Source organism: Methanococcus maripaludis (assembly GCF_002945325.1).
Classification (GTDB): Archaea; AGJL01; Methanococci; order Methanococcales; family Methanococcaceae; genus Methanococcus; species Methanococcus maripaludis.
In genome coordinates, this window is record NZ_CP026606.1 from 517513 (window position 1) to 632855 (window position 115343).

The following is a 115343-nucleotide window of genomic DNA, read 5'->3' on the forward strand; positions in this document are numbered from 1 at the left end:
GGCAACTTTAAGAGTTAAAATTAAAAGGTTACTTCGAAAATATGGCTATCCTCCAGACAAACAGCAGATTGCAGCGGACCTTGTTTTAAAACAGGCTGAAACAATTTCTAAAGAATGGATTAAGACTTAAATTTACATGAAAAAAGGTTTGATAAAAAATGGAAAATGAATTTAAAGATACAGAGATTGGAAAAATTCCTGTTGATTGGGAAATTGGGGAATTAAAAGACCTTGCAAATATCACAATGGGGCAATCTCCACCATCAAAAACATACAATGAATGTGGTGAAGGATTGCCATTTTTTCAAGGTCGGAAAGATTTTGGTTTAAAGTACCCCACAGTTACAATGTGGTGTAATGAACCGAAAAAAACCGCTGAAAAAGGTGATGTATTAATTTCAGTGAGGGCTCCAGTTGGAGATATAAACATGTCCATACAAAAATGCTGTATTGGGCGTGGTTTGGCTTCATTAACCCATAAAGTATTGGATGACAATGAATTTTTATATTATTTAATGAAAGAATCTGAAAAAAGATTGGTGGGAATGTATGAAGGTACAGGTACAGTTTTTAGTGCAGTTACTAAAAATGATTTAACCACATTTACGATACCATTCCCACCACTCGAAGAACAGCAAAAAATCGCACAAATTCTATCATCAATCGACGACAAAATCGAAAACAACAACCAACAAAACAAAATTTTAGAAGAAACCGCTAATTCAATTTTTAAAGAATGGTTTGTCGATTTCAATTTTTTAAATGAAGATGGACTTTCCTATTTAGAAAATGGCGGAGAAATGGAATTTAACGAGGATTTAGGAAGTGAAATTCCAAAGGATTGGAAAGTTGGGAAATTAAGAGATGTAGTGGACTACTATATCGGCGGTGGCTGGGGAAAAGAAGAAAAAGAAAATGATTTTCCACAGGATGCTTTTGTTATTCGAGGAACGGATATTCCAAATGCCCGATATGGAGGTATTAAAGATATTCCTTTAAGATACCATAAAGAATCAAATTATGCATCAAGAACTATAAAACCCTTTGATATTGTGTTAGAAGTTTCAGGAGGCAGTAAAGGACAGCCTGTTGGTAGAAGTTTAATGATTCTTCCAGAATTATTAAATCAACTCGATAATAAATTAATCTGTGCGAGTTTTTGTAAATTAATGAGATTAAAAGATATTATAAGTCCATATTACGTCGATTTATTTATAAAAGACCTGTATTCTACCGAAAAAATTATGCTGTACCAGCAACAATCAACGGGAATTTCAAACTTCAAATTTGAATTTTTCCTAGATGATGTAAATGTAATAATCCCTAATGAAAGGATAAAAGAACAGTTTAATGATATTTTAAAAGATATATATTCAAAAATTGGGCAAAATGGTATTCAATCCCAAATTTTAGCGAAAAAAAGAGATTTACTGCTTCCAAAATTGATGAACGGGGAAATTCGATTAAAATAAATTAATTCCCAATAATTTTTTTATAATCCCCTTCCCCAATCTGGGCCATTGCTCGTCTTAATGAACCGGACCAGTGCATTTTATTTTTAATAAATTCCATTTCGGGAACCAATTCTTTAAACAAAATCGGTTTTTCAAATATCTTAATTTCTTTTAATTTAATCCTTAACGGATACACTTCTTTTGGATTATTTGGGTGTGCTTCAAAGATTTTTTTATTATCTTCTTTAATTTCAGAAGTTACCTCATAAACTGCTCGTATATATTGCGGTTTTGCTTCAGATATTTTAGTTTTTGATTTTCCCATTTCGTAAATTATTAAATAATCCCCTAAATTCACTTTTGAAATTGTATTTTTGTAAGTTTCAGAAACTCCCCAGATTTTCTTTTCTTTTATTACATTCCAGTTTTCCTCAGTCGTAATACATAAAAAATAGTTCACTTAAACCACCTGAAAATTAAAAACACTTTTAACACAATAATTTTGTAAATTTTGGTATAATATAATTATGTTTTAAATCTAACTTTTTAAATTTTCTAAAATCCAATTAACCGCAGATTCTAATTCTTCATTTGATTTTACGCCATTTATTATAATTTTTCCCGATTTGAATATTAAAAAAGTAGCTTTTGGAGTTTCGGTTTTTAAAACTGCACCCGGAAACTGTTCTGGCTCATATTCTGCCCCAAAATGTTCAGAAAGTTCTTCGAGATCGAATTTTTTATTCAAAGCTATATTCGCAACAATATTGTAAATTTTAATTTTTGGTCTTTTATCAGTGAAATCTAACTCATTTAATTTATCAACAACTTCCAAAACTGCGCTTTTTGCTTCTTCAATCGATTTTGAGCCAGCAGTATTTAATTTTCCAGATTTAAATATTGTAACTATCCTTTTTGTATCGGGGCGTCGGATATAGACACAATGGTAACTATCGGGATCATATTCTGCATTTTCTATTAATGGATAAATTTCTTCCAAATTCATTGGAGTTTTAAGGTCACATGACCCGACAACATTTACAATTTTAATTTCTGGAAGTTCCATCGTTTTTGCCTTGATTAAAAATTTTTCTTTGATTTTAAAGTGTTAATTACATTATTTATTTGTTTTTAAGTTATATAAAATTCAATAAAAAAAAGCCCCTTAATAATTACTCGGGGGGATTAATTATATATCTATATAATTAATTAGGAAATAAAACAATAATAAATGCTTATTTTATCATATAGAAAATAGATTATTCTTCATCTTCGGCTTTGAAGATAATTAAACATTTTTTTCCATCGATAACGTCTAATTTTTTATCAATGTCTTCATTTTCGTCTACGCCGATAAATTCTAATTCTGTTTTATTTAATCCGCAAACGAAGCCACTTCCAACTTTTCGAACTTTTACTTTTACCATAAAATCTTCCATTTACTTTTTGATATATATTTTAAATGACTTCGTATATATAGGCGTATATATAGTAAATTATATATATAATTGTATATACATTAGTATATATCTTAATAAAACGAAGAGGTGATGATTTGAAGGGTAGAAAAAAAGAGCTTAAAGCGCCAACTCAGGCTCTTTTTATCTTAGAGTCGTCTGATTTATCTAAAATAGACAGTCTACGAACCACCACCGGAAGAGAAGTATCTCGTTCGGCATATATAAGGTCTGTGATTCGTCAAACATTCGATAAAATTTCTGTAATTTCAGAAAACGAGCATTTAAACAAAAAATTGCAGAAAATAACAGAAGAAAACCAGAATTTAAAAGAAACTCTTTCAAAAGAAGTTGAAGAAAAAGAAGCGTTGTCTAAAAGAATTGAAGAATATGAAAGCTATTTAAAAAGCGAAACTGCATAAAAGGTGAAAAAATGACTGAAATAGAAGAAAAAGTTTTAAGAAATCTAAAAAGCCACGAAGAATTAAGCGATATTTTAAAATCGACACTTTATAAAATGTCTTTAGAAGGTTTTGAAGCATTCGAAGACTATAAAAATTACGCGAATCCAGATTCATTCTCAAACGTTGTTAAAAAAATTGAATGGGTCGAACTGGTTGAAGATGACAGGTTATCAGTTCATAAATTGCAAAAAATTAAACTGCCAGACCTTTCAACAAAAACCACAGAAATTATGTCAGAAGGCAATTTAACAATAGATCAGTTTTTAGTTGGATATATTGTGCCAGAAGATAAGGTAATCGAAGAAATAAAAGCAGGAAATGAATTATATTATGTAAAAGATGCGGATTTGTTTTACAAAATCAATGTTGACGAATTTTAATTATCAAAAACTCTCTTTTTACAGTTTTAATAAATAATTTACTTCTTTTAAAGCAATACTTGATCAATATTCCCACTACCCTAATTTGGATTAAGTAATTTAATTGACAACATTTAACACTCAAAAAATACAGATTTTAACAATATCTACTTTTTAATAATCTTAACTAAACGATATATCTTCAAAAAGTACTTTTAACAATCCATAATCTAAAAGAAGAGGAATGGAATCGTTATGCCAGCTATTAATTATAATTTATGCACAATTCAAACGTTCCAATCTTATTATATTATATATCCAAATTTGAGGGGTTAATTATGGAAGAAAAGGAAGTTAATCTAAAAAATAACAAAATAAATTCAAATCCTAAAATTTCAATTGAAAATTCTGGAATATCTGAAATACCTAGGGGGAATAACTGGATGAATTTTATTCCAGATAATGTTAAACTAAGTCAGATGTCAATACCTGGAACACATGACAGTTGTGCTTATCAAGGAGGCGAACTTGCTCAAACACAAGATTACAATTTAAAAGAACAGTTAGAAAATGGCATTAGATTTTTGGATGTAAGGGGCAGGCATATTGAGGATGTTATCACCATTCATCACGGCCCAATTTATTTAAATCAAAACCTTGGTGATGTGTTAAACCGTTGCTATGAATTTTTAAATAATAATCCCTCAGAAACCATACTTTTTAGTTTAAAAAAGGAGTATGAAGATTCAAAAAATACGGAAAGTTATTATCAAACAATCATGAATAAATATTACAATAGCTCAAAATGGTATGTAGGGGACGATATTCCAAATTTAGGGGACGTAAGGGGCAAGATAGTTTTATTAAGAAGATTTAGTTTTGAAGATGGGGATAAAAATAATAATGCGTATCCGGTTTTTGGAATTAATTTACAAAGTGGCTGGAAAGATGATCAGACATTTTCAACGCCAATCGCAGAAGTTCAAGACGAGTATAAAATACCTGAAAAAATATTATGGGATGATGTGTCGGAAAAATTAGATGCAATTAATACGTTTTTTAATAAGTCCATTGCTTCCCATAATTACGAAAAACTATATTTAAACTTCTCTAGCGGCCATATGTACCTATTTGATGTAATCCCTATTGCAGGAATGAGAACGATTGCAGATGAGATTAATCCCAAAGTTTCCACATTCTATGAAAATAATAAATTCGTGAAAGATCTATCCTGCATTGTTATAATGGACTTTCCAACTATTGGAAACATGGAGGATATTTATTGGCAATCCCTCAGAAAACACTTCCCGATATACAAAATAGATGTCCAAATCTTAAATGAATATCAAAATGAATACATGTACGCTGCGGATTATAAGCCATTTGATAAAGATAGGAGAAGAGTATTTACCTGGAGACCTGGAACTAAAGTTAATCAGGGGGATTGGTTATTGATACCTGTTGCAAGGGAAGATAATTGTTATTATATATACAATACAAAGCAGAGCGAATACCTGTATGCTGCGGATTATAAACCATTTGATAAAGATAGGAGAAGAGTATTTACCTGGAGGCCAGGGGGGATTCCAACCGCTGGAAAATGGGAAATACAGTTTTTAGACGACACAAAAACAAGATGTTACATAAGAAATGTTTACCAGAATGAATACCTGTATGCTGCGGATTATAAGCCATTTGATAAAGATAGGAGAAGAGTATTTACTTGGAGACCCGGAACTAAAGTTACTCAGGGAGTTTGGAAAATAATTCATTGATATAAAAACTTTTTACAATACAAGGGCGTTAGATATGGAGTTATTCTACAAAATCATTGTTGAAGATTTTTAATTACCTAAACTCTCTTTTTACAGTTTTAATAAATAATTTACTTCTTTTAAAGCAATACTTGATCAATATTCCCACTACCCTAATTTGGATTAAGTAATTTAATTGGCAACATTTAACACTCAAAAAATACAGATTTTAACAATATCTACTTTTTAATAATCTTAACTAAACGATATATCTTCAAAAAGTACTTTTAACAATCCATAATCTAAAAAGGGGGATACCATAAGTACCGTAATGAATGGATGGGATTTAATCGCTGCTGCAAGACAGCGTGTACTTAACAAAGCATTAGACGACGTAGGTAGTATCTACCATGTTGAAAAAACTTATAAATTGGAAATACTGAAAATACCGATAACTGCAGATGCTAAAATCGATATAAAAGCACCAAATATAAAAGTTCGTCCAGGAGGGGGAACTAAGGTTGATGTAATATTCCCGATGTCTGGACAAATTGCTGTAGAAGGATTATTTACCAAAAATTTCGATAATGCAAGTGCAATAGTGACTACAGATTTATTAATGGTTGAATCAGCATTACAGCCAGAAAATGACAGCACGTACTACGATTTTATTGTAAATCTAAAAGAAGGGTTTATTGTTGATTTCAAAACAGAAGGAACACCTAAAGAATTGGAAATCCTCGTTGGAATTGTTAAAAATATGTTAAAAGACCTATCAGACAATAAAACATACAAATTGGCAACAATAAAGATGCCAAAAGAATTAAAAGAACATAAAGCTTTAGTTCCACATTTAGCCAAGTATTCGTTTATTGAAGATCCTAAAGATATAGATAACAGCGTGCTTGCAATATTAATGCTTTCTAACTCAACTACGGAAGGAAGTATGGCAATTGATAATTTACTTCTTCCAGATGGTTCAGATTCAGGACTATTAATATCCAATGACATATTCATGAACCAGATTGTAAAACCCGCGTTAATTGATGGATTAAAAGAAAAAGCTAAAGATAAAAGTGAAGTAGCCTCAAAAATTTCTACAAAAATTGAAAAGGGTTTAAACATCATTTACAATACTGGCGATATCAAAATTAAAGAAAAACATAACCCTTGGATAAGTAATCTGGAATCCAAAATCGATAATGGACAGTTTTGTGCATATTTAAAAGTAAAAGCAAATGTTACTTTTATGGATATACATATAAGCACGTGGGTCAAAGATTGGTACGAATTTTACATAGAGGATGACGAAATAAAGATGAAACAGACTAAAGAAGAAAAAGATAAGCATACCTCTGTAGAATGGTGGAAATGGTTAATTGCAGCAGTTCTAGGTCCACTCTATTTAATAATATTTGCAATTATTGTAGCAGCAATTTCTACACATGTACCTTCCCTTGGAGGATCTTTTGCAGATATTGCAAAACAGACAGTTCAGTGGCCAAATCAAAAATATGTAAAACTTTCAGACGTAACCTCTCCAGGAGACATTATAATATCTACAGAACTCGGATTTTAATTACTAAATATCTATTTTTTTATTTTTCAATCCAATCGAATTTATTTAACAGAAAAGTTAAAAAAGAGTTTAATAGGCTTTATCGTGGTGTTCGTATTCCAAGATAACAATAGTTTCGATTTCTTCTTTTATTTCATAAATCATTAAAAAAGACGTATAGACATGTATCCGGTAAGTTCCCTTTAATTTATTTCTAAGTGGTTTTCCAACATACGGATTTTCCTTTATTTTAGTGTATGCTTTGAATATTGCTTCCGCGTGGGTTTGTCGCCTTTTGCAATCTTAATGATTTTATTTTCCAGTTTTTTATTCGCAATTACTATTTTCATGAAAAAACCTTAATTGATTATAAACCAAGGAGTTCTTTCATTTTAGCATCATCACTTACATCAACATGCTCTGAATGTTTGGATGCTTTGTTTTTAAGTACTGATTTTATAAAATCGTCTTTAAATTCTTTTGTGGCTTTTACAAAGTTTAAAACACTGTTTGATTCATCATTTAAAGTGATATTTTCACCACGTTATTAAAAAGTAGTTCTAATAACTTAATAATAATCTAACTTCTGTTAACGTTGTAGATAAATGTATTTTTCAATTTTATTTTATACAATTCTTGGAATATATCATAAAATCAATTAATTTTAAAAAAGAAAGCTATTTTTCGAATTTTAAACTTTTCATCATTGAACATTTTTTATTTTAGTATAATTTAAAACATCTGTTTTGATCCCCAATATTCTATTGGGTAGAATATGACATTGATCTTCTAATTTTTAGTATAATTTTAATGTTTACCTTAGCTGGTGTTTGCCCCAAATATACCTTGATAGGATTTTGCTACTAAGCGATTGTATAATATAATTATATTTAATGTAAAATGCATCCTCATGCATCGCCAGGCAATAACATATATAAAGATAAAATTTCAAAATAATATATGGTATAGACAACAACAATGATAATGTTATTTCTTTATGTTAACAATTTGAAAAATCGGTGAAAACGTGAAAGTTAATAAATGTCACCTTCTAGGAGGTGACACAATGTAAAATAATTCAACAAACAAACAACAGGGACTACCACCGAAACCGTAATAATCCTCAATACTCTTTTTGACGATTATTGTATTTATAATTTTTCTGTAGTCTTTAGTATATTTTGATAACTGACTGATGCCTTTTGAAAAAGGATTAGCGTTAGCTTTGGACATATTTTAGAATTAAAGCTAAAAAAAGTTATAAACTCTAAAGAGGTACAATATGACGTCCTTTAAAGAAAAAATTTTAGGAGCAATAGCATTTAGTGCTTTTCTAGCATTTCTAACTGCAATCATGCAATTTCCCGGAGTTCCCTCAGGATTTTGGGGAGTAATAATAAATTTCCTAACGGGTAATTATTATTTCTTTAATATGTTCAGTGCAAGTGCAACAAGCGCAGTTCATATTATTACTTTAGCATTTGTCCTTATAGATGACTTATTTTTACTCTATTTGGGCGTTGAATTCCTTGACGTATTTAGATACTAAAATAACAATCAATTTTTAATTTTTAAAAAAGACATATGGTGATAAAAATGGGAAATAAATCTGGTAAAACTAATATTAAGGATATTAAAGTTACCAAAGAATCCGATTCAGGTAGAAATTTAGAGTTTAAAAACACCAAAACTGGTGAAGAGTTAAGCCGGGCTCAGGTCGTAAATAAAATAGAATCCGGAGAAATTACTGGTGCACACGTAAGAAAAGTAAATAACGTAAAAACTCCCTGTTCAAATCCTGATGGAAAGAAAAATAATAATTTAGGATAAATAATTCAAATTAAACTTTTTCATAAAAAAATTATTAATTTCTTTTTAATTTTTTAAAATAACAGGCATATCCTTTCTTTCAATCAAATTTAAAAAGAGTAATTTATGATAAGAATTATTGAAATTTAATGAAAAGGTTATTTTAAATTTAATTAGAAAATTTTTTCTTCAAATATTCGCCGTATTTATCGAGTTATTAGTTTTAGGAATATATCATTATAAATCCATGCAAAAAATGAAGCAATTCCGTATACGCTGGTTCCTTTTAACATTGGTAATAATGCGGCACTAACTCCTCCAAGTATGATTATTCCAAATATGATGGTAATTAAAACCACTATTGGATTTTCATTTTCTGTTGCCATATTTTCACCAAATAACAATTAAATTACATTTCTCAGGTTTTCACTGTAAATTTTCGAATAAATTTCATCAATTAGTTCTAAATTATCATATCTTCCAGATATTGGATTTTCAGATCTTAAATTTACGCCTTCAAATAATTTTTCGAAATATTTCTTTTTGACTTCTTCTTCCATTTCTTCGTCAATGTACTTTAATATTTTCTTCATTATGTTATAAATTTTATCTTTAGTTTGAGGGTTTAATCTTGCAGTCATAATACTATGGAATGACATTGAAATGACTAATACTAATTCTAATCCAAAATCCACATCTTTTTTTGAAAATGTAGTCCAACGGTAATATAATTTAAAAATTAATTCAAGATATTGTTCCATTAGGGCATAATATCCAAACAATCTCCAGTAAATCTCCATTGAGGTTACTATTTTTAAAATAATATCCATTATAGGATTAAAAATTTTAATATTCGTATAGGAATTATTTTTTAGAGCATGCCTTAATTTTAAATCGTAAATCAATAATGCAATATAAATCGGGGAATCCAGTAGTTCTATATCTGAACCTCCATTTGTATATGCCATCTGTTCTTCTTTTTTAATAAAATGGCCAATCGTGGAAATTATGCTGGAATTGATATCAATATCTATGTTAAATATAGATTTTATGATTAAATCGTCATCGTATTCTAATTCCAAAATATTTTCTGTACTTAAGTCAAAATAATCCTCCGAATTTAGGTTTTTTAACTCCTTGTATAGGTCACTACCCTTGGTTGAAACTAAATATTTCCAATAATTGGCCCATAATACATCCTTATCAAAATCTATTGATGAATTTAACAATTTATATAATAACATTGGATATTTCTTAGCCATCTCCGAAATAAATTCTTCTTCATCAGATATTATATTTAAAAAACATTCAAATCTACCGTTAAATTCAAAATCTTTTTCAATCATTAAATAATGTTCATATAATTCTTCAAAATATATCTCCAAATCAGTTAAAATTATTAAATAATCTTTTTTTGTGAAGCGGTCATACAACTTATCAATAAACCGATTAATTTGAGATAAACGATTATTTTTAAAATTTAATAAAAAATAAGCCAAAATGATCAATCCATAAAGATAACTGAAAGTCATTAATGGATTTTCTATATCCGTAATAACCAAGGATAGTAAAGAATTACATAAATCGTAAGAAATGGTGTAATGGGCAATAGTTACATAAATTAACAGTAATGTTGAAAAAATTAGCATATATTCAAAATATCCCAGTATGTAAAAAATATTCCTACGTTGGGATTTTGAGAGTATTTGGTGTATAGATATTACTAAAACAACTATCGAAAAAATCCATGCTGAATCTAACGGGGGAGTATTATTTATTAATGCCGTAGATACATTAGATACAATTTCTGAAGAATTGTTGGAAAATACAGTAGATACATTAGATACAATTTCTGAAGAATTATTAATCAAAGTAATACTGTTATTTTCCAAAACCATATTTTCACATCTAATCCATAAATTATTTTATTCTGTTAATCTTAAGAGAATATCTTCTAAAAAATTTAAAAACACGTTTATAAATAAGGATAAGGATTCGATAAGAATCGATAAGAGCAGTATTATGATTCCGATAGCAATTGAAAAATATGACAATGCAACTATCTCGTCAGGAGAATAATTAGTAAATATATCATATATGACCATAAAATTGCTAACAGCATAAATTAAAACCGATAAAGTATGAATAGCACGTTTACTTCCCCGAAAAATAGTTTTACGGTGCCTAATATTTATGACATATAGTATATATTGTAATATTTTTTTAAGATAAGCCGGTGCCAGGAAACCCATGATTAAAATTAATATCCAGATTCCTGCTAAACATAGGAATATAAAATGATATCTTGGATATGATATGAAAATGGCGATAATTAAAACTAAAGATATATGCCTACTAATTTCACCCTTAAAATTGTTATTATCTTCCATTCCAACACCAAAATCATACAATAAAAATTTTATTATTAAATTATAATTTTAATAAACAAATTTTCCCGAAAAATTATCAATTAAAATATTAAAAAAACAATATTTAAAAATGTCGAAAAGTTTCCTCAAAAAACAGTAAATTATCCTAAATCTTAAAAAACCTTATCAGCTTTAAAAATTAATAAACACTGTTTTCTACCAATTAAAATCCCAAAAAACATTATTTTAATCAAATTTAAATCGTTTAATTCTTTTCGGAAATTTTATATTTATGTGGGGGTTAATTTAGTTTAACCATATTATGAGGGATGATTAATGAGTAGTTCAGAAGTGGGGCAAATAATTAAAACTGCAATGGATTATGAATCAAATAAAAAGTACGTAGAAGAGCGGTTAGACTCCATTAAACCTTATTTTGAAAATACAAAACACATTTATCCATTAATTTTTGATTGCATATTCTCAGCAGCAGGTATACCCCCTTTTGCAGCGATAACCGTCGCTTCTTTAGACACATATTATAAATTAACGGAAAAAAATTCTGCGGCAGAAAAAACTGAAGAATTGTTAAACTCAATATATAATAAAACATTGAACGTTACAGATCCAGAACTTCAAAACTATATTCAAAAAATACATGAAACATTAACTCAAGGTTTAAGAAAAATAGACAGTAGTTTGGGTGAACTTAACGATAATATTCAAACAGGTAACGAATACCAGTGTGAAATGACTGAAACGCTTAAGGAAATACTTAATGATTTAAAAAAACATGGTATGATCCACATAACCGAAAAAATAGATTCATCATTGGCTCAAAGTTATGATATCAGTAAATTAAAAGAGTCATATTACTCTGCAATTACCTCGGGTGGAGAATGGCTACCCATAATAAAAGACTTAGATATTAAAAGATCCCAGCTAGATAATGTTAAGGATTTAATTAGAAGTGGAAACTGTGTAATTATAACAGGTAATTCGGGTGATGGAAAAACTGAGTTTATAAAAAGACTTTCTTATGATATGAAAGATGAGATGGACATATATGTTCAAAATACTCATTCATTAAATTTAGATAATGCCATTTATGAATTGAAAAAATTAACATCTGATAAAAGGATACTTTTGTGTATTGATAATGCATCATCAATAAACAATTTGTGGGAAGCTATAGATCAAATCCCGTCGAATTTTTCAGTCATTATGGCCGAACAGAAAATAACATGGGATAATTATTTAGATAACTTAAATCGATCATTACCCCACAATTTAAAAGAGATTAAATTAGAAATCACAAAAATTGATATTGAAAACTGTTTTTTAAAAGTTATCCCTAAAAGATTATCCCATATTTGTGGAAGATTAGCAAATGGATTATATGAATCAGGCGTCAAAGGATCCATATCTCCTTGGATACTTATTGTAACGGGGATAAACAGTTTAAAACTGTCTCGGGATATGCGTAATGTATCATCAAGGAATATAAAAGCCAAAATAATTAATAATATCAATAATTATTTCAAAAAATCCAAAAATTCAGGTAAATTTTCGTTAATACTTCCAATAATGATTTTAAAATTATATGACATAGATTATTCAAAAAATATTTTTTATGAAATATATGGCCATAATTATCAGCAATTAAATGAATTAATGGATCACGGACATATAAAAATAGATTGTGATAAAATTACTACCTACCACCCAGCCATTTTGCTCCCATTTCTAAAAGATAATCTTGGAAACGATTTATTTTATGAAATAAAGAAACATCTTGATAATTATTTAAATAAAATTTTTAGTAAGGGGGAAAAATTAAGGTATCAAGATGTATTGTACCCCATTGGTAGTAATTGCATACATAATACAAATAGGCTTAAGACAGGTTTTATCGACCAGATAAAATACGGAATTAAAATTTTAAAAAAGATTCCAGAATACCAGCTAGATAATAAAGTGTTAAAATTAATTTCTGAAGCATATTATAAATTAATGGATTATATTAACACTGAAAAATATCTAAATGATATTTTAAAAAATAACCCTAATGATTATTATGCCAAATATAATTTAATAAACTTATATTTGGAAAAAGGCGAAATAAATAAATTAATCCAATCTTTTGATGAAATAAAAAAGTATCCTGATATTTATAAACACTACCCTGTAATTATGGATTTATATATCGGAAAAATACCTGCCGTGGAATTAATACAGTATTTAGAATTACTTTATGAAAAAGATCCTAAAAATATGAACGTTGCAGCAGCCCTGTCCAATATGTATTCTTTTATATTAAATGAGGAAATGACCGATTATTATCTATCCAAAATAACAATTGAAAAGTTAAAACCTTCTGCAATCAGTAATGCTGTATCATCCTATTGTCAGATGGGAAACTATGAAAAAATTGATGAAGTATTAAAGAATTTAGAAAAAAATAATAGTAAAAATATCAACTTATGTCGTGGATCTTATTATTTGTATAAAGGAGAATATCGGGAATATATATCGATTATTAATAACTTTTTAACGGATTATGAACATGATATTGGTTTTAATTTACTAAATGTATCCATTTTATACCCCCTTATGGATAAATCTGCAATAAAATCGCTTGATAGACTAAAAAAGTTTTATGGCCTTAACGAAGTCTTAAAGATGGAGTATATGAAATATTACTCTAATTTTGGAAATTATACTGAAGCATTACGATTTTTTGAAGATATCATAACAGATTCTCCAGATAATATAGATGCTTATTCAGAAGTATGTTGGATGTATATAGATATGGGTAATTATCAAAAAGCGCTAGAAGTTTCCAAAAGAGTATATGAAAAATTCCCAAAAATTCCTGAAGTTATAATTAATCATGCTAAAATCAATGCAATTAATGGAAATATTTTGGAATCAAAAAAATGTTTAGATGAGTATATTTTGAAATACGGCATTGATAGTTTGTCAATTAGTGAGATTACTCCAGTTTATTATGAATTAAAAGATTATGATAATACATTAAAATATGGATTAAAATTGGTAGATACCCAAAATGACTCAGAAGTACTGATTTGTGTATCTGATAGTTATTACGAAAAGAAAAAATATAAAGAAGCACTTGAGTTAGTTAAAAAATTATTAAACTCAATACCCCTCCATATTGAAGGAAACTTGGTATGTGGAAAAATATATCATAAATTAGGCGATATTCCTGAATCAAAAAAATATTTGAAAAAGTGTAAAGAATTATGTGATGAATTTAATAAACCTCGAATTAAAGCAAAACTAACTGAATATGTCGAAAAATATCCATTAGTAAATGTTTATAATTCTTCAATCATTTCATAAACGTTTAAAGCTTTTTTTCCTTTTTCGGTCAATTTAAAATAACTTTTTGGCAAATTCTTAGCAGTATCTTCGTCAATTCTTTTTGAAACAAAACCATTATCCTGCAATTCTTGTAAAAGCTGGCTTAAATTACTTTTATTAATTTTAACTTCATCATTTATTTGCTGAACGTACAATTCCCCACTCTCGTTTAAGAGTTTTAAAATATTCTCCACGTGTTTCTTTGAAAGTAATTTTAAAATAGACATTGTTTATCACTAATTTTTAAAATCAAACTTAAATTGTTCAAATTTTATCGATAACATTAAGCAAAATTCTATTACAAAATTTTTTGTAATTCTAAATTTTTCACGTTTTGATTTCCAATGGTGAACTTCCTCATTTAGCATTTTATTTACTGCTTTTAAGGTTCTTCCTTCACCTTCGGTTAAATTAAAGTTTTTAGAAAGATATTTGTGTTTTTGCACTCTCGGAGGATCTTTTAAATCCTTATCAACTTTAAATTTTTTCGTAGATATTGTTCCAACATTGTCAATTATCTGATCACAATATCTGTTAAAAAACTCCCTTAATAAATCAATTGATTTTTTTATCTCAAATTCATCTTCAGAATATTTGTAATAATCATTATCAATTTTATCCAAAACTTCATTTAATTCCTGATTAAAACCGTATTCTTTAATGCTTTTCTTTAATTTAATCAGATCTTCGTTTATTTCCGTATTAATTCCTTCATCTAATTTTAATTTTAATCGTTCCATTTGAACTTGATTTACCAACATGTGGAGATTATAAAGATTTTCATTATGCAACCGCTTAGTAGGCGTACTATAACCCAGACCATTTGGAGGATGCCCATTACTTTCCGTATCCAATTTTTTTAAAATAAGTTTTAGATTTTTCAATATATCGTCTGGAAGATCTTGATATTCCTCAGATAAAATATAATTCCAAATATCACAGAAAAGACTAAGTTTTAGACCATACGCTGAAAATTGTGATGAAAAGCATTTTTCAAACAGTGTGTCATATCTTTTCAGCTTATGTAAAAAATAAGTAGTTAAAACTATATTTTCAATATCATATATTTTTGAAGAAACGTATTTTAAAAATTCATTTTTTAAATCTTCTGAAACATTTGCGTTATAAAGTTTCAGTAAATATTCACAATTTTCATACTTTGTATATGTTTTCCATTCATTTTGTTCAGAAAATGGGTTTTTACCGCCTTTGACTATTTTATACGTGGTTTTATTACTTTGTTTTTTTGGAAACTCCCTATTATGCTCCTGAAACTCAAATATTATATCAATTCGATATTTTATTTCTTCAAAATCCATTTCCCCACCTTTAATTTATTTTCCCTCGTTAAATAAACTTAAATGTCCAATATTTAATCAAATTATTCTTTAAATTTAAAAAATTTAATTTTATTCAAAAGAATACTTATTTTCAATTTCTTTTTCAATGTCATAAAGAGAATACGCCTCTTTTCCAAAATCCGTAAGTGAATAGTACGTTTTATTTAATTTTTTACCTTCCTCTTCTTCTTCCTTTTTCAAAATCTTAAAACTAACAAGCAAATTTAAAATTTTACTTAAGTTACCCTTATTGATTGCAACATGTTCGCAGATTTCACCAAAATAAACTCTTTCGTGGAAATTTAACAAATCTAAGATTTCTCGAACGTGTTTTTTTCCAAGGGTTTCAATTAACATGCTTTCACTATCTTTTTTAAATAAAATAGTATTTTGTTTTAGATATATAGTAATATTTTATTTTATTACTATGTTGTAAAAAAAGAAACTTTTAAATAATATCTAAATTATAAGTTATGTTGTAAAAAAGTAAAACATAATACTAAAATAAACAGGTGAAACCAACATGACAGAAATAGAAGAAAAAATCTTGAATACAGTAAAACGACATGATGAATTAAACGATATTCTAAAATCCGTACTCTATAAAATGACACTGACAGGTTTTGAAGCATTTGAAGACTACAAAAAATATTTAAATCCTGATTCATTTCCAAATGCGGTCCGAAAAATCGAATCAGTTGAAGAAGTACTTGATGACAGGTTAGCAGTTCACAAACTTCAAAAAATAAAATTCCATGACCTTGAAACAGATTCGATAGAACTGCTTTCAGAAAAAACATTTACAGTTGAACAGTTCTTAGTTGGATATATTGTTCCAGAAAATGAAGTAATTGAAGAAATCAAAAAAGGAAACGAATTATATTATTCAAAAGAAGCTGAACTTTTCTATAAAATAAATGTTGACGAATTTTAACTTTTCTTTTTTTAAAAACATTGTAATTTATCCTTATTTTATTATATTTTTTAGAGGTTACCACGTGGTAACTTTTTGGTAACTTTTTGGTAACCTTAAAACTAAACAGATTAAAGGTATTTTTTAGATTAACTAATAGATTAAAAAATTAATATTAAAGTTACCATGGTTACCAAAATATTTTTAATTTTGAAAAAAATCTAAAACACAATATTTAGGAAAACTTTTATTATTTTTTAGGAAAAATCCACATATTTGTTAATAATTACCTAACCCTGAGAGGTCATCGTCCTTTTGGTCCCCCTACCCCTCACGTCAATAGGAGCGGTAAACGTCATAGGAGTAAATTTGTGACCTAAGAGAGAAAATCAGTATAAAAACTATATAAAGAAAACTTCTAAAAATCGCATTAAAACAGAAACGCGGAGACCGAGATTTGAACTCGGGTTACTCAGAGAGTAACGGGATTAGCAGTCCCGCGCCGTACCAGACTGGGCCATCTCCGCACGAACAACTTAATAAGGGTGATTATTCTATAAATACTTTTCCATGCTCAAAATTTAAAACAAAAATGATTTTTTTAAATTTTTGAATTTTCTGGAACATTTAAAATATAAAACGGCCATTTTTTGAGAACCCCTTTTGGAAGATCGCCTTTTTTAACCTTTTCTAAAAGTTCAGTGTGGTCAATTGCAGTTTTAACATCAGTATTTCCCATTTCAAGTGAAATCTTCTCATTTTTTAAAGCTTTTTCTATATCTTCCCCGATCGAACAGTTTGGCATTTCCTCTTTTATTTTATCAATAAGCACATTTTTATTATTTTCAAGCGGTAAAACCATTTTATAAGAGTCACTTGAAACTAAAAGTACAGGATTATCCTTTTCTAATCCAAATCTCTGCCCCATACACGAAACCATCTTTCGAGGGTTGAATACCTCAATTCCACCAATATCAAAATAATCTCCTGCAAAAAATTCTGTATTTTCCGGAAAACCTTCGAGTTTCATTTCTAATTTTAATTTAAATCCAGATCTTAAAATTTCACCAGAAATTTTTGGAATCCCTTCCTGATTTAAGATAGTTATTACATCCCCTGTATCGATATTTATTAAAGGATTTGAACCAGGCCTTGAAACAAGCAAAACTCCATATTTATCTTTAGTTTTAGAGATAAATTCCTTTTTACCCTTTCTTTCAATTACAGGATACGTTAAGGGAAATGTATACATTCTGTAATTATCTTCCTTATTTATCCCTCCTGCAAATGGGCCGATTTCGCTTCCAACGTAGAGGTTTGTAAACTTTTCTTCGCCAACATTCCAACCCATAAATTTCCTAATTTTTACCCATTCATCTTTTGAAAGAGAAGTTATGCTAAATATCAGCGTAGCATCTTTAAGTGCTTCGGAAAGCCTGTTTTGGATTTCTTCTGCAAAATTTTTAAGTCCAATTCGATCATACAATTTTTTTAATTCGAAAGCTTCTCTGTTTTCTTCTTTTATTGTTTCCCAATCAATTGATTTTATTGATTTTTCAAGTCCAGTTCTTAATTTATCAATATCTGCCCATTTGATAATCGTTGCTGCAGGTGCAGAAATTACTGAAATATCGTCAAGAGCTAGTATTTTTGAAATTGTAAGTAAATTAAGCGCATTTTTGTATTCATCGATTAAATACGAAGAAGGGCGGATGTGTGACAAAACAACTCGTTGAGAAAATTCCGACGTGTAAAGGCGAATAAGGTTTAAATCATCAACTTTTGATAAACCATCAACTTTAATCCTGCTTGGAACAAAAATTACTGGTGATTTGTTTTTTGATAATCCGCTTGATTCAAATATTGCCTGCATTCCTGGAACCCAGACTCGCTTTAAAAAATCATCAGAAATTAAAAACCATTTTAACTTTGTAATGTCCCCTCCAGAAGTTCCAGATGTATGGGTTACGATTGCAGTATCTTTTGAAAATAAATCGTTTATATCATCTTTTTCGAGTTTTTCTTTTAAAAAAGTTTTAGGATTTAATGAAAACTCTTTTGGATCAGTTTTTTTTGAATATGTATCCGTTATAATATCATTTGAAAGCCCAGAATTTTTAAAAATTGCATCTTCGTATTCTTCGACTGAAGAGATGTCTAACCATTTTTTCCAATTGGAGCTTTTAATATCCTTAAAATAACTATAAAATACTTTTTGAAGGTTGATATCAAAATCGTAAGCATCCAAAAATACCGCCTCCGTGCGATTTAATAAAGATATGTCATAAAAAGTATATTTTAATTTCGAAATTTTAGAAACCCCTCAACATCTTTTTCGAAAAATATAATTAAATTAAAATAGACCCGACATAAATATTAATTTTATTATAATGAAAATAGATAGGGGGTAAAATTATGGTATCTTTACTACCAATTTTAGCAGGCTCTTGTTTAGTGATAGCGACAATTACAACGCTATTTATTCGAAAGATTAAAAAAGAGATTCAAACTATTAAAGAAGGTAATTCAAATATGGCGGATTCTTCAATTTACGACACAGAATGCGGTCATAATAATCATCACCATGATTGTGACGACTGTGATAATGATTAAGAAATATTAAAAATTTCAAGTAATTCCAATCGAGAAATATAAAATTTCTAAAAAAGATTCTTAAAAATTTAAAAAAAGAATTTAAAATAATTTTAAGTAAAAAAGGAGATTAATTAGTTGCCGCTTGCAACTTCGATTATTGATCTTCTTCCTCTTCTTTCGTTCTTGAATGAATCAAGAATTATTTCTGCATCGCTTGAAGATACAGTTACAAAGGAAAATTTCTCAAATACTTTTACATCGTCGATGTCTCTTCCTTTAACATCGGATTTTCTTGAAATGTGATCCACTAATTTTTTAGGGTTCATTTTATCAAGTTTACCTAAAGCTACAAAGAGTCTTACGTTTTCACCAGGTGCGAAAGATCTTCTTCCTCTGCTGTCATTTCTTCCAGATCTTTCAGATCTTTGTGAACCTCTTCCAATTTTTTTGTAGTTTGATTCACTTAATTCATCTTTTAAAGCATATTTTAAAACTGCTGAAAGAACTTCTTGAGGATCTGCATCTTCTAATAAATCAGAAGCCATTTTTTCGCAATCAGCGTATTTTCCAGATTCTAAAACTTCTTTTATTCCGGAAATGATTTTTATTTTTTTAGCACTGATTATATCTTTAACATCAGGAACTTCTTCTCTTTTAATTTCAGTTTTTGCAATTTTTTGGATGTATTTAAACTTCCTAAATTCTGAAGGTTCAACAAATGTAATTGCATAACCTTGTTTTCCAGCTCGGCCTGTTCTTCCAATTCTGTGGACGTATGATTCAGGATTTTGTGGAATATCAAAGTTTACAACGTGTGTTAAATCGTTGATATCAATTCCTCTTGCTGCAACATCAGTTGCTACGAGAACGTTGATTTTCTTTCCTTTAAATTTGTCGAGTGTTTTTTCTCTTTGAGCTTGGGTCATGTCCCCGTGAAGACCTTCTGCAGCATACCCTTTCTCATTCAATCTGTTTGCAACTTCGTCAACGTCTGCTTTTGTTTTACAGAAAATTAAACCGTAAAATTCTTTTTCCGTGTCAATGATTCTTGAAAGTAATTCAAATTTATCTCTTGAGTGAATTTCATAGAATGATTGGTCGGTTAAAGTAGTTGTAAGCTGCTGTCTTTTAACTTTGATAATGTCGTATTCTCTCATGTAATTTTTAGCAAGTTTCATGATACTATCAGGAAGTGTTGCTGAGAATAAAAGCATTCTTTTGTCAGTGCTTACTGATTTTAAGATTTCTTCAACATCGTCAATGAATCCCATGTTTAACATTTCGTCAGCTTCATCTAAAACTACATATGAAACGTTTTCAAGTTTTATTGTTCTTCTTGAGATGTGGTCGAGGATCCTTCCAGGAGTTCCAACAACAATCTGAACTCCTCTTCTTAATTCTCTTATCTGTCTATCAATTGATTGACCGCCGTATACCGGGAAAACATTCAATCTTTTTGAACCTTTGATTGAATCGATTTCTTCTGCAACTTGTATTGCGAGTTCTCTTGTAGGTGCTAAAATAAGTGCTTGCGTGTTCCTTGAGTGTTCGTCAATTGTTTCTAAAATAGGAATACCAAATGCTGCGGTTTTTCCAGTACCTGTTTGAGCTTGGCCGACAATATCTCTTTTTCCTTCAATTAAAATAGGAATTGCTTGTTCCTGAATAGGGGTTGGGTTTGTGAAGCCTTTCTTTTCTAATGCTTCTAATATCTCGTCAGATAGACCTAAATTTTTAAAACTTTCCATAGTATATCCTCTTTTTTGAATTTTACGTCAAAAATGAATGCGAATATAAATTCTGAATAATCTTTTGAAAAAATCATAATTAATTAAAAAGAGTAAAATAACTCCCAAATTATGATTCACGAGGTTGTAGTCAAACCCTCGTAAATCATACGACATGGAGAAATTTGGGCTTTGACTATTAGTCTTTCCGATCAAAAGGATTTACATTCAATCCATCGCCAACTAGTAGTAATACTGTATACTCCTATATCAAGTTATGCCTCGAAATGAACTATAACTAATAAAAATAGAAATTAAAACAATTTATTTAATGTCAAAAAAAGTCTCAAAAATAATAGATAAATGATCAGCCACAAGCCCCCCGAAATGTGGCTAACCAAAAATTATATAATTCAATATATTTATCCCCCAAAAATACTATAACACCGTGTTTATCCGATTCCTTTAGATTAACCCCAAAATTTTCAAGTTATTCATTTTGTAATGTTGTTACATAACGTTTAACTAGATAACTACTCCAAACTATATTCTCTCTATAGGGCAATATATAGGTTATGCTAGGAAAATATCGCCTTTATGAAAAATTCTACTAATTTGTAATAATATTTTATTAAACATACATAAAAAAATAATACAATATTGAACTTTATAATTTATACATCAAAATCCAATTTTAAACTGTTTTTTAACCAAAATATGGATGATATCATCTTTTTTAAAAATTTTATAAAAGTAATATCTATTTTTTAGAAATTAAAATTAGGATAAAACTTTTTTTCGTCAAATTTACCCGATAATCTCAGGATTGCCGCTTAAAAAAGCTCTTTTTTGATTTTTAAAATAATTTTTTAACAACTAACAATTTACCTAAATTGTTAGTTTAAAATATTCGGACAAAATACCCCATTTATAGAATCTATTTAACTATATAAATAAATATTTTAATATTTAGATAAATAATTAAATAAAACCATATGTAAAAATATTTAAATATATAAAATGACATATATAACCAAAAACGGTTAAAACAGGCTAAATAAATATATAAAGAATGAAAACAATATTAAAAGAATAATTAAGAAAATTTAAGAACTTAAACTTATGTTGGTAATATGACAAGGCACTATTGCAAAGACTGGCTTACAAAAGACGAGTTAAAACTATTTATCGATACGGTAGACTCAAAAGAACACAAACTGTTCTTTAAAATGCTCTATGGAATGGCACTCAGGGTCTCAGAACTCTTAACAATTGAAGTAAAAAACATAAATTTAAACGAAGGCGTTTGTAAATTACTGGACACTAAAACTGAAAACTTCCAAATCTGCGTTATTCCAGAGTGGTTAAATGAAGATATTTTCGGACATATCGTCGATAACAATTTAAAAGATGATGACAGACTTTTTAAGTTTAAAAACCGGACATACGCGTGGGAACTCGTTAAAAAGTATACTAAAGATGCTAAAATCCATAAAGAATTTTCAACACACACATTTAGAAGAAGTAGGGCCCTACACCTGTTAAATGACGGAGTTCCGCTTGAAAAAGTGAGTAAATATTTACGACACAAGTCAATAAACACCACTATGCACTATCTGAAAATTACCGTTGACGACATTAAAAAGGAACTTGTAAAAATTGGAGACTGGTACGACCTTTAACCAGATTTTAAATGTTTTTCGGACAAGTTTATAAATTAAATAAGTATTTTTACCATAAAGTTTAAACTTAGTATAATTTCAAATAGATGTTGTGAGTAAAACTATGAAAAAGATATGTTTTGTAATGACAATCGTACTGATTTTAGCAATTTCGGCATGTATTTCACTCCCGTCTGAAAAAATGACTATTGAAAATGGAACATTAACTGTAGGAGTATTCAAACATGCTCCCCCTGCCGTTTATGAGCAGAATGGAGAACTGATAGGATTTGAAGTTGATTTAATTTCAGAAATTGCAAAAAGAATGAATTTAAATGTTAAATTTAAAGAATACATGTTTTCTAACCTTTTAAATGCTGTAGCAAATAATGAAATCGATTGTGCAATATCGGACATTTCAATATCTCCTGAAAGGGAAAAAATAGTGAGTTTTACAAGGGCCTATTCGCATACCGAACTGGTAGTACTGGTTAGAAAAGAAAGTGGCATCCAAACAATCACTGATTTAAATGGTAAAAAAATTGGTGTTGTTGATTAGACAATACACGAAACTAAGGCAAAAAGTCTTCAAAAAAGTATGGATTTTGAAATAGTTGAATATGATACCCCGATAGAACTGTATAACGATTTAAATAACGGAAAAATTGATGCAACCATATCTGAAATGGATAATTTTAAAGTTTCAAGTTATATGAATCAGTTAGACCTAATTGATACTTTAGAAATTCTTTATTCAGGAATTGCAGTAAATAAAGACAATAAAGAATTATTGCATGAAATGGACAGAATATTACTCGAACTGGAAACAGAAGGATACATTGAAGAATTAAAACAGGAATGGTCAAATTAATAATGTATTTTAAATACTTTTTTAAATAATACTAGTTACTGGTTAATAAGAATAAAACTCTACTTTTTTACCGATAAAACAAAATTTAAACGGATAAATTTAAAGATGATAACAAATGTCTGAAAAATACAAAACATACCATACTTCAAAATATTTATCAAAGGAAGACGTGGAAAAGTTAATAAAAGACGGTGTTGACGAAGTTACAATGCCAAAATCAATATATGAATACATGGAAAAGAAAAACAAAGGCGCATTAAATCGTCTTTTGATTTTTGGGGTCGATGTATCAATTACAGATCAGGTTGGACGGCCGAAAAAAGTTGAAGGAGATATAAAGAAAAAAATCATTGAAGAAATTATCAATGGAAAAAGCATTCGAAAAGTTGCTGAAGAATACGACCTGAAGAAATCAACCATCTGGGACAATATCAAAGACGATATGGCAAAAATCAAACAGGAAAAATTTAGAAAAATGATTTACGATTATAAAGAGCTTTTAATCGAAAAAGAAAGATATACTGAGTATATAGAAACACTTTTCTGTGAACTTGACATGAATATTTCAAACGACAATTTAAAAGAAGCCGAAAAAATACTCCTAAAAATTATAGAATATTCTAAAAGAAAAGATTAATTTTTTTAATAAACTACATCGGCTATTTTTTTAAATATTTTAAATTATCCTATATAATTAACTCATCAAAACAGTATTAATAAGTAAATATCCATAATATAATACATCAGATGCGGAGGGGAAATTTTTGCAATCTTTTAAAATAGCGCGTGTAATGGGAATCCCCATTGAACTCCATATTACGTTTATATTACTGTTAATCGTTGTTTTTTACTTTTGGGGCATTGAAGGGCTAATTTTATACATGTTCTTATTTACATCCGTAGTTTTGCACGAACTGGGGCACTCATATGTTGCAAAAAAATACGGGGTAAAAATAGAAAAAATACTGCTTTTGCCAATTGGCGGAATGGCCATGATGAGCGAAATCTCAAAAGAAGGGGAGTTTAAAATCGCAATTGCAGGCCCACTGGTAAGTTTAGCACTTGGAACAGTACTGCTTGGAATTTCAACAGTAACCGATTATACCTTGGCAGAATATCCACTTTTTCAAACAGTTGGTGGATTGAATATACTTCTTGGGATTTTTAATCTGCTTCCAGCATTTCCAATGGATGGAGGACGAGTATTTAGAGCACTGCTTTCAAAATTAACCAGCATGAGTTATATAAAAGCAACAAAACTTGCATCAACCGTTGGACAGTATTTTGCACTAGCTTTGTTAATTTTTGGATTAATAAACTTCAATGTAATTTTGGTTTTAATTGCAATATTTATCTACTTTGGAGCATCTCAAGAATACAGGGCACTTGTTGCAGATACACTATTTCAAGATGTGCCCGCAAAAGATATTATGTCTAAAAATATAGTTTACGTAAATTCAGAAGATACTGTCGATGATGTACTAAATTTAATGCTTGAAAACAGGTTTTTAGGCTATCCTGTGCTTGAAAATGGAAATATCATTGGAACCATTACTATGAATGAAATATCATCTACAACTGCAAAAACAGCTAAAGTAAAAGAGATAATGTCGCCACCTGTGATGGTATCACCAGAGGCTGCATTAAATGAATTAATTAAAGGTATGGCAAATACTGACAGGGTTTACGTAGTTGATAATGGAAATATCCTTGGAATAATTTCTAAAACAGATATTGTAAGAACTTTAAGTATTTTAGGACTAAAAAATAACCGATAACAGATTTAAAAATATTACCTTAGAGGGGGAAGGTGATTTTTTATGAAATCTGACGAACAGATGTTAAGAGATCTACAAAAAATAACTATTTCGTTTGGAGTAATGTTTATAGTAATAACAGCATATCTTGAATTAACAAAAAATTGGGATTCTATGCTATTAATACTCCCAACGTCTGGATTTTTATTAATAATTGCAGGATTACATAAACAAATCCATGAAAACGATGACTTTAGATCATACTTCTTATTAGGAATAACTCTATTGATAATCGCAGTTGCAGTTTTATTTATTTTACTTTTATATTTTGCCTAAATATCGCTAATTCCTTTTTTAAAATTTTTAAAACACAAATATATTTTATTACTGTATTTTAGACAGCATTTTTGAGAATACTTGTAAAAATAGAATTTCTTAATATCGCACATATGGGGATAAGTATTTATAGAATTCTACCACACATTCTTACAGAAATAAAAAGAGGTAGATTTTAATGAAACTCTGCATTACAAGTACCGGAAATACGTTAGAAAGCACTTTCGAACAAAGATTTGGTAGATGCCCTTATTTTATAATTTATGATACAGATTCAAAAGAATTCGACGCGATTGAAAATACAAATGGCGATTCGGCACATGGTGCAGGTATTGGCTCTGCACAAGAAGTAGTTTCAAAAAATATTAATGTATTAATCAGCGGAAGTATTGGACCAAACGCAAAACAGGTGTTGGATGGCGAAAATATTAAAGTTTACAAAGGAACTGGATCAACGGTTCTTGAAAACATTGAATTATTCGAAAAAAATGAATTAAGTGAAATAACACAAGCTGGAAAGCCACATCAAGGTATGTAAGGAAAAATTATGAATATTTCAATATTGAGTGGAAAAGGCGGAACTGGAAAGACCACAATATCTACAAATTTAAGCATTTTTCTCTCAGAAAATCATAAAAATGTTAGTTATTTTGATTTTGACGTGGAAGAGCCAAACGGGTTTATTTTTTTAAAACCGGGCATTGAAACTGAAAAGAAAGTCTTTAAAAAAGTTCCAAAAATCGATAAAGAATTATGTACAAACTGTGGAGAATGCAGTAAATTATGTAAATTTAACGCTATTTCAATAACTCCAAACAATTCAACAGTTTTTGAAAAATTATGCCACGACTGCGGGCTCTGCTACATTGCATGCCCTGTTCAAGCCATTTCAGAAATTTTACGGGAAATTGGAAAAATAGAATCCGGAAAATCTAAAGATATTCCGAATTTAAACGCGTTTCGGGGAGTTTTAAATATTGGTGAACCCTCAGGAGTTCCAGTCATATCTGCCTTGAAAAAATTTTTGGATGTTAATTCAATAAATATACTCGATGCGCCTCCTGGAAGTTCATGTAGTGTAATAAACACTGTTGAAGATAGCGACTATTCAATTCTTGTCACAGAACCAACCAAATTTGGGCTTCACGACTTAAAAATTGCAGTTGAAGTTTTGAGATACCTAAATATTCCATTTGGTGTTTTGATCAATAAATCAGATGAGTTTGACTTTATCATTGAAAATTACTGTGAAAATGAGAAAATCGATATTTTGGGAAAAATTCCATTTTCAAGAAATATTGCAAATAAATATTCAAAAGGGGACATCTTGATCAACTCGGATGTCGAATTTACAAAACATTTGCGAGATATTGCCTCTGAACTTGAAAAGAGGTTGATATTATGAAACAGATCGTCATAATAAGCGGAAAAGGCGGAACTGGAAAAACTACCATTTCATCTTCATTTTCAGAATTGATGAATAAAAGAAATATCGCAGACTGCGACGTTGAAGCTCCAAATTTACATTTAATGTTTGAAAATGAAATAATCAATACTAAAGAGTATATTGGATCCCAGACTGCAATCATTGATACTGAAAAATGTATTAAGTGTGAAAAATGCTTAGAATGTAGATTTGATGCAATAACACCTGAAATAAAAGTAAATCCGTTAAAATGCGAAGGATGTGGGTTATGTGAGTACGTTTGTCCTGCTGATGCTGTAAAAATGGTTGATAATATTACAGGGCATGTTTATTCTTGCAAAATCAAAGATGGGTATTTATCTTACGCAAAGCTAAATATTGGGGCAGAAGGTGCAGGAAAAGTTGTAACAGAAGTTAGGAAAAATTCCCTTGAAAATCAGGGTTTTGAAAATTTATTAATTGATGGATCTCCAGGAATAGGATGCGTTGTAATTGCATCGCTTACAGGTTGTGATTACGCAGTAGTTGTAACTGAACCAACTACATCAGGTCTTGATGATTTGAGCCGTGTTTTAGAACTTACCCAATTTTTTGATATTCAAAGCTATATAATAATCAATAAATACGACATTAACGAAGAAAAAACTTCCGAAATAATCGATTACTGTAAAAAATCAGGCTTTGAAATATTGGGAAAAGTTCCATTTGATAATACAGTAAATAAAGCAATTCAAAACGAATGTCCCATTGTAAATTACGACTGCCCTGCAGGTAATGAAATTAAAAGAATTTGGGATGATTTTTACGACAAACTCAAATAATTACTTTTTTTAACTTTTATCTAACCGATATTAATCTAAAAAACCTGTAATTTTAAAAAAGGTAGTATTATATAGTTGTTTTTCAATATAATGAAATATGCACATATGTGCGAAAATAATTATTATAAACATATGTTATGAAATGGGGTGAACCACATGGATTATAGACTACACAGAAACTGCATCTGCAGAAAATTATTAGGTACAACTGAATACGTAGGACTTGGAATTAGAAGGTTCTTTAGAATAGGATTAACTAACGAAGAAATCAAAAATATCATTAAAAGAGAAACAGGTAATGATATATCTGATGAAGAAGTAACTAATTTATCAAAAGGAATCTCTGAAGAAGATGTTATCGATGCTCGCGGAAGAAGAAACTTTTATGGTGCGGGCCGAGGTGGCAGAATGGGAAGGGGAATGGGAAGAGGGAGATTTTAATTATTTAACTTAATAAAAAAATAAGGCGATAATTTGAAAATAGCAATCCCAATACTTGATGAAAAAACAGTTTGTTCACACTTTGGAAAAACTCCATTTTTTATGATTTTTGAAGTAAACGAAAATAATGAAATAATTGGCTCAAAAAAAGTTGGAAACTCCCCATGCCACGGGGCTGCTCACGAAACTGAACAAGGTCACGGAGGACAGGGTCCTGGAAGTACAGTTCAAACACTTCTTTCCGAAGGCGTAAATGCAGTAGTTTTCGTAAACATGGGTCAAAGAAGCGTAAATGCACTTGGAAGCGTTGTTGAACTATATCAAACGTCTTTAGAAGATGTAGATGCAGTATTAAAAGAAGTTTTAAGCGGAAATTTAACAAAATTAAACTAATTTTAAAGTATTCTTTTTTTTAAATTTTTTAAATAAATACGATATATAAATTAAATTTTAAAAGATGATGATTTATCCAATTTTACACAATCAACAATCCTGCCCGCATAGTTGTAAAATATATTTAAATATATGAATAATGAGAGATATGCACTACAGAAATTTAAAAGAAAAAAGATTTTTTTAGATAATAAAAATCCGAGTGATAACTTGAAAATAGCGGTACCCGTATTTGAAAACAAAATCTGTGAACATTTTGGAAAAACTGCACTATTCTTAATTTTTGAACTTGACGAAAATTATGAAGTAATAAACATTTCAAGGGTTCAAAACACCCCTTGTGACGGCAACGGTGGAGGATCACCTATTGAAAATTTACTTCTTGAAAACCCTGATATAATAATATACAACACGATGGGTGAAAAAAGAATTGAAACCTTAAAAGACAGAGTAAAACTATACCAAACTAAAACTCAGGATATTAAATCAGCATTGAAAGAATTCCTAGATGAAATTTTAATCATAAATAAATAAAATTTTATTTTTAAAAGTCGTCATATTGACGATTAATTTAAGTTTAATCCGAATTATGCTTTTTTGACGAATAGTAAACTATAATTATAGCTTTTTAAAAATTATATCATACGGGTTAAATTACAATCTAAATGGTGAAATAATATCTATTTTATCGAGACTAATAAATAATAATTAGTGCCGTTAATGTAGAAATGGGGGGGACAATGGAACTAATTAACGTAATATGCCATTGGGCAATGTATGAAGACACGATAGACCTTAAAAAACCACCAAACTGGATTTTGGAGTATTTCAACCACAAATATCCTGAAGAAAGTTTGGAATTTTCAATGGATTTTCTTTGTATTCTTGGAAAATTTCAAAAATATCCTGAAACAAAAGTATATGTTCCAATAAAAAATGTCGGTAAAATCGCAGATGTTTTCGGGCTTTTAGATTAATTAAAAGTATAATTTCACTAAAATGATTTAAATTAAAAGTAATATTAAAAAAGAATTAAATAACGTTAGAAGAGTTTTAAGTTAGTAAAAGAAATTATTCTTCGCTTTCTGTTTTTTCATTCTTTTTGTATTCCATGTATCCACATTTTCCACATGAGAATCTGTTTAAGTGTTCAGCCATGAATACGCCTGCACCACATTTTGGGCATGCTTTTTTCAATCTTTCTACAGCGTTTCCTTCAACTTTGTAGTAATCTGATTTTTTTGTTGATGTTTTTGCACCTTTTTTAGCTGCCATATTATTCCTCCGCTACTTCAGCTTCTGCTTCTTCTTCAATTTTGTTTTTTTCTAAAACGGATTTTGTTTCGATTGTTGCCATTGCTTTTTCATCGTTGTAGATTTTTGCGTAACCTTCTGCTTCCAATTTACCAAAAATCTGATCTAATGTGTCAACTACGAGAACTTGTTTGTTTGCGTTTAAAACTGCAACAAGTTTCATTTTTACATCTTTGATTGAAGGGGTAGCTGCATCAAATGATACTGTGAATTTTATTTCCCTTCTGTGTAATAATGGGTTATTTCTGTCTGAGATAATGCTTATATCCATATCCATTCACCTTTCTTCCATTTCTTTTAGAAGTTTTTCAATTTTCTGTTTCAGTTCGTCTGTGATTTTTAACAGTACCATGCCTTCATCAGGCTGTCCGTAAATGACTGAGGTATCCTCGGGGAAGTACTTGATTACAGGTATTGTAAGTAAGTCTTCTTCACCCTTAATGATTAAAGCCATATCTCTATCATGTATGGTGGAAAGGTATTTAATCCTTTCTATGGCTTCATCAGAAATGCACCCTTGAGGATTTTCAACCTCAAAAATTGTTTTAAATTTGTGAGGGATGTCAACAGGAATATTTCTTTTAGTTTTAAAGTCCAAAATTGATAAGTCTGGTATTATACCATTCGATAAAAGGTGTTTTGTGGTAACATCACCTATAGAAACGACCTTTCCTTCTATACTGGGAAGTTCCTTATATACTTTTCCGAAAGGTTTTTTCAATTCGTGAGCTACTTTGTCGGTTAATAAATACATAAAAGGTCACTATAACAAAAATAAAATTAAGTTATTTAACGCTCAGCGCATATTTTCCTTTTATATCAATTCCTGCTTTTTTTGCTACTTCGGAGTTGTGAGGATCGAGTACGATTAATAAACCTCTAACGTTATCTGAAGTATCAAATCCACAAATCGGGCAGGTATCTTCTTTTGTGATGTATTTGCATCTTAAACATGCATTCATTTAAATTCACCTCAAATTAAAATTAAATAGAAATAATGGTGAAAAAATTAATTTTCTTCACTTAGTGTTTCGTTTTCATCTTCGAGCCATTCAAGTCTTCCAAGACCGTTCTGTCTCATTGTTAAAGCAATTTTACTGCCTCTTTTCTTCTCTTCTCTTAAACTTACTGCAACAATTCTAGCTCTTACTTTGTCGCCTTTTTCTAAAACTTTGCCTGTTTCTTTTCCAACGATTGCTTCTCTTTTTGGGTCAAAGCTTACGAAGTCATCCATAATTTGTGAAATGTGGATTAAACCGTCAAGAGGGCCAAGTCTTACAAAAGCACCGAACTCAACAACATCAACGATTTCTCCGTCAACTACTTCCTGGAGTTCTGGAACGTAAGTAAGCACATTAAATTCTGTTTCGTGGTATGCTGCACCGTCTCCGTAAATTATGCTTCCGTCACTTACGTTATCCACATCAACGATTGAAAGGATAAATCCGATGTCCTTATCAAGAATTCCTTCGTATTTTTCCATTAAAACCCTTTTTACGTTTTCGCTTAACGGGTTCCCAAACATTTTAGGAGGAATTCTCACGGTATCAGAAATTTTTAAAATTTTGTACAAATAACCACCTCAGTAGCAGATTAAACTTTTAAAACAGTTGAGATAACGAAATATTTTAAAATAATAAAACAGTTTCACTATATATATTCTCGTTTTTGGTATATAAATTCTACGCACGAGTTTTATAATTCTTAAAATCGGATAAAAATTAAAAATTATTTCTGAGCAATTCCGATGATATCTGACATTTTTAAATCTTTTTTCAGGAGGTATTCTTCAATTTCGTTATTTATCTTTTGGAATATATCGTATCCTCGGTAATAAACTCCAGTTCCAACCTGAACTGCTGATGCTCCTGCCATCATAAATTCTATTGCGTCAGCACCTGTAGTAATTCCACCAACACCAATTACTGGCACATCCACTGCTGAACATATATCATAAACGTTTTTTACTGCAATTGGTTTTATTGCTTTTCCACTCATTCCGCCAACTTTATTCCCCAGAATTGGAACACCTGACTCGATATCAATTACCATTCCAGGACCAAGCGTGTTTATTGCAACAATTCCATCAGCTCCAGCATTTACAACTGCGCTTGCAATTTCTTTTATATCAGTTACATTTGGAGTTAATTTTGCAATAACTGGGATATCTGAAACGTCTTTTACTGCCGATACCACATTTTTACAAAGGCAGGGATCCTGACCGATTGATGAACCATATCCTCCACCTGCATGAGGGCATGAAATGTTTAATTCCAAAACATCCACATGTGTTGCAATTACTTCAGCAGCTTTTTGAAATTCAGAATCGTTTTTACCGTAAATTGAACCGATAATTTTAACATTCATTCTTTTCATTTCATCTTTTATTCGTTCAATTTCTCCAGCATATTCATCTGCACCAGGATTTGGAAGTCCCATCGCATTTAAAAAGCCACCTTCAACTTCAACCATTGTTGGATTGTTGTGACCGGGCTTTTTTTCAATTCCAACAGATTTGGTACATACTGCGCCTGCACCGTTTTTTGCCATCCTTTTTAGGGCACTTCCAGTTTCCCCCATGACGCCTGCTGCAAGAAATACTGGATTTTTAAATTCAATATCCCAAAGTTTAGTTTTTAGCATCTGAAATCTCCCGATATTTTTGAATATATTTTATAATAAGACATATAAAAAACTAAAGAATCAGATAATTATGTTTATAAATCGGTGGAAATTATGGAAAATTTAATTGAAAATCTTATTATTGAATTTGTAAAAAATTACTCAAAAGAACACGACACGAAAACTAAGTGGCTGACCCCAATTGTAGGATTTGCGGATTCCAATGATCCTGAATTTTTAGAATTAAAGCAAGTCATTTCAGAAAAACATTTAACTCCAAAAGAAGTTTTAAGCAACTCAAAAAGTGTAATATGCTACTTTTTGCCTTTCGAAAAAGAAATTAATCTTGGAAATGTACACCCGGGACTTGCGTCTGAAGATTGGGCCATTTCTTACGTTGAAACGAACAATATGATAGAAAAATTAAACGATTATCTCTCTGAAAAATTAGGTGAGATGAACCATACTTGCTCAAAAATTCCACCAACACACAATTTTGACAAAGAAAAACTGATAAGCTACTGGTCACACAGGCACGTTGCAAAAATTGCAGGGTTAGGTACCTTTGGAATAAACAATATGTTAATTACTGAAAAGGGATGTAACGGCAGATTTGGAAGTTTAATTACATCTGCAAAATTAAAACCTAGTGAAAAACCAGATTATGAATACTGTTTGTATAAGTATAATGGTTCTTGCAAACTTTGCATTGAAAAATGTGAAAAAGAAGCGTTAAAAATAAACGAATTTAATCGAAAGGAATGTTATAACGTATGTTTAGCAAATCAAAAAGTTTATGAAAAATATGGAGTTGCAGACGTTTGTGCAAAATGTTTGTGCAATGTTCCATGTTCGTTTATAAATCCTGCAAAAAAATTAAATGATAAATTAAAAAATAGAAAATAAAAGTTAAAACATTGTTTTATTTTCCCTTAAACAGATTTCTGCTTCATTTAATATTTTTGAAATATCTTTTTCGGAATTATATTTTTTAAGAATAACTTCTGAAAGATTCCCGTTTTGAATCCTGTTTTGAATATGGATTAAATAAGCTTTTTCTTCATTAGTTGCAACGGAAAATGCTTTTTTATAGAGGGATTCTAATTCTGCTTTTAATTTCTTTGTTCCTGATTTTATTGCAATATTTGTTAATTCAATTATTGTTTCATCGTCTTCTGCTACTTTTAAATCATTAATTCTTAAAAGACAGTTTATAAATGCTGAAAAAGCCATATCTGCATAAATGGATTCCTGTTCATCCATTATTTTTATTTCAACACATTTTCTTTCACGCCTTATAATTAAAGCCCTTGAATTTACCCATTCTTCACATAAAACTTCTGCATCTTTTTTTCTAAGTTCTACGTACATTTTTTCAAGGAGTTTTTCATAATCAGAAGATTTTTCAAGTTTTTCAGGTATTAAATTTCCGCAGATTTCGGGAATTTCTTTCTGGTTTTGTTTGTAATACAAAAGCCGGTTGTCCATATATCCTGTAACTTTTCCTTCGACTATCGGGGAGGATGCAGTTACTGCTACAAGGTAGGGTAAAATCGTTCGAAGCTTGTTGTGCTTTCTAACGAGGTCATCTTCGGTTGAATATTCTATATTTACCTGTAAGGCCTGAATATTCATCCAACCGTGCTGTCTTAAGTTAAATACTCTATCGTATGTATCGAAAACTTCCCTTTCATCGTGGTTCCAAAATGAAGTTTCTGATAAATTTAAAATAGGGTTCATTCCAAGCCCTATCAATTTGTATTTATTATTGGTCTTTTCGTAAAAACTTTTTAAACCCTTAAAAATCTGATTTTCAAGATTTGAAATACTTTCTGAAGGACTAATTGGTTTAAATTCTATTACGTGTTTTTGTAATTCCTTTGAAATGCCGACAGTTCCAAAAGAAAATTCATTCTGTATTTTTCCAGAAATTTCTTCAATTATTAAATCGGAAACTGGCATTGCTTTTAAATCGGGATTGTTGATGGAATATTCGTGTTCAGTTCCTATCATTTGCTACACCATCTGGATCGATTACTTCTGAAAACTTCATTTTTCCGTCTGAAAATTTCTGCCTCGAATCATTCATAATATACGATACAATTTTAGAATACGCTTCAGGGTAAAATTCATCTTCTGTTGTTTCAAGAGATGGGTTATCATTTACCTCAATTACATAAACGTTTCCAGCATTTTCTTTTAAATCAACACCGTAAAGACCAGTTCCAACTGCATTTGCAGCTTTTAAAGCTGTTGTTATAACCTCGTTTGGAACTTCATCGAACATTACACTTTCAACGGTACAGTATACCCTGTGCCCGTCTACGCAGTCATGTATTTTGAAGGTCTCTTTTGGAATCAAGTATTTGCAGGCATAAATTACTTCGCCATTTAAAATTCCAACTCTCCAGTCAAATCGGGTTTCTACAAATTCTTGTGCAACCAATACATCTGAAAGCCTCAAAAATCTAGAAGCTACTTTTGAAAATTCTTCTAAAGTGTTTACTTTTTCAACCCGCATTGAAAAGGAAGTCGATGGCTCTTTTAAAATTAAAGGCAGTCCAATTTCTTCAACAATTCCTTTTAAATTTTCAGGTTTATTCTCAGATTTTCTTAAAAATTTAGTTTTTGGAAGAGTTACGTTATTTTTTATCATGTGCAGATACATGTTTATCTTGTCGGCACATATTTGAATGGATTTTGAATCATCTATCACTTTTACGCCGTTTAATTCTGCGATTCTGGATGCCACGTAGCTTATATTCATTGGGTCAGTTTTGGATCGTATAAAAAGGCCGTCCAGTGTTTTTATTTTGTGTATTTCGTTTGGGAATAAAAAATAAAATTCATGGCCCATTGATTCTGCAATATCTCGGAATCTGATTAAAGATTGGAGTTGATTTGAACTACTAAGGGTTTGTCTATCAACAAACACTCCAAATTTTCCCATTTAATCCACCAACAAGGTCTTTTCGATCATTGATTTTTCTTCTTTTGAAAGTTTTGATACATTTACCGGGGATATCGACGAAAGGAATATTTTATCGTCAATAATTACAAATAACGCATTAATTAGCGGTATTTTAAAAGTTTGATAGATTTTATTTGCTATTTGTTTTATATTTTCATTTTCCGTGCATACCTCCCCAAAAAATATTGAAAAATTAGCTATTTCAAAATTTTCGGGAACTTTTTGGTAGCATAACGGATATTTTCCACAATTTGTTACGTGTTTTGATATCTTTCTTGATTCTTCTCGATTTTTAACGATATAATATGTTGAAGGATCTGAAAAATAATTTACTGAATAAACGATTGAAGGATTTGGAACGTCGCCTGAAGATATTTCCCATTGTAAAATAGGAATTCCTGCAAGTTCTGCCCGTGTAAGTGCTACTGGAACAATATATGCATCCAGTACATCGTTACTACTTGGAAAAACCTTATTTTTTCCAGATATCTCTTTTGATATCAGTTTGTAATAACTTTCAGTTTTGTAAAAATAATCTTTGCTTATAACACAGTCTATTCCGTCTTTTATTGTTGTATGAGACATTTTATTCAAAAAAAACCCTTTTTTTGGAATAAACTCACCTTCATTGCTGTTTTAAAGGCCCGACACTCCCCCACAATATAATCGAAGTATCATGATTCCTACAACATTAGAATATATAAATTTATGTAATTTGAAAAATCGATTTAAAACAGTTTTTTTGTAAATTAACGGCCTAAAAACGTTAAAATCATGTGAATGTATATTAACCCTTTTGAAAATAGAATATATTGAGGCCGAAAAAGCCATGCATAAATCGAGGGGGTATTATGGAAGGTGAACATCATATTGAAAAAAGACCCAGTATTGTCTCACGAACCCACTCAAGAAAAGATGCGTTAGATTGGGTATCTATTGTTTTGGTAATAATTGGGGGACTTAACTGGGGGCTTGTCGGAGCTTTTAATATAGACCTTATTCAGGTAGTATTTGGAAGTTTTCCGTCAGTTGCAAGAATTCTATATATTCTTGTTGGACTATCTGCAATATACATGATTTACTATGCTTCAAAAACCTAAAAAAAATATTAAAATAATTTATTTTTAATTTTTAAGAGTTAATCTTCTTTTGAACGGTACATTGTAGTTAACCATTCTTTTACATAATTTTCAGTTTCTGCCTTGTGGTTTAAAACATCTAAAAATACGGTTCCACCAATAAGTTCATTATCAACAAGCTCTTTTTTCATGTTTTCAAGCGTACTTCCAATGGTCTTTCCCGCAGTACAGAATACCGCAACTTTTTTTCCAGCGAATTTGTATTTTGAAAAAAAGGTCTTTAAAGGAGCGGCCATATTTCCAGCCCATACGGGAGTTCCAATAAATATTGTGTCGTATTCGTCCAGATTTAAGGATATTTCTTTTATTTCAGGCATTTTTTTAAACATTAAAAATCTGCCAAGTTCTAAAAACATTGATAATCCTTTTTTTGGAATTTCTGTTACAGTTTCAATTTTTAACAAATCTGCCCCGGTGTTTTCTGAAATAAGATTTGCTACATACTCAGTATTTTCAAAAAGTGAGTAGTATATCACAAGTTTTTTTTCATCCATATATTTCCCCTCGTTTAATTAGTTAATTTTAAATAAATCTGCTGCATTATTATGTGAAACTGCAGTTATTACCTTTTCATCAAATCCTGCCATTTTTAATTTTAAAACAGTTTTTGGAACTCCAAGTATATCTGATGGTGCCGAAGAACTATCACTATTTAATAAAAATCTCTTTTCACAGTACTCCCCAAGTATTTCAACTGCATCATTTGGAGTTAATTTTTGAGGCTGAACAGTAATTCCAAGTTTATAATCATTTTCCCAGATTATTGGCACAGTTTCTTTTGTAACGTGTTCTATTATTATTTTTTTCTTAAAATCGATTGGTAAATCCATAGTATCGAGAACTTCAATAATATTTTTTGTTACAGCTTCTTTGTTAGTTCTTGGAGTGTGAACTACTGCTGGAAGGTTCATTTCTCTTGCAATGGTTATTTGGTTTTCAAAAACTTCAATTTCTTCTTTACTGCATTTTTCAAGCCCGATTTCCCCAACACCAACGACATTTTCTTTTTTCAAATATTCTTTCAAAACATCGTAATCGATTTTTGGAGGAATTGCTCTTGGGTGAATTCCAATACATGCTTTCATTTTTAAACCGTTTTTTCGCGCTTTTGCTATTTCATTGCCCAATATTTTGTCGAAATAGTCAAGCGCAACATCAAACGATCTCATTTTTAAAGGATCGTGTGCATGCGTTATAACGCAGTCAAAAACAGTTGCCATCAATTCAAAATCTTCGTAAGGTCTTGTATCGGCGTGTACGTGGGAATCAATCATTAAATCACCCATTTGATAGTTATTAATTTTAAATTTAAAACAAAGTATAATTTTTAAGCCTGAATTATCTACAACAATAATTTTAATACATTTCTATTCTAATTTTGTTTTTACCCCTTTATATACCTTATAAAACATAATTGACAGTATTCATTTTGAGAGGCGGTAGAATGGAACTTTGTTTTAGAGGCGGTGCTTGTGAAGTTGGAAGAAGTTGCGTAGAACTCAAAACCGAAAAAAGTACAGTTTTATTTGACTGCGGGGTAAAATTATCCCCTGAAGAATCAGAATACCCGATTTTAGATAATTTAAATGCAGACTGTGTCTTTGCGTCACACGCTCACCTCGACCACACTGGCGGAATCCCCTTACTTATCCGAAAAGGTATGGTTCCTGCAATTTATGCTACAGAAGTTACAAAAGCAATATCTAAGGAATTATTAAGAGATTCCATTAAAATTGCAGGTGCAGAAGGGCAGGATATCCCCTATGATAAAGCAGATGTTAATAAATCATTAAATCTGTTTAGAAAAGCTAGATACAATCATCCAAAAGATTTCAAAGATTTTGAATTTGAATTTTTTAATGCAGGGCACATTCCTGGAAGTTCAACAATATCCTTAAATTACGGCGGAAAACGAGTAGTTTATACAGGAGACACCAAAGTAAGCGATACAGACCTTGTAAAAGGAGCGGACCTGTCATACACAAAAGAAGATATCGCTTGTTTGATTGTTGAATCAACATATGGTGATAAAAATCAGGAAAATAGGGCGGATGCAGAAAAAAATTTTATAAACAAAATAAAAGAAACTCTTGAAAGAGGTGGAATTCCACTAGTTCCTGTATTTGCGGTCGATAGAAGTCAAGAAATATTAATGATATTAAATAAACATGATTTTGGAGTTCCAGTATACTTTGACGGCCTTGGAAGGAAAATTACAAGAATAATGCTGCAGTACCCTAAATTTTTGAATCACCCCGACGATTTGAAAGCTGCCTTTTTAAATGTAATAGAAGTTGAATCAAAAGACAGGCCAAAAATAATAAAAGAAATTAAACAAAACGGTGGAATAATTGTAAGTACGGCAGGAATGCTTGAAGGAGGGCCGATAATTCCATACATACACGAATTTATGGAAGATCCAAAAAATTCATTAATATTCACAGGATATCAGGTTGAAGAAACTGCTGGAAGAAAGTTGCTTGAAACCGGAAAAATTGAAATTGGCGAATTTGATATTGAGCCAAAATTAGAAATTGCTTCATACCAATTTTCTGCACATGGTGAAATGGACGAATTAAGGGAAATTGTAAAAAAAGCAAACCCTGAAGTACTCGTAATCCAACACGGTGAAGAAGAAGTTGTAAATGTATTTAAAGATTGGGCCGTTTTAGAAGGGTTCAATGAAAATAGAGTATTTACTCCAAAAATAGGAGATAAAATAAATTTAACTGAATTTTTAAAATAATCATACTATTTTTTAAATTTTTAAAAAGAAAAAAGAAAATATTTTTTTAATTAAGTTATTCAACAACTACTGGCCCATTTGCGGTCCATTCGACCATGATTGGTCCGTCTGGAAGTTCATCCAAAGTTTTAAAGTATTCTAAAGCAGCTTGTGTTCCTAATCTATCTGAACCTGCAATATATACAATAGTGTAGCTTTTAACGATTTTTCCAGAATTGTCCTGAATAGTCATAACTTGAATAACCCCTTTGTTTTCTCCAGGGTAGTCGTTTGAAATTGGCATTTCAAACTGATCGTTGTATTCTCTCGCAAATGGATTTGCTTTTGGTCCGCCAACAATTACTGCATTTCCAGAAATTTTGAATCCTTCTGCATTTTGTATTCTTTCTCTTAATTCTTCAGCAAATTGCTGATCGATTTCGTTTCCAAAGAGCACTGTTGCACTTGAAACGAAGTTTTTAATAACTTTTGAGTCTATTTCATCTGAAATATCTGAATCGTAACTTCTTCCACCGCCACCGGAAGATCTTGTTGTATGGGTTGTTACTGGCGTGTAAGGAATAAGATCAATTCCCCACATTCCAATTAATGGTGCTGTATCGTTTTCTAAATAGTCGCTCTCATCGTCACATCCATATAGATAATAAGTATCCCCGATTCCATTTGCATCTGCGTCTGTTCCACTGTAATCAGACCAGTAGTTTCCAAGGAAATTACTGTAACTATTTCCGTTGTATTTATATTCAATTTTAAAAGGACTTAAGAAACTGTTTTTTCCAGTTTCTCCAGGAGTTATGCCCGAAATATTTACTGTATCTGTGTAGATAAAGTTGTTTAAGTAAATATTACATCCTGTGACTTCATCGCCAATTATTAGAGGATATTCTGATGAATAGACCGTATTGTAAGAGATATTTGAATAGTCTTCATCACAATCATCTAAACGAATACCATATTCACTTGCAAGAACAGTGTTGTTGAAGACTGTTGCGTAAGCTCCTTCACCCTCCCCATCAAAATCGATTGCATAATCGCTTGAGTTTGTTACAGTGTTGGATGAAATTATGGTATACAATCCGCAGGTGTATATCTCGTCTTCCACGGTGTTATTGGCGAGTGTGTTGTAATCTCCGTAAACGTAAATATAATCAGTTATTATGTTTGATGAGATTGTGTTATTATTCGAAAGATACTCCCAATCGCCCTCCATATCAATATAATCTACAGTGTTTGATGAGATTTTATTATTGTCTCCGATTAGTTCAATAGAGTTTACCGTGTTATTGAATATTATTGAATTATTTAATCCATCGTCATATGCTAAATAAAATCTATTTTCCACAGTATTGGTGGAAATCGTATTATATTCTCCGCTAACTTCAACATCATACGCAGTGTTTGAAGAAATCGTGTTATACTCCCCGTAAACTCCAACATACTGTGCAGTGTTTGAAGATACATTTGAATTTGAAGCTGTTATGTAAATACTGCTTGAAGTCATTAAATTTTTAACAGTTACATTTTCAAGCATGTTTTCAGTATTTGAATAGACTACGTAGTCTCCAGTCTTATTTAACCAGTGATTGTTTCCATCAAAAGTTACATTATCAGATTCAATCACTATAAACTTATAAATTGATGAATCGTTTACATAATCGCAGTCCAGTATGTAGTAACCCGGGGTAGTAATTACGACGTATGCACTACCGCCTCCAGTATAAGGACTTACGCTTGTAAAGTTTTCTTCAGTAATATGGATCATTCCATCATTGTAATCCACTTTTGGAGCATTTGATGTAAGATCTACACCCCAAATTCCAGCAAGTGGTTTTGTATCGTTTGTATAGTTTTCTGTGTATGGCGTATCGATTATACCGTCACCATTCGTATCAGCTTCTAAATATCCAGCCCAGTAGTTTCCAAGAACGCCCGAGTATGGATTTCCATTGTAATAATAAGTTATATTTTCACTTGAAACAAAATAGTTGTTTGTTCCGTTGTTTATTAATCCATCAATGTTGTTTTGGTAGAATCTAACGCCTTGACAGTGTATAATATCTATTGCGTAAGATTGCTCTGATGTGATGTTATTTCTATAAATATTTGAGTTAGGTCCAGATAACCAGTAAGAAAGTTTAATTGCTTCAGAACCTTCACCAGCTACAGTAATATTGTTATCGTAGAATTCATAATTTCCAGAATCGCCAGAAAGATAAATACCAAATGCTTGGCTACCTGAGATTGTGAAATTATTACCATATAATTCATTATTGTTAAAGTCTGAATTGGGGTATAACCCGCACGGCTTATTTCCGGTTAAGGTTATTGTATTGTTAGCCATTATTGTGTTGGTAAAATCGTCGTTACAGAATATACCGTAAGATTCAGTAACACCTTCACCTTTGAGTGTATTTCCTGAAATCGTGTTTGTTGCAATATTTTCATAAGCATAAATACCGTAAGCATTCTTATTAGAAGAGTTAACTGTAATGTTATTTCCAGTAATTGTGCTAGTTAATATGCTGCCATAATCATAAATCCCATAAGTATCTACTGCTTCAGAAATCGCAGATATTACATTTTTTGAGATATTTGTATTTACTATGTCATCGTATACGCAAATGCCCATAGAATTAGATGGAGCATCCGTATTAATTATATTTCCAGTAATTGTGCTATCTTGAATATACCCTTTCGCCCAAAGACCTACTGAATACTCTCCATTGGTATTGGCAGTAATATTATTTCCAGTAATTGTGCTATCTTGAATATACCCATCTACGTAAAAACTAATAGAATGATAAGCAGAATTAGCTGTAATGTTATTTTCTGAAATTGTACTATTTATCATATGAATATAAGAATAAATACCATAAGCTTCCGTCAAAGCGTCTGTAGTGCCTGTAATTGTATTTTCCATAATGGTTGTGTTAATCATACTGTCTAAACTGTAAATACAGTAAACAGTGCCTACAGAAGAGTTAGCTGTAAGCGTATTTCTCAAAATCGTGAGTTCATACGAATTTGCAATATCTACTGCAATACTCGTAGAATTTATAACTGAATTTTCCACTTTTGATGAATCTGTGTCGTGGAAATAAACACCGTAAGAAAATCCATTCGAAGCTATGTTTTGAATAGTAATGTTTTTGGAATTTTCAACATTTATAAAATAGGTTCCACTTCCAGAACCGTTAATTGAAAATCCATTACCCTCTATTGTAATATTTTCTCCGGTGATATTTATCCCGTTTAATCCAGTAATATTTACATTTTCAGTTAAATAATAAGTTCCAGGATAAGAAATACTCACAGTTCCTGAATCAAAATCGCTTTGCTCTAAATCATAATTAATATCCACTGCATTAACGCCCCCTAGCGCGAAAAGCAGTAGTAAAAATAATAAACATTTTTTTATCAAGTGTTCACCCCGAACATTTTAATACATGCCTAAAAATATGTTAAATATTTGAGAGTTATGATTTTTCTAATTTATATTTTTAACGTCAATATTAAGAAAAATTGGTTAATGAAGGATATTTTAAAAAATTTAAAAAAAGAAAGGATTATTCTTCGACAATTTCAAGTCCAGGCATTAAAACATTTTTATTTTTCAAATAAAGCCTGTAATCAATGATTTTTGACGTTGTCTCAATTATTTTTTTAGAATATAATGGATCAGCGATTGTATTTAAAAATCCCCTCAAATCCCCTAGAGCCTTTATTCCATAAATATCGTTTGCACCGCTCGAAATTACAACCGGAGTGTCGTATTTTTTAGCAAGCTTTAGGTTCCTTTGAAATGCCCAAAGAATTTTTGATCTATCATAATTTTTGCTTTTTAAAAGATTTCCAAAATTTAATTCAACCGCAACTCGGTTTGTACTGCCGAGTCTTGCAAGGATGTGGTCAAGCCCATTATCCATTCTATTTAATTCGGGGGTCGATAAAATATCAACATCGTTCATTTCAAGAACTCTCCTGTTTATTTTAACATCCCCGCCTTCAACAAGTAAAATATCAACTTTGTTTCTATATTTTTTAACCGCTTTTTCCATTTCATTTTGATTTTTTGTTGAAATTTTTACTCCAGAATACACTTTAAATTCGCAATTTTCCCCGTATTCAACTGCAGTATTGATTTTTTCTTCAGAATATTCATTATGATTTTGAACTGCAACGCTACCGTCCCATCCAAATCGTTTTAACGTTTTTATTCCTTCTTCGTCAAAAATATGATTTATATCAAAAATTCCTTCAAGCATTAAATCCCCTGAAATTAAATTAACTGGTAATAAAATAAAAAAATTAAAAAAGAACTTAGTATCTATCTTGTGGAGTTTTTACTTCGTCGATGATCTTTTTACCTGCTGCAACCTCATCGATACTGTGGATTACTCCGTTCATGGATTCAATAATTGCTTTTATTGCATCGTAGTCAAGATTGAATCCTTCAATTGTGATTTTAATATTTTCGGTAGATTTGTCTATTTCGTAAACTGTTACGTTTACACCATCAATACCATCTACAGAACATAATTTAACTGCTAAATCGGTTAATTTCGGCTCGTGTGTTTTTAAAACATCCAGAACCATTCTCCTTAACTTGGTCAAAAATATCCTCCTCTAAATACAACCTGCTATTTTTGAGATATTTTGGGTTTTCATTTCTCTCTAATTTAAAAGAGCTATTATTTATATTTATAGTTGTATCCTCATATTCTATATATTATTTGTAGTGCAAATTTATATTACGAATTAATATCTTTTTATTTATAACTCATCAAATATTTTAACCTCGAAATTTTTTAAAATTTGAGAATAAATCTTAGAATATCAAATTAGTAATAAAAACCACACTTTAAAGTGATATCATGATTTTACATCCAAGACCTTCCCCGATTGCGGCCGCAATGTACCAATTAAGGGATATCGGCGTTGATGCGATTATTCTCCACGGGCCAAGTGGATGCTGTTTTAGAACTGCGAGACTTCTTGAAATTGATGGAATACGAGTTTTTACCAGTGCAATGGGTGAAAATGATTTTATTTTTGGTGCAATGGATAAATTAAGAGATGTAATAGCGGAAGTTTTGGAATATTTAAAAAAAGAAACTCCAAAAAGCGAAAAATACAAAATTGGAATCGTTGGAACCTGCGCAAGCATGATCATTGGAGAAGACCTTGAAAGCCTCGTCGATGACTTCGAGGATATAATAATTCCCGTAGACATTCACAGCGGACTTGTTGATAACACGGTTGGTGCAATAAGGGCAATGGATGGCGCGCTAAATGCAGGGTTAATTGACTATTCCGAATACGAAAGGCAGAAAAAAATGCTTGTTTGTGCAACTGACGTTGAAAAAAAGCGAGGAATGGCAAAAAATAGGTATTTAAAACCAACATATGAAGACGACCTTGAAAAAATTATGAATATTTTAAAAGAAACAGATTCAAAAATAAAAAAGGGCAAAGATGTAAAAATTGCCTGTGTTTTGAATGCGAAAAAAGAAACTGCGTATTTATTTTCAGACCCACTTTTAGAAATGAATAGACATTTCAAATGCATCAATATTGCAAATCTCGATGAAAATATCGGTTTTGATAAAGTAAGGGCTGACGCTAAAAATATTTTAGAAGAATTTAGTAAATGCGGATTTAAAATAGACTACATCACGGGCGGACTTGACGAATACCCGATAACTGGTGAAAAAGCATTGGATTACCTAAAAGAAATTAATCCAGATATTGTTGTTGTGTCAGGAGTTCCTCATGCATTATTAATTGAAAATCTAAAAGAAATTAATCCCGATGTAATAACAGTTGGTATAAGTGATGGCCCAAGGCTTTATCATCCAATAAAAGAAGTTTATAGTTATGGAATAATCGAACTCGATGCCCATGCAAAGGTTTTGGGTAAGAAAAATATTGTAAAATCAAGATTTGGAGAAATTTTGAGTTTTATGAAATTCTAAAAATTTTCTTTTTTAAATAGTCAAATATTAATAAAATCATGGAAATATTTTAATTGAATTTAATATTATCATTTTTACGAGGGAAAATAATGCAAAAACCATGGGTTGAAAAATACAGGCCAGAAACACTTTCCGAAGTTGTTGGGCACCATGAAATTATCAAAAGACTTACAAATTACGTTGAAAAAAAGTCAATGCCCCACTTGCTCTTTAGTGGATCCCCAGGAGTTGGAAAAACAACGGCAGCACTCGCTCTTGCAAAAGATTTATATGGCGACACTTGGAGAGAAAATTTTCTCGAATTAAACAGTTCCGATGAAAGAGGAATTGATGTAATCAGAACCAAAGTAAAAGACTTTGCAAGAACAAAACCTATCGGGGATGCACCGTTTAAAGTCATATTTTTAGATGAAAGTGATGCTTTAACTTCAGATGCTCAAAACGCGCTTAGAAGAACCATGGAAAAATATTCCGATATCTGCAGGTTTATTTTAAGCTGTAACTACCCAAGTAAAATTATTCCTCCAATTCAGTCAAGATGTGCAATCTTTAGATTTTCACCGTTAAAAACTGAAGATTTAGTTGAAAATTTAAAAGATATTTCTGAAAAAGAAAATTTAAACCTTGAAAAAGGAGGGATCGATGCAATAATCTATGTTTCAGAAGGAGACATGAGAAAAGCAATTAACGTTTTACAAACCGCAGCTGCAGTTTCTGATGAAATAACCGAAGAAATAGTTTATAAAGTTGCTTCAAAAGCAAGACCTGATGAAATTAAAAAAATGACGCAACTTGCATTAAATGGAAAATTCGTTGAAGCAAGAGAACAGCTCTACAACTTAATGATCGACTGGGGAATGAGTGGTGAAGACATATTAATTCAGGTATTTAGGGAAGTTCCAAATTTAGATATTTCTGAAAAAGAAAAAGTACATTTAGTCGAAACAATTGGAGAATGCGATTTTAGAATCGTTGAAGGCTCAAACGAAAGAATACAGTTAAGTGCACTCCTTGCAAAAATGGGAATTTTAGAATAAACTTTTTTTAAATTTTTTAAAATATTTTTCTAAATTAAATTTTCAAAAAATCAAAAGAAAAAAGAAATGTTATTTTTAAGTAGTTATTCAACTAAAACTGGCCCATTTGCGGTCCATTTTACAGTTATTGGTTCACTTGGAAGTTCATCTAATGTTTTAAAGTATTCTAATGCAGCTTGTGTTCCGTATCTGTCACTTCCTGCAATATAGATTACCTGATAAGTTTTGATAAAGTTTCCAACGTGAACTTGTATATTTTGAATTTGGATAACTCCCCTGTTTTCTCCAGGATTGTCGTTTGTAATTGCCACTCCAAATTCGGAATCGTATCTGTTAGCAAACCCGTTTGATTCTGGTCCACCAACAATTATCGTATCCCTTGAAAGTTCGTAATTTTCTGAATTGTATAGGTTTTCCCTTAATTCTCCTGCGTATTCTCCGTCAATTTCGCTTCCGTATACAATATTGGAATTTGAAACTGCGTTTTTAATTACAAATGAAGTAAATCCATCTGAAAGATCTGATGAATACGAACTTCCTCCACCGCCACCTGATGACGACCTAGGAACTGCAATGCTTATGCTTACATTTTCACTTGAATTTACGTTTCCTGCTAAATCTGTTGCAATGATTGTTATTTCGTAGTTTCCATTTGAAAGAGTTCCTGTATTTCCAGTGTAGTATTCTCCATCAAATGAAAGTGTTACGTTTCTAACGCTTCCAATTTTAGCAATAACTGATGAAACGTTTGATAATGAATCATTTGCTGTAACGTTTATCGCTGCAGAGCTTGAAGTATACGTTGTTCCATTTACTGGTTTGTTAACCGTAACTTCTGGATTTACTGTGTCAACAGTAAAGCTTACAGTTTTGTTTACTTTATTTGAAGCAGTGTCGTTTGAGTACATTGTTACGTTGTAAACACCGTCAGCAAGTTCTGCTGAATTCAGGTAGTTTCCTGTACTGTTATCTAATGATATTTCAGTTGATCCGTTGAATGCAGTTACTGAATCGATGTAGTCTTCATCTACTGTGAAGTTAAGCACGTCTGATCCATTGTTGAAGTATTCTCCTTCAACTGTGTTAACTGTGATTACTGGATCTGTTAAATCTACTCTAAAGGTTACGTTTTCACTTGAATTTACGTTTCCTGCTAAGTCAGTCGCGTATATTTTAACTGTGTTAAGTCCTTCGTTGAATATTTCACTAGTTAGGAAGTATCCAGTTGATCCATTTAAGGTAATGTTTTCTAAACCGTTTATTTCAGCTACAACTGATTGTAAGTTGATATCCGTTGCTGTAACGTTTAATATGCTTGAATTGTAGTTGTATGATTTTTCTACGGTGTTAACCGTAACTTCTGGATTTACTGTGTCAACAGTAAAGCTTACAGTTTTGTTTACTTTATTTGAAGCAGTGTCGTTTGAGTACATTGTTACGTTGTAAACACCGTCAGCAAGTTCTGCTGAATTCAGGTAGTTTCCTGTACTGTTATCTAATGATATTTCAGTTGATCCGTTGAATGCAGTTACTGAATCGATGTAGTCTTCATCTACTGTGAAGTTAAGCACGTCTGATCCATTGTTGAAGTATTCTCCTTCAACTGTGTTAACTGTGATTACTGGATCTGTTAAATCTACTCTAAAGGTTACGTTTTCACTTGAATTTACGTTTCCTGCTAAGTCAGTCGCGTATATTTTAACTGTGTTAAGTCCTTCGTTGAATATTTCACTAGTTAGGAAGTATCCAGTTGATCCATTTAAGGTAATGTTTTCTAAACCGTTTATTTCAGCTACAACTGATTGTAAGTTGATATCCGTTGCTGTAACGTTTAATATGCTTGAATTGTAGTTGTATGATTTTTCTACGGTGTTAACCGTTATTGTTACTGTTGTTGTTAAAAGTTACAGTTTTTGTTACTTTATTTGTTGTTGTTGTTTGCGTTGTTGTTTTGTTGTTGTTTTGTTGTTTTTGTTGTTGTTTTTGTTTGTTGTTTGTTGTTTTGTTGTTGTTACTTGTTGTTGTTGTTTATCTACTTGTTCCATTGTTTTATTTGTTGTTACTTTTGTTGTGTGTTGTTATTCTTGTTGTTTTGTTGTTGTTGTTATTGTTGTTGTTATTTTTGTTTTCTACGATTATTGTTGATGTTATTGTTTGTTTCTATTTCATTATTGTTGTTTATTGTTGTTGTTGTTGTTATTCCATTGTTGTTGTTGTTATTGTTGTTGTTGTTGTTCCATTATTTGTGTTTATTGTTGTTTTGTTATTGTGTGTTGTTTGTTGTTATTGTTGTTTTTATTTGTTATTGTTGTTTTTATTGTTACGTTGTTTGTTGTTGTTGTTGTTGTTGTTGTTTTATTATTGTTTGTTGTTGTTTTTTGTTGTTGTTGTTGTTATTCTTCATTTATTGTTGTTGTTTTATTGTTGATATTGTTTTTTTTTTGTTTTATTTTTGTTGTTATTGTTGTTGTTATTGTTATTGTTGTTGTTTCATTTGTTGTTGTTTTGTTCCATTTGTTATGTTGTTTTATTGTTGTTGTTGTTAAACCGTTTTCATTTGTTGTTATTATTTGTTATTGTTATTGTTTTAACCGTTTGTTTTGTGTTGTTGATTTTATTGTTTGTTGTTTGTTGTTGTTATTTGTTGTTGTTGTTTTGTTTCTTGTTGTTGTTATTGTTTGTTATTTTTATTGTTGTTGTTGTTAAAAGCTTTTTTTGTTTACTTTATTTTATTATTATTATTGTTGTTGTTTGAGTTATTATTGTTATTGTTGTTTTTTGTTGTTTGTTTCTGCTGAATTCATTAGTTTCCTGTTGTTGTTGTTCTTGTTGATATTTCATTGATCCGTTGAATGCAGTTACTGAATCGATGTATTTTGTTACTGTTGATTGTTATTTGTTGTTGTTGTTATTGTTGTTATTCTCCTTCAACTTGTTATTGTGATTATTGGATTTTTTATTAAAGGTTGTTTTTCACTTGAATTTACGTTTCCTTGTTGTCATTCGCGTATATTTTAACTTTTAAGTCCTTCGTTGAATATTTTATTATTATTGTTATTATCCAGTTGATCCATTTATTGTTGTTTTTAAACCGTTTTTGTTCATTTTTATTGTTGTTGATATCCGTTGTTGTTAACGTTTTATTATTGTTTGTTGTTATTGTTTTTGTTTTTTTGTTGTTAACCGTTATTGTTGTTGTTGTTTGTTGTTATTTTATTGTTGTTATTTACTTTGTTGTGTTTGTTGTTGTTGTTGTTTGTTATTGTTGTTGTTGTTTTTGTTTTGTTGTTATTGTTGTTATTGTTTTGTTATTTGTTGTTTATTTTATTGTTATTGTTGTTGTTGTTGTTTTGTTATTGTTGTTGTTGTTTTTTGTTGTTTGTTGTTGTTGTTGTTTTTTGTTGTTGTTGTTGTTTTTTTTATTGTTGTTATTATTGTTATTGTTGTTGTTTGTTATTGTTGTTTTGTTGTTATTGAATTGTTTTGTTAATTGTGTTAATTTATTTGTTGTTGTTATTTTGTTGGATTTATTGTTTTTATTGTTAAAGTTGTGTGTTTTCACTGTTGTTGTTATTGTTTTTTGTTGTTGTTTGTGTGTTGATTGTTATTTTTAATGTGTTAAGTCCTTTTAATGTTATTATTGTTGTTATTACGTTATTGTTGTTGTTGTTGTTTGATCCATTTTGTTGTTTTTTTTGTTTTATTTTTGTTTGTGTGTTGTTGAACTGATTGTTATTTGATATCCGTTGTTTTGTTGTTATTATTGTTGTGTTATTGAATTTGTTGTTGTTGTGATTTTTTTTGTTGAATGTTGTTGTTGTTGTTTACTGTTGTTGTTTTACTGTTGTTGTTTATTATTGTTGTTGTTGTTTTTGTTTTGTTTTATTTGTTGTTGTTGTTGTTGTTTTGTTGTTTGTTGTTTTTGTTATTGTTGTTTTGATGTTGTTGTTTCTGTTCTTCAGGTAGTTTTGTTGTGTAACTGTGTTATTTCAGTTGATCCGTTGAATGCAGTTACTGAATCGATGTAGTCTTCATCTACTGTGAAGTTAAGCACGTCTGATCCATTGTTGAAGTATTCTCCTTCAACTGTGTTAACTGTGATTACTGGATCTGTTAAATCTACTCTAAAGGTTACGTTTTCACTTGAATTTACGTTTCCTGCTAAGTCAGTTGTAACGATTGTTACGTTGTGGAATCCTTCAACAAACTCAAAACTTGAATTTCCAAAGAATCCTGAAACGTTTTCTAAAGTAACGTTTATTTCATCATCAATGTTTGCAATAACGGTTACAGGTGTAAAGTCACTTACTGTAACGTTTAATATGCTTGAATTGTAGTTGTATGGTCCAAATCCGTTGTTAATTACAACGGTAGGGTTTGTTGTGTCAACTGTTACCGTGATTGGTTCAGTTACGTTTTCGTTTCCTGCCATATCTGTTGCATTTGCTGTTACATTGTAGATTCCATCATTAAGAACCGTTAATGTAACATTGTAGCTTCCAAATGAACTGTTGATTTTTGAATCAATTAATTCGCCAGTTACTGCATCGATCACTGAAATGTTTGCAATAACTCCAGTCCAAGTGTCGTTTGCATAAACTGATATTGTTAGATCTTTTGAAGCTGATACATTTGCAGTTCCTATCTCAAATTCGGGGTTTGTAATGTCAACAAATATCATTGTGTTGTTTGTATTTACGTTTCCTGCTGCATCTGTTGCAGTTATTGTTACCATATTCGGCCCTTCTGAAAACTCGTAAGTGTTGTTTTCGAAGTATCCTGAATCGTTTGTTAAATTAATTGTATCAATAGGGGGCATAATAGGCAATATAACCGCAGTAACGATTACACTTGTATTATCTATTACTGTAACGTTTAATATGCTTGAATTATAGCCATATACTGGTAAAACGTTGTTAAATACAATTTGTGGAGCAGTTGTATCAACTATTACTGTGGTAGTACTTTCTCCAATATTTTCTACATCATCAATTGCAGTAACTGTGATGTTGTTTTCCCCCTCTGCAAGTGTTAACCCAAAGAGTAACGTTTCAGAAGTGTTTACTTCACTTGAATTTACAGTAATTCCATTTACAGTAATGTTACATATTACTGATTCACAGACATTATCGATTATTGTGAAGTTTAACTGAGGATTTGCAATATTAATAATTGAATCATTTACAGGGGTTTCGATTGAAACTTCTGGAGCAGTCCAATCAACCATGAAATATACTGTTTCAGATGAATTTACATGTCCAAACGAGTCGTTTGCATAAATTTTAACCTCGTATTCGCCTTGTGCAAATACATAAGTTGAATTTCCAAAGTATCCATCTGTTTCTGTTAAGGTAATATTTTCTAAAACGCTTCCATTGTCGATTTCAGCAAGTTGAATTTCCAAAGTATCCATCTGTTTCTGTTAAGGTAATATTTTCTAAAACGCTTCCATTGTCGATTTCAGCAATAACTGTATCTAAGTTATCATCGGTTACTGTAACGTTTAATATGTTTGTACTGTAGTTATAATCCAATTCGGGATTATTAATTGTAACTGTTGGTGCAATTGTGTCAACTACAACAGTAATTGAATCATTTGCATTGTTAAATGCATCATCGATTGCAACTACAGTAATTGTGTGTGTGCCGTCCGTAAGATTTAACGTGTAAAGTATCGCGGTTGCATTGTCTGCAGTGCTGTCGTTTACCGGCGTTCCATCTACATCTATAAAGTAGTTAATTGTGTCACAGAGATTGTCTGCAATTGTGAAGTTTAACTGAGGATTTGAAGCAGTTATGTTTGCACCATCAATTGGTGTTGAAATTGTAACTGCCGGTGCTGTTGTATCAACAGTCATCATAAATCCGGATAAATTTGTAGCCCATCCGTGAGCGTCTGTTGCTTCAATAGTTACTGAATGATCTCCTTCAACCAATTCATTCAATGTTACATTAGTTGGAGTGTTATTAATTACAGAACCATTGACATCTGCAGATCCGTCAACGTAAATGGTGTAGTTTATATTTGAGGATACGTTGTCAATTAAATTAAGTTCAATTGTTGGAGTGGTATCATTTGTAAAATCTGGAACAAATGCATCCACAAATGGTGCAATTGTGTCAACTGTAAAAGTTACAGTTTGATTAGTTAACCCCTCTGAGTCATTTACAAATAAAGTAATGTTGTGAACTCCATCACCAAGACCCACAGACACGGTTTGTGGCTCAGTTGAAGATTCTGTATCGCAAGTAAGCCCGGGTATTTCACCGGTTACATCTACAAAAAATGTATAATTCCACGATCCTGCTACATCAATTGTTGAATTGAATGTAAACGTAATAGGATCCGTAGTAACTAGTTCTCCTTCGCCTGGCGAAATAATATTTGCTGCCGCATAACTTGTCGAAAGAGAACAGCAAAGTATCGCCAGAACTAGAACCATGAAAACCTTGTTCATTTTCATAATTTTTCCCCGATTTTTTTAGTTAATAACTTTGTTAGAAATAAAAATACTACTAAGAATATTAGATTTAGTAATATCACCTGAAGGGTTTACTGTTATGTATGTACATTTAAAATATAGGATAATTTATTTTTATAAATTACGATTATGATGCATCATAATATTATAATGGGCCATGGAAAATTAATTTAAAAAAAGAAAATTTTTAAAAAAGTTTTATTTTGATAAAATCAGCATTAAAAAAGAAAATATTATTTTATGTAGTTTACAACGTCTTTTTTTCGTTCAGGCGCCGGTTTTGCTTTTTCTATCAATTTGTAACCGAATGCAACCCCGTAGAATGGTTCAAAGTTTTCTGGAATATTTAATTTCTTAACATTTTCAGTTGTAAAATAAGGCCTTACAAGTCCAAGCCAGACTGAACCGATATTCATGCTTTCTGCTGCCAAGAGCATGTTCTGAATTGCCGCAGAACAGTCAACAATCGCTGCATGTGCGTTTTTATTTCCAGAAACTACAATTAAAGTTGGAGCTTCGTAAAGTATATTATATTTCGGATTACTCATTGCATTTATCAGACTTTCAGGCAGATTTTTCATTGAATCCGGATTTTCTGCAAGCGTTTTTTTAGATACGATATTTATTTCGTCGAGCAATTCCTTGTTCTGAATTACTGTAAAGTGCCAGGGCTGTTCATTTAGTGCAGTTGGCGCATAAATTGCAGCTTCGAGTATTGCTTCAATTTCACTGTCCTTTAGTTGCTCTTTTTTGAACTTTCTGACACTTCTCCTGTTTTTTATTGTTTCCATAACTTGATTCATGCTTTCACCAAATTTAAAATCCAAGACTCTTTCCTACAACAAGCACAGTCATATCTGTAAGCATTGGTCTTCTTTTAATTACTGAATAAATCCTGCAAGCTCTTGTTTCTGCATCGCAGTTTACACAATAGCCTGTTTTTATGCACGGGTTTAAAAATCCCAATCTTTTCATGTTTTTTGGAGCTGCTTCCATTCTGATTCTTTCAAATGCAGTTTCAACATCTTTACATAATTTATTTAATCCAACAACAATTATTACTTTTTTCGGACCAAACACAATCGCAGAAACCCGATTTCCAACCCCATCGATATTTACAAGTTCCCCTGAAGCAGTAATTGCATTTGTACTTGAAATAAATATATCAGACGTTAATTGCTGTCTCATGATATCCATTTTTTCTTCCTGCGTAAGGCTCGCATCATTGTGGTCCAAAATTACCGCACCTTTTTCCCTTGCTTGCTCTGCAATATTTAATGATTGTACTGTAACTGAACCTCCAAAACCAATTTTAGTTCCCGTTCCAACGTAATTCATAATATATTTAGAAACTTCGCTTTCATCTTCAAAATAATACGCATCAAAAAGGTTTTTCTTTAAATTTTCTACGAGTTTTTTGCCGGTAAGGTCGTTGTGCCACTTGTGAACTTCTTGCATTTTTTCCACCTGCCCTTCAAGCGTTTCTTGATTAAATCTTTTAAAAAAAGTCATGTAAATAATCTATGTTTATAAAAATTAGAATTTAAAAGACATTATTTGTTCGTGATAAATTTCAAAAGTCCGAGTAAAACAATTATCGTTAAAGCGATAACAAATATTCCTTCGAGTCCCATTTTTAACACCGTATCTGGTTTGTTAAATGTTATGGGTCGATTTACTATTTAAAATTTAAAAAAGAAAAACCGAGTTATTTTAAAATTTTAAATACATCTTTAGCTTTTTTTACGCCTTAGTCTTTTAAAACGATTGGAAAAAGTGAATTATATTTTATTTCTTTTAAAGGCATTAAGAAATAATGTTAAAATTAAATAACTGTTAATTTAAATTTAGGGTGAATGGTGATAAAAATGAAATTATTTTGTTTTGAATCTACAAGAGTTAAACAGTATCTTAATTTAGAAAAAATTCAGGCAATTAAATTACATCCTGAAAATGATAATTTTACATTAAGAGTTTATTCAGACTCCGAAGTAATTACCTATACTTTAACATATGAGGAATATATAAAATTTGTAACTGATTTAGAAAAGATTGATGGCCTCAAAGGTTCTAAAAGTTCTTAAAATAGTTTTTTTAAATAATCATAAAAGACTAAATATTCTTTTTTCACTTTTCGATCAAATTTAAGATGAAAATGGTTATTAAAATTTAAAAAAAGGAAGTTTTAATATTTAAGTTGGGGGTAATTATTTTAATTGAATTTTTATCGAGGGGAATTTTTGGGAAAATTTAAAGATTATTTAAAGAAAAATGATGAAAAAATATTTTCAATTTTAGAAAAAATACTTTCTTTTAGGTTTACGCTTAAATTTTTATTATTGCCGTTCATACTTACTGTAATCTTAAATTATTTTGAGATTATTCCTAAAGATATTGTTTTTTATATTTATTGGGGGCTATTGGCAGTTTTAGGATTTTACTTTTCCATATTTTTAATATACTTTACATTAATTGCAATAATGCCAAAACACTTGTTTAACCAAGATGTTAGTGAAGGCGACGTTGTATTGCTCATAATATCGATTATCGTATTAATTTCAGTTATGAAAGTTTTTGCACCAAATACTATAACAACCCAATTTATTGATTATTTTATTGATGGAGCTTCAGGGATTGGAACTTTTTTAGTAGCAATTATTGCGGTTTTAGGCCTAAAACAAGGTAAAAATCAATTGATTGAATTGGAAAAACAAAGAAAGGCACAGTATAAACCCGAATTACTTGCTAAAGATAGATTAAACATTTATTTTCATAATTTTGAGAAAGTTATAGAAAAATATCCTGCATTTAATAACAGTTTTGTTAAAGATCACTTAGGGGTTTGGTCTACATCTTACAAAGAACCTGAATACTATGAAAAAATGATTTCGGAATTTTTATCAAAAGTTAAAAAAAATAACAATGTTGCTGACCCATTTGAATTAGAAAAAGTTGAAATTAATATTGAAGATGAAGTATATGTTGAAGTTTATAATATTGGAAAAGGATTTGCAAAGAATATTGAGTATACTTGGGAAATTGAACATTCAAAACTATTTGAAAATTTTTACAAAAAGTATGAAAATGATCCTTTAATTTATAAAATCGAAAATGAATTTGATCATTCTTATTATTTCGGAGGAACCCCCGATATTTCACTTGCAAGTAATAATAAAATCCGAATAGACACCTACAATTTAGTAACCCCTTATGAATCTTCAAAAGAAGTTTTAAAAATTCCGTTACCTTGGAATTTACTTAAAATTATGGGGTTATGTTCAAAAAAAGGCGGATTTTCAGATTTAACAACTTTTCCATTGAAATTACATCTTAATTATCAAGATATTGATGGAAACCCTTATCCCAAAACATATGAAATGAGGGCTTACCGCATTGAACCGGGTAGATATTCCCATTACCCCAAATTATTATTTACTGATAATAATGATTTTATGGCTTATGAATTTAGAATTTATGAAATAAAAGAAGAAACCAAAGAAACTACTGAAACCGCAAAATAAACCTTTCTTTCTTTTTTTCAACTAAATTTAAAAAGATTAATTTAAAATTAAGATGAAATGGTTATTAAAATTTAAAAAAGAAAAGACCGCTTGAAAAAGTTTGTTTTAAATGTTTGAGAATAAAAAAATTTTAAAACAGTTTAGAGATATACGTAAAATTCCCTTTCGAGAATTACTATTTTTTCGCCTTCTCCTTCAGGCTTTTCCATTAATACTTCAAACCTTTCTCTTCCAGATACGTCCTGAACTGCAAATCCAAGTACGTACTGCAATTCATCGTCTTCGGTGAATATTTTAACGTCCGTTTTGAACCGTCTTGCAAGCCTTGAAATTTCCCTTAAAGCAAGTTTTAGTTCAGTAAATAAAAAGATGTAGTCTTTTACGTAGTCAATCTGCTCTTGTGTACCTTTAATTATTGGATATTCTTTGTCCATCATTTCGTCTTTTTTTATTTCGTATCCAATATCGCAGACGCATGTAAGCCTTCCAATAACTGATTGTGGAAGTCCGGGAGGTAGTGGAACCTCGATTATCTGTTCTGACTCTTCGTTTTCGATTTCAGTTTCGTTTTCAATAGTTCTGTCAATTTCCATATTTTTTCCCTATTTTCTTGATGATTTTAAATTAAGCTTTATTTTCATCCGTTTTAAGTTCTGATGTTGATTTTAACTTGATCAGAATGTAATTTTTCATCTCAGACCTTGTAACATATGCAATATCTTTTAAAAGATACTTACCGATTTTAACATTTTCGATTTCTTCGTGGTTTCTATCATAATCCATTTTAATTCTCAAACCATCCAACTGCGTCACGATTGGCATCGGTGCAAGAATTCCACGAACTTCATCTATTCTTTTTTCGATTTCATCTTTTAAAACTACGGGTGGAATAATTGGAGGGTCGTATGAAAGTTCCATTCTTTTATCGTTTATTTTTTTGGTAACTTCATCAATCATCTGTCGTAATGCCCTTATTTCTTCCCCTTTTCTAAGTCTCTGCGCTCGCCTTCCAAGGTTTCCAACATAAGTGTATGGTATATCGAGAGTTTCAGGGCCACCCGTTACAACAAGCGGAATATCGACTTTAAAAAGGTGGGTTTTATCTAAAATGCAGGATTCAAAGTTTCCCATAACATAAATTGCGATGTCGTGTTCTTGAATCAGTCTTTTTTCCTTTTCTCGAATCTCACTGATGTTTTTTCCAGCGCCGTGTGCAAGTCCAATCATATTTGGTTTTGCACCGAATTTTCTTACATATTCTGAAACATCGCATGCAATGTGGGGCAGGTGGTGTCTTGAAAGGCTTGGGGATACAATTGCAATCTCAATTCCTGCAAGAGGGGTTTCTACTATTTTTCCTTTGTATTTTTTTGCTTCTTCCTTAAAGTTTTCAATTTCATTTTGGGGAATTGCAATTGTCATGTAGACATCGAGCTGCATTACGTGCTCTTGAATTATAAATCCACCAACGTCTTCAATCCATTCCTTCAAAATATTATTTTTGTAGACTCCCCCTTCATATCTAATAATCTGGTACATCTTTTCCACCTTAAAGGTTAGAAGTCAATCCTGACCGTAATAGTTCCAAAAGTCTTCATGCTCTTTTCAAACATGGTTACATCGGTAATTATCCTTTGAATTGCTGATTTTTCATCTACGAGGGTAATGTGATCAGTTATTATTACTTCTTCGAATTTAGGTTTTTCAATTAATTTCAATACTTCTTTTATAATATTTAATTCAAGAATGTTTATAAGTTTCGTGTCTATTGAAATGTGGTCAATTTTACCATTCCTTTTCATTATCTTTGCAATTGGCTCCCATTCCCTGTCTGAAATTTCGATGAAGTCTTCTTTTTCACTGATAATGTAGCCTCTTGCACCCATTAACACAATTATCTCTTCTGCAAGTTCTTCAACTTTTTTAGGATTGTCCCCGTAAAAGTAGATATTTGTAATGTGGCTGCATTTGTTTATTTTAGGCTCAGGGTTGTAAATTTCAGAGGTTCTTACAATATCTCCTTTGGTAACGATTCCTTTAAGTTTTCCATCATCGACAACCAATACTCTTCCAATATCGTACTCGACCATTATTTTTTGAGCTTCCGAAGCTGAAGAATAGGGCGAAATTGAAACAATTTCATCTTTTTTTGTCATTATGTCTTTTATTTTTAATTTTTTTAACCTAGACATTGATGATTTTTTTGTCCTTAAATCATCGAATGTAACAATTCCAACAAGTTCTTTGTTTGAATTAAATACGGGGTAGCCCATGTGCCGGTATTGTTTTATAAGTTTCCCAAGTTCATCGATTGATTCTTCTTCATCAAGAACGACTAAATCTTTAGTCATTATGTCATTTATCACAATTTTATCAAGCACTTTTAAATCGTAAAGTTTTACAAGGTCTCGTTCTGATTCTTTGATAAAGTTAGTTATGTAATTAAATACATAATTAATCGAATCGTGTTCCATTCCAATATTATATACCCTTTCTATCGTTGAAAGCTTCCTAAATAACATTAAACCACCGTGCCAATAACAGGATAATGATTAATCAAAATTACTAACTCATATATTATAAAACATATAAAAAACAAGCACTATTGAAAATTTGCATTGTTAATTATCTTTTTTTAAAGGATTATAAACCCTAATTTTTTTAATTTATTTTAAAAATAAAAAGTAAAAAAAAGTAATAAATTTTGGTTCCTGTATTATTCCTTATTATTTTTTAGCGTTTTATGGAGGAAATATGCTGAACCTCCCCATAAAACGATTGCTCCAAATAAGAACATTATTATGGCACCGGTACTCATCTTATTACCTCCTTATTCTTCATCCTTTTTTACAAACTCGTCCCATTCTTCGATTTCTCTTCCTTTATCAATCCATGGAATCATTGGCATAATTAATGAAACCACAAGACCAAATACTGGAATTCCAAGGCTCAACAATAAAAATATTGGTGCATAGCCTTCGTAGCCTAAAGTTAATTCTGTCCAAGCTCCATTCAATATCATGTATATCAAGAACAATGGAGAGAATATTCCTGCAAAGAATTTCCAGAAAGATCCTAAATTGTATTCTGAAAGGTTGTCGATGTATTTTTCGAGTTTGCTTCCTTTAAATATCCATATTGAAACGATTATTTCAAGTACTGCAACAAGCGGAATTGTAAACCAGTTGATGTAGTGGTCTACTGAATCCAACCAGTAAAGACCTGCGTTTGTTGCATAAATTAAACTTGCAAAGAAGCTAGTTGCAATAACTGCTGAAGCTGCTTTGTGTCTTGGAAGATTAAACTTATCAATTACCGCTGATGCAGTTGATTCAACAAGTGAAACTGATGAGGAAATTCCTGCAACAAATAGTGCGATAAAGAATATTGCAGCAAGTATAATTCCTCCAGGCATTAATGAAAGTGCTTGTGGGAATGCAACGAATGCTAAACCGATACTTTGTGTTACAACTTCTGAAATAGGTACTCCTTGTGTCATTGCCATGTATCCGAGTGTTCCAAATACCGCAAATCCTGCCAAGAATGAAAATCCACAGTTCATTAATGAAATTGTAAATGCACTTGCAGTTAAGTCTGATTTTTTAGGTAAGTAGCTTGAATATGCTACCATGATACCAAATCCAAGACTCAATGTAAAGAATATCTGGGAAAATGCATCAATCCAAACTTTAGGTGTTAATAACACCGCAAAATTAGGCGTTAAATAGTATTCAATACCCATAAGACCGCCAGGTAAGGTAATGCTCCTTACAACGAGTGCGAGAATTAGGAAAAATAATACGGGCATTAAAATTTCATTTGCTTTTTCAAGACCTTTTCTAACTCCTGAATTTACAACAATGTAATTTACACCCCATATCAAAGCCAATCCTACCAATATTGGCAAGTTAAATCCTCCAAGGTCCCCGTGACCTGAAGAAAGTGCTAAAATATCACTAAAGAAAAATCCGCCAAAATCAGTTGGGAATCCGACCATAAATAATTTAACAAGGTATACTAATGCCCATGCAATAATTGCAGTATAGTACGTCGTAATTATAAATGCAGTAGCTATTGCAAGCCAGCCTATCCATTCAAAGTTCTTTCCAAGCCTTCTCAATGCCAGAGGTGCTGAACCTTTTGTTGAATGCCCCAAAGCAAGCTCTAAAACCATTACCATTATACCAACAAACAATAAAGCAACAAAATAAGGAATTAAAAACGCTCCACCACCATTTTCATATGCCATATATGGAAAACGCCATATATTTCCAAGACCAACTGCAGAACCGACTGCCGCTAAAATGAAACCCATCTTAGAGGCCCACTGTTCTCTTGCCATACGATCACCACCATTTTTTGTAATACAAACGTTAATTTTTAAAATTTAAATTATATATAAATTGTCATTTAGATTTGAACAAATCGCCATTAAAAAATAGCTTTTGGAAAAATAGGTAATAAAAACTAAAAAAAGAAAAAATTATAGAAGGTTGTTTTCGTTAAGTCGTTCAATAACCATGTCCCATGATGGAAGGTTGGTTTGACATCCCACCTGCTCTACAACAAAAGAAGCTACACATGAACCTGCAAGTCCACAATTCTTTAAATCGTGCCCTTTTAAATACGCAGTTAAAAATCCAGCTCTGTAGCTGTCTCCCGCACCAGTTGGATCTTTTGCTTGAGTTAATACCGCAGGAACTTTAATTGCATCATCTTCTGAATATATGATGCTTCCCTGTTTTCCATAAGTTACAATTAAAACTTTAACTCGACTAATCAGCTCTTTTTCAGAAATATTCAATAAATCAAGGGTTCTCTGGAATTCGTGGTTGTTCATGAATAAAAAATCAACGTTTTCGATGATGTTTTCCATGTTTTCTTTAGAATATAATGTTAAATCCTGTCCTGGATCAAATGATACGAGAATTCCTTTCGAACTTGCTTTTTGTGCACATTTTAAATTGTAATTTGGGTCTCCAGTTGCAAGGTGTACAATTTCTGAATCAAATTCTGGAACTTCGATTTCAGGGTAGTGTTTTGCAGCACCCCATAAAAAGTACGTTATCTGGTTGTTTTGAGGATCAGTAAAGATCCATGCCTTTGGAGTTTCTTCTTCCTCTGAAACAAACACGCTTTTGGTTGAAACGCCCAATTTTTCTAAATATTCTCCATATCCTGAAGCTTTAAAGTCAGTTCCAACACATGAAAGTATTTCTGATTTTACGCCTAAATTTGCAATTTCTGCTGCAACATTACATGCAGCACCGCCATAGTATTTTTTAGCAGTTGGAATCTGCATTGAAGTGTTTAATTCTGGAAATTTATCCACATTGAATATATAATCAAGTGCAATATGACCTACCGCCGTTATTTTACCAATTTTGTCCATCAAACCACCAAAACGTATATTAAATTACTTTATTTTACTGCTTCAATTGCTTCTTTTAAATTTATCAGGTTTTTATAAATTGCAGAACCCACTACTACCCCATATACCCCGATTTCTTTTAATTTTAAAAGGTCATCGATTGTTGTAACGCCGCCTGATGCTACAATAGGTATTTTCAAGTTTTCGACAAGTTCTTTTGTTGGTTCGATATTTATTCCATTTAAAAGACCTTCACTATCCACGTTTGTAAATAAAATACTTCCAGCGCCCATTTCTTCGAGTATTTTTCCAATTTTAACAGGAGTGTATTTTGTTTTTTCTTTCCAGCCTTTTATTACAACTTTGCCGTCTTTTGCATCAAGTGAAACCATTATTTTTTCACTGCCGATACGTTTAGAAAGTTCTTTTATTATTTCAGGAGTTTCTACAGCAATAGTTCCAATAATTACTTTTTTAGCCCCTTTTTCAACGAGGTATTCCGCATCTTCGATCGATCGAATTCCGCCACCAATTTGAACGGGAACTCCTGATGTTTTAATTATTTCTTCGATAAATTCATCGTTTACCCGTTTTCCATCAAGTGCTCCATCAAGGTCCACGAGGTGAAGCATTTCTGCACCTTCATTTACCCATTTTTTTGCAATTTCAGGAGGATTATCTAATTCAACGTGTTTCTTATCAGGATTTCCCTGGATAAGCTGTACACATTTTTTATTTTTCATATCAACTGCAGGAATAACTAGCACAATATTCACCTTACTGTAAATACGTCTTAAAAAATAGAAAATTTACGTATGCTAAAAATCTATTTTACATTAAATTTCAAGCTATATATGAATATCTAAAAAATAAAAAAAGATTCAAAACCAAAACATTCTAAAAATGTAAAATTATGATTTAATAAATAACGTTAAAAAAGTTAAAAAAGCTAAAAATTTAGGTAAATACGGGAATTATTTGGTTTTATCATCAAATTTGATATTTAAATAGCATTTATCAACGTATTTTTGGAAAAATCCAATTATTAAGAATACTAGAACAAATGAAATTATTTTATCGAATAAATTTATGATAAATCCGCTAACAAATACTGCATTGTAAACGCTCATCCCACTACCTGCAAGATATATTGTTACATCATCGATTGGTGAGCCAGTAATTCCGCCAAACAAATAGTATGCAATTATATTTCCAACAATCGTTCCAATTAACGCGAGAATTATTGTTGTTATAACCACATATTTCACATTGAACGGGTATTTTTTAAAAATAATTCCTGTAACAAACCCAATCAAAATATTGACTATTGCAAAATAGTACAGTCCAGAATAAATAAAAAATCCTTCGATTAAATTTGTTAAAAGGCCGACTAAACTGCCGAATAAGGGTCCCAATAACACAGCTGCCAAAATAGTTCCAGTACTATCTAAAAATGCAGGCAGTTGAAGGTATGTAACAGCCTGGGATCCTAGAATATTCAGACCCAGACTTATTGCAACCACGTAAGCACAGTCGTTAATCCGGCATCTTGAATGATTTAGTCTTTTCATAATACTCTACCTCCAAAGTATCATGATAATATTTTTGGACATTTAATTATATATAATTAAGTTTAGTCCCCGACATAATATAAAAAATTAAAGGTATCTTACCCGTTTTTCAACCTCTTTTATGCATTCCAAAACCGATTCAGCCAGTTCATACGTTTTGTATCCTTCAATTATCTTATTCCAGACTGGATCAAATTTATCGTAGTGGATACTCATTATCGATTTTTTTAAGACTATCAAATCAATTGCCTTGTCTTCAATTAAATCGCTGTATTTTCCAAGCCCGAAATCTATTATATAGGGATTTTTTGAAATTATAAAGTTTGAAGTTGTTAAATCATTGTGCACAATTCCACTGCCATGCATTTTTCCAATAGTTTCCCCCAAACTTTTACAAAATTCGATATTTCCATCTTCAATTTCGTCTTTTGCAATTTTTCCGTGAATGTAGCTCATTGTAATTTTTTTGTTCTCTTTATCGATGTCATAAATGCTTGGTGCATAAATTCCAAATTCTTTAACTGCTGCCAAGAATCGGGCTTCTTTTACTGTTCTTCTTGTCCTTATCAAGTCATCCAGTTTTAAAATACGGTATCCTTTTTTAACTCGCTCTTTTGTAATAGATTCAAATTCTAAATACCTTCCTTTTGAAATATCGGCTTCAGCGCCTTTTCCGATTAAATGTTTTGGAATTTTTCGAGATTTAATATTTCCATTTTCTAAAGTTTTATTTTCGTCATGTATCCAGTTAACTTCGACCATGTCACTTCGATAGTTTGAAATCGGTTTTGTATCGTTCAAATCCATTCTTTTTCCATTTAAATACTGCAAAATTCCAAGCCATGCAATCATTGCACCGTTATCGCCACAAAACTGTTTTTCTGGAACGTAAAAATCAACATTCTGCTCTTCACACATAATATTAAGCATTTCTTTTAACCGATTATTTGCAGCAACTCCCCCAACAAGCATTACTTCGGCTTTATTAGTATGTGCAAGCGCTCTTTCGGTGATTTCTGTGAGCATTGAAAATGAAGTTTCCTGCAATGAGTAGCATACATCTTCAATTCTTTCTTTTGAATCGTATTTTTTCATTGCAGACGTTAATAACCCTGAAAGAGAAAGATCCATTCCTTTAACGGTGTACGGAAGCTTTATAAACTTATTTCCATCTTTTGCATATTTCTCAACGTAAACTCCACCAGGATGTGGTAAATTACAGTGCCTTGCAAACTGGTCGAGACAGTTTCCTATCGCAATATCGAGAGTTTCACCAATTACACGGTATTTTTTTCCAGTGTATGCTAAAACTTGAGTGTTTCCGCCACTTACATATAATGTAAGCGGGTCCACTGCCTCAGTTGTTAATTTTCCAATTTCCACGTGACCGATACAGTGATTTACCCCAATTATGGGTTTATTTATTGAAAGAGAAAGTGCTCTTGCAGTTGTTGCAGTAACCCTCAAACTTGGACCAAGTCCCGGACCTAGTGAAAATGAAACGAGGTCAATTTTTTCGAGAGGAACTTCGTTTAATGCTTCTTTTAAAAGTTTCACAAAAGTTTCCGCGTGGTGATCTGCGGCTTCTCTTGGGTGAATTCCCTGTACAGGCGGAGTATAAATTATTGTTTTGTTAAACAGAACTTCGCCCTTTGAAGTAATTATTCCAACACCGGATTTTTCAGCAGTTCCCTCAAATCCAATACATATTAAGTCTTTAGAATTATCCATGATAGCCACCAGTTAATAAAACGTAAAATAATTAGTTTTTAAAAAAAAGATCAATACAAATAAACACCGTAAAACACAGTAATTAATTTTTTATATTGTGTATCCCAATTAAACATATAAATTTTATGTAAATTACCAGTACAACTAGATCCTTACTAAATAGAGGGAAAAAATGAAAACACTTTTAATACATTCCGATTATTTGGAATTTGAAGCCAAGGAAAAAACCAAGGTTGCAGAAAAAACTGATGTTTTAAATGGGAAAATGGATGAATGTTTAACCGTTTTTATCGCTGTTGAAAAAGATGATGAATCTGATCCAAATGCTGTCGTTAAAAACGCTGTTGAAGAAATAATTAAAACTGCAGATAATTTAAAAGTGAAAAACGTTGTAGTTTACCCTTATGCACATTTATCAAGTGATTTAGGGTCTCCAGCTACTGCAAAAGAAATTTTAGCAGAAATTGAAAGCGAACTTTCAAATAACTACGAAGTATTGAGAGCACCATTTGGATGGTACAAATCATTTAAAATAAGCTGTAAAGGACACCCGTTAAGCGAACTCTCAAGAAAAATAACAACTGACAGAAAAGAAGAAGTTAAAAAAGAAAAAGTTGTTTCAAAATTTTACATCATAGATGGAGAAAGTCAAAATCTTACCGAAGTTAACGATGAAATTATCTCCAAAATGGACGACAAAAGACTTTTAGCTCTTTTAAAACACGAACTCGAAATTAAAGAAGAAGCAACTGAAAGAGGAGAACCGCCTCACGTAAAATACATTAAAGAAAAGGAAATATGCGATTATGAACCAAGTTCAGATGCAGGACATTTCCGATGGTATCCAAAAGGAAAATTAATAAGGGATTTACTCTCAGACTACGTTTATAACCTCGTTGTAGAACGTGGAGGAATGCCTGTTGAAACACCTGTAATGTACGACCTTCAAAATAACGCGATAAGAGAACACGCAGATAAATTTGGAGAAAGACAGTACAGATTTACACAAGGCGGAAAAGATTTAATGCTTCGATTCGCAGCTTGCTTTGGCCAATTCATGATGAAAAAAGACATGTATCTTTTACCAAAACACCTGCCTTTAAGATTATACGAACTCTCAACCTACAGCTTCAGGTACGAACAAAGAGGAGAATTAGTTGGTTTAAAAAGATTAAGAGCATTTACAATGCCAGATATGCATACAGTATGTATGGATATGAAACAGGCAATGGAAGCATTTGAAGACCAGCTTTGGATGGGTTTAAAAACTGGAGATGACTTTAAAACCCCTTATGCAATAATATTTAGATTCACACAAGACTTCTTTGACGAAAATAAAGAATGGTTCTTTGCAATGGCAAAAGAATACAAACAAAAATACGGAAAAGATGCAATTTTAGAAATCTTATCCGGAAGAAAACACTACTGGGTTGGAAAAGTAGATATGGCAGTTGTTGACAGCTTTGGAAGACCTATTGAAAACCCAACCGTTCAAATCGACGTTGAAAGTGCTGAAAGATTTGGAATCGTTGTTCACGACGGCGACAAAAAAGTTCACCCAATTATCCTCCACTGCTCCCCAACAGGAAGTGTTGAAAGAGTTTTATGTGGTCTTTTAGAAAATGCTTACTTAAGTACCTTAGAAAATAAACCACCTGCACTTCCAACATGGTTAACCCCTATTCAAGCAAGAGTTATTCCGGTAGGGGATAAACATGAAGAATACGCTCTTGAAGTTGTGAATAAATTAAGAGCATCAGGAATTAGAGCTGACTTCGACGATAGAGAAGAAAGCATGGGTAAAAAAATTAGAAACGCTGGAACTGACTGGGTAAACTACGTTGTTGTAGTTGGTGACAGTGAAATGGAAAGCGGTAAACTAACCGTAACAGTTAGGGAAGAATCAGAACTGAAAAAACCTAAAAAAGAATCATTGTCTGTTGAAAAATTGATTGAAAAAATAAGTTCTGAAACAATTGGCGCACCAAAAAGACCGCTTCCACTTCCTATGAAGTGCTCAATGCAGCCCATCTTTAGATAATTTAAATTTTTAAACTTTTTTAAAATCTTTTTTGAAATAATTAAAAATAATAAAAAGAGTAATTACTTAGTATTTATTTAGTCTTAAATTCATCTGCATCTTCTGCTAATTTTCTTGAAATATCCATCATTCTCTCTGCTGAAGCATCTATTTCTTCAACAGCCCTATTTTGTTCTTCTGAGGATGCGGTTAGCTCTTCTGCTGTTGCTGCAAACTCTTCGGAAATTGATGCGATATCTTGCACGTTTCTAAGTGCTTCTTGAGTATTGTTCGATGCATTTTTAGCATTGTCTTTAATTTGTGCAATCATTTTTGCGGATGTTTCAACGCTTTCTTTTATTTTCATAAATGCGCTGTTAACTTCATCAATTGCAACAACTCCCCTATCAACTTCATCTCTTCCTGCAAGGCCTAAATCAATTGTTGTTTCAACTTTTTTGTTAATTCCATTGATTGTTCTATTGATATCTTCAACGGATTTCTTAATTTCTTCTGCTAAAGATTTAATTTCACTTGCAACGACAGCAAAGCCTTTTCCAGCATCTCCTGCACGAGCAGCTTCAATTGATGCATTTAGTGCTAAAAGTCCAGTCTGTTCTGCAACATCTTTAATTAAAACTGTAACTTCGTTGATTTTTTTGGATTCTTCCCCAAGTTCTTGAATAGATTTTCCAAGTTCGTCAATTACATTTGTAATTTTCTGCATGGTGTCTATTGCATTTTCAACCTTTTTAACACCAGTTTCTGAATTATCTTTTACTTCGATTGCTGAATCAACGCTCTGTTCTGCATCATTATATACCATATCTGCAGCTTTCGCAGTTTTTTCAAGGTCATCGGAAGTATCCTGTAATTTTGCGGATTGATCAGCTGCAGCAGTTGCAACCTGATTTGCAGCATCGGTAACCTGTTCTGAAGTTTCTTTAGCTCTTTTCAGCCCTTCACTAACATCTTCAAGTTCGCCACTTAATACTGTGATTTCTGACTTCAAATTTTCCATCATTTTTGAAACATTTTCAATTGCATGGTTAATTGTTTTTTGAAGTTTATTTCGTTCCCTGTTTTCGTCAGCCCTTATTGAAAAGTCTCCTTCTGCAAGGTGATTCATAACCTCAAATATTTCTTTTAAAGTATTTGCAAGGGATAACTTATCTGCATCCAGTATTGAGTGCAGTTCTTTAATGTCATTGGCCATTTTATTAAATGAATCTGCAAGATCCTCTAATTCATCGCCAGTTTTCACAGTTATTGTGTGATCATAGTTTCCGCTACCAAATTTATGTACCCCATCTTCTAATTGATTGAGGGGTTTTGTAATACTTCTTGAAGAAATTAAAGAAATAACCACAGCAATTAACAGTCCAAATAATGCAATAATTATCGTATTATTTCTTGCATTGTTGACCATTTGTGTAAATTGAGCTTCTGGAGTTCCTACAAAGAGCATACCTATTGTAGCACCATTTGAATCTTTTAGAGGTACATATTTTGTAAGGAAACTTTGTCCAACAACATTTGCACTACCCATAAATTCAGTGTTTTCTTTTACAACTGTGTTATATACTACATCTGATGCAGTGGTTCCCACAGCTCGGCTATTTCCTGAAACTACACTCGTGGATATTCTGTAATTTTCTAAAAATAGCGTAGATTCGTCACCAGTTGAAGCTTTTATACTATCAACCAAAGCATGATCATTATTTAGAACATCGATGAATGCAACATATCCAAGTGTTCCTGCATCATCATAGATAGGATACGCCACCACAATTGATAGTGCCGAATCAGTGCCTGTAACGTCTGCATCACTAAATTTTAAAGCAGTTTGTTCAGGTATTTTTTCAAATCCTGATTTCTCAGAGGATTTTGAAACTTTTAAAATTGTTGAATCTAATGTTATACCTTCACCAGATGAAGAAGCAATTGTACTTCCCCCATTACCCGTAAATATTACCAAATCAGCGTTAGAAGCACTTTTGAGCGTTTCAGCCCTTAATTCAAGGTCATCTACATTTCCAGTTTTGATACTAGTTTTTACACCTTGAGTGTATGAGGCATATTCTGCCAAAGTACAAAGTTCGGTAAATCTACTGTCCATGATGGTATTTGCCATCTCATTGCTTGATTCCAATTTATCCGCAGATTGTTCCTTCATATCCTGTGTAATAGTATTATTTGAAACAATACCGAGGATCGCAATTGGAATTATGACTGTTATTATTGAAAATATTAAAAGTTTTGTTCCAATTTTTTTAGTACCCAATTTCATTAGTGACACCTTTATATCTCCCCAATTATTCTGTCAAATCCTAACTATATATTGTTTTTATGTGGGTCTTTGTGTAGGTACATCGGTTTAAGGTTAAAAAAGGAATTAAAAATGTAAGTGTAATATTAAATAAAATCGAAAAAAAAGAGATTAATTTATCAGTTTACCCGAAAGTCCGAAAGTCTTTGCACCAGTTATTTTAGCTCGCTTAAACTCACCGATTTTTGTAGGTTCTTCAAAAATTACATTTTTACAGTTGTCAGTGACTCCCATATTATCTTTGGTTACAAGTATTTCGAAAGTTTCACCGATATGTCTTTTATTATTTTCGTAACTTAACTCCCGCCTTAATTCATTTAATATTTCAGACCGTTCTTTTCTTATTTTTGTATCAACCTGTTTTAAAACAGCTGCTTTTGTGTATTTTCTCTGAGAATATTTTGCAGCATGGGTAAAGTCAGGTTTTATCTTTTTTACAATTTCAAGAGTGTTTTGAAATGCTTCTTCTGTTTCAGTTGGGAATCCAACAATTACATCGGTTGTAAAGTTTAAATTCTTAATTTTTGATTTAAATTCATTTAATACAGAAATGAATTCATCAACCGTGTAGTTTCTGTTCATATCTTTTAAAACCTGGTCATCACCACTTTGAATTGGAAGGTGGAGGAATTTTACGACCTTTTCAGACTTAAAAGATTCAATTAATTCGTCAAGTATTGGTTCTGCGAATTTCGCGTGCATCATTCCAATTCTCATTGCAAATTTTTCAGGAATTTCTGAAATATCATTTATTAAATTTGAAAGGTTGTCGTTATTATCAAGCCCATAGCATGCCGTATCTTGAGCAGTTACAAGCAAACATTTTGTGCCAGTTTTTACAAGTTCTTCTGCCTTTTTAACAATTAAATCTCGATCGTATGAAACTAAATTTCCTCTTGCACGTTTTACAATGCAGTAAGTACAACTTCCAAGGCATCCTTCACATATGGGTAGTGCGGTAATTAATCCTTGCGAACTTACTTTTTTGATTTTTTCGTTTAATCTATCTTCAAAATTTAAATTTTGAGTTGATTCATTGTTTTTTTCAAAACAATCTTTTAAAAGTTTATCTTTCAAGATGTTTCCAGAATGCTGAGCTTCTCTTGGCATTATCAAAACATCTGCAAGATTTTCAATTTTTTTGGAAAGTGCTTTTGCCATGCATCCTGCTACGACAACTTTTTTATCCAATGATTTGAAATATTCTATTCGTGAAATCATTCTGTGTTCGGTTTCCTGCCTGACAATACAGGTATTTATGACAATTATGTCAGAATCGTCCACATTATCGGTCAATTCAAAATCTTCAAATTCATTAACTGAATTTTTTATTATTTCAGTGTCTGCAGTGTTTAAAGTGCAGCCGTATCCTTCAATGTAAATTTTCAATTTTATCACCAAAATAAAAACCGGATGGTGGAGTTATGAATGCAAGTGAAGCTGTTTATAAAGCAATACTAGATTCAGGGGTTGATTTTGTAACGAGTGTTCCTTGTGCAAATTTAAAAACTGTTTTAAATTACCTAAATGATAACAAAGATATTCAGCACATCCCAGTAACTCGTGAAGAGGAAGGAATCGGGGTTTGTGCTGGAGCGTATCTTGGAGGCAGAAAAACTGCGCTTTTGATGCAGAATTCTGGCCTTGGAAACTCCATAAATGCGATAGGTTCGTTAGTTAAAGTTTATAAAATCCCTATTTTAATTATAATAAGTCATCGGGGGGATTTAAAGGAAAAAATTTCTGCACAAATTCCTATGGGCCAGTGGACCAAAAAATTGCTTGAAACAGTTGAAATTCCATATTTCAGTCCAAAAACTCCTGATGAAGCGTATAAATTAATAAAAGATGCTTCAGAACTTTCCATAAACATGGAATACCCTGTAGCGATACTTCTCGATGCACTTTACTGGGAACACGACAAATAATCGAATTTAGTATATCTTTTCCTTTTTTCTAATTTTAATTAAAAAATAGTTAATTATTTTATTTTAATTATTCTCCGTTTAATATGTCTGCAATTATTGTTGAAACGCATACTTTTGAAACTTCTGAAGGGTACGTGTTTGTTCCAACAATTTCAGAAGCTCCTCCGAGGTGGAGTTTGTTTAATGCATCCCCAATTAAAACCGGGTGAACGCATGCAGCAATAACTGTTCTTGCACCCTGTTCAATCAACATTGAAATTGCTGTTGCCATCGTTCCACCTGTTGAAATTATATCATCAACAATTAAAACATCTTTTCCAGATACATCAAGATTTTTTGGCGCAATTTTAATTTCCGTTGGAGAAATTCTTGTTTTTTCCAAATAGTCGCATTCGCAGTTTAATTCTTCAGCTGCTCTTTTTGCAAGTGCAACTGCTCCTTTGTCGGGGGACAGCACGAGTGGATTTACAAGTTTTACTCCTGCATGTTCTGCTAATTTTGGTATTGCATCCCCGTAAATAAATGGTATATCGAAAAACTCTTCAATATGCGTTTCGTGAGGGTTTATCGTTATAATTCTGTCACAAATACTTGAATATACTTTTGCAAGCGCTTTTATGCTGATTGGTTCTCCAGCATTGAATTTTTTATCCTGTCTTGCGTATGCAAGGTATGGTGCAACTAAAGTTATGCTTTTTACTCCTTCTTCCCTTAAAGCTTCGCACATTAGGATTGCTTCAACAATTGAATCATTTTGCGTGTTTTGGGTCTGAATTATAACTGCATCTTTTCCTTTTAGTTCATTGTGAACCCTAACATATATTTCGCCGTCAGGAAATTGCTTTGATTCCACTCTTGCAAGTTCCGAATTTGTTAGTTTTGCAACTTCTTTGGCCAGATTTTGTGAATTTAGGCCAGGAATAATAATCATGGTGTCACCATATTTCTCTTATAAAATAATATTTACCGAAAAGTTAATGTGTTTTATGAATCTTAAAAAATCTATCAAAAGAGTATTTTATATTATAATTTATAATTATCGGTAAGTTTTGAGGTAAAACCATGGAAGACATTATTGTGATAGGTTCTGGTGTTGGGGGAAGTACAGTATTTAAAGAGTTAAAAGAGGCGTTTCCAGACCAGAATATAAGACTGATTGAAAGTGGAAGTGATCCTTTCTATGTATCCGAAGGAGAAAATGTTGAAGTAATCTATGCAAATTCATTTGGTGGAACAGGCGTTTATTCTGTTGCAAATGCAGTTCGAATTGATTTAAAAGAGTTCAATATTTCAAAAAAAGATCCAATATATGAAAAAATTGAAAAAGAGTTATCAATTTCAGACGTTCCTGATGATTACTTAAGAAAAAATTCAAAAAAACTTTTAGAATCAGGTTTTTCAAAAACTCCAAAATTTATTAACTTTGAACTCTGTAAAAACTGCGGGCTCTGTGCACATGATCCATGTGATGCTAAATGGATACCCTGTGACTTTTTGAGAAAATACAACGACGATATTGTAACAGACACGATTGTAATGAAATTAGCAAAACAGGACGGCATTTTTTCGATAGTAGCACTCGATAAAAAAAGTGGAGAAATTAGGATTTACCGATCAAAACAGGTAATTGTATCTGCTGGAGCAATAAATTCACCAAGAATTTTAAAAACTATATTAAATAATGAAGAAATTGGTAAAAATTTGTATATTGACACTTTTGTAACAGTAGGTGGAATTTTAAAAGATTCAAAGTTAAAATCTGAAGTTTCAATGGCGATAAACAAAAAATACGATGATTTTATACTTGCAACCCATTATTCAGAATTACTGCATAAAAGAATTTCAGAATTTGAAGAAGTAAATAAAAACGACGTATTCGGCCTAATGGTAAAAATTAAAGATGAAAATACAGGAGAAGTATTTGAAAACAGCGTAAAAAAAGAAATGTCAATGAATGATACGAGAACTTTGTGTGAAGGCGTTTCGAAAGCTTCAAAATACCTTTATAATTTAGGAATTGAAAATATTTATTCAACAGTTCCAAGAGGCTCGCACCCCGGAGGAACGTGTGCAGTTGGAAAAGTCGTTAATAAAAACCTTGAAACAGAAATTGAAGGATTATACGTGTGTGATGCATCAGTAATTCCAAAAGCACCGGGAGCTCCGCCAATTTTGGGAATTATGGCAATTTCAAATAAATTTGTTGAAAATTTGAAAAAATAGTTTTAAATTTTTTATTTTTATTTAATTTTTTAATTTCAGAAGAATTTCATTTATTAATTTATCGAGATTTATCCCTTTTAAAACATCAATAACAGGTATCGCGAGTTCTTTTGACATTTTTTCAATCGATTCTTCCAAATTTTCTTCACGCATGCATCTTGAATTTAGAGTAACTGCAATTACGGGTTTTCCACTTAAAAGTTCTATTGCAGAAATATTCTTTTTTATAATTTCTAAATCTTGTGTATCGGATGCTAAAATTGTAAAATCAGGTTTTGAACCAAATAAAACCGCAATACTAATTAAACCGCCACCTCTTCCAGTTCCAACCTCTAAGGTGTCTGCAAATATCCCAGTTTGACTTGAAACAATAATTAAATCCCTGTTTTTAGTATCAAGTTTTTTTACCGCCCCAAATATCGTTGATGCACAGTGGCAGGTTTCTATCGTCTGAGGAACCACCATTTCATCAATACCGCAAATTAAAGACTGCGGTTCTGTTCCAACAATTCCCAAATTAATTCTTTTTTCAAGTTCTTTTTTTAAAATCATGCAGGTTGTGAATTTTCCAGACTGTCTGCTTGTTCCCATGATTGTCATTACTTTTGTATTAACCCCATCAAGTCCACTTTTTGCATAAGCTTGTAGTTCATCGTATTTTTTAGGATTTGATGAATCATAGTATTTTACACCATATTTCAAAGCTAAGTCTTTTAAATCATCGTTTTCCCCAACCCTGCACAGTCTTGCCATGTTGTAGATATTATTTCCTTTCTTAATTTCTTCTTCAATTGTTTTTTTCCAAATTTTTACGTCTTCTGGGCCAAGTATTTCTTTAGTCCATATAAATGTATCGTAATTTAACTCATCTATAAGCGTATTTCCAAAAAGACGGATTCCATTGGCCACCTTATCATGATGAGACAGATTTACCCGTTTCATATATCATTCAACCGCTGATTTTTTGTCTAAAAAAATATTAGTATTTAAAGCTTTCTATTTGAAATCGATAGTTTATTTAATAAATTTAAAATCTAATATACAATTGAGTATTTAATTTAAATACCTTTTGGGATTATTAAAGACAACAGGAGAATAAAATGGAAAAAATCAAAGAAATAATTGTTAAAAATATTATGAGCAGTGACGTGGTTTCAGTTAGCCCTGAGTCAGGTGTGGTTGAAGCATTTGAAGCCCTTTTAAAAAATAAAATAAGTTGTCTGCCTGTTGTAAATCAAAACAACGAAACAATCGGTATTGTAACGACTACAGACATAGGATATAACTTAATTATCGATGAATATACTTTAGAAACCACAATAGCAGATGTTATGACAAAAAAAGTTGTAACGATCAAACAGGACGAATCTGCAGTTGATGCTTTGAAAAAGATGGATCTTCACGGAGATGGAAGAGAAATCATAAACCAGTTACCGGTAATTAACAGCGAAAATAAACTTGTTGGAATACTTTCCGACGGAGATATTTTAAGGGCGATCTCAAAACTATGCTAAAATCCCCACTTTAGTTACATTTTATTAATCCAATCTATATTATTTGACAGTACACACCGTGCTACAGATACAAAATCGGCATATTCAAGTATTTCTTTTGCACTTTCAACAGAATTAACCGAATTGTTGCCAATTATTATTTTTTCGGGGAAATTTTCCCTAATTTTTTTCAGGTATTCTAAATCCGCATGATTTTTTCCAGGATTAAAACAGTCGATGTGTATTCCATCAAAATATACTCTAACTTTATCAAGCGATTTTATTAATTCTTCGGCTTTTAAAAAATTAGCCCGTAATTTTAAAAAAATAGGAATTTCTAAATTTAATTTGTGAATATTTTTTAAAAAATCAATTAATTTAGATTCATTTTCGAATTTTAATAAATTCTGTCCAAGTTTCAGATCAGTTATTTCAGGCTGCCTGCAGTGGCAGTTTAATTCCAAAATATCTGCATTTTTTGAAATTTCGATTATATGAGATTCTGCTTTAGAAAAATCGTTAAAACGGATATTTACAGAAACTAAAGAATTACTTTTTTTTGCTTTTTCAATTTCAAAACTTATTTTTTCGTCAATTTCACTTAACTCATAAATAAATTCTTTTCTTCCGCGATTTTGAATTTTTTTACTTGCCAAATCTGTGTCAAAATCTAAATTAAATGCACCAAGGCACACGATTCCAAAAGTATCATTATATTTTAAACAAAAATCGCCATCAGTAATCCCGGCCATTGGAGCAAGGACTATTTTTTTTGGAATCTTGTAAATTTTATCTAATTTTTTCATAAAATATCCCAGATAAAAAAAGAATTAGTTTAAATTGGGCACATGTAGTTGTAAGGTACATTTTTTTGTTCATCGATTTCCTGCTTCAAGGTGTAAACCTGGGAATCAGTTTTTCCCTCTCGAATAACTTCTAAACCGATATCTGCAAGGTTTGATGCATCTTCTGCAGTTTTTCCAATACCAATACCTGCTTTTAATTCAATACCACAGGAATCTTTTATGTCTTCAAACATGCAAAGGAAATCTTTTTCGTTCATTCCATTACATGGACACATAAAGTTGTCCCCACCAATGAAAAAGCCCAGTGAATCGTATTTTTTAAGTTCTTCCATCAATTTAAGCTTTGTTTTTTGTACTGAAAGATAAGTATCGTATGCAGTTTCAAGATCGGTTAATTTACCAGTTATATCATTTATATCAACGTGTGCAAGTTGCACATAGCCATTTGATACAAATTCATTAGCTACATCCAAGACTTCTTTTCTAACGTCGTCTTGTGCACTGCCGTATTCTTGAATCGTTTCTGTTGCAAGTTTTTGAGCTTCGTATGCAGTTTCTGCTGAAGCTACCGCCATGCTGACAGTAAATGGATACCTATTTTTTACACTATTTTGAATTCTTTTGTGGGTTTCTAAATCAATTCCGTTTGTAATTGCAATAATATTGTCAAATCTTGTGTAAAATGCAAGACCTTTGTGTGCTCCAAATTGCAAGTTCATATCGCAGTAAAGTCTTGATTGAAGTGCCTGTAAGTCACTTTCTCTTCTTGGATTGGGGGTAACTGTCCATGGACCGTAATTATCAATTTGTACAACGGTTATTTGAATCATTATTATCTCCTTTATTAATCCGCTAACTTTCCAGTTTACGAAGCAATAACCTGACATTAACCTAATGCTCAATAAATATATTACTCAATAATATTTTTAATATCACTATTTGGATTTATAATAGTCAAGGATATTTCTTGCGAGATTTATTTTATCTTCAATAGTCTTCATTATCGTATTAGCATATAAAACTTCACAATTTATTTCTTTCTTTTTGTTAATATCTTTATTGTCTAAAACTAAAACATCTACAATATCTTTATAATATTCATAAACTCCAACTGCATTCACAGGGTAGCCTTTTGCATGCATTAGCGTTCCAGCAGGTCCACTTACAGGATTTTCACCAACTATTGGCGAAACTGCAAAAACCAGCTTTTCTTTTAATGCATTTTTTATCTCGGAAATGCTTAAAATTGGCCCAATTGATGTTATCGGGTTTGATGGACCAATAATCACAAAATCGCTTTCTTTAATTGCTTTCAAAACCCCAACTGCAGCTTTTGCATAATTTGAGTTTTCGTAGAATATATCTAAAACTTTTGCATTTCCACGTCTTGACACCCAAAAATCGTGAAATTTCAGAAGGATTTTTTCATTATTTTCTTCGATTAAAACTTTGGATTCAATTTTTTCATTTGACATTGGATAAATCTTTGAGTTTATTGATAAAGATTTTCGTTCAATATCCACTATTTCAGACATTGGTACTCCTTTTTTCAAAAGAGATGTTTTATGCATTTTTAATGCTCGATCTTTGTCTCCTATCCTCAAAACTTCATCAAATCCAAAATTTTTAAGCTGTTCATGACAGAAGAAAGTATCTCCCTTTAGCCCATACCAAGTTTCGTCGTTTATCAGGTTAGAAAACGTGTATAAAACAGTGTCAATATCAGGTGACAGGTAAATATCACCAATATATGTATCTTCACCAGTGTTTACAATAACGGAAATATCTTCGTTTGGAAGAATTTCTTTAAAACCCTGAATTAATTTTGGGGTTCCTGTTCCGCCTGAAAGAATAGTTATTTTCATAATTTTCACTTTTTTAAATTTAAAGTCCATTTTCCACAATATCCATTACCTTATCAGTTCCACTGTTTTTAAGGTACAGATTCATCAATTTCTTGGAATTTTCATAATATTTTGTAGTTGAAATCATTTTTTCAAGTGATTCTTCCAAGTTACTATCGATAGTATTGTATGAAAGTGCAATTCCGCATTCCATGTCAGATATTTTTTTCGCGTTGTTTTCCTGTTCCGGGTGATCCAAATCAGGAATAGTTATTACAGGTTTTCCAAAACAAGAAGCTTCCATTAGTGTCGAGTGTCCACCATGACATACTACGAATGAGCATTTTTTTAAAAGTTCATCCATATTTGTAGTTAAAGGGATTACTTCAACATTTTTAGATTTTATTTTTTCAAGTTTTTCTGCTACATCATAACTTCCGCAGACCATCTTTACTTTTAATCCTTTTTTAGCAGAAATCTTGTTTAAAAGCTCCAATATTTTATATCGATATTCAAATCCACCTATCACACATAAAATATAGCCTTCGTCACTAATTTCTTCAGGAACTACATCATAACGAATTAAAGGACCGATAAATGAAAGATTTTCTAACAATTTTAAGTTATATTCGCACACCGTATAAGGCAGTGGAAAATCTGGAATTATTACTTTTTCTGCAGATTTGTTTATAACATTTAATATTTCCATTACTGGATATACAATGTATTTTTCCTTTTTATCAGTTTTAGTGCAGTTTTGATTCGTTATTATATAATAAGGCTTTTTTAAAACCTTTGATGCAACAACTGAACTATATTTACAGTCTGAAATTACCAGATCTGGATCATAACCTTTTATTATGTCCATTTCTTTTTTTATCGCCCGTGCAGGGTGATAATCACTGTTGAATATACTCTTTTTAACATCAAACTTACCGTTTTTCCCAGAAAGCCTTATTTCAGGATATGTTTCAAAAACATCTCCCCCTGACATTTCAACAAAATCCTTACTTTTGCCGTATGCTGCATATTTGACTTCGTGTTTTTTTGAAAGTTCATTTCCAATTGCAATACAGCGCGTGGTGTGTCCAAACCCTTCACCACATATAGAAATAAGTATTTTCATAATATTCACCTAAATAAGCCCAAATAGTTATAAAATACCCTGGTTTCGAAAATAACCTAATTCAACACTGTAATTCTTAAAAAGGGGTAAAAATTAAAAATCGGATTTTCTGATATTTTCAATTTAGATAGCCTAAAACATCCACACCATACTTGTTCGATTTCAATTTAACAATTATACTATATTAATAAATCCTTAATCCAAACATTGGAATTTATGATTTAAACGAGTACATTTAAACCCCATATAGTTTACTATTGTAAAAAATATATTTTAAAAAAATAAGTTTTAGAGGATAAATCATTTAAATTGATCCATCTAAGTCTTCTGAAAGAGCAATCTTATTAATTCTGCCAATTTTTACTTTCCTAACCATTCCTCTCTGTTCAAGATCAGAAATCATTCTTGAAACTTTTGGTTTGGTAAGTCCAGTTACATCAACGATTTCTTTTTGAGAAATTGACCCGTGCTCTCTAATTAATTCAATAAGCTGTTTTTCGTCATCCGTTAATATATTCATTAATGTTTCACTTTTATGGGACTCGTAATCTCCGATTTTTTCTTTCAATTCAATAATATATCTTTCTTTTTCACCAATGAGTCCATTTAATTCATTAATTTTTAATTTAAGTTCTTCAGATAATTTTTTGTAATCATTTAAACTTTTGATCACTGCATCTTTTGAATTTAATTCTTCTTTTAATTTTGTATGGTTTCCAACCTGATCCCTACACTGCAATATTTCTTCATTTAATTCATTAATTTTTAATTCATAATCTTTTAATTTATTTTTTGATAAATCCAATTCTTTTAAAACGTGTTCGTTTAATTCTTCTAACCTTTGAAGTTCCTTATTTTTATTTTGTAAATTAAGATGCGATATTTCAAGGCCTTTGTTTAACCCATTTATCTCGTTTTGAAGTTCATTTATCATTTTTACTTTATTATAATTCCGATATATAAAAAATATCAATGCAACAACGAGTACCGCTAAAACAATGCTTACTGCACGGTATAAATCTTCGTTATTTTCGCCAGTCGTTGAAGGAGTAATTACGCCAGTTAGTACATAATTTATAGTAACTTCAAAATATTTTTCTTCTGATGTTAATTCTTTTTCCCATTCTACAAATATACTTTTACCATTCGTTCCAACAGTATAATCCCTAGGACTTATACTTAAAACATCTTTTACAGGCGAAACGATGGCTGCCCCTTCGGGAAGCTGTACTGAGAGCTTGAAATTTGAATCAAATGCAGGAACTATGATATATACCTGTTTTTTTCCGCCGATATCAGAAACTTCCCCTGTAAAACTAACCAGTAAATCCCCAGTCTGCCACGGACCAATTGGTTCAGTTAATTTGACACTAACTTCGGTTGCACCTGCATCATCGGTAGTTATCGAATAAGAATCTATTTCTTTTGAAGAATTAAATGTTAAATTTGAAGTTTCCTGGGGAATTGTATAACTAATTTCGTATAAATCATCAGAATTGTTGTTGTAAATTTTCAAATTTATTTCTTCATAAAAATTATCGTTTTGATCTATTGAATATATCACAGAATAATCGTCAAAACGGTACGAATCAACTGCACTTATAGAGCAGAACATTAGCGCGACTAATAAATACAGCTTATAATTATTTAAAATTGGCTTTGACATTGTATCTTACCTAAAAGTTTAAATTAAATCCTTTTCAATCTCATTTGCTGCAGTAACCATGTTATTTAACTTAGAGTATGCAACATCCACGGGAAGCAGTCTCATACCACAGTCTGGATCGATTATAACGGAATCATTTATTGAACCTTCAAATTTAGAATTATTCTTTAATATTTCTATTCCTTCACTTATTAATGCTTTTACTTCGTCAACAGAATCTACAGATTTAATTTTGGTGTTTATGCACCCGAAACCAACCTTTTTTGTGATTTCATTTAATACTTCAAGATTTTTTCTACAGGATGCAAATTCGTGGTCCAAAATATCGACATTGAATTCATTTAATTTGTAAAATATTTTTGAAACATCTCCGCAAACATGCATTGCAACAGGAACAGTTATTCCAGAAGTAATAATGTTCATTGCTTTTTTTGCAACTTCGAGATCATATAATCCAGTTGAAAGGATTGGCTCATCAAATTGTATCATTTTTACATGGTTTTGAATTGAAAGAGCTTCTTTGTTTAAAGCCCTTGCTAAATCGTAAATTAAATTTTCATCTTTGTTATCAGCATAATAATTTTCAACACGAATTGATGAAGCAAGCGTACAAGCACCAGTTATTATTCCTTTTACTCCTTTTTCAGGGTCTTTTTTTGAAATATATTTTAGAGAATATTTTATATCGTTTAAAGTAATTGGTTTTACAAATTCAACCCTGTTGACAACTCGCCTGCCTTCAAAACCATACATGTTTGATACAAATATCTCAACCATGTCTCCTCTGACCTGGCCATCACTTAAAATATCAATTCCAACGTTTAATTGATCATCTAAGGCTTTTTTTATCGAATATTCGTATTTATCATATTTTCCAAAAAATTTCTTAATTTTATCAGGTATAGAATCGGGTTTTCCTTTAACTACTGGGTAGCTACCAACAACAGTCTTTATCATAAAATCACCAAAAAAGTAATAAAAAAATAATATAAAATTAAAGTATTCTTCCGCGAACCTTAGTTATGTCAAATTTAGCAGTATCTGCAACAGTCATTACTGCAATAACGCCTGCCTGTAATGGATCGGTCACTATTAGATCTGCAAGCTTTGGAAGGCTTCCAAACATGTTTAAGCATATTACTGGAATGTTTGTATCCTTTTTTACTTCTTCAACAGCTTTTGTAATAGCTCCGCCCATTAATGATCCTGCCAAAACCAAAACTCCAGCTCTTGGAAGTGTTTTTATTGCCAAGATTGCATCTGCAAGATTTTCTTCACCGACTACTGCCATTGTATCAACACTTATTCTCTCCCCACGGATGTTGTGCCGGTCTGCTTCGCTTATTGCACCCATTGCAACTTGAGCTACCTGGGCGCCCCCTCCAAATATCAAAACTCTCTTACCAAATATTTTCTTCATGGTTTTGTGAGTTTCAACTTTTTTTACAAATTCTAATTTTTCAAGTTTTCCTGCTAAATTTTCTTCGTCCTCGACCCCATCGAGTTCCATATAAATTAAACCAGTATTTTCCCCAACGATGAACTGCTGAGTGTACACTATGTTTGCATTTAATTCCGAAATTATTCCTGTTAATCTATAAAGTATACCTACACGGTCTTCCGCAATTACAGTAAGTCCAAGCTGCATGAAATCGCCTTATCTTAAATATTTAGGATTACTTGCCATTTCCATTAATCTTTTTACCCGTTCTTCGGTTGAAGGGTGTGTTGAAAATAACCTTGCAACGTTTCCTGCTTTAAAAGGATTTACAATAAACATGTGTGCAGTTGCAGGGCTTCCATTTCTTAACGGATGGTATTTTACCCCTTTTTCAAGTTTTGTAAGTGCATTTGCAAGGTAAATCGGGTTTGAATATTTTGCCCCGTTTTCGTCAGCATTGTATTCATTCTGCCTTGAAATTGCAAATTGAACAACCATTGCAGCAATTGGAGCCAATATTATGAAAAGTAGGGATGCAACAATCTGCATTGGATTTCCATCGTCGTCTCTTCCATATCCAAAAAGCATTCCCCACTGTAAGAAATTTGCAATGTACATTATTGCTCCAGCCATCGTTGCAACGATTGTCCCGATTAAAATATCCCTGTGCTTTATGTGTCCAATTTCGTGAGCTAAAACTCCTTCAAGTTCTTGCTCATTTAAAAGTTGTAAGATTCCGGTAGTAACTGCGACTACACCATTTTTAGGGCCTCTACCTGTTGCAAATGCATTTGGAGTATCAGTATTAATTATTGCAACTTTTGGTTTTTGAATATTTGCCCTGTTTGCTATTGATTCAACAATTCTGTGTAAATTTGGCGCTTCGTTTTCATCAACTATTTTTGCACCATAGCTTGTCAGAACTATTTTGTCGCTATAAAAATAGCTTATTAAATTAGGAATTAGTGCTAAAAGTATTGCAAATATTGGGGGGAATCCGAGCATAAAGCAAATTCCGTAGATCATTCCTGTTAAAAGTGCCATCAATAAAAGAACTTTTACTGTAGACATCATGTTTACACCTTTATTTGTAAATTTTACAAACCACTGGATTTGATAAAATTGAAGCGGCGTCATTTAATTCTTCGTCTTTACAGATGCAGAATATTGCATTTCCAAGCATTGCCTGGGACGCTCCAGCAGTAAATCTTAAATCATCACATATTTCGATTATTTCTTCAGATGCAAGACCTGTATTTTTTGCAAAGTAGTATGATAACTCCATGAAATTTTCAAGGGTTGGTTTTTTCAACAATTTTCCAAGTAATTCGTCTGAAGTAGCATTTATTTTTTCTATCCACGAAGGATCGTTAATTACGGTATCAGTTTCCTTTTTGCCAAATATATCTACCAAAACACTATAATCATCCATGTTTTTAATGTCAACGCTTTCTACACCAATTGGAAATCCTGGACTCTTTCGAATAACAAAACCCTTTGTGTGCTGTGCGATAACATCTCCAAGCCCAGTATTACAGCGTACTTCTGCCTTGTGAGCAATTTTCACCAGTTCTGATATATCTGATTCATTTTTTTTATTATCTAAATTACTTCTATCAATATCATTTTGCATGTTCTTAAAGTTGTATGTTGAACTCAGCTCATATGCAGCACCAAGTGCACAACATCCTGATGTTCCCATACCACATCCAAGCGGAAAATCGGAAGTATAGGTTATATCGTGTTTTAATTCGTTTTTAAGCCCCAAATAATGGATAACATCTTTTGACGGACACAGATCTATTTTTTCATCGTTAAAATAAACATTTCCAGATCCTTCGACCAATTTTGTGGATACTCCCCTATTTAGTGTAATTCCTGCACCAGTTGATCCGGTTTTTAGTAAATTTTCGTGTCTAGTTATTTTGAAAAAACCTGTAATATGAGAGGGTATGAACATTTTAGCACCTAATATTTATCAAAAACAGAAAAGAAATAAAAATTATTTATTTAAAATCTGAATTATTTTTTCCGTAATTTGTTCCTTATTTTCAGAATATTTTCCTTGTGCGAGGTTATCTTTTCCACCGCCTTTTCCAATATTTCTGATTAAGTCTTTCATACTTATTTCAACGTTTTCTCCTCTTTTACATAAGAGGTAGTCGTTTTCATTCATTAGAACTATGAGTTTGTTTCCAACTGCTAAGTTGTCTGCAATCGACATTAATTCGTTTGGAGTTCCGTTGACCTGTTCAACTAAAACTTCGTAATTTCCAACATTCTCAAATTTGTCTGCAAGTTCGTATTTTACGAGTTCACCGACTTTTTTCTGGAGTTCTTCAATCGTTTTTTTCTGTTCTTTCCATTCTTCAAAGAATCTTTTAACAGTTTTTGGAAGCTGGTCATTTGGAATTCCTAAAATTTCAGCTGAATCAATTAAGGTATCTTCAAGACTCGCAATTTCTGAAACTGAACCCATTCCTGTTGAATATTCAAGTCTTTCAACACCATCCTGAATTCTTTCGGTCTTTAAAACTTTAATGTATCCCACTTCTGAAGTGTTGCTGCAGTGAGTTCCACCACATGCTTCAACGTCAGTTCCTTCGATTTCGATTATTCTTAAAGTATCTCCCGGAACTACACCACCCTGGTAGATTGTAAAGCCGTATTTTTGTTCCGCATCGTTTCTATCCATAAAAGTTGAGTTTACAGGCATTTTTGAAAGAACAATTTCGTTTGCAATTCTTTCAATTTCTTTTACCTGTTCTCTTGAAATTCTCTCGTAGTGGGTGATATCAAGTCTTCCTTTTTCAGTATCAACGTTTGAACCGGTCTGCCATACGTGTTTTCCAAGAACCCTTGTTGCTGCTGCATTTATTACGTGCGTTGCAGTGTGGTTTCTCATTAATTTAAGCCTGTTATCCCAGTTTACGGCACCTTTTACTGTGTCGCCTTCTTTGAATTTTGAAATGTCAGAAACTTTGTGGAATACAATTCCATTCTTTTTCTGTACGTCAATAACTTCAATATCATTTAACTGACCAATATCGTACTTTTGACCCCCGCCTTCAGCGTAGAAAAGGGTTTTGTCTAGTACAATATATTTTTCAGCGATTTTCAAGATTTTAGCTTCAAATTCAACTTGCGTTGGGTGTTTGAAGAATAAAAGTTCGGTTTCAGAAACTTCAAGTTCAGGAAGTTCTTTTTTCGTTGAAACTACTTCTTCAGGTTTTTCTTCCTCGTGTCTTTCTGCAACAATCGTGTAGAAATTGTCAGGAACTGTAATTGCAATAGTTTTCTTTCCTTTTTTGTTTAATTCATCAACTACATCTTTTACAATTTCAGGAGGAAGCCCGTTACTGTCATATAATTCGATTAAATCGTCAAGCGTGATTTCTGACTTTGAAGCAGCCATTCTTTCAACGATTCCTCTTCCACGGTTTACAGTTTGAATGTATTTTTTCTCTTCAGAATCCAAAACATCCATTATGTATTCTTTCATGCCACTTAATTCAGGGTAAATTTCTTTCATGTTTTCAAGCTGCATTGAAATGATATCTTTTATGGACATTGAGATTCCGATTTTTTCCATGTATCTTAATGTCTTTCTGAGTACCAATCTTGCAAGGTAACCTTCTTTTACGTTTGAAGGTACAATTCCATCTCCAAACATGAAAGAAAGACATCTTGTGTGGTCAGCAATCGCATAGATGTATTCAAGCGGGCTTATTAATTTATCAAGCTCATCTACATCCATTCCGATTTTTTCAGCAACTTTTTGCCTTAAAACTCTTAAATCACCGACATTTTCAATATCCATAAGTCCGGCGAGAGTTGCACTCTCAGCCATTATTTTTTCATCGACTTCTGGAATTCCCGCATCTTCTTTTAATTTTTCAATTATTTCTGAAAATAAAGATTCGTAAACTGTTGGAGTTCCTTGGGAAGCCCATGCAAATCTTTCGATTCCGTATCCTGTATCAACAATTTTCAAAGGAATTTCTTCGTAATCGTTTCCAATTTTCTTATACTGCATGAAAACAAGTGTTGCAAGCTCAACACCGTGCGTTATAACTTCGTAGCAGGGTCCAGCGTTTCCTCCACCTTCCCACCAGCTTTCGATAAAGGTAATTGTTTTTCCGTCAATTCCAAGTCTTTTCATTAATTCAAAACAGTATTCAACAGTTTTATCTGTCCAGTACTTGTAGTCGTCTTTTGAATTGAATGCGTGGTGTGCACCCATTGTAAAGCATGTTAGGTGTCTTCCAGTTCTTCCAACATTATCAATATCGTTAAGCCTGATACATGGCTGTGCAATTACTAACGGATTTTTTACAGGTTTTACAAGCCCACTTGTAACCCATGGTTGAAATACTGCAATCGATGCAATAGTTAAAAGAATATCGTCTCTCCATCTTTTTGCAACTACGGGAGATCTTTTTACAGGGGTGTGTCCCTTTTCGTCGAAAAAGTTCGTAAATTCCTTAACCATTTCGTTGTAGGTGTATTTTTTACTGGTGATAGGGTTTCCAATAAATGAATACTCATCACACGGACTATCTCCACAAGTAGTCCTGTCTTTATCAAGTGTCCAAAACCATTGGTTACACTCAGTACACTGTTTTCTTTCAAAACCTAATTCATCAAAAAGTTTTACTCTATAATCGTGATTAATCTCCATTACAAACCACCAATCCGGCAATAATTGACATTATTGATAATGATTTTAAAACAATATGTATTTTTTGTTTTTATTCTTTGCCCAGTTGTATTCATAAATTATAATATATAACTTTAAATTAAAATTTAAAAAATCTTTGAAAAATACATGTTTTAAATAAAATTGAATAAAAAAATTTGAAAAATAGAATTAAATAGAATTAAAATGGAATTTTGAAATCTTTTCCAGCATATTTTGAAATCTGGAGTTCTTCTTCGATTCTCATTAACTGGTTGTATTTTGCAGTTCTTTCCCCCCTTGCAGGAGCACCGGTTTTTATCTGGCCTGCATTTAGTGCAACGGCTAAATCTGCAATTGTTGAGTCCTCTGATTCTCCACTTCTGTGTGAAACAACCAAACTGTATCCATTTCTAAATGCCATGTTTGCAGCATCGATTGATTCTGAAAGGGTTCCAATCTGATTTACTTTCAAAAGGAGTGAGTTTGCAGCACCCATTTCAATTCCTTTTTTGAGTCTTTTCGTGTTTGTCACAAACAAATCATCACCGACAATTTGTATTCCTTTTAACTCTTTCGTTGCAGTTTTAAATCCTTCAAAATCTTCTTCGAACAATGGATCCTCGATTGAAACAATTGGGTACTGTGCAACCATTTCTTTGTAAATATCGATTAATTTATCGGTTGAAACCTTTTCTCCTGCAATCATGTATGACCTGGATTTTTCATCGTAAAACTCGCTTGCAGCAGAATCGATTGTAAATACTATTTCGTCTTCATAACCTGCTTTTTTAACTCCATCTAAAAGTACTGCTAGAGCTTCATCGATTGTCTTTACAGGAGGTGCAAATCCACCTTCATCCCCTACATTTACAGCATCTTTTCCGTATTTTTCAGCAACTACTTTTTTCAAAGATTGGTATGTTTCAGAACACATTCTCACTGCTTCTGCAAATGAATCTGCACCAACAGGCATTATCATGAATTCCTGAAAATCAAGTGCATTTCCTGCGTGCTGGCCACCATTTAACACGTTCATCATTGGAGCAGGCATAACATATGCGTTAGAGCCACCAATGTATTTGTAAAGCGGAAGTGATGCAGTGTCTGCCGCAGCCTTTGCAACTGCAAGTGAAACTGCTAAAATTGCATTTGCGCCCAAATTTCCTTTATTTTCAGTTCCATCTAACGTTATCATTATTTGATCAATTAATCTCTGGTTTCTTGCATCTTCACCGATTAATTCCTGTGCAATAATGTCATTTACGTTTGAAACTGCAGTTAATACGCTTTTTCCGCCGTATTTTTCGCTTTTATCCCTTAATTCAACTGCTTCGAAAGTTCCGGTTGAAGCACCGCTTGGAACAATTGTATGACCATATCCGCCACCTGCAGTTAACACTTCAGCTTCCACAGTTGGGTTTCCCCGTGAATCAAGTACCTGTCTTGCTTTTATTTCATAGATATCAAATGAATCGTCCATGTTTCTTAACAAAGTCTCACCTCTGGTAAATTTCCAAATTATTAAAGTTTAAAAAAGATGAATGCCGCTAAAAACTACATCAATGATATCGGTTTAAGAAATATATAGTTTTCCCATGATTAATTCAATTGCAAAAAGGTTATTTTTGTTTAAAAAATCCGTTAGCATTCCTTATTTATAATTTAATAAAAAAAGTTATTTATAATTAAAAAAATAAAATTAAAATGATTCTTAAAACCTAAAAGATGATATTATGAAAGGAACTGGCAATCTAATTACCGTTGATGACAAAACTATTGTAAATTCCATGGAAAAAGTCTTTAAAGAAGAACTTGAGGATATGGAGAAAGATTTAGAATTTTTGTATAAAAAATACGACGTTCCAAACAGCAGACTCCTCGCAGACAAAGTTTCTGCAGGAATTTACATGGGCGAAGAAATTTTAAGGGATTTAGAAGACATGGAATATTTTGAAGAAAATATTGAAAAATTAAGGGCATACTTAAGAGATTTGAATATGAAAAAAATCTGATGAAATGGAGATCCCATGAAAGTTGTAATCACGCGCCCGGCCGAGAAGGGTAAGGATTTTTCAAAAATACTTGAAAAAAATGGTTTTGAAACGATTATTCTTCCAACACTTGAACTGGTTTTTAAAAAAGCCCAAATAAACCTTGAAGACTATTCTTGGATAGTATTTACAAGTCCTCGGGGAGTTGAAGGTTTTTTTAGGAATTTAGATTTAGAGGATGCTAAAAAAGTTTTAACTAAAAAAATAGGTGCAATTGGTACGGAAACTGCAAAAGAATTTGAAAGAACGTTTGGAAAAGCGGTAGACGTTATTCCACAACAATATACTGCAGAAAACTTACTTGAAGCACTACAAAAACAGGTTAAAAATGGAGAAAATGTGCTTGTTCCAACAACTCCTTCAACTAGAGATGTCTTAAAAGAAGGACTAAATGCAGACCTTGTTTTCGTTTACAGTTCAGAAGAACCAACAGATATACCTGAAAAATTAAAGGAACTTGAAAAACAGGTTATTTCTGAAAACTGCATGGATAAAAAAGTAATCCTGACATTTACAAGTGGTCTTACTGCGAAAAATTTCTTTAAACACTGCAGCCCTGAGTTTTTAGAAATTTTAAAAAAGCAGTATATCGTATCAATTGGGCCGATAACAAAGAAAAATGTAGATTCTTTTGGATTTGATTCTTTGATACCTGAAAAAAATTATACCGTCGAAGCTATGGTTCCTGTAATTAAAGATTTAAATATCTGATTTTCTATTTTATAATTATTTTATTGTTTAACTACCCTTGCTAATATTGGTGATTTCTATGAAAATCGGTATAATGTCAGACACTCATGACTATCTACCAAATATAAGAAAAGCTATCGCTGTTTTTAACGACGAAAAAGTTGATATGGTTGTTCACTGTGGTGATTTTGTATCATTGTTTGTAATCAAAGAGTTTGAAAACTTAAACTCAAAAATCGTTGGAGTTTTTGGAAATAACGACGGTGAAAAAACCCTGTTAAAGGAATGGTTAAAAGAAATTGATCCTGATAATGAACTTGAAAATTATGTAAGTTTTGAAACAGATGGACATAAATTCTTTGTTCTCCACGGAACCCATGCTCCAATTCTCGAAGCAGTAATACAGTCAAAAGAGTACGATGTTGTAATTCACGGACACACTCACGAAAGACAGTTTGAAGAAATCGACGGTGTTTTAGTAATTAACCCTGGAGAGTGCTGCGGCTATTTAACTGGAAAACCAACCGTTGCAATATTAAACACTAAGGACAAAGAATATCAAGAAATCGATTTAGATGAAGTTTCTGAAATTTAAATCAGTTTAAATCCTATTTTTTAAAAACTTTTTTAAAGTTATTTATTGTACCCAACTCTTTAATCATGGATAATTTTATTTATTATAATGCATTAACAGAAAGATGATTAAATTATTTCCATTTTCAAAAATTAAAAAAATACTAACATCAATATATTTTTAAATGTTTTTTTAACTAAATAATCGAAATGGTGGTTTGTATGAAAGTTTTACTTATTGGCGGGGGAGCTAGAGAGCATGCAATTGCCATGGCCCTTAAAAAAAACGAACTCGTGGAGCTTTATACGTTAATGAAAAATAAAAATCCGGGGATATACGCACTCTCTGAAGAAGTATCATTTAACAACGAAACCGATGTTCCTGCAATAAAAGAGTTTGCGGAAAAAATTAAACCTGAAATTGCAGTAATTGGTCCCGAATCCCCACTTGGAGTTGGCGCTTCTGATTTACTCGAAGAAATGGGCATTTTAACAGTTGGTCCAAAAAAACTTCCAGCACAAATTGAAACAAGCAAAGAATTCATGAGAAACTTATTTAAAAAATATGAAATCGACGGTTCTTTGAAATATGCTGCATTTAATGATTATGGAACTGAACTTGAAGGATTTATCGATGAAATGACATCTTTAGGAAAAGATGTTGTTGTAAAACCTGCAGGACTTACTGGCGGTAAAGGTGTGAAAGTCGTTGGTGAACAGTTAAAAGACAATGAAGAAGCTAAAATTTACGCTAAAGAAGTATTCGATAAAAGTATTGGTGGCGGAAAAATAATTATCGAAGAAAAACTTGTTGGTGTTGAATTTACACTCCATGGTTTTGTAGATGGCGAAAACATCGTATTTATGCCTGCTGTTCAAGACCACCCTCACGCGTACAACAACGATGAAGGCCCAATAACCGGAGGTATGGGTTCATACTCCTGTCCAAACCACGGATTGCCCTTTTTATCAGAAGAAATGCTTGATAAAGCAGAAAAAATAATGGAAAAAACTGTTAATTCAATTAATTTAGAAGTTGGCCCTTACAAAGGATTTTTATACGGTCAATTCATGCTTACTGCAGATGGTCCAAAGATTATTGAATATAACGCAAGATTTGGAGATCCTGAAGCTATGAACTTGCTCCCGATATTAAAAACTGACTTTTTAGACGTTTGTTTTGCAATTGCAGAAGGAAAACTTGATAAACTAAACCTTGAATTTGAAAACAAAGCAACTGTTTGTAAATATGTTGTTCCAAACGGTTACCCGATAGACCCTGTAAGAAACAAAGAATTAGCAGTTGACGAAAAAGCAATTGAAGATGCAAATGCAATATTGTTTTACGCATCAATTAACGAAGAAAATGGAAAATTATACATTACTGGTTCAAGAAGTGCCGCTGTTGTTGGAATTTCAGAAAATATCGAAGAAGCTGAAAAAATCGCCCAAAAAGCAATTGAAAACTTTAAAGGTGAAGTTTACTACAGAAGCGATATTGGAACACTTGATTTAATTAAAAAAAGAGTAGAAAGAGTAAAAGAACTGGCCAAATAAATATAAAATTCATGACAATATATAAATAATAGAAATATATATCAAATTCCATCAATATTATAGAATTTAGTAAAAAATAAGTTAAATAGAGGGATTTAATGAAACAGATGGATACTGAAAAACTGTTAATGATTCCGGGCCCTACAATGGTTCCAAGCAGGGTTTTAAACACCATGGCGTTACCAATTATTGGTCACAGGACTTCAGACTTTGGAGATTTAACTGGCGATACCGTAGACATGATGAAAAAAGTATTCCAGACTGAAAATGATACATACATCATAACCGGTTCAGGAACTGCTGTAATGGATATGGCTATTTCAAATACCTTGGATAAAGGCGACAAAGTAATAAACATTACAAACGGAAACTTTGGAGAAAGATTCTACAAAATTTCATCAGTTTACAAGGCAGACACGATAAAATACGAACCTGAATGGGGAGATTTAGCAGATCCTAAAAAATTAAGAGAATTACTCGAAGAAAACGAGGGAATAAAAGCAGTAACTGTTGTTCACAACGAAACATCAACAGGTGCTAAAAACCCAATCGAAGACTTAGGAAAAGTTGTAAAAGATTTTGATTCAATCTACATCGTAGATACAATCTCATCACTTGGTGGAGATTACGTAAATGTAGACAAATTCAACATCGATATCTGTGTTACGGGTTCACAAAAATGTATTGCTGCACCACCAGGACTTGCTGCAATTACCGTGGGTGAAAAAGCATGGGATGTTGTTTCAAAAACGGAAACTAAATCATTCTATTTAGATTTAAACGCATACAAAAAATCATGGGATGCTAAAAAAGAAACCCCTTACACACCATCTGTTTCATTAACTTACGCAATGAATGAAGCTCTTGAAATGGTGCTTGAAGAAGGGCTTGAAAACAGATTTAAAAGACACGATTTACTTGCTAGAGCTACAAGAGCAGGTTTAGAAGCTATGGGACTTGAATTATTTGCAAAAGAAAGAGCAAGATCAGTTACAGTTACCTCAGCAAAATACCCTGAAGGAATTGACGACAAAAAATTCAGAGGACTCCTTGCAGAAAAATACGACATAAGAGTTGCTGGCGGACAGTCACACCTTGCTGGAAAAATATTCAGAGTTGGACACATGGGTTCAGCTAAAGAATACCAGGTTTTAGGAACCTTAGCAGCTATCGAACTTGCATTTAAAGAATTGGGCTACAATGCAGAAGGCGGAGTTGCTGCTGCAAAAAAAGTTCTATCAAATTAAAACATAATCTTTTTTAACCATTATTTTCATTTTTTTAATTAATGTAATTATTTTTTGGTGAGTTAATGTTTGAATCCAGATTTTGCGATATTTGCGGTAAGCCTGCAAAAACATATCAATTTGGAAGTTTACTTTGTGAAGATCCCGAATGTTTAAAAAAGGCACAAAAACTTCGTGGAGGCCCTGCCGGACACAAATTAAGAGTTATTTCTGTTGGAAGTACAAATCCCGTTAAAGTTTCTGCTGTAGAAAAAGCAATTGAAAAAACTGTTGGAACCATGCTTGTATCTTCCGTAGATACAAAAAGTGGAGTATCGGACCAGCCTCAAGGATTTGAAGAAACTTTTAAAGGAGCATATAACCGGGCAAAGGGTGCTTTTGAAAAGGTAAATTGTGTTTATGGAATTGGAATTGAAGCAGGAATTGTAGAAATTGGAGAAAAAAAATTAGATATCCACATTTGTGTTGTATATAATGGACTGGATTACAGTGTTGGAACGTCTCAGGCTTTTCAAATTCCGAAAGATATTTCTGATAGGATAAACGAAGGTTATGAATGCAGTAAAATTGCAGAAGAAACCTACGGGGTAAAAAATATCGGTCAGAAAAATGGAATTATTGGAGTTCTTACCGATAACAATATACTTAGGGAACAATTATGTATTGATTCAGTTGTAATGGCCATGATTCCAAAGTACAGAAGGAATTCACAAATAAGGTTTTAAATAGGATTAATACAACAATCTAATGAGGATAGTATTTATACAATGATTTTAATTTGTATAATAATTCTAATGGTAAAAGTGATACGATGAAAGTGAATTACAGTAAATGTGGCTACTGTGGTGCATGCGTTGGAGTATGTAAAAGTATGGCAATAGAATTAATTGAAAACAAATTATACATTGAGGAAGAAAAATGTAACAACTGTGCCCTATGTACGGTTGTATGTCCTGTAAATGCGTTGGAGGAATAATTATGAAGGCTTTAAACGATAGCTATGATGTAGTTGTGGTTGGTGCAGGACCTGCGGGTAGCATGGCTTCATACAACGCATCTAAAAATGGGGCAAAAACACTTTTAATTGAAAAATCCCAGGAAATTGGAACACCAGTTAGGTGTGCTGAAGCAGTTCCACGACTTGAAGATTTTGGAATTAATCCCGAGCCCTCATTTGTTAAATCATACATAAGGGGAGGATATTTAATAGCTCCAAACGGTAAAAAAATAGTCGTAAAAGGCGGAAAAACGGACGGCTATGTTGTTGAAAGAAAAGTATTTGATAAATTCCTCGCAATAAGAAGCGGTCAAGCCGGCACACAGATTGCAGTTAAAAGTAGAGTTACGAAAATTGAAAAAACCGATGAGGGATACAACGTTTTTGTAAACTACCTTGGAGACGAATACATTGTTAAATCAAAAATCGTAATTGCTGCAGACGGTGTTGAAAGTAACATTGCAGAATATGCAGGACTAAAATCCAAGAAAAACCCTAAAGAAATCTGTTCATGTGCAGAATATGAAATGACCAATGTAAAATTATTAAACAACGAAATGATGGAATTTTACTTCGGGGACATATGCCCTAAAGGATACATTTGGTTATTCCCTAAAGGAGATACTGTAAACGTAGGTATCGGTGTCATTGATAGTAAAAAAAGAGCAATCGATTACTTAGATGAATTTTTAACCCATCCTTTAGTTGAAGGAAGGCTGGATAATGCAGTTCCGGTTGAATTCAAAGTTGGTGGTGACCCAGTAGGTGGCCCAATTAAAAAAACAGTTGCTGATAACATCATGGTTGTAGGCGACGCTGCAGGACACGTAAGTCCACTTACGGGTGGAGGAATAGGTCTTTCAATGGATTGTGGTTTGATGGCAGGAGATGTTGCCGCGCAGAGTATCAAAGCAGAAAACTATTCGGAAGAGTTTTTGAATCTTTACGAAAAAAAATGGAAAGAAAAGTACTACAAACTTTTAATGAACGACTTAAAATACAAAAATATACTTCAAAAATTAAGTGACGATGAATTAAATGCAATTGCAAATTCAATTCCTGAAAATTTAGAAGAAGTAGATGTTGGAAAGCTCGCAATTAAAATAGTTGCAAAAGCACCATCACTCCTGAGACATTTTAAAGAATTACTTTAAAAAATTAATATATTTTTGGTTTTATTTAGTTTTTAATTATTTTTTGCAACTTTTTCTTTTCTGTAATCGTAATACATCCATATTACAAGCAATATCACAAATATAATTAAGTTCTCTTTTAGAATTATTGAAATGTGTCCAAGATACGGAATTATAAATGGTTCGTCATTTAATTCAACTACCCTCTGTCTAACTTGTTCTGCACGTATTAATTCTGGATCATACGTCGGGTTATTATCCCCTTTTGTAATGTAATATTTGTTTCCCTCAGAATCAGTCCACGTATCAATTACCCTGTGAATTACAGGCGTTGTTGGCGAATAACTCGAAATTATTGGCAGGTTATAAATCATACTTTCCCGGGAATTTAACTCGTAATAATTTAAATTTCGCCCGTTTATCGATAAGTCCTGGTTTATTATTTTATTTTCTCCAGCATTGGTCCAGTGGGCACTATAAACTATTATATCACCTACTGAGACGCTTTCGGGGTCAAACTCAAATAAAGAATTTTCCACAACTACAAAATCGCCTCTCGTCATTACTGGAACCATGCTGTCTGAGACCACAACATTGACATGTGTCCACACAATAAGAAAGACAAATAAAAATACAGTCCATTCAAGAATATTTTTATTATTGATGATACCACCCAAACTCTAATTTAATTTAGCGATTTTTGGATTCTTAATAATAATATAGGTAAGCTAATATAAATTACATTGTGGTTTTGGGTTTAGTCATGATTTGATATTGGTATAGGCTTGTCATTTGTGGTTTTTTCCGAAAGATTTATATATTTAGTTTTCCAAAATTAAAACTGTAAAAGATTGAGGTGATTTTATGGCAGAACTACCAGTTGCACCAGTAGTAAGAATATTAAAAAAAGCAGGTGCTGAAAGAGTAAGTGAAGATGCAGCAAAAATGTTTGTTGAAGCATTAGAAGAAATCGCAATGGATATTGCTAAAGAAGCAGCAGATTTATCAAAACATGCTGGAAGAAAAACTGTTAAAGTTGAAGACATTAAAATGGCTTTAAAAATGTAAATTACCCTTAATTGGGAAGTTACACGTTTAAAACTACTGATAAGTTAATTATCAGATATCAAAATCTTTGATTTTGTGATTCAATATTACAGTTATCACTTATCTTATTGTTACTTTTTTATTTTCTTTTTTCAGAATTTTTCAGCTAAAATTTTATATAATAAAGGATTATACTATTTAGGATAATTTAGAGTTATTATTTTTTGAAACTTACAAAATATAATTGAGGTTACTTCATGGATGTAGTTTTTGCACTTGGAGGATCAGTCTTGATGCCAAAAGAAGGCGCGTCGACTGAAAACATTCAAAATTATGCTAAAGCTTTTAAAAAATTAAAAGAAATGGGCCATAGAGTTTCTGTCGTTGTTGGCGGAGGAAACACTGCAAGGCAATACATATCAGTTGCGCGAGAATTTGCAAATGAATCTTTTTGTGATGAAATCGGAATCCTTGCAACACGAATGAACAGCATGCTGTTAATTTCAGCACTTGGAAAAGATGCAGTAAAACAAGTTCCTGAAAATTTCAAAGATGCTGAAATTATTTTAAATATGGACAAAATACTTGTAATGGGTGGAACTCATCCTGCACACACTACAGATGCAGTTTCAGCAACTCTCGCAGAATTTATTGATGCGGATTTACTCGTTATTGCAACAAATGTTGATGGAGTATACAATAAGGACCCAAGATGCAATAAAGATGCAGTAAAACTTGATAAAATAAATACAAAAGAACTTTTAGAGATTACTGGTTCAAGTTCAATGAGTGCGGGATCATCTGGTGTCGTTGATCCATTAGCATCAAAAATTATTGATAGGGCAAAATTAAAAACTATTGTTGTAAAAGGAATTCCTGAAGAAATTATATCGTCAGTTTCTGGAAATCATAACGGAACTACCATTACTCCCTAAACCCTTTTCTTTCTAAAGAAAAAAGCCTTTTTTGCAAAATTAAATTTTGCAAAATATCAGAAAGCTCTGCTTTCTGCCTATGATGGGAAAAGAAAGATTTGTAGGTATTTATTTAAAACTTCAAAAACTAAATATTACACTTTGGTGATTAAAAATGGAAAAACACAAACACTGCATAAATTGCGGATTATCCATCCCTCCAGAAGAATCATTCTGCTCACAAAAATGTAAAGAAGAATTTGTTCAGAAAAGAAAGAAAATGATGAGAAGTCAGCAGATATTCTTTGTTGCGATGCTCGTTATCTTGGCAGTTTATGCATACACTGCATTTTTCTAATAAAAAAGCATTTTTAAAAAAATTTTTTTAAATATTTAACCCATAAGTTTAAATACTACGGTTAATATGTTTATGTGTTAGCAAAGTGTTAGTCATGAGCCAATATTGTTGAAATGAGTTAGAGCACTCAGGCGACCTTTTAAAAAAGGTCGATCAAAAGCTAATTGTTTGAAGCGAGGTAGGGTAGCCAGGCCTATCCCGCCGGGCTCATAACCCGGAGATCAGAAGTTCAAATCTTCTCCTCGCTACCATTTTTTATAATGAAATATTTTCAAAATGATTCGTACAATTTTAAAATTGTTATTCGAGTTTTTGGAATCTTTTTTGATCCAAATAATATTTGTAATTGAAGCGAGGTAGGGTAGCCAGGCCTATCCCGCCGGGCTCATAACCCGGAGATCAGAAGTTCAAATCTTCTCCTCGCTACCATTTTTTTTAAAAACTAAACTGTAATCGTAGATAAGCAACATTCCATTCGTTTAAAACTGTAGTACCATTTTTTTAAAATTAGGATTATTGTGATCTTTATTTTTCGATAAATCAATCATTATATCCAAATATATTTAAAAATTAATTTCAACAGATATCATATTTTTAAAAATAGAACCATATATTTAAATATAACAATATTATCTTTCAAAAAAAGAAAAAGTGGGTCAAAAGACCCACTTAGTTTATTTTTTATTAAACTTTTTAAAAGTTTAATTATAACATGTCGATTAAAGCTTCAGCAGCTTCTTCTGTTGCAGCTCTGTCTCCACCAGCTACAACTAATACATCGTTACCGTTTGCAGCGCCAGCAGCTACTGCTAAGGTTGCAGGTGATTCGTTGTCGATTGCAACTAATCCAGCGTCAGCGAGTTCAGCTGTTAATGCGTTTACAACTGGTCCACCAACTAAGATTAATCCTTTGTCAGCAGCATCTAATGAAGCTTCTGAGTCTAATACTGCAATAGGTGCAGTCATTACAACAGCTTCTTTAGCTTCAGCATCGATTTCAGCTAACTTAATTTCAGCGTTTAATACATTTACTGATTGACCGATAGCTAATGAAACTTCTTTTGCCTGGTCCATTTTGAAGAGAACGTTAGTGTCGTCGTCGTCGTCTTCTAAGTCAAATGTCACGTAATCAGCAATATCAAAGTCGTCTCCACCTTCTAAACCTTCTTCGTCGTCTCCAACGTATTTTAAAGCAAGACCGGATACAACTAATCCTGATTTACTTGCGTCATCTTCAAAGATGTCGTCAATGTCGGTTATTGTAGCGTCTGAGTTAAATAAGTATAATTCCCAGTCAGGTAAGAATTCTTCTCCCAAGTCTGCTTTAACTACATTATCAACAATTACAAGTTCTGCGTAACCGTAGTCTGAACCTACGTTTTCCCATGCACTGTTTACAACTACACCGATGTCGCCGTAAACCATTTTAATTTGTGTTGTGTCGAATTTTTCAGCAACTGTTTTTCCATCTTTTAAGATTTTAACATTTACTTTTGGTTCCTCGGTTGTACCAAGTGGTGATAAAACTGAATCTACTTTAACAGTGTATCCGTTTCCTAAATCGTATGATTCACCTTCTTTGATAACTCCATCAAATACTTCTTTACCTATTACAACGAAATCGTCGTCTGAATCAACTTTAACTAATACGTATTCTTCCCCTAAGAATGGTATTCTCATTCCAGGTTGGAGTTTAACGAAACCATCTTCAATTGTGTCGTTAGTTACTGCGGAAATGTAAGCTACATCACTGTCGTTGATGTCAAATTCTCCTACTTTACTGGTTGAAGAAACTGTTGCATATACTAATTCTGCAGCATTGTCTTCTTCATCACTGTACCATTCTGAAGGGTCAATGTCGTCAATTTCTACCAATGTATCTAATTTTCCTAATGATACGTAGTTTGTAATTACAAATGATGAATCATTGAATAATTCATTGTAATCTTTATCTGCGGATGTTACAAATGTTGCAGGGAATGTACCTACGTTTGCTTCATCATCAGCATCGTATACTTGTTCGTCGTCTGATTCTGCTTCAGCTTTAACTGAAACTGTTGCAGCTCCATCTTCAACTGTTCCTTCTGTGAACATTAATGATCCGATTTTTGCAGCGATGTTAGCAGCTGAAACAACGTCTAAAGCAGCAGCGTTTGAACCTACTACAATATCTACGTTTGCGTTTCCATCTGCAACTACGTCAGCAGCGAAAGCATCTACATCTCCAACTTTTTCAGCAGCGAAAGCGCCTGTTGCTAAAGCGGATGCAACCATTGCACCGCCTACAGCAATAGCACCTATTTTTTTCATGCTCATAGCCATAGTAATTCACCTTTGTTGTGTTACTTTTTTTACAAGAATAGCCTTGTCGCCATCACTATATATACCTTACCATTTGAAACGGTTGCAATAATAGTTTCAGGGGATTAAACTATTTAATATGGGTTAAATTTTAAAAATAAATCCAAAAAAGTAATTATTTTAAAAAATAAACTGTTGCAAATATTTGCAACTTTTTTAAAGAATTTTTTAAAAATAAAAAATTTTAAAATTCTGCATAACTTAGCATTTTAAAATATAACGAAATTGTATTCTTTGAATGTTTTTTAAACTATTTTAAAAATATATTTGTAAATCCAAATATTTGAGAATATATTGTACTATTGACATAATTTACTTCGCATTAAAGTAAATCAAATAAAATCTGTAAAAAAATGTTATTAAAAATAATTAAAAATAAAAGTAAGTCATTTATTCATCGAGGTAATAGTATTCCCCAATTTCTTTTTGGTAAACGTCTCTTTGGCTTCCTTCCTTGTTAACTCTTGGCCTTCCAGTGTCGGGATCTCTTCTAAATGTAATTCCCATTTCTTTTAAAAATTTGTTTGCACCAGCTCGTTTTTGTAATGGCTCTGAACCAGTTCCGCTTGATCCTGCATTTCCGCTGAATACGATAAATCTATCAGAAATGTAATCCTGGAATAAAATATCGTGGTCAACTACAAACATTGCTGCTTCTTTTTCATCAGCCATTCTTCTAATTACCCTTGATGTAGTCAATCTCTGCTCAACATCCAAAAATGCAGAAGGCTCATCTATTAAATAAAGATCTGCATCCTGACTTAAACACGCTGCAATTGAGACTCTTTGGAGTTCCCCGCCTGAAAGGTCTTTTACTGATGAATCAAGTATGTTTTCAAGTGCAAGCGGTTTTATTATCTCTGATTTGTAGTAGGAAGTATGAATTGCAGTAATTGACATTAATAAATCTTCAACCGTTCCTTCAAAATCTGATGAAATGTACTGCGGTTTATATGAAACTTTAACATCTCCATTAACTTCTCCTGAATCTGGCGAAATTACTCCTGCAAGTGCTTTTACAAATGTAGTCTTTCCAATACCATTTGGCCCTAAAATTCCTACAACTTCCCCCTGATAGATTTGACCGCCATTGACATTTAAGCTGAAATCCCCAAGTTTCTTTGAAATATCCGTATAATCCAAAAGTAAAGGCCTATTGGTGCTGTCTTGTGGAGGTCTTTTTTCAAATACTATCGGGCTTTTTCTAAATCTTATGTTTTCTTCTTTTAAGAAACCATCAAGGTACGTGTTTATCCCAACTCTCGTTCCTCTCGGGTGAGTTACAACCCCGTAAGCTGAAGGGATACCATACATTATATGAATGTAATCTGAAAGGTAGTCTAAAACAATCAAATCGTGCTCTACTGCAACAACTTTTTTGCCCTCAGCAACTTCCCTTATTACTTTTGCCGCACTAAATCTCTGTTTTACATCTAACCAGGACGTAGGCTCATCAAAATAATAAATGTCACCTTCTCTAAGGCATGCTGCTGCAATTGCAACTCTTTGAAGTTCCCCGCCTGAAAGCTGGTCAAAAGTCCTATCCAAAAGATTCGAAAGTTCAAGGGCAGTTATAATTTTTTCAAATTCTCCTTTTTCATCTACTTTTTTGAGAAGTTCCCCAACTTTTCCTTTTACAACTTTTGGTAAAACATCAACGTATTGAGGTTTGTGAATTGGTTTTATCCCATTGTTTTTCAATTTTTCAAAGTAATTTTGAAGTTCGGTTCCTGAAAAATAGTCTAAAACTTTTTTCATGTCAGGAGTTTCTGTTAAATCATTTAAATTTAATACCATTTCCCCGCTTAAAGCTTTAATTATTGTTGATTTTCCAACACCGTTTGGACCCAAAAGCCCAGTTACTCCATCTCTTGGAGTAATTAATCCATACAATCTAAACCGGTTTTGACCGTACGAATGAACAATCCTGTCATCCGTTAACTCTTCAGGAAGCCCGATAATTCTTATCGCTCCAAATGGACATCTTTTTGTACAGATACCGCATCCGCTACAAAGTTCCTCGGAAATTATTGGTTTTCCTAAATTTTCATCCATTACTATTGTTTCTTCTTCCATCCTGACTCCAGGACAGTACTTCATGCATTCCATCGAACATCGTCTTGGTTGACATCTATCATAATCTAAAATCGCCAGTCGCGACATTAAAATCACCAAAATATAAATTTACTATCTGATTACTATAATTAATTTGTATCAAATTTGTTAAATCGTTTAAATTTTAATTTTTTTGTTTCTTTGCGTAATTTATAAGCCCGCCTTCATCCATTATATCTTTTGCAGTTCCTGTCGGAAGATTGCAGTCAAGAACAGTGTCTTTTAGGATAACTTTTTTTTCTTCGAGATCTAATTCTATTACATCCCCATCTTTGACGTGTTTTGATATTCCTTTACATTCAATTGGAAATACTCCTAAATTTATGCAGTTTCTGTAAAATATCCTTGCAAAACTCTCGACAATTATTGCCTTGATTCCGCAGTATTTTATGGCAATTGGAGCCTGTTCCCTTGAACTTCCACATCCAAAGTTTTCACCTGCAACTAAAAAGTCACCATCTTTGACCATTTTTGGAAAATTTTCGTCAATTCCTGCCATACAGTGCGATGCAAGCTCGTATTCATCCGTCGTTTTTAAATAAGCTCCGGGAATTATCGCATCAGTATCGATGTCGTCCCCAAATAAGTGCACCTTACCAGTTATTTTCATCATGTCACCATCAATAACTAAAATAAAACCGAATTTTTCCGAATTTAAATTAAAAATATACTAAAAACTGTAACTCTCAAATATTACTTTAATGAACATATAAATTTAACTAATATTTTATAAAAATCTAAAAAATAGTTTTGATTATAGAACTCATAACCTAAATTTCTGCGGTGTTTTAATGGAAAGCCTGATTGATTTGGACTACAATTCTGACGACTTGTGCATATACTTATATTTAATAAATAGTATCATAAAAGAAAAAGATTTCAAACCTTATTTTTACGTAAATTCAACGGATAAGGAACAAATCCTCGAATTTTTAAAAGATTACGAAAAAAAACATAAATTAGATAGTGAAATCAGCAAAATGATTGAAAACATCGAAACTGTTAAAAAAATAGTTTTTGATGAAAATTATCAGGAAAAAGAGCTCTCAAAAGTTACTGTAAAATACCCAAATAACGTAAAAACAGTTCGAGAAATATTGATGGAATTTGAAAGGCTCTATGAGTATGATATTCCATTTGTAAGACGTTATTTAATAGATAATAGCGTTATCCCTACGTCCACATGGGATTTTGAAAATAATAAAAAGATAGATAATAAAATTCCGGATTTTAAAACTGTTTCTTTTGATATTGAAGTTTACTGCAATAAAGAGCCAAATCCAAAAAAAGACCCAATAATAATGGCAAGTTTTAGTTCAAAAGATTTTAACACCGTAGTTTCCACCAAAAAATTCAACCACGAAAAATTAGAATATGTAAAAGATGAAAAGGAACTTATAAAACGAATTATCGAGATTTTAAAAGATTATGATATAATTTACACATATAATGGGGACAATTTTGATTTTCCATACCTTAAAAAAAGAGCTGAAAGTTTTGGGCTTGAACTAAAGCTTGGGAAAAACGATGAAAAAATAAAGATCACAAAAGGGGGAATGAATTCTAAAAGCTACATCCCCGGAAGAGTTCATATCGATTTATACCCTATTGCAAGACGGTTATTAAATTTAACAAAATACCGGCTCGAAAATGTAACCGAAGCTCTTTTTGACGTAAAAAAAGTAGACGTTGGTCATGAAAATATTCCAAAGATGTGGGATAATTTAGATGAAACACTTGTAGAATATTCACATCAGGATGCATATTATACTCAAAGAATCGGAGAACAGTTTTTACCTCTTGAAATAATGTTTTCTCGAGTTGTAAATCAGTCCCTTTATGATATAAACCGTATGAGCAGCAGTCAAATGGTAGAATATTTACTTTTAAAAAATTCTTACAAAATGGGAGTTATAGCGCCAAACAGACCTTCTGGTAAAGAATATCAAAAAAGAATCCGAAGTTCATATGAAGGGGGATATGTAAAAGAGCCATTGAAAGGAATTCATGAAGATATTGTTTCGATGGACTTTTTAAGCCTTTACCCTTCAATTATAATGAGCCACAACTTAAGCCCTGAAACAATAGACTGCACTTGTTGTGCTAACGAAGAAAATGGTGAAAATGAAGAAATATTGGGCCACAAATTCTGTAAAAAAAGTATTGGAATTATCCCAAAAACCCTCATGGATTTAATAAATAGGCGAAAAAAAGTCAAAAAAGTTTTAAAAGAAAAAGCTGAAAAAGGAGAATTTGACGAAGAATACCAGATTTTAGACTACGAACAAAGATCTATCAAAGTTCTTGCAAATTCTCACTACGGATACCTCGCATTTCCAATGGCAAGGTGGTATTCGAGAGATTGCGCAGAAATTACAACACATCTTGGAAGGCAGTATATTCAAAAAACTATTGAAGAAGCTGAAAATTTTGGATTTAAAGTAATTTATGCAGATACTGATGGATTTTATTCGAAATGGGCCGACGATAAAGAAAAGCTGTCAAAAGATGAGCTTTTAGAAAAAACCCGTGAATTTTTAAAAAATATAAATAATACTCTGCCTGGAGAAATGGAACTTGAATTTGAAGGGTATTTTAAAAGGGGAATTTTTGTAACCAAAAAGAAATACGCACTTATTGACGAAAATGAAAAAATTACGGTAAAAGGCCTTGAAGTAGTAAGGCGAGATTGGTCCAATGTTTCAAAAAATACACAAAAAAGCGTATTGAACGCACTTTTAAAAGAAGGTAGCGTTGAAAATGCAAAAAAAGTGATTCAAGATACCATTAAAGAGTTAAAGGATGGAAAAGTAAATAATGAAGATTTATTGATTCATACTCAGCTTACAAAAAGAATCGAAGACTATAAAACCACAGCCCCACATGTTGAGGTTGCAAAAAAAATATTGAAGTCAGGAAATCGGGTAAATGTTGGTGATGTTATCAGCTACATCATAACAAGCGGAAATAAATCGATTAGTGAGCGGGCGGAAATACTGGAAAATGCAAAAAATTACGATACAAATTATTATATCGAAAATCAGATTTTACCCCCCGTTATACGATTAATGGAAGCTTTAGGAATTACTAAAGACGAATTAAAAGATTCTAAAAAGCAGTACACGTTGCACCATTTTTTAAAGTGATTTTATGGAATATTTTAATATTTTTGCGTATGGAGAATTGATGAAAGAAAACGTAAATCTCGAATTAATAGGGAGAATCCCCGAAAAAAATTCTGGAAAAATATATAATTTTGAAAAATTTTTTGATGAAAAAATAGGATACTGGGGAGTGAGAATAAAAGAAAATTCCTATGTGAATGGAGTCATTCTTTTTAATATCACTTCAGACGAACTGGAAATTTTTGACGATTATGAAGATGAAGGGATATATTACTCAAAAAATAAAACTATTTGCCGTGATTTAAATGGAAATAATTATGAATCATACGTTTACGTAAGATTGGAGTGAAAATTATGATATTGATAAAAAATGCGTCGTTTTATATAGATAATAATTTAAATGTTCATGAAAATTGCGACATTTTAATTGAAAAAGTTGAAAATGAAACAAAACTAACTTCTGGAAAAAACCTCATTGAAAAATTAAATTTAAATCAAAATGACTTAAAAATTATTTCTGGAGAAAAAAAATGTGCAATGACTGGGCTTTATAACGCACACACCCACATTCCAATGACTCTTTTGAGGGGAATTGCTGACGACATGATTCTTCAAAACTGGTTAAATCAAAAGATATGGCCAAATGAAGCGAAATTAACTAAAAATGATGTTTACTACGGTTCACTTTTAGGATGCCTTGAAATGCTTCGTTTTGGAGTTACATCATTTAATGAAATGTACTTTTTTTCTGAAGAAATATTGAAAGCTACAAAAGAAATTGGACTGAATGCGCAAGTATCTTATCCAATTATAGATTTTGGAACTCCTGAAGAACAAAGTATAGATAAACTGTTAACTTCTGCTGAATCTTTTGTTAAAAATAATGCTGGTGAAAAAAATATAAAAGTAGGGATTGCACCTCACGCACCATACACGTGTTCAGAAGAAACCTATCAAAAATGCAGTGAAATTTCAAACGATTACAATGTAAATATGCACACACACGTCTCTGAAACTCGATATGAAGTAGTTGAACTTGAAAATAAAATTGGAATGCGCCCCGTAGAATATCTTGAAAAAATCGGAGTTTTGAATGAAAAATTGCATGCTGCACACTGCGTATGGATTACAAAAGACGAAGCTAAAAAACTTGCAAAAAATAATGTTAAAGTTCTGCACTGCCCAACGAGCAACATGAAACTTGCAAGTGGTGGAGTAATGCCACTTTTCGAACTTTTAGAATATGGTGCAGATATTTCAGTTGGAACTGATGGGCCTGCAAGCAATAATAATCTTGATATCTTTAAAGAAATGAAAATGACTTCCCTTTTACATAAAGCACACCGGTGGGATCCAACCGTTGCCGGTATCGATACGGTTTTAAAAATGGGAATTAATAGTAAAAGTATTGGAATAAAAAATAACGATATTATTTTGATTGACCTTGATTCGGCACATTTAAGACCATTTAATAATATAAAATCAAATATTGTATATTCTGCGTTTGGAAACGATGTTGACACCGTAATAGTCGGTGGAAATATATTACTCGAAAACAAAAAATATAAATTCTCCGAAACATTCATAAGTAATATCTACAAAAATATACAGAAAATAACGGAAAAATTCGAGTAATTTATCACTTTAAACTTCTGGTGACTTGATGATAAAAATTGACATGCACGTACACACAAACACGTCCAGATGCTCCATGAACTTTTTGGAAATGTTAAAAAAGATGTGCAGTAGAAAACATATTTTGCCGATAATTACTGATCACAATGCCATGACTAAAGTCGACTTCGGAATACCTGGAGAAGAGATTTCAACAGAAAAAGGAGAATTTTGTGGACTCTTTTTAACTGAAGAAATTCAGGAAAAAAACATATTCGAAGCTGTCGACCAGGTAAAAGAACAGGGCGGGCTTATTTATCTGCCCCACCCATTTGACTGGAGAAGAAGGAGGTCTCTTTGTAAATATGGGGAACTTGAAAATCCAGAGTTTATAAAAAATGTGGATATAGTCGAAGTATATAACAGCCGGTGTGTCGAGCAAAGACCAAATGATGAAGCATACTCTTTTGCAGAAACTAACAACCTCTTGATGGGTGTTGGAAGTGATGCGCATTTCCCATGGGAAGTAGGCAATGCATATTTGAATGTTGAAGATTTTGATTTAGATAATCCAAAAGAATTTTTAAAAGTTCTAAAAAAAGCCGATAAAAATGGGTTTTACTGCAAAAGGTCACACCCAAGCAACATGCTTGTATGCAGTAAACTCTCAAAAAGAATTAAAAAACTAATCTGATTTTTATGGACAAAACTTATTTTTCAGAAGATATTTTAAATTTTGAAGAATTCATTATAGATGCGTCTAAAAAATTAAATATTGATGAGGATAGTCTGAAAAGCGGATTTAAAAGAAAATTAATCACTAAATATGAGTATAACGGGGAAAAATACCTTTGTTTTAAAAAAAAGTTGAAACATATTGAAAGAGGGACAATCCTTTTTTTAAACGATAATTTAGATTTTATTATTGGGTATCCAAAAATAAGACGTGCAATGGTGCTTGAATCATCTGTTAAAAAATATTTTAACGGAAAAATTGCAGTAGAAGAAAAATTAGATGGCTACAACATACGAATCGTGAAAATGCACGATGAAATCATTGCAATTACTCGCGGAGGAAAAATCTGTCCATTTACAACTAAAAAAGTAAAAAAATATATTAATACAAAATTTTTAGACGATTTTCCAGAATTAATGCTCTGTGGTGAAATGGTCGGATTAAATAATCCTTACGTGAATCACTACTATCCTGAAGCAGACAAGACTTATGAAAACCTCGGTTTTTATATTTTTGATGTAAGAAATAAAGAAACTAACCTTGCTCTTTCGATATATGAAAAAGAAAAAATTTTGGATGAATATAATATTCCTTACGTAAAACCGATAAAAATCATCGATAGTAGAGACATTGATGAATTATGGGATATTTTAGACGATTTAAACGAAAATCATAGAGAAGGCGTAGTTTTAAAAGACCCTGAAATGATAAAAAATCCGATAAAATACACCACCCACAGTACGCAGTGTGGAGATCTTTCAATCGCATTTAGCTACGTTTACGACCTTGGAATTGATTTTATGTTCAGCCGACTTGTAAGGGAAGGTTATCAGTCTTTTGAAAAATGCGAAAGCGAAGAAGAAAGAAAAAAAAGAGCACATGATCTTGGAGAATCAATTTTACTCCCCATGGTTGAAACCATAAATGAAATTTCAAAAGAATCAGTTGCAAAAGAATGTTTTGAGCTTTATTTTGATTCGGAAGCAGAATTTAACGAATTTATAAACTACCTTAAAACTATGCATATTAATTTTACCGTTGAAAGCAGGGAGTATATTAAAAAAGATATATTTAAGGCCAAAATAAATAGAATCTATAATTCAACGTCAGATAAGATTAAAAGTCACCTTGACGGCAATTTATGGTAATTTAAACATTTTGTATTGGTTTTGTTATTAGAAAACATTAAATATATAGATACCATATCTAAGTATGTCTTTAGGGACACTCCATGTGAATAATTGTGGTCGTGTGGGGCATATTCTTAAATTGTGGTTGGGGAACCTGAAAGTTATATGCCCCTCGAAAACGACTGGCTTTTTTGTATTGATTTAAAAAATTTAAAAGAATCTTTTAAATAGTGTCAAAATAACTATTTTTAACGAAATTAACGAAATTCAGTAAAAAAATAGATAAAAAAGCATTCTAAAGTTTTTTATAAACTTAATTAATAAAAGTTTTGGGGTTGACATATCATTATTGATATGATTAAATATAACTTAAAGTAATAGATGTACTAGAAATGGCTCGATGATGATTGTCATCACAAGAAATATATATTAAATCTATATATGTTTCGAGGTAATTTATCATCGTTAACATCCCGATTTTTAAAAAATTAAGTTCCTTATTTTGACGATTAAAGAGCGGAAAACGCTTATTTTTTTAGACGATTTTTAGACGAATAAAACGACTATTTTTAAGATTTATGTAAAAAACGATTAATCTATGGTTATTCATTTTGGCGAGTTTCTAAGTTGTACGTGGATTTCCCACCCCAACACCTTGATTACTATTATAAGTCCTGACGGAGCAGGCGAACTTACCAAAGGGTATACGCCAAACCCCTCTTACAGGGGTTTGGCTACCGCCAAGATAGGGGCTAACGCCCATGAAAAGTGCCTTTGGGCAGATTGATTTTATCGGAGTTATGAATTGCTAACGCAATTCATTCAATTAGGCTTACGTTAAGCTACTTCGGACACCTGGTCCGATTGCTTTCGCAGGTCGCGACCTGCTCAGACGTTTCTCGAACCGCCAAGATTGATTTTATTTTTTAGAGTGTAGGCAGTTCTCCGGAACGCCACGCAATCTATAAATTTAAACACGTCAAGCCCATGGCTTATATACCCTTTCGGGTATAAATCGCCGGGGCGATAGTTAGAGCTTAGAGCTTATTGATTAATGACCCTTCGGGTCGGGATTCCAAAAAGAAGAATAATTCACCGTTTTTAATAGTTAAATTTATATAGTATAACTACTATATAGTAGCTTATACAGAAGGTAACAAAACGGTGGTAGAAATGGTTAAAAAATCAGTTAAAGATATTATAACGGAAAAAATTATAAATAGATTAGAATCCGGCGATATTCCTTGGATTAAACCGTGGGGCTTTACTCCATCAGTAAATTATGTAACAGGTAAAGAGTACACCGGAATAAATAGAGTTTCTTTGGAGAAAGGGGGTGAATATTTAACATTTAAACAGATTGATGAATTAGGCGGAAAAGTCAAAAAAGGAAGTAAAGCGGAAAAAGTAGTATTTTATAAAGAATATGAAAAAATCGAAAGAGATCCCGATGACCCCGATTTAATGAACATAAAAGACACTTTCGCTTTAAGATATTATAATGTGTTTCATATATCCGATGTCGAAGGAATAAGAAGTAAACTTCCAGAAATGCCAGAAATAAAACATAATCCAATAAAAAATGCTGAAGAAATAATAAATAATTATGAAATCCCAGTAAATGAAATAGAACTCCGAAAAAGGGCAACATATGACCCGATAACGGATAAAATAGAAGTTCCAACAAGAAACCAATTTAAAAAAATAGAAGGTTTTTATGGAACTGCATTTCATGAAATCGGACACAGTACAGGACATGAAACAAGATTAAACCGCCCCGAATTAATAAAACCGTGTGCATTTGGTAGTAAAAACTATTCAAAAGAAGAACTGACCGCAGAAATAACCGCATCATTTTTAAATAATCATTGTGGGATCTTTGAAAATAATATTGAAAACAACGCCGGATATATACAAAGTTGGATAAAAGCATTAAAAAATGATAATAATATGATCCTTTACGCATCAGCAAAAGCGGAAAAAGCTTTAAATTATGTTTTGGAAAGTGTAGAAAAGAATAAATCAAAAATAACCGAAACAATAACAGAAATTAAAACAGTTAAAAAAGTTCAGGCGGATTTATTAGATTTTATTAAAAATCAACCTGAAACCCCTTCTTTTAAACCTGAAATAAAACCGGAACCAATAAAAGAAGAAGCAAAGAGAATTAATTTAAAAGCTGCGAAAAGTTTGGAAGCAAAAGCGGAAAGCCTGAATAAAAAAATTGAAAAAAAATTAAGTTGCTTTGCAAATTGCAACATGACGAGAAGACGTGCAAACTTTAGAGAAAGTGCGAGAATTGATGCAGAAAATTTAAAAAAAGTACAAAGTGTTTTATTTAATTTAGCAAAACTCCACAGAAGCGGAGAAATTAAAAAAGAAGTTGAAAATATAAATGCAGTTTCACAAGTTGAAATATTATTATGCGAACACGTCAAATATAAAACTCCAAACGATATTGAGCCCGATTATGGGGAATGGGCAAAAGAAGAGATTTTAAAAAGATTTAAAATGTTTAATAAATTAAATATTCATTCTCAGAACGATTTAAACGAAACAAGGGAAATTTTAAAAAGTTTAATTCTTGAAGAAAGCCAGGACGAAAAAACAAAAAGAGAACTTCAAAAACTGGAAGATAATTTGATCGGTTTAAAAATTCCTGGATTTTTCCCAACTCCCAAAGAAATTATAAAAGATATGATCGATAAGGCAGAAATAAAAGAGAATGATTCTATCCTTGAACCCTCCGCAGGAAAGGGAGATATTGCAGAAGTAATAAACGAAGAAACCGGAATAAAAGCCGATTGTATCGAAATAAATCCAACATTACAAACAATATTAAATAAAAAAGGTTTTGAAACAGTAGAAAGTAATTTTTTAGAATTTAATGGTAAATATGATAAAATTATAATGAATCCACCTTTTGAAAAAGGTCAAGATATAGAACACGTAACCCACGCATACAATTTATTAAACAATGGCGGAAAGCTTGTTTCGATTATGTCAAATTCAGTAACATTTAGAAATGATAAAAAATATATGGAATTTAGAGAATTTTTAAAAGAAAATAACGGATATATTGAAGAACTTCCAGAAGGATCTTTTAAAAAATCCTTCAACAGCACAGGAGTTAAAACTATAATGGTAGTTATTGAAAAAAACTACCCTTCATCAAATTTTTCTTTAGCCACAGCCCCGACACCACACCACTCAAGAAAAATGTATGTTTAAATTAAAGTGATAATATGAAACCAAGCGAAAAAGAAGTTTTTGAATTATTTTTAGTAAATCAAATAGTTACTGCACCAATTGCAGAATTATTGACTGGACGAAACATTACAACTTGTAAACGGGCATTATTGGAACTTAAAGAAATGGATTTGATAACTTTAGCACAAAGAAAAGCAGGATATTATATTCCAACTGAAAAAGGGGAAGGTGAATTGAAAAAAATTGAATTATAAAATAGTGCCTTTCTGCTGCATTCAAAATATATTTTTATATTTTTTTAATTTGTTTTTTCATGCTGCAGACAGTTCATATATTTTTCTTATACGACTTCAAAAATTCCAGGAACAGCTCCTGAAGAAAAATTTTAATCTTTGAAAAATCCGTTAAATTTAATTTAAAAGATAAATAGAAGTATTTCTTATAGTAAAAATTTAAAAAAAGTAATTATTTTTTAGAAAATTTAATTTTTCCCATTTTGGAAGATACTTTTTTAGCACCAGATTTCATGCTTTTCAAATCAATATCTCCACCAAACACAACTACTACACCAGCTAAAACGATTAAGATTCCTAACCAGTTATCAGTTATTACAGCAGGGATTAAATCCCCTGAAATTGCACCGATTAAACCAAAATCAGAACCAGAGTTAGCTTCTTCTGTTGTGGATGCTAAAGTTAAAGCCTGATCGTCAAGTCCATAGTAATAAAGTTCTGCAATTTGGACCCAGTCCTTGGCTTGTGATTCATAATACCATGCTTTATTTTTTCCCTCTATAATTGAATCCGTATTAGTTAAAGAAATAGCAGTTAACGAATCAATTGCCTTTTGGTAGTAATCAATAGCTTTTTGGTAAGCATTTTCCGAGTCCGTGTCATCTGCAAAATCTCTGTTACTTTCAAGTTCTGCAATTTTTGACAGATAGTCCGCTACATCCCCCTCAAACATTGCCTCTGTTTGTTCTTTTTCTGATGCGGTGAAATCCCCATCTGCAAGGAAACTATCTATCAATTTTGAGTGGTCTGTAATTACGAAAACATAATTTGACCTAATTGTTATTCGAGGCTTTGAAATAGCCCATACTGGAAAAGACCTATCAGGATTATCTTCGGTTTGATATATTCTTCCTGAAACTAAAAGGAATGGATATATAGCGACTGTATCCTCATCTGAGTTATAGTCGAGGATCGTGTTAATTACTCCAACCTTTGTAAGGTCCGGTAAAATTCCATCTGATTTTGAATCTGTTGAAATTGTTGAAGTTCCATCTGCATGATAATTAATTGCAACTAATCTGTAAGATACATTTTGAATTTTCATATCAGTTGAATAAGTATCAAAATATTCAGGATAACCGATAATAGTTACAGAATACCCGGCAGGATTGTTTAATTCATGAATCATCGAGGATTTAATAGTCATAACAATGTTTGAAGTAGCACCGTTTGCATCGGCCTTAAAAGCAAACATTTCGTCATCGTATTGATCCCTATATTCAGAACCTAAACCGCCCTCTTTTCCTTTGTGGTCCACGATTCCATCAAGGATTGATTGAGTAGCAGATGTTGTATGCCTATATGAAATGTAAGATGTGTTCTTCCAGGGGTCATCTTTTCCATCATCGTCATCATCCCATCTAAGAGGCTTATCTTCTTCTTCCTCAGGGGTATGTTCCTCTAAATCCCATCGGGCCCACTCTGCGTTTTCTTTCCAAACGACTAAATTATGGTTAACTTCGGTGTATATTTCAAAATTTTCTACATCCGCAGTAACAAGAGCGTTTAAATCATTTAAATCTAAATTTCCGCCCTGAGTCATAACAGCGACTTCCGATGCGTAATCATCAGGAACTTTTAAGATTGCATCAAAAGTATGTTCCTGGTTTTCAGAAGTAATATTCAAATCAGTTAGTTCATATTTGGATACAACAGTTCCCCCTTGCATAACTTTAAAAGTTACTGAATTTATCTCAGTATGGCCGATAACATCTATTGTATATTGATCGTCCCCATAATCGATAACATCTTCGGGGAACATTGAATCTATTGAAGGAGTTTTCACAGTTATTCTAACTGGAAAGACTGAAAAACCACCTATTTTATCAGGGGCGTTAATTACTTCTTGAACCAATCCCCCAACTTCATATCCTACACAATAATAAGAAACCATATCAGATTTTATCTCATCTAAAATCCTTTGTGTGGAGTTTGAGGCTTCGATAATTGATTGTTCCTTATCCCCCATTACCGCCTCGGCAGAGGATTGCTCGGTTTCGTTTTGTGTTCCATTAAACACAATATCTGAGGGCGTATCATCTGTTGTGTTACTTGGCGGTAAATCAACAGTATTTCCACCAGTTAACCAGTCCCATATATCAGTAAATAAAGTTCCGGTTCCAGTTCCACCGCCATCATCTATTCCCACATATCCGGTTCCATCCGCAAATACTGAAAATGGAGAAATTAAGACCAGAAAAAGGATAAATAAAGATTTAGTTTGTAGCTTCATCTTGTATCCACCCTAATTTAAGCGATATTTGGTATAATCCCCAAATTACGAAACCACCAAGTAGTGCAGTCAAGTAAAAAATATTTCCTTCAAGAGTTGCAGGTCCTGAATTGTAAGATTGAGTAATAGTTACTGCATCTGCAGTAACTGAATTCATTAATAATCCAAGGCCAAGAATGAAAGTTGAAATTTTTAATCTCATTTTTTTCGACCCCCTGGAATTAATGTTGAACCTCCAATAACCATGAATAAAGCTACTAATCCAACAAGTAAAGGATTATTTTTAGCCATATCGATTATTGTATCGGGACTTATTGAACCGAATGAAATTCCTGAGGGGATTAATGCAGTAATATCGAGCCCTGAAAGGTCAACACCACCAACAGATAAACCAGTCGAATCAATGTTCAATATTATTGATTCCTCAAGAATATTTTCATAAATACCGTTTGAATCTTTTAAATAAACTGTTGCAGTCAATAAATAAGAGTCAAATGTTAAATTTTCACCAACTGGAACTAACAAAGTTTGTGATTTTGTTACTCCTGGACTTACTGAAAATTCAGTTATTGAAGGCTCAGATAAACCATCCCCGGAAATTTCTACTTTATAGTATTGTGGCGATGTAAATAAATTCTGAATATTTACAGATAAACTGGATGCAGTCCCAGGTTTCCCAGTAATTGTAGTTTGGGAAAACAATATCGGATTTACAACCTCAATATTTAGGTAAGAATTGATTAAATCTCCCGATAGGATTCTTACCCTATAATCTCCGGTTTCTTCGAAAGTAATTTCGAAATCGTGTGATTCATAACCTGAAAATGCGTAAGAATCAGAATAAACGATATTATTCTCTGCATCTTCAACCTGAATCATAACTAATCTATTTTCTCCTTCCGTTTCTGAAATTCTTAAATTATTTGAACCAATGTTCCATTTTGAAGGAACTGTTAAAGTTAATGGCAACTGGACAACTTCGTACGTAAAAGACGTATCAGTTACATAACTCTGCCCTAATGTTCCATAA

116 protein-coding genes and 3 tRNA genes (2 of these 119 only partly in view) are annotated in these 115343 nt (G+C 31.8%); 55 read left to right on the forward strand and 64 right to left on the reverse strand.

Annotated elements, in window-relative coordinates; all coding sequences use genetic code 11:
- Both MMJJ_RS02745 and MMJJ_RS02750 read left to right on the forward strand, forming a co-directional pair.
- Positions 1 to 130: the 3' portion of a type I restriction endonuclease subunit R gene (locus MMJJ_RS02745; RefSeq protein WP_104837583.1), read on the forward strand. The gene continues 2969 nt to the left of window position 1, outside the view; only the last 130 of its 3099 coding nucleotides appear in the window; its start codon lies off the left edge, out of view; its stop codon occupies positions 128 to 130.
- A gap of 28 nt (positions 131 to 158) precedes the next feature.
- Entirely contained in the window at positions 159 to 1472 is a 1314-nt protein-coding gene (locus MMJJ_RS02750) for a restriction endonuclease subunit S (RefSeq protein ID WP_104837584.1), read from the forward strand.
- Position 1473: 1 nt separating this feature from the next.
- Here MMJJ_RS02750 and MMJJ_RS02755 read toward each other — a convergent pair whose 3' ends face one another.
- The 3 genes from MMJJ_RS02755 to MMJJ_RS09290 all read right to left on the reverse strand — a co-directional run bounded on the left by MMJJ_RS02755 (position 1474) and on the right by MMJJ_RS09290 (position 2881).
- Complete coding sequence (locus MMJJ_RS02755; protein WP_104837585.1) at positions 1474 to 1914, reverse strand: EVE domain-containing protein; 441 nt, start codon at positions 1912 to 1914, stop codon at positions 1474 to 1476.
- Between the two features lie 78 nt (positions 1915 to 1992).
- Positions 1993 to 2520 (reverse strand): TATA-box-binding protein, encoded by a 528-nt coding sequence (locus MMJJ_RS02760; protein WP_104837586.1) that lies wholly within the window; start codon positions 2518 to 2520, stop codon positions 1993 to 1995.
- 193 nt (positions 2521 to 2713) lie between these two features.
- Positions 2714 to 2881 carry a hypothetical protein gene (locus tag MMJJ_RS09290; protein WP_158658962.1) on the reverse strand — a complete coding sequence of 56 codons (168 nt, stop codon included), beginning with the start codon at positions 2879 to 2881 and terminating at the stop codon, positions 2714 to 2716.
- A 128-nt stretch (positions 2882 to 3009) separates the two neighbouring features.
- Between MMJJ_RS09290 and MMJJ_RS02765 the strand changes: the two genes are divergently transcribed.
- From MMJJ_RS02765 to MMJJ_RS02780, 4 genes are all read left to right on the forward strand, one after another.
- Complete coding sequence (locus MMJJ_RS02765) at positions 3010 to 3333, forward strand: hypothetical protein (RefSeq protein WP_244901556.1); 324 nt, start codon at positions 3010 to 3012, stop codon at positions 3331 to 3333.
- Positions 3334 to 3344: 11 nt separating this feature from the next.
- Positions 3345 to 3755 carry a hypothetical protein gene (locus MMJJ_RS02770; RefSeq protein WP_104837587.1) on the forward strand — a complete coding sequence of 137 codons (411 nt, stop codon included), beginning with the start codon at positions 3345 to 3347 and terminating at the stop codon, positions 3753 to 3755.
- Between the two features lie 317 nt (positions 3756 to 4072).
- The gene (locus MMJJ_RS02775) at positions 4073 to 5509 is read left to right on the forward strand and encodes a phosphatidylinositol-specific phospholipase C (RefSeq protein WP_158658963.1); all 1437 of its coding nucleotides are present in this window, start codon (positions 4073 to 4075) and stop codon (positions 5507 to 5509) included.
- A gap of 310 nt (positions 5510 to 5819) precedes the next feature.
- Complete coding sequence (locus MMJJ_RS02780; RefSeq protein ID WP_104837589.1) at positions 5820 to 7067, forward strand: TULIP family P47-like protein; 1248 nt, start codon at positions 5820 to 5822, stop codon at positions 7065 to 7067.
- A 69-nt stretch (positions 7068 to 7136) separates the two neighbouring features.
- On the opposite strand, the gene MMJJ_RS09525 is transcribed toward MMJJ_RS02780, so the two are convergent.
- On the reverse strand, positions 7137 to 7316 hold the full coding sequence (locus MMJJ_RS09525; protein ID WP_104838578.1) for a type II toxin-antitoxin system RelE family toxin: 180 nt from the start codon (positions 7314 to 7316) through the stop codon (positions 7137 to 7139).
- A 1084-nt stretch (positions 7317 to 8400) separates the two neighbouring features.
- On the opposite strand from MMJJ_RS09525, the gene MMJJ_RS02790 reads away from it, so the two are divergent.
- Both MMJJ_RS02790 and MMJJ_RS02795 read left to right on the forward strand, forming a co-directional pair.
- A complete protein-coding gene (locus tag MMJJ_RS02790) occupies positions 8401 to 8595 on the forward strand; it encodes a hypothetical protein (protein WP_211286623.1) in 195 nt (64 codons plus the stop codon).
- Between the two features lie 47 nt (positions 8596 to 8642).
- Positions 8643 to 8876 (forward strand): DUF3892 domain-containing protein, encoded by a 234-nt coding sequence (locus MMJJ_RS02795; protein ID WP_104837591.1) that lies wholly within the window; start codon positions 8643 to 8645, stop codon positions 8874 to 8876.
- A 185-nt stretch (positions 8877 to 9061) separates the two neighbouring features.
- Here the strand turns inward: MMJJ_RS02795 and MMJJ_RS02800 are convergent, their stop codons facing one another.
- From MMJJ_RS02800 to MMJJ_RS02810, 3 genes are read right to left on the reverse strand one after another with little or no spacing between them, the layout of a single operon-like run.
- Entirely contained in the window at positions 9062 to 9241 is a 180-nt protein-coding gene (locus tag MMJJ_RS02800; protein ID WP_104837592.1) for a hypothetical protein, read from the reverse strand.
- 18 nt (positions 9242 to 9259) lie between these two features.
- Positions 9260 to 10753, reverse strand: a complete 1494-nt coding sequence (locus tag MMJJ_RS02805; protein WP_104837593.1) for a hypothetical protein — start codon at positions 10751 to 10753, stop codon at positions 9260 to 9262.
- Positions 10754 to 10780: 27 nt separating this feature from the next.
- Positions 10781 to 11245, reverse strand: coding sequence for a hypothetical protein (locus tag MMJJ_RS02810; RefSeq protein WP_104837594.1), 465 nt, complete (start codon positions 11243 to 11245; stop codon positions 10781 to 10783).
- Between the two features lie 354 nt (positions 11246 to 11599).
- On the opposite strand from MMJJ_RS02810, the gene MMJJ_RS02815 reads away from it, so the two are divergent.
- Positions 11600 to 14590, forward strand: a complete 2991-nt coding sequence (locus tag MMJJ_RS02815) for a tetratricopeptide repeat protein (protein ID WP_211286624.1) — start codon at positions 11600 to 11602, stop codon at positions 14588 to 14590.
- Here the strand turns inward: MMJJ_RS02815 and MMJJ_RS02820 are convergent.
- The 3 genes from MMJJ_RS02820 to MMJJ_RS02830 all read right to left on the reverse strand — a co-directional run bounded on the left by MMJJ_RS02820 (position 14566) and on the right by MMJJ_RS02830 (position 16308).
- Positions 14566 to 14838 carry a transcriptional regulator gene (locus tag MMJJ_RS02820; protein WP_104837596.1) on the reverse strand — a complete coding sequence of 91 codons (273 nt, stop codon included), beginning with the start codon at positions 14836 to 14838 and terminating at the stop codon, positions 14566 to 14568. The two genes, MMJJ_RS02815 and MMJJ_RS02820, sit on opposite strands and share 25 nt — an antisense overlap.
- A gap of 9 nt (positions 14839 to 14847) precedes the next feature.
- Positions 14848 to 15930, reverse strand: coding sequence for a hypothetical protein (locus tag MMJJ_RS02825; RefSeq protein ID WP_104837597.1), 1083 nt, complete (start codon positions 15928 to 15930; stop codon positions 14848 to 14850).
- A gap of 90 nt (positions 15931 to 16020) precedes the next feature.
- Positions 16021 to 16308, reverse strand: a complete 288-nt coding sequence (locus MMJJ_RS02830) for a transcriptional regulator (protein WP_104837598.1) — start codon at positions 16306 to 16308, stop codon at positions 16021 to 16023.
- A 166-nt stretch (positions 16309 to 16474) separates the two neighbouring features.
- Between MMJJ_RS02830 and MMJJ_RS02835 the strand changes: the two genes are divergently transcribed.
- Complete coding sequence (locus MMJJ_RS02835; RefSeq protein WP_104837599.1) at positions 16475 to 16885, forward strand: hypothetical protein; 411 nt, start codon at positions 16475 to 16477, stop codon at positions 16883 to 16885.
- 421 nt (positions 16886 to 17306) lie between these two features.
- On the opposite strand, the gene MMJJ_RS02840 is transcribed toward MMJJ_RS02835, so the two are convergent.
- Positions 17307 to 17391: transfer RNA gene (locus tag MMJJ_RS02840), tRNA-Ser, on the reverse strand.
- Positions 17392 to 17465: 74 nt separating this feature from the next.
- Complete coding sequence (locus tag MMJJ_RS02845; protein WP_104837600.1) at positions 17466 to 19112, reverse strand: hypothetical protein; 1647 nt, start codon at positions 19110 to 19112, stop codon at positions 17466 to 17468.
- Positions 19113 to 19279: 167 nt separating this feature from the next.
- Here MMJJ_RS02845 and MMJJ_RS02850 point away from each other — a divergent pair, with 167 nt between their 5' ends.
- Positions 19280 to 19477, forward strand: coding sequence for a hypothetical protein (locus MMJJ_RS02850; protein ID WP_104837601.1), 198 nt, complete (start codon positions 19280 to 19282; stop codon positions 19475 to 19477).
- Between the two features lie 113 nt (positions 19478 to 19590).
- Here the strand turns inward: MMJJ_RS02850 and MMJJ_RS02855 are convergent, their stop codons facing one another.
- Positions 19591 to 21207: a DEAD/DEAH box helicase gene (locus tag MMJJ_RS02855; protein ID WP_011170401.1), complete on the reverse strand. Its 1617-nt coding sequence runs from the start codon at positions 21205 to 21207 to the stop codon at positions 19591 to 19593.
- A gap of 1112 nt (positions 21208 to 22319) precedes the next feature.
- Between MMJJ_RS02855 and MMJJ_RS02860 the strand changes: the two genes are divergently transcribed.
- From MMJJ_RS02860 to MMJJ_RS02915, 13 genes are all read left to right on the forward strand, one after another.
- Positions 22320 to 22868: a tyrosine-type recombinase/integrase gene (locus MMJJ_RS02860; protein WP_011170400.1), complete on the forward strand. Its 549-nt coding sequence runs from the start codon at positions 22320 to 22322 to the stop codon at positions 22866 to 22868.
- Between the two features lie 103 nt (positions 22869 to 22971).
- Positions 22972 to 23406 carry an ABC transporter substrate-binding protein gene (locus MMJJ_RS09530; RefSeq protein ID WP_394340093.1) on the forward strand — a complete coding sequence of 145 codons (435 nt, stop codon included), beginning with the start codon at positions 22972 to 22974 and terminating at the stop codon, positions 23404 to 23406.
- A 39-nt stretch (positions 23407 to 23445) separates the two neighbouring features.
- A complete protein-coding gene (locus tag MMJJ_RS09535; protein WP_394340094.1) occupies positions 23446 to 23718 on the forward strand; it encodes a type 2 periplasmic-binding domain-containing protein in 273 nt (90 codons plus the stop codon).
- Positions 23719 to 23833: 115 nt separating this feature from the next.
- The gene (locus MMJJ_RS02870) at positions 23834 to 24355 is read left to right on the forward strand and encodes a hypothetical protein (protein WP_104837602.1); all 522 of its coding nucleotides are present in this window, start codon (positions 23834 to 23836) and stop codon (positions 24353 to 24355) included.
- 127 nt (positions 24356 to 24482) lie between these two features.
- Positions 24483 to 25496 carry a site-2 protease family protein gene (locus MMJJ_RS02875; protein WP_104837603.1) on the forward strand — a complete coding sequence of 338 codons (1014 nt, stop codon included), beginning with the start codon at positions 24483 to 24485 and terminating at the stop codon, positions 25494 to 25496.
- A gap of 42 nt (positions 25497 to 25538) precedes the next feature.
- The gene (locus tag MMJJ_RS02880) at positions 25539 to 25811 is read left to right on the forward strand and encodes a hypothetical protein (protein WP_011170396.1); all 273 of its coding nucleotides are present in this window, start codon (positions 25539 to 25541) and stop codon (positions 25809 to 25811) included.
- Positions 25812 to 25989: 178 nt separating this feature from the next.
- A complete protein-coding gene (locus MMJJ_RS02885; protein WP_104837604.1) occupies positions 25990 to 26349 on the forward strand; it encodes a NifB/NifX family molybdenum-iron cluster-binding protein in 360 nt (119 codons plus the stop codon).
- 9 nt (positions 26350 to 26358) lie between these two features.
- The gene (locus tag MMJJ_RS02890; RefSeq protein WP_104837605.1) at positions 26359 to 27216 is read left to right on the forward strand and encodes an ATP-binding protein; all 858 of its coding nucleotides are present in this window, start codon (positions 26359 to 26361) and stop codon (positions 27214 to 27216) included.
- On the forward strand, positions 27213 to 28058 hold the full coding sequence (locus MMJJ_RS02895; protein WP_104837606.1) for an ATP-binding protein: 846 nt from the start codon (positions 27213 to 27215) through the stop codon (positions 28056 to 28058). The genes MMJJ_RS02890 and MMJJ_RS02895 overlap by 4 nt, the downstream gene beginning before the upstream one ends.
- Positions 28059 to 28214: 156 nt before the next feature.
- Positions 28215 to 28499: a hypothetical protein gene (locus tag MMJJ_RS02900; protein ID WP_104837607.1), complete on the forward strand. Its 285-nt coding sequence runs from the start codon at positions 28215 to 28217 to the stop codon at positions 28497 to 28499.
- A 33-nt stretch (positions 28500 to 28532) separates the two neighbouring features.
- Positions 28533 to 28892: a NifB/NifX family molybdenum-iron cluster-binding protein gene (locus tag MMJJ_RS02905; protein WP_013998858.1), complete on the forward strand. Its 360-nt coding sequence runs from the start codon at positions 28533 to 28535 to the stop codon at positions 28890 to 28892.
- A 210-nt stretch (positions 28893 to 29102) separates the two neighbouring features.
- A complete protein-coding gene (locus MMJJ_RS02910) occupies positions 29103 to 29426 on the forward strand; it encodes a NifB/NifX family molybdenum-iron cluster-binding protein (protein WP_244901557.1) in 324 nt (107 codons plus the stop codon).
- Between the two features lie 206 nt (positions 29427 to 29632).
- The gene (locus tag MMJJ_RS02915; protein ID WP_104837609.1) at positions 29633 to 29869 is read left to right on the forward strand and encodes a hypothetical protein; all 237 of its coding nucleotides are present in this window, start codon (positions 29633 to 29635) and stop codon (positions 29867 to 29869) included.
- A 94-nt stretch (positions 29870 to 29963) separates the two neighbouring features.
- On the opposite strand, the gene MMJJ_RS02920 is transcribed toward MMJJ_RS02915, so the two are convergent.
- The 6 genes from MMJJ_RS02920 to MMJJ_RS02945 all read right to left on the reverse strand — a co-directional run bounded on the left by MMJJ_RS02920 (position 29964) and on the right by MMJJ_RS02945 (position 32849).
- Positions 29964 to 30167 (reverse strand): 30S ribosomal protein S27ae, encoded by a 204-nt coding sequence (locus MMJJ_RS02920; protein ID WP_104837610.1) that lies wholly within the window; start codon positions 30165 to 30167, stop codon positions 29964 to 29966.
- Position 30168: 1 nt separating this feature from the next.
- Positions 30169 to 30477, reverse strand: coding sequence for a 30S ribosomal protein S24e (locus tag MMJJ_RS02925; RefSeq protein ID WP_104837611.1), 309 nt, complete (start codon positions 30475 to 30477; stop codon positions 30169 to 30171).
- A gap of 6 nt (positions 30478 to 30483) precedes the next feature.
- Positions 30484 to 30960, reverse strand: a complete 477-nt coding sequence (locus tag MMJJ_RS02930) for a GTP-dependent dephospho-CoA kinase family protein (RefSeq protein ID WP_104837612.1) — start codon at positions 30958 to 30960, stop codon at positions 30484 to 30486.
- A gap of 31 nt (positions 30961 to 30991) precedes the next feature.
- The gene (spt4, locus tag MMJJ_RS02935; protein WP_011170385.1) at positions 30992 to 31168 is read right to left on the reverse strand and encodes a transcription elongation factor subunit Spt4; all 177 of its coding nucleotides are present in this window, start codon (positions 31166 to 31168) and stop codon (positions 30992 to 30994) included.
- 47 nt (positions 31169 to 31215) lie between these two features.
- Positions 31216 to 31779 carry a DNA-directed RNA polymerase gene (locus tag MMJJ_RS02940; RefSeq protein WP_104837613.1) on the reverse strand — a complete coding sequence of 188 codons (564 nt, stop codon included), beginning with the start codon at positions 31777 to 31779 and terminating at the stop codon, positions 31216 to 31218.
- 155 nt (positions 31780 to 31934) lie between these two features.
- On the reverse strand, positions 31935 to 32849 hold the full coding sequence (locus MMJJ_RS02945) for a dihydroorotate dehydrogenase (RefSeq protein WP_104837614.1): 915 nt from the start codon (positions 32847 to 32849) through the stop codon (positions 31935 to 31937).
- 93 nt (positions 32850 to 32942) lie between these two features.
- On the opposite strand from MMJJ_RS02945, the gene MMJJ_RS02950 reads away from it, so the two are divergent.
- Complete coding sequence (locus MMJJ_RS02950) at positions 32943 to 33734, forward strand: epoxyqueuosine reductase (RefSeq protein ID WP_104837615.1); 792 nt, start codon at positions 32943 to 32945, stop codon at positions 33732 to 33734.
- A 3-nt stretch (positions 33735 to 33737) separates the two neighbouring features.
- Here the strand turns inward: MMJJ_RS02950 and MMJJ_RS02955 are convergent, their stop codons facing one another.
- From MMJJ_RS02955 to MMJJ_RS02965, 3 genes are read right to left on the reverse strand one after another with little or no spacing between them, the layout of a single operon-like run.
- The gene (locus MMJJ_RS02955) at positions 33738 to 34841 is read right to left on the reverse strand and encodes a glutamate-cysteine ligase family protein (protein WP_104837616.1); all 1104 of its coding nucleotides are present in this window, start codon (positions 34839 to 34841) and stop codon (positions 33738 to 33740) included.
- Positions 34828 to 35778, reverse strand: a complete 951-nt coding sequence (locus MMJJ_RS02960; RefSeq protein ID WP_104837617.1) for an ATP-grasp domain-containing protein — start codon at positions 35776 to 35778, stop codon at positions 34828 to 34830. The genes MMJJ_RS02955 and MMJJ_RS02960 overlap by 14 nt, the downstream gene beginning before the upstream one ends.
- The gene (locus tag MMJJ_RS02965) at positions 35779 to 36384 is read right to left on the reverse strand and encodes a RimK-like ATPgrasp N-terminal domain-containing protein (RefSeq protein WP_104837618.1); all 606 of its coding nucleotides are present in this window, start codon (positions 36382 to 36384) and stop codon (positions 35779 to 35781) included.
- Between the two features lie 266 nt (positions 36385 to 36650).
- Between MMJJ_RS02965 and MMJJ_RS02970 the strand changes: the two genes are divergently transcribed.
- Entirely contained in the window at positions 36651 to 36899 is a 249-nt protein-coding gene (locus MMJJ_RS02970) for a DUF378 domain-containing protein (protein WP_013998850.1), read from the forward strand.
- Between the two features lie 38 nt (positions 36900 to 36937).
- On the opposite strand, the gene MMJJ_RS02975 is transcribed toward MMJJ_RS02970, so the two are convergent.
- The gene (locus tag MMJJ_RS02975; RefSeq protein ID WP_104837619.1) at positions 36938 to 37432 is read right to left on the reverse strand and encodes a flavodoxin family protein; all 495 of its coding nucleotides are present in this window, start codon (positions 37430 to 37432) and stop codon (positions 36938 to 36940) included.
- Positions 37433 to 37450: 18 nt separating this feature from the next.
- The gene (locus MMJJ_RS02980; protein WP_104837620.1) at positions 37451 to 38212 is read right to left on the reverse strand and encodes a TatD family hydrolase; all 762 of its coding nucleotides are present in this window, start codon (positions 38210 to 38212) and stop codon (positions 37451 to 37453) included.
- A 170-nt stretch (positions 38213 to 38382) separates the two neighbouring features.
- Here MMJJ_RS02980 and MMJJ_RS02985 point away from each other — a divergent pair, with 170 nt between their 5' ends.
- On the forward strand, positions 38383 to 39684 hold the full coding sequence (locus tag MMJJ_RS02985) for an MBL fold metallo-hydrolase (protein ID WP_104837621.1): 1302 nt from the start codon (positions 38383 to 38385) through the stop codon (positions 39682 to 39684).
- 55 nt (positions 39685 to 39739) lie between these two features.
- On the opposite strand, the gene MMJJ_RS02990 is transcribed toward MMJJ_RS02985, so the two are convergent.
- The 3 genes from MMJJ_RS02990 to MMJJ_RS03000 all read right to left on the reverse strand — a co-directional run bounded on the left by MMJJ_RS02990 (position 39740) and on the right by MMJJ_RS03000 (position 44298).
- Positions 39740 to 43105, reverse strand: coding sequence for a NosD domain-containing protein (locus MMJJ_RS02990; RefSeq protein WP_104837622.1), 3366 nt, complete (start codon positions 43103 to 43105; stop codon positions 39740 to 39742).
- Positions 43106 to 43250: 145 nt separating this feature from the next.
- Positions 43251 to 43949: a ribonuclease P protein component 3 gene (gene rnp3 / locus MMJJ_RS02995; RefSeq protein WP_104837623.1), complete on the reverse strand. Its 699-nt coding sequence runs from the start codon at positions 43947 to 43949 to the stop codon at positions 43251 to 43253.
- A 55-nt stretch (positions 43950 to 44004) separates the two neighbouring features.
- The gene (locus MMJJ_RS03000) at positions 44005 to 44298 is read right to left on the reverse strand and encodes a DUF211 domain-containing protein (protein ID WP_011170373.1); all 294 of its coding nucleotides are present in this window, start codon (positions 44296 to 44298) and stop codon (positions 44005 to 44007) included.
- 260 nt (positions 44299 to 44558) lie between these two features.
- Here MMJJ_RS03000 and cfbD point away from each other — a divergent pair, with 260 nt between their 5' ends.
- Positions 44559 to 45659: a Ni-sirohydrochlorin a,c-diamide reductive cyclase catalytic subunit gene (gene cfbD, locus MMJJ_RS03005; RefSeq protein ID WP_104837624.1), complete on the forward strand. Its 1101-nt coding sequence runs from the start codon at positions 44559 to 44561 to the stop codon at positions 45657 to 45659.
- 89 nt (positions 45660 to 45748) lie between these two features.
- Positions 45749 to 46696 (forward strand): replication factor C small subunit, encoded by a 948-nt coding sequence (locus MMJJ_RS03010; protein WP_104837625.1) that lies wholly within the window; start codon positions 45749 to 45751, stop codon positions 46694 to 46696.
- 83 nt (positions 46697 to 46779) lie between these two features.
- Here the strand turns inward: MMJJ_RS03010 and MMJJ_RS03015 are convergent, their stop codons facing one another.
- From MMJJ_RS03015 to MMJJ_RS03040, 6 genes are all read right to left on the reverse strand, one after another.
- The gene (locus MMJJ_RS03015) at positions 46780 to 48267 is read right to left on the reverse strand and encodes an Ig-like domain-containing protein (protein WP_244901558.1); all 1488 of its coding nucleotides are present in this window, start codon (positions 48265 to 48267) and stop codon (positions 46780 to 46782) included.
- A gap of 1748 nt (positions 48268 to 50015) precedes the next feature.
- On the reverse strand, positions 50016 to 50258 hold the full coding sequence (locus MMJJ_RS09350) for a hypothetical protein (RefSeq protein ID WP_169929100.1): 243 nt from the start codon (positions 50256 to 50258) through the stop codon (positions 50016 to 50018).
- Between the two features lie 396 nt (positions 50259 to 50654).
- Complete coding sequence (locus MMJJ_RS03025) at positions 50655 to 52109, reverse strand: autotransporter outer membrane beta-barrel domain-containing protein (RefSeq protein ID WP_211286626.1); 1455 nt, start codon at positions 52107 to 52109, stop codon at positions 50655 to 50657.
- Entirely contained in the window at positions 52081 to 53160 is a 1080-nt protein-coding gene (locus MMJJ_RS03030) for an Ig-like domain-containing protein (RefSeq protein ID WP_104837628.1), read from the reverse strand. The genes MMJJ_RS03025 and MMJJ_RS03030 overlap by 29 nt, the downstream gene beginning before the upstream one ends.
- A gap of 251 nt (positions 53161 to 53411) precedes the next feature.
- Entirely contained in the window at positions 53412 to 53981 is a 570-nt protein-coding gene (locus tag MMJJ_RS03035) for a nitroreductase family protein (protein WP_104837629.1), read from the reverse strand.
- Between the two features lie 13 nt (positions 53982 to 53994).
- A complete protein-coding gene (locus tag MMJJ_RS03040) occupies positions 53995 to 54636 on the reverse strand; it encodes a lactate utilization protein (RefSeq protein WP_104837630.1) in 642 nt (213 codons plus the stop codon).
- A 410-nt stretch (positions 54637 to 55046) separates the two neighbouring features.
- Between MMJJ_RS03040 and MMJJ_RS03045 the strand changes: the two genes are divergently transcribed.
- Entirely contained in the window at positions 55047 to 55262 is a 216-nt protein-coding gene (locus MMJJ_RS03045; RefSeq protein WP_104837631.1) for a hypothetical protein, read from the forward strand.
- 156 nt (positions 55263 to 55418) lie between these two features.
- Positions 55419 to 56699, forward strand: coding sequence for a hypothetical protein (locus MMJJ_RS03050; protein WP_104837632.1), 1281 nt, complete (start codon positions 55419 to 55421; stop codon positions 56697 to 56699).
- A 140-nt stretch (positions 56700 to 56839) separates the two neighbouring features.
- Here the strand turns inward: MMJJ_RS03050 and MMJJ_RS03055 are convergent, their stop codons facing one another.
- From MMJJ_RS03055 to MMJJ_RS03095, 9 genes are all read right to left on the reverse strand, one after another.
- Complete coding sequence (locus MMJJ_RS03055) at positions 56840 to 57292, reverse strand: hypothetical protein (RefSeq protein WP_104837633.1); 453 nt, start codon at positions 57290 to 57292, stop codon at positions 56840 to 56842.
- Between the two features lie 31 nt (positions 57293 to 57323).
- On the reverse strand, positions 57324 to 58238 hold the full coding sequence (locus tag MMJJ_RS03060; RefSeq protein WP_011170365.1) for a methanogenesis marker 7 protein: 915 nt from the start codon (positions 58236 to 58238) through the stop codon (positions 57324 to 57326).
- Between the two features lie 17 nt (positions 58239 to 58255).
- Positions 58256 to 59221 carry a CBS domain-containing protein gene (locus MMJJ_RS03065; RefSeq protein WP_013998837.1) on the reverse strand — a complete coding sequence of 322 codons (966 nt, stop codon included), beginning with the start codon at positions 59219 to 59221 and terminating at the stop codon, positions 58256 to 58258.
- A gap of 194 nt (positions 59222 to 59415) precedes the next feature.
- Positions 59416 to 59517 carry a MetS family NSS transporter small subunit gene (locus MMJJ_RS03070; protein WP_013998836.1) on the reverse strand — a complete coding sequence of 34 codons (102 nt, stop codon included), beginning with the start codon at positions 59515 to 59517 and terminating at the stop codon, positions 59416 to 59418.
- A 12-nt stretch (positions 59518 to 59529) separates the two neighbouring features.
- Complete coding sequence (locus MMJJ_RS03075; RefSeq protein ID WP_011170363.1) at positions 59530 to 61041, reverse strand: sodium-dependent transporter; 1512 nt, start codon at positions 61039 to 61041, stop codon at positions 59530 to 59532.
- 141 nt (positions 61042 to 61182) lie between these two features.
- Positions 61183 to 62091 carry a carbohydrate kinase family protein gene (locus MMJJ_RS03080; protein WP_104837634.1) on the reverse strand — a complete coding sequence of 303 codons (909 nt, stop codon included), beginning with the start codon at positions 62089 to 62091 and terminating at the stop codon, positions 61183 to 61185.
- A gap of 29 nt (positions 62092 to 62120) precedes the next feature.
- Complete coding sequence (gene hisA / locus MMJJ_RS03085) at positions 62121 to 62837, reverse strand: 1-(5-phosphoribosyl)-5-[(5-phosphoribosylamino)methylideneamino]imidazole-4-carboxamide isomerase (protein WP_104837635.1); 717 nt, start codon at positions 62835 to 62837, stop codon at positions 62121 to 62123.
- A 207-nt stretch (positions 62838 to 63044) separates the two neighbouring features.
- Positions 63045 to 63641 (reverse strand): ECF transporter S component, encoded by a 597-nt coding sequence (locus MMJJ_RS03090; RefSeq protein WP_104837636.1) that lies wholly within the window; start codon positions 63639 to 63641, stop codon positions 63045 to 63047.
- An 87-nt stretch (positions 63642 to 63728) separates the two neighbouring features.
- The gene (locus MMJJ_RS03095) at positions 63729 to 65372 is read right to left on the reverse strand and encodes a bifunctional N(6)-L-threonylcarbamoyladenine synthase/serine/threonine protein kinase (protein WP_104837637.1); all 1644 of its coding nucleotides are present in this window, start codon (positions 65370 to 65372) and stop codon (positions 63729 to 63731) included.
- Positions 65373 to 65544: 172 nt separating this feature from the next.
- Between MMJJ_RS03095 and MMJJ_RS03100 the strand changes: the two genes are divergently transcribed.
- A complete protein-coding gene (locus MMJJ_RS03100; RefSeq protein ID WP_104837638.1) occupies positions 65545 to 67413 on the forward strand; it encodes a threonine--tRNA ligase in 1869 nt (622 codons plus the stop codon).
- 73 nt (positions 67414 to 67486) lie between these two features.
- Here MMJJ_RS03100 and MMJJ_RS03105 read toward each other — a convergent pair whose 3' ends face one another.
- Together MMJJ_RS03105 and MMJJ_RS03110 are read right to left on the reverse strand one after the other, a co-directional pair.
- Entirely contained in the window at positions 67487 to 69682 is a 2196-nt protein-coding gene (locus MMJJ_RS03105) for a methyl-accepting chemotaxis protein (RefSeq protein WP_104837639.1), read from the reverse strand.
- 150 nt (positions 69683 to 69832) lie between these two features.
- A complete protein-coding gene (locus MMJJ_RS03110; protein WP_104837640.1) occupies positions 69833 to 71110 on the reverse strand; it encodes a tRNA (N(6)-L-threonylcarbamoyladenosine(37)-C(2))-methylthiotransferase in 1278 nt (425 codons plus the stop codon).
- A 35-nt stretch (positions 71111 to 71145) separates the two neighbouring features.
- Here MMJJ_RS03110 and comD point away from each other — a divergent pair, with 35 nt between their 5' ends.
- Positions 71146 to 71649 carry a sulfopyruvate decarboxylase subunit alpha gene (comD, locus tag MMJJ_RS03115; RefSeq protein ID WP_104837641.1) on the forward strand — a complete coding sequence of 168 codons (504 nt, stop codon included), beginning with the start codon at positions 71146 to 71148 and terminating at the stop codon, positions 71647 to 71649.
- A 67-nt stretch (positions 71650 to 71716) separates the two neighbouring features.
- Here comD and MMJJ_RS03120 read toward each other — a convergent pair whose 3' ends face one another.
- The gene (locus MMJJ_RS03120) at positions 71717 to 72580 is read right to left on the reverse strand and encodes a ribose-phosphate diphosphokinase (RefSeq protein ID WP_104837642.1); all 864 of its coding nucleotides are present in this window, start codon (positions 72578 to 72580) and stop codon (positions 71717 to 71719) included.
- A gap of 131 nt (positions 72581 to 72711) precedes the next feature.
- Between MMJJ_RS03120 and MMJJ_RS03125 the strand changes: the two genes are divergently transcribed.
- Positions 72712 to 73872, forward strand: coding sequence for a GMC oxidoreductase (locus MMJJ_RS03125; RefSeq protein WP_104837643.1), 1161 nt, complete (start codon positions 72712 to 72714; stop codon positions 73870 to 73872).
- A gap of 21 nt (positions 73873 to 73893) precedes the next feature.
- On the opposite strand, the gene MMJJ_RS03130 is transcribed toward MMJJ_RS03125, so the two are convergent.
- Complete coding sequence (locus tag MMJJ_RS03130; RefSeq protein ID WP_104837644.1) at positions 73894 to 74814, reverse strand: DUF1611 domain-containing protein; 921 nt, start codon at positions 74812 to 74814, stop codon at positions 73894 to 73896.
- 158 nt (positions 74815 to 74972) lie between these two features.
- On the opposite strand from MMJJ_RS03130, the gene MMJJ_RS03135 reads away from it, so the two are divergent.
- The gene (locus tag MMJJ_RS03135; protein WP_104837645.1) at positions 74973 to 75386 is read left to right on the forward strand and encodes a CBS domain-containing protein; all 414 of its coding nucleotides are present in this window, start codon (positions 74973 to 74975) and stop codon (positions 75384 to 75386) included.
- Between the two features lie 14 nt (positions 75387 to 75400).
- On the opposite strand, the gene MMJJ_RS03140 is transcribed toward MMJJ_RS03135, so the two are convergent.
- The 11 genes from MMJJ_RS03140 to eno all read right to left on the reverse strand — a co-directional run bounded on the left by MMJJ_RS03140 (position 75401) and on the right by eno (position 88421).
- The gene (locus MMJJ_RS03140; protein ID WP_104837646.1) at positions 75401 to 76171 is read right to left on the reverse strand and encodes an MJ0144 family RNA dihydrouridine synthase-like protein; all 771 of its coding nucleotides are present in this window, start codon (positions 76169 to 76171) and stop codon (positions 75401 to 75403) included.
- A gap of 29 nt (positions 76172 to 76200) precedes the next feature.
- Complete coding sequence (locus MMJJ_RS03145; protein WP_104837647.1) at positions 76201 to 77001, reverse strand: GTP cyclohydrolase III; 801 nt, start codon at positions 76999 to 77001, stop codon at positions 76201 to 76203.
- A gap of 105 nt (positions 77002 to 77106) precedes the next feature.
- Positions 77107 to 78036: a 2-phospho-L-lactate transferase gene (gene cofD / locus MMJJ_RS03150; RefSeq protein WP_104838580.1), complete on the reverse strand. Its 930-nt coding sequence runs from the start codon at positions 78034 to 78036 to the stop codon at positions 77107 to 77109.
- Between the two features lie 19 nt (positions 78037 to 78055).
- A complete protein-coding gene (locus MMJJ_RS03155; protein ID WP_104837648.1) occupies positions 78056 to 79141 on the reverse strand; it encodes an MJ1255/VC2487 family glycosyltransferase in 1086 nt (361 codons plus the stop codon).
- A gap of 304 nt (positions 79142 to 79445) precedes the next feature.
- Complete coding sequence (locus MMJJ_RS03160) at positions 79446 to 80756, reverse strand: helix-turn-helix transcriptional regulator (protein WP_244901560.1); 1311 nt, start codon at positions 80754 to 80756, stop codon at positions 79446 to 79448.
- A 69-nt stretch (positions 80757 to 80825) separates the two neighbouring features.
- Positions 80826 to 81764, reverse strand: a complete 939-nt coding sequence (locus MMJJ_RS03165; RefSeq protein WP_104837650.1) for a methionine synthase — start codon at positions 81762 to 81764, stop codon at positions 80826 to 80828.
- A gap of 37 nt (positions 81765 to 81801) precedes the next feature.
- Positions 81802 to 82455 carry a DUF5612 domain-containing protein gene (locus MMJJ_RS03170; RefSeq protein ID WP_104837651.1) on the reverse strand — a complete coding sequence of 218 codons (654 nt, stop codon included), beginning with the start codon at positions 82453 to 82455 and terminating at the stop codon, positions 81802 to 81804.
- Between the two features lie 9 nt (positions 82456 to 82464).
- Positions 82465 to 83322, reverse strand: coding sequence for a zinc metalloprotease HtpX (locus MMJJ_RS03175; protein WP_104837652.1), 858 nt, complete (start codon positions 83320 to 83322; stop codon positions 82465 to 82467).
- Between the two features lie 10 nt (positions 83323 to 83332).
- Positions 83333 to 84208 carry a pantoate kinase gene (locus MMJJ_RS03180; protein ID WP_104837653.1) on the reverse strand — a complete coding sequence of 292 codons (876 nt, stop codon included), beginning with the start codon at positions 84206 to 84208 and terminating at the stop codon, positions 83333 to 83335.
- Positions 84209 to 84250: 42 nt separating this feature from the next.
- A complete protein-coding gene (gene alaS / locus MMJJ_RS03185) occupies positions 84251 to 86929 on the reverse strand; it encodes an alanine--tRNA ligase (RefSeq protein WP_104837654.1) in 2679 nt (892 codons plus the stop codon).
- Positions 86930 to 87128: 199 nt separating this feature from the next.
- Positions 87129 to 88421: a phosphopyruvate hydratase gene (eno, locus tag MMJJ_RS03190; RefSeq protein WP_104837655.1), complete on the reverse strand. Its 1293-nt coding sequence runs from the start codon at positions 88419 to 88421 to the stop codon at positions 87129 to 87131.
- A 241-nt stretch (positions 88422 to 88662) separates the two neighbouring features.
- On the opposite strand from eno, the gene MMJJ_RS03195 reads away from it, so the two are divergent.
- From MMJJ_RS03195 to MMJJ_RS03230, 8 genes are all read left to right on the forward strand, one after another.
- Positions 88663 to 88941 (forward strand): hypothetical protein, encoded by a 279-nt coding sequence (locus tag MMJJ_RS03195; RefSeq protein WP_104837656.1) that lies wholly within the window; start codon positions 88663 to 88665, stop codon positions 88939 to 88941.
- A gap of 15 nt (positions 88942 to 88956) precedes the next feature.
- Complete coding sequence (locus MMJJ_RS03200; RefSeq protein ID WP_104837657.1) at positions 88957 to 89691, forward strand: uroporphyrinogen-III synthase; 735 nt, start codon at positions 88957 to 88959, stop codon at positions 89689 to 89691.
- 58 nt (positions 89692 to 89749) lie between these two features.
- Positions 89750 to 90265, forward strand: coding sequence for a metallophosphoesterase (locus tag MMJJ_RS03205; protein ID WP_104837658.1), 516 nt, complete (start codon positions 89750 to 89752; stop codon positions 90263 to 90265).
- A 200-nt stretch (positions 90266 to 90465) separates the two neighbouring features.
- Positions 90466 to 91800 carry a phosphoribosylamine--glycine ligase gene (purD, locus tag MMJJ_RS03210; protein ID WP_104837659.1) on the forward strand — a complete coding sequence of 445 codons (1335 nt, stop codon included), beginning with the start codon at positions 90466 to 90468 and terminating at the stop codon, positions 91798 to 91800.
- Between the two features lie 98 nt (positions 91801 to 91898).
- Positions 91899 to 93047 carry a pyridoxal-phosphate-dependent aminotransferase family protein gene (locus tag MMJJ_RS03215; protein ID WP_104837660.1) on the forward strand — a complete coding sequence of 383 codons (1149 nt, stop codon included), beginning with the start codon at positions 91899 to 91901 and terminating at the stop codon, positions 93045 to 93047.
- A gap of 65 nt (positions 93048 to 93112) precedes the next feature.
- Positions 93113 to 93772: an inosine/xanthosine triphosphatase gene (gene yjjX / locus MMJJ_RS03220; RefSeq protein ID WP_104837661.1), complete on the forward strand. Its 660-nt coding sequence runs from the start codon at positions 93113 to 93115 to the stop codon at positions 93770 to 93772.
- A gap of 86 nt (positions 93773 to 93858) precedes the next feature.
- Entirely contained in the window at positions 93859 to 94023 is a 165-nt protein-coding gene (locus MMJJ_RS03225) for a 4Fe-4S binding protein (RefSeq protein WP_104837662.1), read from the forward strand.
- 2 nt (positions 94024 to 94025) lie between these two features.
- Entirely contained in the window at positions 94026 to 95198 is a 1173-nt protein-coding gene (locus MMJJ_RS03230; protein WP_104837663.1) for a geranylgeranyl reductase family protein, read from the forward strand.
- 32 nt (positions 95199 to 95230) lie between these two features.
- Here the strand turns inward: MMJJ_RS03230 and MMJJ_RS03235 are convergent, their stop codons facing one another.
- Positions 95231 to 95788, reverse strand: a complete 558-nt coding sequence (locus MMJJ_RS03235) for a S24/S26 family peptidase (RefSeq protein ID WP_244901561.1) — start codon at positions 95786 to 95788, stop codon at positions 95231 to 95233.
- Between the two features lie 253 nt (positions 95789 to 96041).
- On the opposite strand from MMJJ_RS03235, the gene MMJJ_RS03240 reads away from it, so the two are divergent.
- The 5 genes from MMJJ_RS03240 to MMJJ_RS03260 all read left to right on the forward strand — a co-directional run bounded on the left by MMJJ_RS03240 (position 96042) and on the right by MMJJ_RS03260 (position 97925).
- Positions 96042 to 96245 (forward strand): histone family protein, encoded by a 204-nt coding sequence (locus MMJJ_RS03240; protein WP_011170330.1) that lies wholly within the window; start codon positions 96042 to 96044, stop codon positions 96243 to 96245.
- Between the two features lie 236 nt (positions 96246 to 96481).
- A complete protein-coding gene (gene pyrH / locus MMJJ_RS03245; RefSeq protein WP_104837664.1) occupies positions 96482 to 97159 on the forward strand; it encodes a UMP kinase in 678 nt (225 codons plus the stop codon).
- A gap of 154 nt (positions 97160 to 97313) precedes the next feature.
- Positions 97314 to 97496, forward strand: a complete 183-nt coding sequence (locus MMJJ_RS03250) for a DUF2116 family Zn-ribbon domain-containing protein (RefSeq protein ID WP_011170328.1) — start codon at positions 97314 to 97316, stop codon at positions 97494 to 97496.
- A 172-nt stretch (positions 97497 to 97668) separates the two neighbouring features.
- A tRNA-Met gene (locus MMJJ_RS03255) sits at positions 97669 to 97747 on the forward strand.
- 99 nt (positions 97748 to 97846) lie between these two features.
- Positions 97847 to 97925: transfer RNA gene (locus tag MMJJ_RS03260), tRNA-Met, on the forward strand.
- Positions 97926 to 98201: 276 nt separating this feature from the next.
- On the opposite strand, the gene MMJJ_RS03265 is transcribed toward MMJJ_RS03260, so the two are convergent.
- The 3 genes from MMJJ_RS03265 to hacB form a co-directional block, all read right to left on the reverse strand.
- The gene (locus MMJJ_RS03265; RefSeq protein WP_104837665.1) at positions 98202 to 99818 is read right to left on the reverse strand and encodes an S-layer protein; all 1617 of its coding nucleotides are present in this window, start codon (positions 99816 to 99818) and stop codon (positions 98202 to 98204) included.
- 429 nt (positions 99819 to 100247) lie between these two features.
- Positions 100248 to 102020, reverse strand: a complete 1773-nt coding sequence (locus MMJJ_RS03270) for a ribosome biogenesis/translation initiation ATPase RLI (RefSeq protein ID WP_104837666.1) — start codon at positions 102018 to 102020, stop codon at positions 100248 to 100250.
- Positions 102021 to 102096: 76 nt separating this feature from the next.
- The gene (gene hacB / locus MMJJ_RS03275) at positions 102097 to 102582 is read right to left on the reverse strand and encodes a homoaconitase small subunit (RefSeq protein WP_104837667.1); all 486 of its coding nucleotides are present in this window, start codon (positions 102580 to 102582) and stop codon (positions 102097 to 102099) included.
- 181 nt (positions 102583 to 102763) lie between these two features.
- On the opposite strand from hacB, the gene MMJJ_RS03280 reads away from it, so the two are divergent.
- The 7 genes from MMJJ_RS03280 (at position 102764) to MMJJ_RS03310 (ending at position 112041) form a co-directional block, all read left to right on the forward strand.
- A complete protein-coding gene (locus MMJJ_RS03280) occupies positions 102764 to 105118 on the forward strand; it encodes a DNA-directed DNA polymerase (RefSeq protein ID WP_104837668.1) in 2355 nt (784 codons plus the stop codon).
- Between the two features lie 4 nt (positions 105119 to 105122).
- Positions 105123 to 105446 carry a gamma-glutamylcyclotransferase family protein gene (locus MMJJ_RS03285; protein WP_104837669.1) on the forward strand — a complete coding sequence of 108 codons (324 nt, stop codon included), beginning with the start codon at positions 105123 to 105125 and terminating at the stop codon, positions 105444 to 105446.
- 5 nt (positions 105447 to 105451) lie between these two features.
- The gene (locus MMJJ_RS03290) at positions 105452 to 106732 is read left to right on the forward strand and encodes an amidohydrolase (RefSeq protein ID WP_104837670.1); all 1281 of its coding nucleotides are present in this window, start codon (positions 105452 to 105454) and stop codon (positions 106730 to 106732) included.
- Between the two features lie 28 nt (positions 106733 to 106760).
- Entirely contained in the window at positions 106761 to 107405 is a 645-nt protein-coding gene (locus MMJJ_RS03295; protein WP_104837671.1) for a PHP domain-containing protein, read from the forward strand.
- Positions 107406 to 107410: 5 nt separating this feature from the next.
- Positions 107411 to 108595, forward strand: coding sequence for an RNA ligase (locus MMJJ_RS03300; RefSeq protein WP_104837672.1), 1185 nt, complete (start codon positions 107411 to 107413; stop codon positions 108593 to 108595).
- A gap of 1155 nt (positions 108596 to 109750) precedes the next feature.
- Positions 109751 to 111808 (forward strand): zincin-like metallopeptidase domain-containing protein, encoded by a 2058-nt coding sequence (locus MMJJ_RS03305; RefSeq protein ID WP_104837673.1) that lies wholly within the window; start codon positions 109751 to 109753, stop codon positions 111806 to 111808.
- A 14-nt stretch (positions 111809 to 111822) separates the two neighbouring features.
- On the forward strand, positions 111823 to 112041 hold the full coding sequence (locus MMJJ_RS03310; RefSeq protein WP_104837674.1) for a hypothetical protein: 219 nt from the start codon (positions 111823 to 111825) through the stop codon (positions 112039 to 112041).
- Positions 112042 to 112252: 211 nt separating this feature from the next.
- Here the strand turns inward: MMJJ_RS03310 and MMJJ_RS03315 are convergent, their stop codons facing one another.
- The 3 genes in view from MMJJ_RS03315 to MMJJ_RS03325 are tightly spaced (at most 41 nt apart) and all read right to left on the reverse strand, a layout consistent with a single transcriptional unit that may run on beyond the window.
- Positions 112253 to 114313, reverse strand: coding sequence for a hypothetical protein (locus tag MMJJ_RS03315; protein ID WP_104837675.1), 2061 nt, complete (start codon positions 114311 to 114313; stop codon positions 112253 to 112255).
- A complete protein-coding gene (locus tag MMJJ_RS03320) occupies positions 114297 to 114470 on the reverse strand; it encodes a hypothetical protein (protein ID WP_158658965.1) in 174 nt (57 codons plus the stop codon). Before MMJJ_RS03320 ends, MMJJ_RS03315 begins: the two co-directional genes overlap by 17 nt.
- A 41-nt stretch (positions 114471 to 114511) precedes the next feature.
- Positions 114512 to 115343, reverse strand: partial view of a hypothetical protein gene (locus MMJJ_RS03325; protein WP_104837677.1) — the final stretch only. 1427 nt of this gene lie beyond the right edge of the window; 832 of the gene's 2259 nt are visible here — the last part of the coding sequence; the start codon falls outside the window, past its right edge; it ends in the stop codon at positions 114512 to 114514.

Excerpts from the sequence above, each read along its gene's own strand:
- MMJJ_RS03100 (WP_104837638.1), top strand. The coding sequence starts at position 65,545 with ATGAAAACACTTTTAATACATTCCGATTATTTGGAATTTGAAGCCAAG.
- MMJJ_RS02805 (WP_104837593.1), bottom strand. The coding sequence starts at position 10,753 with ATGGTTTTGGAAAATAACAGTATTACTTTGATTAATAATTCTTCAGAA.
- MMJJ_RS03240 (WP_011170330.1), top strand. The coding sequence starts at position 96,042 with ATGGCAGAACTACCAGTTGCACCAGTAGTAAGAATATTAAAAAAAGCA.
- hacB (WP_104837667.1), bottom strand. The coding sequence starts at position 102,582 with ATGAAAATAACTGGTAAGGTGCACTTATTTGGGGACGACATCGATACT.
- MMJJ_RS03135 (WP_104837645.1), top strand. The coding sequence starts at position 74,973 with ATGGAAAAAATCAAAGAAATAATTGTTAAAAATATTATGAGCAGTGAC.
- MMJJ_RS02790 (WP_211286623.1), top strand. The coding sequence starts at position 8,401 with ATGCAATTTCCCGGAGTTCCCTCAGGATTTTGGGGAGTAATAATAAAT.
- MMJJ_RS03320 (WP_158658965.1), bottom strand. The coding sequence starts at position 114,470 with ATGAATTCAGTTACTGCAGATGCAGTAACTATTACTCAATCTTACAAT.
- MMJJ_RS02800 (WP_104837592.1), bottom strand. The coding sequence starts at position 9,241 with ATGGCAACAGAAAATGAAAATCCAATAGTGGTTTTAATTACCATCATA.
- yjjX (WP_104837661.1), top strand. The coding sequence starts at position 93,113 with ATGTTTGAATCCAGATTTTGCGATATTTGCGGTAAGCCTGCAAAAACA.
- MMJJ_RS03305 (WP_104837673.1), top strand. The coding sequence starts at position 109,751 with ATGGTTAAAAAATCAGTTAAAGATATTATAACGGAAAAAATTATAAAT.
- MMJJ_RS03170 (WP_104837651.1), bottom strand. The coding sequence starts at position 82,455 with ATGCAGCTTGGACTTACTGTAATTGCGGAAGACCGTGTAGGTATACTT.
- MMJJ_RS02950 (WP_104837615.1), top strand. The coding sequence starts at position 32,943 with ATGGAAAATTTAATTGAAAATCTTATTATTGAATTTGTAAAAAATTAC.
- MMJJ_RS03145 (WP_104837647.1), bottom strand. The coding sequence starts at position 77,001 with ATGATTCAAATAACCGTTGTACAAATTGATAATTACGGTCCATGGACA.
- alaS (WP_104837654.1), bottom strand. The coding sequence starts at position 86,929 with ATGGAGATTAATCACGATTATAGAGTAAAACTTTTTGATGAATTAGGT.
- MMJJ_RS03025 (WP_211286626.1), bottom strand. The coding sequence starts at position 52,109 with ATGGATACTTTGGAAATTCAACTTGCTGAAATCGACAATGGAAGCGTT.
- MMJJ_RS02775 (WP_158658963.1), top strand. The coding sequence starts at position 4,073 with ATGGAAGAAAAGGAAGTTAATCTAAAAAATAACAAAATAAATTCAAAT.
- MMJJ_RS03165 (WP_104837650.1), bottom strand. The coding sequence starts at position 81,764 with ATGATAAAGACTGTTGTTGGTAGCTACCCAGTAGTTAAAGGAAAACCC.
- MMJJ_RS02770 (WP_104837587.1), top strand. The coding sequence starts at position 3,345 with ATGACTGAAATAGAAGAAAAAGTTTTAAGAAATCTAAAAAGCCACGAA.
- MMJJ_RS02955 (WP_104837616.1), bottom strand. The coding sequence starts at position 34,841 with ATGATAGGAACTGAACACGAATATTCCATCAACAATCCCGATTTAAAA.
- MMJJ_RS02975 (WP_104837619.1), bottom strand. The coding sequence starts at position 37,432 with ATGGATGAAAAAAAACTTGTGATATACTACTCACTTTTTGAAAATACT.
- MMJJ_RS03200 (WP_104837657.1), top strand. The coding sequence starts at position 88,957 with ATGAAAGTTGTAATCACGCGCCCGGCCGAGAAGGGTAAGGATTTTTCA.
- MMJJ_RS02810 (WP_104837594.1), bottom strand. The coding sequence starts at position 11,245 with ATGGAAGATAATAACAATTTTAAGGGTGAAATTAGTAGGCATATATCT.
- MMJJ_RS02825 (WP_104837597.1), bottom strand. The coding sequence starts at position 15,930 with ATGGATTTTGAAGAAATAAAATATCGAATTGATATAATATTTGAGTTT.
- MMJJ_RS02930 (WP_104837612.1), bottom strand. The coding sequence starts at position 30,960 with ATGTATTTATTAACCGACAAAGTAGCTCACGAATTGAAAAAACCTTTC.
- MMJJ_RS03195 (WP_104837656.1), top strand. The coding sequence starts at position 88,663 with ATGAAAGGAACTGGCAATCTAATTACCGTTGATGACAAAACTATTGTA.
- MMJJ_RS03130 (WP_104837644.1), bottom strand. The coding sequence starts at position 74,814 with ATGAAACGGGTAAATCTGTCTCATCATGATAAGGTGGCCAATGGAATC.
- MMJJ_RS03315 (WP_104837675.1), bottom strand. The coding sequence starts at position 114,313 with ATGAAGCTACAAACTAAATCTTTATTTATCCTTTTTCTGGTCTTAATT.
- MMJJ_RS02960 (WP_104837617.1), bottom strand. The coding sequence starts at position 35,778 with ATGGGAAAATTTGGAGTGTTTGTTGATAGACAAACCCTTAGTAGTTCA.
- MMJJ_RS02815 (WP_211286624.1), top strand. The coding sequence starts at position 11,600 with ATGGATTATGAATCAAATAAAAAGTACGTAGAAGAGCGGTTAGACTCC.
- MMJJ_RS02870 (WP_104837602.1), top strand. The coding sequence starts at position 23,834 with ATGTCTGAAAAATACAAAACATACCATACTTCAAAATATTTATCAAAG.
- MMJJ_RS03045 (WP_104837631.1), top strand. The coding sequence starts at position 55,047 with ATGAAATTATTTTGTTTTGAATCTACAAGAGTTAAACAGTATCTTAAT.
- MMJJ_RS03225 (WP_104837662.1), top strand. The coding sequence starts at position 93,859 with ATGAAAGTGAATTACAGTAAATGTGGCTACTGTGGTGCATGCGTTGGA.
- MMJJ_RS03280 (WP_104837668.1), top strand. The coding sequence starts at position 102,764 with ATGGAAAGCCTGATTGATTTGGACTACAATTCTGACGACTTGTGCATA.
- MMJJ_RS02965 (WP_104837618.1), bottom strand. The coding sequence starts at position 36,384 with ATGTCTCATACAACAATAAAAGACGGAATAGACTGTGTTATAAGCAAA.
- MMJJ_RS02915 (WP_104837609.1), top strand. The coding sequence starts at position 29,633 with ATGGAACTAATTAACGTAATATGCCATTGGGCAATGTATGAAGACACG.
- MMJJ_RS02820 (WP_104837596.1), bottom strand. The coding sequence starts at position 14,838 with ATGTCTATTTTAAAATTACTTTCAAAGAAACACGTGGAGAATATTTTA.
- MMJJ_RS02855 (WP_011170401.1), bottom strand. The coding sequence starts at position 21,207 with ATGGAAAGTTTTAAAAATTTAGGTCTATCTGACGAGATATTAGAAGCA.
- MMJJ_RS03300 (WP_104837672.1), top strand. The coding sequence starts at position 107,411 with ATGGACAAAACTTATTTTTCAGAAGATATTTTAAATTTTGAAGAATTC.
- spt4 (WP_011170385.1), bottom strand. The coding sequence starts at position 31,168 with ATGAATGCATGTTTAAGATGCAAATACATCACAAAAGAAGATACCTGC.
- MMJJ_RS03070 (WP_013998836.1), bottom strand. The coding sequence starts at position 59,517 with ATGAGTACCGGTGCCATAATAATGTTCTTATTTGGAGCAATCGTTTTA.
- cofD (WP_104838580.1), bottom strand. The coding sequence starts at position 78,036 with ATGAAAATAACTATTCTTTCAGGCGGAACAGGAACCCCAAAATTAATT.
- comD (WP_104837641.1), top strand. The coding sequence starts at position 71,146 with ATGAATGCAAGTGAAGCTGTTTATAAAGCAATACTAGATTCAGGGGTT.
- MMJJ_RS02795 (WP_104837591.1), top strand. The coding sequence starts at position 8,643 with ATGGGAAATAAATCTGGTAAAACTAATATTAAGGATATTAAAGTTACC.
- MMJJ_RS02750 (WP_104837584.1), top strand. The coding sequence starts at position 159 with ATGGAAAATGAATTTAAAGATACAGAGATTGGAAAAATTCCTGTTGAT.
- MMJJ_RS03120 (WP_104837642.1), bottom strand. The coding sequence starts at position 72,580 with ATGATTATTATTCCTGGCCTAAATTCACAAAATCTGGCCAAAGAAGTT.
- MMJJ_RS03105 (WP_104837639.1), bottom strand. The coding sequence starts at position 69,682 with ATGAAATTGGGTACTAAAAAAATTGGAACAAAACTTTTAATATTTTCA.
- MMJJ_RS02880 (WP_011170396.1), top strand. The coding sequence starts at position 25,539 with ATGAAATCTGACGAACAGATGTTAAGAGATCTACAAAAAATAACTATT.
- MMJJ_RS03215 (WP_104837660.1), top strand. The coding sequence starts at position 91,899 with ATGAAACAGATGGATACTGAAAAACTGTTAATGATTCCGGGCCCTACA.
- MMJJ_RS03095 (WP_104837637.1), bottom strand. The coding sequence starts at position 65,372 with ATGGATAATTCTAAAGACTTAATATGTATTGGATTTGAGGGAACTGCT.
- MMJJ_RS02925 (WP_104837611.1), bottom strand. The coding sequence starts at position 30,477 with ATGGATATAAGCATTATCTCAGACAGAAATAACCCATTATTACACAGA.
- MMJJ_RS02885 (WP_104837604.1), top strand. The coding sequence starts at position 25,990 with ATGAAACTCTGCATTACAAGTACCGGAAATACGTTAGAAAGCACTTTC.
- MMJJ_RS02860 (WP_011170400.1), top strand. The coding sequence starts at position 22,320 with ATGACAAGGCACTATTGCAAAGACTGGCTTACAAAAGACGAGTTAAAA.
- MMJJ_RS03080 (WP_104837634.1), bottom strand. The coding sequence starts at position 62,091 with ATGGACAAAATTGGTAAAATAACGGCGGTAGGTCATATTGCACTTGAT.
- MMJJ_RS02980 (WP_104837620.1), bottom strand. The coding sequence starts at position 38,212 with ATGATTGATTCCCACGTACACGCCGATACAAGACCTTACGAAGATTTT.
- MMJJ_RS02900 (WP_104837607.1), top strand. The coding sequence starts at position 28,215 with ATGGATTATAGACTACACAGAAACTGCATCTGCAGAAAATTATTAGGT.
- MMJJ_RS02970 (WP_013998850.1), top strand. The coding sequence starts at position 36,651 with ATGGAAGGTGAACATCATATTGAAAAAAGACCCAGTATTGTCTCACGA.
- cfbD (WP_104837624.1), top strand. The coding sequence starts at position 44,559 with ATGATTTTACATCCAAGACCTTCCCCGATTGCGGCCGCAATGTACCAA.
- MMJJ_RS03205 (WP_104837658.1), top strand. The coding sequence starts at position 89,750 with ATGAAAATCGGTATAATGTCAGACACTCATGACTATCTACCAAATATA.
- MMJJ_RS02760 (WP_104837586.1), bottom strand. The coding sequence starts at position 2,520 with ATGGAACTTCCAGAAATTAAAATTGTAAATGTTGTCGGGTCATGTGAC.
- MMJJ_RS03060 (WP_011170365.1), bottom strand. The coding sequence starts at position 58,238 with ATGTACCAGATTATTAGATATGAAGGGGGAGTCTACAAAAATAATATT.
- MMJJ_RS03310 (WP_104837674.1), top strand. The coding sequence starts at position 111,823 with ATGAAACCAAGCGAAAAAGAAGTTTTTGAATTATTTTTAGTAAATCAA.
- MMJJ_RS09290 (WP_158658962.1), bottom strand. The coding sequence starts at position 2,881 with ATGGTAAAAGTAAAAGTTCGAAAAGTTGGAAGTGGCTTCGTTTGCGGA.
- MMJJ_RS03290 (WP_104837670.1), top strand. The coding sequence starts at position 105,452 with ATGATATTGATAAAAAATGCGTCGTTTTATATAGATAATAATTTAAAT.
- MMJJ_RS02895 (WP_104837606.1), top strand. The coding sequence starts at position 27,213 with ATGAAACAGATCGTCATAATAAGCGGAAAAGGCGGAACTGGAAAAACT.
- MMJJ_RS02945 (WP_104837614.1), bottom strand. The coding sequence starts at position 32,849 with ATGCTAAAAACTAAACTTTGGGATATTGAATTTAAAAATCCAGTATTT.
- MMJJ_RS02890 (WP_104837605.1), top strand. The coding sequence starts at position 26,359 with ATGAATATTTCAATATTGAGTGGAAAAGGCGGAACTGGAAAGACCACA.
- MMJJ_RS03155 (WP_104837648.1), bottom strand. The coding sequence starts at position 79,141 with ATGAAAATACTTATTTCTATATGTGGTGAAGGGTTTGGACACACCACG.
- MMJJ_RS03030 (WP_104837628.1), bottom strand. The coding sequence starts at position 53,160 with ATGAAAATGAACAAGGTTTTCATGGTTCTAGTTCTGGCGATACTTTGC.
- MMJJ_RS02920 (WP_104837610.1), bottom strand. The coding sequence starts at position 30,167 with ATGGCAGCTAAAAAAGGTGCAAAAACATCAACAAAAAAATCAGATTAC.
- MMJJ_RS03075 (WP_011170363.1), bottom strand. The coding sequence starts at position 61,041 with ATGGCAAGAGAACAGTGGGCCTCTAAGATGGGTTTCATTTTAGCGGCA.
- MMJJ_RS03230 (WP_104837663.1), top strand. The coding sequence starts at position 94,026 with ATGAAGGCTTTAAACGATAGCTATGATGTAGTTGTGGTTGGTGCAGGA.
- MMJJ_RS03160 (WP_244901560.1), bottom strand. The coding sequence starts at position 80,756 with ATGTTCTGCTCTATAAGTGCAGTTGATTCGTACCGTTTTGACGATTAT.
- MMJJ_RS02780 (WP_104837589.1), top strand. The coding sequence starts at position 5,820 with ATGAATGGATGGGATTTAATCGCTGCTGCAAGACAGCGTGTACTTAAC.
- MMJJ_RS03265 (WP_104837665.1), bottom strand. The coding sequence starts at position 99,818 with ATGGCTATGAGCATGAAAAAAATAGGTGCTATTGCTGTAGGCGGTGCA.
- MMJJ_RS03285 (WP_104837669.1), top strand. The coding sequence starts at position 105,123 with ATGGAATATTTTAATATTTTTGCGTATGGAGAATTGATGAAAGAAAAC.
- MMJJ_RS03180 (WP_104837653.1), bottom strand. The coding sequence starts at position 84,208 with ATGTTCATACCCTCTCATATTACAGGTTTTTTCAAAATAACTAGACAC.
- pyrH (WP_104837664.1), top strand. The coding sequence starts at position 96,482 with ATGGATGTAGTTTTTGCACTTGGAGGATCAGTCTTGATGCCAAAAGAA.
- MMJJ_RS09530 (WP_394340093.1), top strand. The coding sequence starts at position 22,972 with ATGAAAAAGATATGTTTTGTAATGACAATCGTACTGATTTTAGCAATT.
- MMJJ_RS03175 (WP_104837652.1), bottom strand. The coding sequence starts at position 83,322 with ATGATGTCTACAGTAAAAGTTCTTTTATTGATGGCACTTTTAACAGGA.
- MMJJ_RS03090 (WP_104837636.1), bottom strand. The coding sequence starts at position 63,641 with ATGAAAAGACTAAATCATTCAAGATGCCGGATTAACGACTGTGCTTAC.
- MMJJ_RS03250 (WP_011170328.1), top strand. The coding sequence starts at position 97,314 with ATGGAAAAACACAAACACTGCATAAATTGCGGATTATCCATCCCTCCA.
- rnp3 (WP_104837623.1), bottom strand. The coding sequence starts at position 43,949 with ATGCTTGAAGGAATTTTTGATATAAATCATATTTTTGACGAAGAAGGA.
- MMJJ_RS03295 (WP_104837671.1), top strand. The coding sequence starts at position 106,761 with ATGATAAAAATTGACATGCACGTACACACAAACACGTCCAGATGCTCC.
- MMJJ_RS03270 (WP_104837666.1), bottom strand. The coding sequence starts at position 102,020 with ATGTCGCGACTGGCGATTTTAGATTATGATAGATGTCAACCAAGACGA.
- MMJJ_RS02985 (WP_104837621.1), top strand. The coding sequence starts at position 38,383 with ATGGAACTTTGTTTTAGAGGCGGTGCTTGTGAAGTTGGAAGAAGTTGC.
- purD (WP_104837659.1), top strand. The coding sequence starts at position 90,466 with ATGAAAGTTTTACTTATTGGCGGGGGAGCTAGAGAGCATGCAATTGCC.
- MMJJ_RS02850 (WP_104837601.1), top strand. The coding sequence starts at position 19,280 with ATGGTATCTTTACTACCAATTTTAGCAGGCTCTTGTTTAGTGATAGCG.
- MMJJ_RS03140 (WP_104837646.1), bottom strand. The coding sequence starts at position 76,171 with ATGAAAAAATTAGATAAAATTTACAAGATTCCAAAAAAAATAGTCCTT.
- MMJJ_RS03035 (WP_104837629.1), bottom strand. The coding sequence starts at position 53,981 with ATGAATCAAGTTATGGAAACAATAAAAAACAGGAGAAGTGTCAGAAAG.
- MMJJ_RS09535 (WP_394340094.1), top strand. The coding sequence starts at position 23,446 with ATGGATTTTGAAATAGTTGAATATGATACCCCGATAGAACTGTATAAC.
- MMJJ_RS03125 (WP_104837643.1), top strand. The coding sequence starts at position 72,712 with ATGGAAGACATTATTGTGATAGGTTCTGGTGTTGGGGGAAGTACAGTA.
- MMJJ_RS03040 (WP_104837630.1), bottom strand. The coding sequence starts at position 54,636 with ATGCAAGAAGTTCACAAGTGGCACAACGACCTTACCGGCAAAAAACTC.
- MMJJ_RS02835 (WP_104837599.1), top strand. The coding sequence starts at position 16,475 with ATGACAGAAATAGAAGAAAAAATCTTGAATACAGTAAAACGACATGAT.
- MMJJ_RS03065 (WP_013998837.1), bottom strand. The coding sequence starts at position 59,221 with ATGTTATTTAGGAAGCTTTCAACGATAGAAAGGGTATATAATATTGGA.
- MMJJ_RS03055 (WP_104837633.1), bottom strand. The coding sequence starts at position 57,292 with ATGGAAATTGACAGAACTATTGAAAACGAAACTGAAATCGAAAACGAA.
- MMJJ_RS03010 (WP_104837625.1), top strand. The coding sequence starts at position 45,749 with ATGCAAAAACCATGGGTTGAAAAATACAGGCCAGAAACACTTTCCGAA.
- MMJJ_RS02830 (WP_104837598.1), bottom strand. The coding sequence starts at position 16,308 with ATGTTAATTGAAACCCTTGGAAAAAAACACGTTCGAGAAATCTTAGAT.